The organism is Sphingomonas sp. AP28, assembly GCF_056680455.1.
This window is the reverse complement of sequence record NZ_CM155283.1, coordinates 3016340-3130208: the sequence shown is the minus strand read 5'-3', so window position 1 is coordinate 3130208 and position 113869 is coordinate 3016340. Positions and strand designations below refer to the sequence as shown.

The following is a 113869-nucleotide window of genomic DNA, read 5'->3' as shown; positions in this document are numbered from 1 at the left end:
TCCACGGTTGGGATGGCGCCAGCACCGCGAGGGTGAAGGGTAAGCAGACCGAGGTCGTTCAAGACAAGGCTGCCGGAACGTCGACCTTGGTCGTTCCAGCAACGAAAATTGCCGGCGCGCTACTGGTCGAAGGGCGGCAGGTGTCGATCGGACCCGTACCGAAAACCATTCCGCAGTGATTTGTACGTACGGAAGCTGAGGCAGGTGCGGTGGTGACGGTCAGGTATCGCCGGCACGTGATGCAATAGCGCCACCTATTACGCCTGGAAGGCCAAGTTTGGTGGGCTGCAGGTGTCTGATGCGAAGCGGCTGCGGGCGCCCGAGGAGAACCCCCGGCTCAAGCGGCTGCTGGCGGACACAATGCTGGACAATCCTGTCCTGAGCCTGTCGAAGGGGCAGGTCTGGTGGACCTGCTGTCAAAAATTGGTGACGCCCGCCGCGAAGCGGCAGGCGGTCGTGCACCTCCTGACGATGCTGGGGATGAGCAAGCGCCGGGCGTATATGGTCGTCGGAGCGGATCGCACGAGCATGCGGTATCGCTCGAGTCGGGCAGATGGTGGCGACCTTCCGTCGCGCCTATGCGAGCTGGCGGCAGCGCCGACGGTTCGGCTATCGGCGGTTACACATCCTGCTGCGGCGGGGCGGCATTACGATCAACCGCAATAAGACACAGCAGCTCTACCGCGAGGAAGGTCTGACAGTGCGTCGCCGGGAAGGGACGAAAGCGCGCCGTCGGCGTGCGGGCGCCGGCCCGGGTGTCGGCGCTACCCGACCAGCGCTGGAGCCTGGACCCTTCGACAAGCTCAGGAGAGCCTTCGTGCACGATCAGATGATTACGGGGCGGCGGTTCCGCATCCTCAACATCGTCGACGACGTGACGCCCGAATGCTTGCGGGCGGTGCTCGACACGTCGATCTCGGGCAAGCGGGTAGTGCGCGAGCCGGGCGATCTGGTCGCCGATCGCGGCGCGCCCAGGATGATACTGACTTCGAACGCAGTCCTCGCATAGTCGGGCGAGAGGCCCGTCGAATGGCATTATATCGCACCAGGCAAGCCGACGCAGAACGGGTTCGCCGAAAGCTTGTACGGTTATCTACGCGACGAACTGCTCAACGAGACGCTGTTCTTCACGGTCCGCCAGGCGTGTTCGATCCTCGCGCGCTGGGTCGATCATTACAACACCGAACGGCCACACTCCTCGCGCGGCTACGCCACACCAGCGGCGTTCGCCGCCGATCTTGAAAAGCAACGGGCAGGCTTAAACTCGGCCGTTGCTTCACTCTTGCTCCCACGCGACAACAACGGTCGATCTCTGGTTGCCGCTGAATGAAAGGCGGCGGCCACGTCAGTTTCCTCAAGCCTTATGGATGCCTTTGCTCGACCTGCGCGGGCCGCCCCATAACCATCAAGGTGAGCAAGGAGTCCAGATCTGATGCTCTATATCACTGAACCCATCTGCGGTGCCTGCCGCCTCAGGCGTCAGCCTGAAAGTCCGCTGGCAAACGTCAACGTCTGCCGAAAGCCAAACCGAAAGTCGGCAACGCGGTGGACAAGGTCCGATGTTCTCAGAATCATTCAATGAAGACAACGAAGGCTGGCGGAGACGGAGGGATTCGAACCCTCGGTACCAGTAAACCCGGTACGGCGGTTTAGCAAACCGCTGGTTTCAGCCACTCACCCACGTCTCCGGCTGCAGCAGATGCGGGGCTATAGCGAGGGTCGGTGCGGGGGGCAACGCCTGTAATGGGTCCGGCTCGCGAATTCCGGTATTCCCGTCCTGGCGGTCCGAGGTCGCTGCCTGCGCTTCGGTACGATAGCGGGCATTCCCGTCATTCACCCCGAATTCGCCCAAATTCGACACGCCCGCCCGCTTCGTTCATTGCGCGGCAAGGCCGACGTTGGTTAACCTAGGCTGCGACGGGCATTCGGATGGTCACTCTACCATGATGACGGCCCTGGTATTTTTGGGGATCGATCGACATGCGTAGCGTCTGGCTTGGCCTGGGTGCCCTTGCGGCAGCCGTTTGCGGCGGCACCGCGTCCGCGCAGGTCCGCACGATCGATCCCAACCAGGCAATCGACGGCGATCTCGCGCCGCGCGCCTATCAGGCCCCCTCGCGTCCGCAGGCCAGTACGCAGCCATCGCGTCCGGCCGCGGCGGACCCTGCCTATCCCGACCCCGCCTATCCGGAGACGCCGGCTCAGGATTCCACACCCGCGCCTCCCGTCACGACGACCACCACCCGCCCCCCGGAAACGCGTGCCGAGGCGACGATGCAGGCCGCCGATACCTATGAGCGCGACGACCTGCTCGCGGCCGGCGAGGGCGTCTTCGGCAAGGGCGCCGCCGGACTGGGCGGGCTGCTCGAGAAGATCCTCAAGGACCAGGGCCAACCCAATGCATACATCGCCGGGCGCGAGGCCTCGGGCGCGTTCATCCTCGGCGTCCGCTACGGCTCGGGGATCATGAGCCACAAGGTCGAGGGGCAGCAGCCGGTCTACTGGACCGGTCCTTCGGTCGGCTTCGACGTCGGCGGCGACGCGAACAAGGTCTTCGTGCTGGTCTACAACCTTTACGACACCGAAGAACTCTACAAGCGCTTCCCCGCGGTCGAGGGCCGTCTGTACCTGGTCGGCGGTTTCGCCGCGACCTATCTCCGCCGCGGCAACGTCGTCCTGATCCCGATCCGCCTCGGCGTCGGCTGGCGCGCGGGCGTGAACGTCGGATATATGAACATCACGCACAAAAGCAGATGGTTGCCGTTTTAGGCGCAGTCGGGCAGCCGGCCACGCCCGGCTGACTCCGACGAGCCCGGCCGGCGGGGCAAGGCCCCGTCCGACGACGTGGGCTTTGCCCACGGCGCGCGCGCCAGACACAAAGTCGCTCATGCCCCCGCGCTAAACCCAGCGCCCAAAAGTTGACGCCCCCACCAGGCACGCTACCCCCAACACATGGCAAAACCCGACCGCCTCACCCGTCTAGACGCCCAGCGCGAAGACCTCGAAACCGACTACCGCGAAACGCTCGTCGCCGCGCTCGAGAAGACCGCCGCCGGCTCGCTGGGACTGTTCGACCGCACCCCGGACCGCCGCGTCCGCGCCGCGATCGCGCCGACGATCGACGCGCTCACCGAGATGGGCGGCGACATCGATTCGATGCGCGACCGCCTGATGCTCGAACCCTTCGCCCTCCACCGCGACTTCTTCGCCGCCAGAGGCCCGGTCAGCGCCAGTGCGGTCGGCGAACAGAAGGAGGCGCGGCTTTGGCTAGAGCGGCTAAAGGCTTCTCCGTCCTAACGAAAGCCACGAGCACGGACGAAGCGCGCTACCCCTCGAACCGCCACCCGACGTCGGTCCCCGCGAGAAACGGCACCACCGCCGTCTCCCCCGCGCCAACCGAAGCCGGCACCTCGACGTCGCCGCGCACCAACGTCACCGTCCCCTCGTTCAATGGCAACCCATAGAACCGCGCGCCATGCTCGGAGGCAAACCCCTCGAACTTGTCGAGCGCGCCCTCCTCGTCGAACACGCGCAAATACGCCTCTAGCGCGAACGGCGCGTTGAAGATCCCGGCGCACCCACATCCGGACTCCTTCGCCCCGACGACATGCGGCGCGCTATCGGTGCCCAGGAAAAACCGCGGCGATCCCGACACCGCCGCTGCCCGCACTGCTAGCCGATGCGTTTCGCGCTTCAGTACCGGCAGGCAGTACGCATGCGGCCTCAGGCCCCCGTCGAACAGCGCGTTGCGGTTGATCAACAGGTGCTGTGGCGTGATCGTCGCGGCGATCGGATGATCCGCCTCCGCCACGAACGCCGCCGCCTCCGCGGTCGTGATATGCTCCAGCACGATCTTCAGTCCGGGATAATCGCGCGCCAACGGAGTCAGCACGCGCTCGACGAACACCGCCTCGCGGTCGAAGATGTCGATCGACTTGTCGGTCACCTCGCCGTGGATCAGGAGCGGCATGCCGATCCGCTGCAACGTCTCGAGCACCGCGGTCAGCGCGCGGATATCGGTGACGCCGTGCGCTGAATTGGTCGTCGCATGCGCGGGGTACAGCTTGCACGCGGCGAACACGCCCTCGGCGTAACCGCGCTCCAGTTCGGCCGGGTCCGTGCCGTCGGTGAGGTAGCACGTCATCAGCGGCGTGAAATCGACGCCCCTATCTTTACCGCCCGCGATCGCGGCCATGATCCGTCCCCGATATGCCTTGGCCGCGTCGATCGAGGTCACCGGCGGAGTCAGGTTCGGCATGATGATCGCGCGTGCGAACTGCCGCGCGGTATAGCCCGCGACCGCCTCCAGCATCGCGCTATCGCGCAGGTGGACGTGCCAGTCATCGGGGCGGCGGATCGTGAGGCGGTCGGTCATGCCGCCTTCCTATCGGCGTGCGTGCCTCGACGCCAGACGGACCACCCCGGGTTTTCATCGCATCGACCCACGCGCACTCCGGGTGAAACCATCGCTTGGTTGGAATCCTTCCCACGCGCACTAGGTGACAGTCATGGACAATGAACTTCCCGGAACGATGCTCGCCGACCGCAGCGTGATCCGCGTCACCGGCGATGACGTGCGCGGCTTCCTGCAGGGCCTCGTCACCGCCGACACCAGTTTGCTAACGCCCGACGCACCCGCCTGGGCCGCGCTACTCTCGCCGCAAGGCAAGGTGTTGTTCGACTTCATCCTGTGGGCCGACGGCACCGACGTGCTGATCGACGTCGAGGCCGCGCAAGCCGACGCGTTGACGAAGCGCCTCTCGATCTACCGCCTGCGCCGCGCGATCACGCTCGTCCTCGACGATCTCGCCGTCCATTGGGCCCCCGAAGGCGACCGCGGCGTCTCCGACCCTCGGCTCGTGGATCTGGGCCGTCGCTGGCTCGCACCGCCAGCCGAGCCGGCAACCGGCTGGCACGCGCACCGCCTGTCGCTCGGCGTGACCGAGGGCGTCGGCGAACTCGGCGCAGGCGAGACGTTATGGCTCGAATGCAACGCGCGTGAGTTAAACGGCGTCAGCTTCACCAAGGGATGTTACGTCGGCCAGGAAAACACCGCGCGGATGCACCACCGCTCGAAGGTCAACCGCCGCCTCGTCGTCGCGCCGTTCACCGAGCCCAGCACGCGAACCCGCGTCACCTATTCCGAACTCGGCCTGATGGTCGAACACCGCCGCATCGAGTCGCTGGGCGATGCGATAGTTCCGCCCTGGCTGGCGACGGCGCTCGCAGAGACGCCCACCGACTAACCCGGTCAGGGATGCGCACGCGCCCATTCGGCTGCGTCCGCGACCTGCTCGGATGATGGCGTCAGGCCCGTATACAGCACGAACTGCTGCAACGCCTGTAACGTGGCCACCTGCGCTCCGGTGATGCAGCGCTTACCCGCCCCGATTGCCGCGCGCAGAAACGGAGTCTCGACCGGATATTGCACCACGTCGAACGCGGTGGTGCAGGCCGCGATCATGTCCTGCGGAAAGGCCAACACATCGGCATCGTGCCCGGTCATCCCGCGCGGCGTGGCGTTGACGAGCAACGCCGCCTCGCCCATCGGTTCTGCCGCCCAGGCAAACCCATAGCGATCCGCGATCGCGTGTCCGGCCGCCTCGTTCCGGGCGACGACGATGCCTTCGCGAAAACCGCTGTCCGCTAGCGCCGCCACGACCGCCTTCGCCATGCCGCCGGATCCCTGCACGCAGAACGGCGTCGCTCGATCGAGGTCGTCGACCAGATCGACGACCGCACCGTAATCCGTGTTGTACCCGGTGAGCACGCCGTCGTCGTTGACGATCGTATTCACGCTGTCGATCGCGCTGGCCGACTGCGCCAACCCGTCGAGCAGCGGGATCACCGCTTCCTTGAACGGCATCGAAACCGCGCACCCGCGAATGCTGAGTGCCCTGATTCCGCTGATCGCCGCTTCCAGGTCGGTGGTCGAGAAAGACTTGTAGATGAAGTCGAGCCCGGTCAGCTCGTAGAGCCGGTTATGAAACCGCGACCCGAAATTCCCCGGTCGCGCCGACAACGACATGCAAAGCCGCGTGTCCCGTCCGATCAGCGGTTTCATCGACATCTCCTCGTTCACTCAGCCCCAGTATAGCGTCGATACGCCAGGGTGAAGGCGCGAGCGTCGCAACGACGCTCCCACACGGTATCCAGCCAGAAGATATGTTCACGCGAAGGCGCAAAGGCGCGAAGCTGTCGGACTCCGGGCGAGACACTACGTCCTGACGGCTCAGGCGCGAAAGCACTGAAAAGATTCAAGAAGCAGGGTAACCCCACCCCCCGCAAAACCCTCTTCGCGCCTTTGCGCCTTCGCGGGAACATATCGACGTTCCGCTCAGGCTTTGCCGTATCGAGCAGAAGGTTTGTTCGCGCGGAGGCGCGGAGATGAATCGCACCGGGAAAGCGCATCTGCGTGAGCGGCCTAGGATCATCGGCTTCGCCAAAAGCAGGATTGGCTGATAACACGACCGCCTGCTCCGGCACTTACTCTCCGCGCCTCCGCGCCTCCGCGCGAACAAAATCGACGCTCGCGCAATCCACGAACCCTCGCGACTGGCCGCTGCGCCGAATGCACAAAAGAAAAGGGAGGCCAGCTTGCGCCGACCTCCCCGATCTTCATTCCGTAACCGACTCGAAAGCCGGTTGGCGAAAGTCTTACTGGCCCGAACCCGGACCGTAGGTAACTTCCACGCGACGGTTCTGCACTTCGCGAACGCCATCGGCGGTCTCGACGCGCGGACGGCTCTCGCCGAATGCTTCCGTCGAAATGACGCTGTCCGGGATGGCATGCGAAGACAGGTATGCCTTCACGCCATCTGCGCGGCGCTGCGACAGACCGACGTTGTACGATGCCGAACCCGACTTATCGGCGTGACCTGCCAGCATGACCTGTGCGTTGCCGCACGACTGGTACTGCGTGACGGCGTTGTCGAGGATCGACGCTGCCTCAGGCGTGATGTCCGACTTGTCCCATTCGAAGAACACGATGAACGGACCAGGCGAGCAGACGACTTCGACCGGCGCGGGCGGCGGAGGAGGAGCGACTGGCTCAGGCGGCGGCGGCGGCGGCGGCGGCGGCGGAGCAGCAGGCTCGCCGAAGTTGTACGTCACACCACCAAGGATGCTGTGCGAACGATAGCGACCGTCGAACACGCGGTTCGAAACGTCGACCAGCTTGACGTTCTCGGCGTTGAAGAAACGATACTTCAGCGTCGCGTCGATGTGGTCGGTCAGCGGTGCGCGGATACCGGCCAGGCCCTGATACGCGAACACGGTGTCCGAGTCGTTCAGGAAGTCGCCGTTGTTGTTGAGAGCGTACTGCGCCTTGACGCGAGCAACACCAACACCACCGCCGACGAAGCCCTGGATGCCATCGTCCGGACCGAAGTCCAGAAGGCCGTTCAGCATGAAGCTGAGGGCCGACGAGGAACCACCAGCATAGTCAACGTTGCCAGGTGCTGCATTCGCACGAGTGCCCGCACGGGTGAAGAAAGGCGTGGTCGTCGACGACGAGTAGCCGTCCACGGTTGCCTTACGATAGCCGACTTCGGTTTCGAGGCGGAAACCGCCAAAGTCGTAGCCCATCACGGCATCGACATCGTAACCATAGTCATGATCGACAGAACCGGCCCTGTTCAACGAGCCGATATCATAGTCGATGTCTTCAACGATCATCGCACCGCCTTCGACGCCAACGTACCACGACTTGTCGCGGGCGAGGGCGGGAGTGGCAAGTGCGGTGGAGGCGAGTGCCAGAACGACGGCAAGCTTCCGCATATAAATCCCCTTTCATGAGTGTCACACGGACATCGCAAACTCCCTATCCTCGGGCTTGTTTCCACGCAAGCTGACAAAAGTTAGAAGTGTTGCTGGAACGACACAGTTTTTGCGGTGCCTTAGACCGAAATCAGTTCGTGACCCCGTAATGCGGCCAATATGGCACCAATCGCCGTTCTCGACTGAACATCGATCAAGCTTCCGCCGGCCGGATCCGGAACCGCGCCGCGCCGTGCGCCGACCACGTCGACCCTGCCGATTAAGACTCGGCTCCCGGCCAGTACCCCCAGCGCCCATGTCCCCGCGCCGAACCGCGCGGGCTGTCCATCGGCGATGCTCCACACCGCCATCCCCTCGCGCGGCGCCAGGAACCGCCACCCGCTCGCCGTCCACCCGGCGACAGACCGCGCCTGCCCGGCCCAGCCGCCGGTCGGTGCGGTCCCGACGATCCACGCGCTGCCCGCAGTCGGCGCGACCGGCGGCACGTTGGTTCCAATCGCCGTCACGCTCGCCTGCACCGCGAGATCCAGCAACGTCAGCGCCTCGTTATGCGTCGTTTCCTTCTGCGCCTGGCCAGGCTGCAGCAACGGCAATGCCAGACGCGCGGTGCGGTCGTCGCTCATAATTCGTTCCTCCGTTGGTGAATCACGCCGATACGATCAGGGGCGATACGATCAGGGGCGGTACGATCAGGGTCGGTACGATCAGGTTAGCGGCCAGCGACTCGCCGAACACGCCGCGCTGCCGGACCGAGACGCTCACAGCCCCGACGCGATCCGCCGCCGTCACCGACACGAGAGGGTCCGCCACATCGACATCGCGCGAGGTTGCGTCGGCGGTGACCGTCACGCGGTACGCCTCGACTTCCTCGGCCAGCGGCGCATCGACCCCGTCGGTCCAGCGCCACCCCGCCCGGCTCCGCCGCGTCCAGCGCACCGTCGCGCTGCCATCGACCTCACTCGCAAACCACAGATGCACAGGCGATGGCGGCACCACCGAAGCCCCGCGCATCACGCACCGCGTCTCGACCGGCATATCGTCGCCGATCCCGGACGCGATCACCCGAACCTCGCGCCCAAGCACCGTCACCGGCAAGTCGAACGCGCGCGCCGCCTCCGCCTCCAGCACCACGAACCGATCCCCGACCACCTGCGCACCCGTCGAAGCCTCGGTCCCCCGCCGTCCACGCAACAACCGGCTCAGCCGCCACCGCGCCCCACCCATCGGTTCCGCCCGTCCGAACTGCACCAGTTCGTCGCCCAGCAACGCAAGGTTCACCCCGCGATCGAGCGCCGCTGCATCCGCATCCCCCAATTCCATGTCCGCATGCGCGAGGACCACCTCGAACACCCCCCTCTGGTCGATCAACGTCGCGGGCGCTCCCGGCGCCACCACCGCGATCGTCCCGAGCACCCCGGGCGCGGCGGTCGCGCCAGCCGCCACCCAGCTTACCCCGTCATCGAGACTGTGGAGAAGAGCCGCCTGCCGCCACGCCGCCCCCGTACCCGCCGCGACCACCGTCATCCGCGGCGCGGTCAACGGCGTATCGTCCAGCCCCGGAACCTCGAACGCGTGCACGATCGTCCCGCCGATCATCGCATCCACCGCCGCCGACACCCGGCCACTCGTCGCAGTGGCCGGCAGCGACGGCGTCACCAGAGGCACCAGCCCCAGCGTCGTCACCATCCCCTCGATACTCACGTCGGCCACCCGCCAGACGCCGCCCTCCCCCGAAACCGTCACGCAAGCCCCCGGCGCAATCGCCATCGCCCCGAACCCGGCCGCGATCGTCCGCCGCACCCGTCCAGCCTCCGCCCGCGCAAGAATAGCCTCCGCGATAGTCTTCGCCGCCCCCGCCTCCAGCACCGCCGGCACCTCGACCGATACGTCACGCATACCAGCCCCAGGCCGCCGCGCCCGCTGCACGCCCGCCTGGTAATCCCGCGCCGCGTCGTAATAGCCGACCGTCACCGTCCGCGGCACGGTCTCGATCGCCGCGACGGCCCGAGCCCGCCGCACGCCCTTCCCCTCGTCCGCAAACCCCTCGTCCGCCACGACAACGGTCGCCCCCGCGACATCGCGCATCACCAGCGCAGCCCCCGAAGGCGCAAACCAGGCCCCGCCAGCCTGCCCCAGCATCTCCAGCACCGCCCGAACGCTACCGCCCGACGCCGCAAACCCACCCACCGCCAGCGCCGCCGTCCCCGAAACCTCCCCCGCCAACGCCTTCGCGATCGCCGACACCCGCACGACGCCTTCGTCGGCAATCACCTCGAACGTCAGCGAAGGAATCCGATTGCCGAAGTCCGCCAGCTGCAACATCTCGAACACCGCATAGGCCGCGCCCCGATACGCCGGTGTCGCCGCCCCCTCGGCCGACGCGATCAACGGATCGACCGCCTGGTCCTCCCCCCCAAGGTGCAGCCGGAACCCGGTCGCCGTCTTGAAGTCCCCAGCCGCGCCCCGCAGCAATTTCCCCTCGGCCCAGATCCGCCCGACGCCAAAGATAGCGCGAGCCGACAACAGCACCGCAAACGACGCCGCATAGGAATAGGTCGAGACGCCAGGCTGCCCCTTCCCCGCCCGAGACGAAGCCCGGCTCTCGATCAGATCGGTCGCCCAGATCACCGTCCCCGCCACGCGCATCGTCCCGAACAGCTTCGGAATCTGCGCCTCATAAGACGACGTCTGCACCGCCAGCTCGACCAGCCGCGGCCCCTCCCGCCGCTTCGGCCCGAACAGTGCATGATCCACCGACTGCCCGATCAACGCACCGATCGCGCCCCCGATCGGCCCGCCCACCGCGCTCCCCACGGCCGTCAATACCAAGGTCGCCATGTCACACCCCCATCCGCCACACACCGATCAAGGGCCAAGGCGGCATCCCCGGCCGCTCCACCACGCGCCGCAAGCTCGCATCCGCATGCACGAACCCGCCTGCCGTCCTGATCCCCAGATGAATCTGCCCCGGCCCCGCCACCATCAGCAGCACGTCGCCCGCATCGGCGTCGACGACCCGCACCAGCACCTGATCGAGCAAACCCCAATCGCCACCGCGCAGCGCGTACCCGCTCGGAACCGCGCCGGAATATCCGCCAGCCCGCAAAGCCAGCGCGACCAGCCCGACACAATCGAGCCCATCCGCCCCCCGCCCATGCAACCGGAACCGCGTCCCCACCGCGGCAACCGCAGCCGCCGCAACCGCGCTCAAGCCCCCGGATATCGCGTCAGCAGGTCGATCCCCGGCAGATACGGCTCCGCGCGAAAGTTCACCGCATTCCCGAACCGCCCCGCGCAGGTGGCCAAGCTCTTGTCACACCCCTCGACGACCTCGACCAGAACCCCCGCCTCGACCACGAACGTCGGCACCGCCCGCAACGTCACCGCCACCCCGGCCCCACGAGCGATCGCGTTCTCCAACCCGCAATTCGCCCCCCCGAACCATCGCAACAGCCCACCCCCAAGCCCTTCCGCGCCGGAGTCCAACGTAACCACCGCCTCCTCGCAAGCGACAACCCGAGCAAACCGCCGCCGCCCCGCCATCGCCACCCGGCACCGCCGATCCCCCAGCTCCGCCCGACACTCCGGCGACGTCTCCTCCACCACCGGCCGATCCAGCGCCGCACTCGCCCCCCGCAGCTCGGCCGTGAACCCGGCGTCCCCCAGCTCGACCGCCCCGATGATCCCCTCCCCCAACTCGACCCGCGAAACCGGATCGGTCCAGTCCACCGCAAACAGCACCACCCGAGCCCCATCCCAGCGCCCGCTCAACAGATCCCGCTCCCCGATCGCGGCAGACGTCAAAGCCCCCGCGACATCCATAGTATCCGCCTCAAGCCCCTCACTCTTTTGGATAGCCGAAGGCGTCATCCCCGGCGCAGCCCGGTGCACCAGCCCGTCCACCACCAGGTCCCGGTCATGCGCGGTCAACCCCACCGCCACCCCATCCCGCCGCTCGATCCGCCAGCACAAGGCGATCGTCGCCAACTCAGCATCCAGAAACATGAGCGTCTCCTCCGAAAGCATACCCTCGCCCCTCCGGGGAGAGGGAGGGGCCCGCGCGCCCTTGCGCGTGGGAGGGAGAGGGGAGTGAGGCTAGGAGCACAAGTCCCAACCACCCCTCACCCTCCCGTCGCAAGCGCTCTTCCTTCCCTCTCCCCATCGGGGAGAAGGCCTAAGCCTCCCGAACCTCGACCAACGGCACACTCGCCGCCACCCCAGCCAGGAACGTAGCCCGAGCCACACTCAACCGATCCTCCGAAAACCGAACCGGCACGTCGAACGCAAACCCCGCCGTCACCACCGCCCCGAGAGCAGGCGCCACGTCCAGCGCCACCCACCCCCCGGCCTCCACCAGAAACGCCGAAGTCCCAACACCCCCCACAGCCACCGAAACACTCCCCGCAACCGGCCGCGTAATCCGCCGCTCGGCAGCACCGTACGACTTCACCAAGGCAAACCGCCGCGTGAGATCGTCCCCAACCCCAACGACCTCCCCGACAGCATCGAAATCGAAAGGATCTCGCAACCTAAACCCCCGCGCCGCGCCCATTCGCGCCCGAAAGAACGCGAGCAGCACGCCGATATCCGCCTCGCTCCGCAACCCCGGCCCCACGTCATACGACGTCCGAGCCTCCGCCCAGGCCGCATTCCGGGCCTCCCGCCCCCCCGAACTCGTCAGGATGGCAGTAGAAAACCCTGGCGCCACCTCGGCCTCGCGCCCCAGCTCCAATGGAAACAGCACGTCATCAAACGCGTCCACGGCCTCGTCTCCCCCGTCAGTATCAAAATGCACGAACCCATCCCGCATCACCTGCGGCAGCGCCCACAGGAACGTCTCCGCCGCCCCCCGCGCCCGAGCCACCTCGGCGGCGGCCTCGATCAGCCCCCACTCCGCCGCCTGTTCAGGCCGCAGCACGAACCCGGATAAATAGTGCTGCCTCTCGACCGGATACCCCAGCCGCGCGAACGCCACCGCCACACCCTCGGCCGACGACGCAGAATCGCCCGCCGTTACCCAGTCGTAATCCTCCAGCTGCAGCACATCGAAGGCGGGACTAGCCCACCCCACCGGCATGTTCGCCCGCTTCGCCTCCGGCGCCTTCGCATCGAGCACGGTCGGCAGGTACGTCAGCAGATGCGAGACACAGCCCGGCGCTTCGGCCTTAGCAGCCGCCACCAGCGCCGCAGTGGACGCCGCCAGGCAAAACCCCGCCGCATCCAGCGTAACGATCTGCGCAGGCGTCTTCGACCGCCGGATGTTCGCCATCGCCACCGGCGCAAATGCCGCAACCGCGCTCGCATCATAGAAGCACGGCCGTCCATCCGGCATCACCCACCACCACGGTTCGCCCACCTGGAACTTCGCCGCCAACCCCGCCACGACCGCAATCCCGACAAAAGCCCGAGCGACCGCCTGGAGATACCCCATAGCCCCGCCATGCGCCGGCGACAGTAACGTCGAAGGCGGCTCCCACCCCGTCAGCGCCGGCGCCCCATCGGCAGCCCGCTGCTTCCAGTCGTTCCAGCAATGCGCATCGAACAGCTCGTAGCTCAGCGACCAGATCACGTCATAGCCAAGCGCCTTCGCGCGTGCGGCGAAGTCCCGATGCCAAGCCGCACAGGCAACGTTCAAGACGCCCCCCGCCGCGGAAACGTAAAGCCCACCCCCAACCCCCTCGAGCCGGAAATAATGGCTCATGCCCACATAGTGGACGATGCTCTCCCGATACCCGAGATGCAGCGCATTCCGCAGCAACCGCGCCGGCGTCAGATTATAGCTGTCGTCATACCCACCAGCGATCCGAACCCCGTGCTCCGGCACCACCGCATCGCCGATCGCCAACACCGACCCCGGCCCCTCGCAGACGAGATCGGTCCACTCGACCCACCCCTCGCGCGGTGCGGCCAGCGGCGCATCGACCTCGGTATAGTCCGGCGGCACAACCGACACGAACATCCGGTCGATATCCCCCGCCCACACCGGATCGCTATCCTCGGGCAGCTCATACCCGCCCACGATCGCGCCAAAATCGAGCGAAACGACCGCATCCCCCGGCGTCCCCACCGCATAATTCCACAACCGTACATACCACGCACGCGCCACGCCCGCCGCATCGCGTCCCTCGATCGTCAGGGTCGGGCCGTTAATGGCATCCAACGCCATCACCCCCGAAGACCGCCACCGAAACCGCAGCCGACAGTCCCGAAAATCCCGCGACGTCTCATACTTCAGCAGCGGATGATCGAACCGATCCACCGCCTCCCAGATCACCCCGGCGAGGTCATCAGCCCTATAAAAAACCGCATCCACCCGCAGGGACGCAGGGCCGGTAGTCACAACCGAAGCCATCATCGGCCGCGGAAAATCCACCGTCCAGAACCGAGCATCGAACCGAGAAACAAGCCCCTCGACCTGCACAGTCCGCCCCGAGCAAAGCCAATGCGCCATAACATCCTCCTCTTTCCCTCGCCCCTCCGGGGAGAGGGAGGGGCCCGCGTGCCCTTGCGGGTGGGAGGGAGAGGGGCGTGAGGCTAGGAACCCAAATCCCAACCACCCCTCACCCTCCCGTCGCAAGAGCTCCTCCTTCCCTCTCCCCGACGGGGAGAGGGACAAGGTCACTCCACCGCCAAAGCGGCCTTCACAGCCCGAGCTACCTGCCGTCCCGACTGCGCCAACACCCCCGGCGCACTCCCCCCGGCAGCATTCACCGTAATAACCACCCGCACCTCCCGAACCCCGCCCCCACCAGAACCGGTCTCAACCCGCCCGCTGGAGGTAGGCACGAAAACCTCCGCCCCCCGCTCCCCCACGACATAAGCCCGCCCCGGCGACACCGGCCCACCAGTCGCCCGCCCCGGCAACCCACCGACCAGCCCAGCAAGCGCCCCACTCAAACCCCCACCACTCAACACCGACTGCACCCCAGCCTTCAGCGCCGCCGAAGCAATCGCATCCAGCGCCGACAGAGCCACCCCCTTCAGTTCCTCGAACCCCAATTTCCCCGACCGCACCGCGCGCAACAGCCCCGCCTCCAACCGAAGCGCAGCCCGCTCCGCCCCAGCGCCGAGCACACCCTCCAACTCCCCCCGCATCGCCTCCACATCACGCGAAAACCCGGTCGTATCCGCCCGCACGCTCACCAGCGCCGCATCAAGATCATCCATCAGGAAAAGCCCCCCTCAACCGCGCGATCGTCGAAGCATCCGGCGGCGCGGTAACGTCCCCCACCAAAGCCCCTACAACCCCCGCCAACTCCGCCGGCGTAGCGCGCCAGAACACCTCCGGCGCCCACCCCAGCACCGCGCCAGCAAAGCCAGCCAACCGCGCCGCAGTGTCGGAAAACGTCACTTCCCCGCCAGGATCTGCCGCAACAGCCCCCGCAACACCGGCGTCACCGCCGCCAGCCCCGCCTCAACGACCGCCTCCCCCAACCGCTCCCGAGTAACCCCCTCGGGACACTCGCGCAGGCAATGCCAGAACAGCCCCACCATCTCCCCGATCCCAAGCTTCCCCTCCGCCGCGCGCTCGACGAGCGCAAACAAAGGCCCCAACTCCCCCTCGGCCGCAACCAAAGCCGCAAAGCTAGGCCGCAGCACAAGCACCTCTCCCCCAACTCGAAGAGATCCTTCCCCCCGAACCGAATTCGCCAAATCACCCATCAGAAGTCTCCGAAAAGAGAACCCTCGCCCCTCCGGGGAGAGGGAGGGGCCCGCGTGCCCTTGCGCGTGGGAGGGAGAGGGGAGTGAGGCACGGAACCCCCGCCCCAAGACCCCTCACCCTCCCGTCGCCAAGCAGCTCCTCCTTCCCTCTCCCCGCAGGGGAGAGGGAAAGCCGCTAACCCACAACAACAGCCCCGGAACTCTCCAGGCTAAGCGTATAAGACCGCTCCCCATTGAAATCCCCGGCATAGTCCAGCCGAGACACCAGGAACTTCCCCGTCATCGTATCCCCGCCTTCGAACGCCAGCCGATAATCATCGCGCACGCCGGTCAGCGCGCTAGCTTTCACCCGCAACTCCGCCACCGACCCGGTAAAGACCCCAGCCCCCGACACCGAAACACTCCGAACCCCAGCCCCAGACAGCAACTGCCGCCACCCCCCGGAATCCTTCGTGGTGACAACGATAGCCTCCCCATTCACCGACATCTGCGTCGTCCGCAGCCCGGCCACCGTCGCATAGACCACCGGCACCGCCCCGTTCCCCACCTTCAGCAGGAACGCACTCCCCTTCTCCACCGCCATGTCCGTCTCCCCCAAAACCGTGCCACTCAGCTCTCGCGGTACATCCGCACCAGAAACTCCGACGTCCCCCGCCACCGATCCCCGACCCGCAGCACCCGAGACCGCACCAGCGCCAGCCGAACCACCCGCCACCCCTCACCCAGATCGGGCGGCAGCGCCTCCAACCCCTCCTCCGCCACCGCCAACAGAGCGCGCGCCCGAACCGGCCGCTCCCCCCCATCGAACAGCGTCAAGAGAACGCGCCCCTCCCGCCCGACCCAGGTCTTCGTGCTCCAGTCCGACAGCACCGGCTCGTCAACCACCGCATAAGGCAGCCCACCCCGAACCGGCGGCGCATCGAACACGCTCACGTCCAGCACCGCATTCAGCCGAGCCACGATCGCCGCCTGCAAGACCACCCGCCCACTCACGAATGCACCTCAAGACCCAACCGCATCCGCCGATAAGGCCGCCACAAAGCCGCCACCGCCGCCGGCGGCGCCACATCGCTCTCCCGGTGATCAAAGAGGTGCGCGACCAGCATCGCCACCCCCTGCGCGATCGGCGCCGGCACCGCCTCGAAGCTCAAGGCCAGCCCAGCCGAATACGCCACAGCCACCCGCCCCGCAGACCCGGCGGCAAGAACCCGAACCCACCCGACCCCATCCGCATCGATATCGACCGCATACGCCCCGACCGCCAACACGAACGGCGCCCCCTCGCCAGGCAACCCGGTCAGCCCGGAAATCACGGTGACGGGCGCGACCAACAACCGCCGCCACCCCGCCGCACTGGTCACCACATCCTCGAACGGCCGAACGATCACCGCCGCCCCCAGAAAAGCCTCCCCCAACAGCAACGCCGTCGACGCCAACCGCGCCAGCACGACATCCTCCCCCGTCTCCACCCGCAACAAAGCCCTAGCCGCGACGACCACCTCAGCGATCACCCCGGCAGAAATCGCCGACCCCGTCATAACGATGTCTCCAAAACTTCCCTCGCCCCTCCGGGGAGAGGGAGGGGCCCGCGCGCCCTTGCGCGTGGGAGGGAGAGGGGAGTGAGGCTAGGAACCCCCGCCCCAACTCCCCCTCACCCTCCCGTCGCAAGCGCTCCTCCTTCCCTCTCCCCAACGGGGAGAGGGAACAGCTCAAGCCACCGAGAACTTCATCAGCTTGATCGCCTCGGAGTTCGTCACGCACCCACCGACCCGCTTGGTCGCGTAGAAGTTCACGAACGGCTTGTTCGAATATGGATCACGCAGGATCCCCGTCTCCGTCCGCTCAGCAATGATGTACCCCGCGCGGAAATTCCCGAACGCGATCGCCAGAGCATTCGCCGCGATGTCCGGCATGTCTTCGGCCTCCACCACCGGATACCCGAGCAGCGTAGCCGGCACCCCCGCCGCCAGCGAAGGCGCCCAGACGAACGCCCCATCCGTCGTCTTGAACTTCCGGATCCGCGCCAGCGTCGCCGCATTCATCACGAAGCTGGCCCCCTGCCGATAAGGCCCGCGCAAGGACTGAACCAGATCGATCAACCGCTCCTGCGGATTCGCCGAAAAGTCCCCAGCCGTACCTGATGCGAGATACTGCAAAGTTCCAAAAGCCCGCACGCCGTCGGCGGTCGCCGCGGTAGCCGACGTCAGAAACCCCTTCGGCCGCGACACACCGGAACCCGACACGAAAGCCGCCCCCTCGGCCTTAGCAAACTCCATCGCGATCTCGCCCGCCAGCCATTCCTCGACATCGAAAGCAGCATCATCGAGCATCGCCTGGCTAGCCGAAGGATTGGCATACAGCTCCCCCGTAGGCGGCGCGATCTCGACGAACACCGGCGAAGCCGTCTCCGGCCGAGCCGCATTCTCCGCCGCCCAACCGGACGGCGTACCGCCCGTCGTCACCAGCTTCCGATACCCAGCCGAGCCAACCTTCACCACGTTCGCAATCGCCCTGATCGGCGAAATCCCCTTCAGCAAAGTATCGATCTGAGCAATCGATCTCCCGCGGCACCGCAAACCCGCCGGCGTCCCCCGTGACCCCGGTAAAAGCCTTCATCTCCAACGTAGCGCCAGTCCGAACGAACCCCGCAAACGCCGCATTCTGCGCCAAGGGGGAAGCCCCCGCCAAAACCGGCCGGTCAACAACACTCATGTCCATCTCCTCGCATGAAACGAAAAAAGGCGCCCCGCAGGACGCCTCATGAAACTCTCTGAAAACCCTCGCCCCTCCGGGGAGAGGGAGGGGCCCGCGCGCTCTTGCGCGTGGGAGGGTGAGGGGAGTGAGGCTAGGAACGCCTGCGCCAAAGCCCCTCACCCTTCCGTCGCCAAGCGGCTCCTCCCTCCCTCTCCCCGACAGGGAGAGGGAAACCGCTAAGGCACCACCTCAACCCGAGCCAAAGCCTGCATAGGCACAGCCACCAGACTAACCTCGACCAGCTCCACCCGAAACAACTCCCGCCGAACCCCCTGCCGCACGGACGTCGCCCGATACCCAACCGACAACCCAGCCACCGCCCCTGCCCGCACCAGCCGAGCCAGCTCCAGATCCACAACCACCCCCTCGACCCGCAACCCCCGCGCGTCCTCCGCCACGACGGACAAAGACCCAACCGCCTCCCCACGATGCTGCCACAACAAAGGCACCACCCCGGCCCTAGCAAAAGCCCCCCGCCGCACCACATCCCCCGCCCGATCGACAACATCGAACACCGCCGCATACCCGGCAAACGCCACACTCACTTCAACCACGCAGCAAACCCCAGTTTCACCGCCAGCCCCGCCAGCATCAGCGCCATCGCCAGCCGAGCGATCCACCCGACAACCGCCTTCCAAACCGACCGCTTCGCATCCCGCCAAGCCGCCAGCAGCTCGCGCAACTCCGCCACATCCTCCCGAGCCCGCTCGTCACTCAAAGCCACCCGCGCCAAAGCCCGAGCTGCCCCCAACTCCCCCGCCTCCTCCACTATCGCCCGCAGCGTCACCAGGTCGACACCGCGTTCAGCCCCCTGCCGCATCAACTGCGCCAAAACCGCCCCATCCATCACGCCACCTCCGCTATGTCCAAGAGAGCCCGCTTCTCGCCATCGCTAAGAAAGCCAGCCCCGCTCACCATCCCCCAAAGCCGCTCGCGATCCTCCGCCAGCGCCGGCACCCGGTCGAGATCGACCGAGAGCGTCGCCCCCTCGAACCATCCGGCCAACCCCTGCGCGATCCCCGTCAGCACCGAGCACGCCAACGGCAGCACCCCCAGCCGCCACAAAGCCCGGTTAGCCTCGCGGTAATTCGCATAGGAATTATCCCCCGGCAGCCCGAGCAGCATCGGCGGCACCCCGAACGCCAGCGCGATCTCCCGCGCCGCCGCCGCCTTGGTGCCCACGAAATCCATATCCGCCGGCGACAAGCTCAACGCCTGCCACCTGAGGCCCCCCTCCAGCAGCATTGGCCGCCCCGCATTCCCCGACCCCGAGAACGAAGCCTCCAGCTCCTTCCGCAACCGCTCGAACTGCTCGGTCGACAGCACCGCGCCATCCTTCGGATCGTACATCAGCGCCCCCGAAGGCCGTGCCGCGTTGTCCAGCAGCGCCTTGTTCCACCGCGCCGCCGCATTGTGGATCGCCACCGCACTCGACGCGGCGCCCAGGCACCCCAACCCATAATGGTCGTCGACCGGATTGAAGCTCTTCAGGTGGATCACCTCCGGCCGCACCGGATCCGCGTGCAGCCGCGTAACCCGCTCCCCCACCCGATACCGATAGGCGGCCGGCCACCCGCCGGCATCCGCCTCCACCGTCACCCGCTCGGGCCGAAGCGCAAACAGCTCGGCCGCACCCCCGTCGACGTCGCGCAAGACCTGCACATACGCATTCCCATGCAACAGCAACTGCGCCGCCACCGTCTCGACCAGCGGTTGCCCCCCCGACCGCGCCGTCACCAGCGCCACCAGTGCCGGATCCGACGCCAGCAAAGGCGCGCTCCCCACGGACTCCACCACCAGCTTCACCGCCCGCTGGACGATCGCATTCCCCAGATACCCCGCCCGCACCTGCGCCTCATAGGAGTGCGGCACATCCTCGAACGCCCCCTGAAACCCCGGCGCGCTGAGCGCCCGCGACAACACCGGCCGCGACTCATCGCGCCCGGATTTCCACCCGAACAATTTCATGATGTTCTCCTGAATTTCCCTCGCCCCTACGGGGAGAGGGAGGGGCCCGCGCGCCCTTGCGCGTGGGAGGGAGAGGGGCGTGAGGCTAAGGACGCCAATCCCAACCACCACGCCTCACCTTCCCGTCGCAAGCGCTCTTCCTTCCCTCTCCCCGCCGGGAGAGGGCCAAACGCCTAAAGCACCCGCACAGAAACCCGCGCCCGAGGCCCCAGCATCACCTCCGTCATCGCCCAAACAAGAGCATCAGCCCGATCCGGCGACCGCCCCGGCCCCTCATACCCCCCGCCCGCGATCAGCCCGCAAAGCTCGTCCTCCAACCCCGGAAAAGCCCCCACATGCCAAGCCCGCCCACACTCATATAAAGCCGCCACAGGCTCGGCCCGCGCCACCTTCCCCAGCGACGCATGCACCAGCTTCACCGGCATCGCGCGGTCGGCGCCAGAGAGAACACTCCCCACCATCTTCCCCCCCTGGTTCGCCTCCGCAATCACCCGGTCCGCGCCATGCCGCGCCGCGCACTCGGCCACCGCCCGAGCCCACCCCTCGGGAGAAGCACCAGAAACACTGGCGTCCTCCAAGACATACCCGAACCCATCGACCCCAAGCGCAACCACCACGATCCCGCAGGCATCCCCCGGCCCGCCGGAAACACTTCCCGCCGGAGGATCCACGCCCACCACGACGCGCGTCAGCTCCGGCGCAAAAGCCACCCGCCGGGACTCCACCAGCGCCCGCGTCCACAAGGCACCAGCAACATCCTCGATCAGCTCGCCATCCAGCTCCTGCCGCCCCATCCGCGTCCCCGCATACGTGGCGGTCATCGCCTCCACGAAACTCACCGGCAGATGCGGATTGTCGCGCGTCCGCCCGCGCGTTTCGACCAGTCCCGGCAACGCCATCACCCGCCGCATCAACGCGACCGGCCGCGGCGTCGTCGTCACCAGCACGCGCGGCACCGTACCCAACCGCAAGCCCATCATCAGATTGTCCCAGGTCGGATCGCCGTAGCGCCACTTCGCCAGTTCGTCGCACCACGCCCAGCCATGCTCGGGCCCACGCAACGCTTCCGGCGCCTCCGCCGAATACGCATAGGCCTTCGCGCCATTGCCGAAATGCACTTCGCCGACCGCACTGCGCCACGTCAGCGCCTCGTTGTCGTGCGCCACCGCGATCAGTCCGCTCTCGCCCTGCACCATCACGCGCCGCACATCGTCGATCGTCGCGCCAACCAGCGCGATCCGCGCGGTCGGATCGTCGCGCGCGATCTGGCTCACCCACTCCGCGCCCGCCCGCGTCTTGCCAAACCCGCGTCCCGCCCGGATCAGCCAGATCCGCCAGTCACCCTCGGGCGGATATTGCCCGTCATGCGCCCAATGCCGCCACCGATCGCGCAGCTCCTTGCGTTGACCGACCGACAGCTTCCGCATGATCCCGGCACGGTGCACCACCGGCAGGTCGGCCAGCTCCGCCACCAGGTCGCGTTCGACCGTAGCGACCGGCGACGGGTCGACCGCTTCCGGATCGCCTTCGCCGCTTCCCGAGCGCGTCAAGAGGCGAGCGCCTGGCGCCGCGCCAGCGAATCCAGCAGCTTCAGCAATGCGGCATCGGTCTCCACCGACGTCGCCCGACAGGTCTGGCTGGATTGGCGGCCCCGCGCCTCGCGCGCGCGATGCTGGTTCAGCATAGCCAGCGCGAACTGGATCGCCGTCACGCTCGACAGCTTGATCAGCCCCGCACCGGGCACCGCAGCCCCGCCCCAGGTGTTTTCATCGCCCACGTCTTCGACGGCACCAGCGTCGCCGACCGCCGCCGTCTCGTTGCCGGGCGCATCCAGACCCCCATCGCTCGCGTCGCCGTCGTCGTCACCCTGCCCGCCAAGACGCTCATCATCATCGCGATCCAGAGAGGCGAGCGACGTCGCCAACAGCAGTTCCTCCAACCGGTCATACCCGCGCGACAACGCCGCCTGCCATGCTGCGGCAAACGCAGGATCGTGCGAGCGGCGGTGATAGGCTCCGCCGAGCGACATCCCCACCACGACGACAGACGTGGTCACGTTGCCAGTCATCGCCAATTCCTCGAGAAACGTGGCTTGCCGCTCGAGTGTCCATTCCTTCGCCCGGGGTTTCCGGGCCACAAGAACCCGGTTTTTCCCACCCGTGATGACCATCCTGCCGACCTTCGCGTTCCCGGCTGCCTTGCTCTTGATCCCCATGCCGCGCCCCCGCTTGCCTGCACCCCACCGCCAAACGCAGAAAGCCGGCGACGACAAAGGCTCCTGCCCCGATCGTCCCGGCTTCCCGAGAGCCAGACCGTCCGGCCCGACTCGCTAGTTTTCGATGTTCCCGTTATGTGCCAGATGAGCGTGACGATGTCAAGATAATTAACCCGTTTGGTTATCTGCCAGCGAGTGGATCGACCATAGGCACGACACGATCGACCGCGGCCGCCCCCCATTCACCCAACACGCTCTGATCGCCTTCGTCCGCCAACCGACGTCCGCGCTCGCTGCCCCAGCGCGCGCTATCCAGTCGCCGCAATGCCCATATCGCCGCGCCCCGGACGACCGGCGAGTCGTCGCCCAACAGTCCGACGACGGCTTCGACGAGGCCAGGATCGCTACTGTTCCCCGCCGCCATCAAGGCATTGCGGATCATCTTGGCACGACCGATGCGCTTGATCGGCGAGCCCGCGAACACCGTGCGGAAGCTAGCATCGTCCAGTGCCAGAATGTCGACGAGTTCCGGCGCGACCAACTCCGCGCGAGGATGAAACGCCAGGTTCGCGTTGGCCGCGGCGGCGAACTTGTTCCAGGGGCACACCGCCAGGCAGTCGTCGCAGCCGTAGATGCGGTTGCCGATCGCGGCACGGAACTCGTGCGGGATCGGCCCGGCATGCTCGATCGTGAGGTACGAGATGCAGCGACGGGCATCGAGTTGGTAAGGCCGCGGGAACGCCGCGGTCGGGCATGCGGTCTGGCACGCGTCGCAACTGCCGCAGGTGTCGACGCCGCCGCGGTCCGGTTCCAGATCGAGCGTCGTGTAGATCGCGCCGAGGAACAGCCAGCTGCCATGCTCGCGGCTGACGAGATTGGTGTGCTTGCCCTGCCAGCCGAGCCCCGCGGCTTCGGCGAGCGGCTTTTCCATCACCGGCGCGGTGTCGACGAACACCTTCAGGTCGAACGGCGGCAGATCGCGCCCCGCTTCCGCCGCCAGCCACCGCCCAAGCGCCTTCAACTGCCGCTTCACGACATCGTGATAGTCCGGCCCCTGCGCATAGACCGAGATCCGCCCCACCCCGCCCTCGTCCGCGAGCCGGAGCGGATCGTCCTTCGGAGCATAACTCATGCCGAGCGCGATGACGCTGCGAACCTCGGGCCACAGGCCGGCGGGACTCTCGCGGTGGTGCTTGCGCTCCTCCATCCAGATCATGTCGCCGTGGCGCCCATCCGCCAGCCATTGGTGGAGCCGTTCGCCCGCGCGCGGCGCCGCCCCCGCATGCGCGATCCCGCATGCGACGAAGCCCAGTTCCACCGCTTTGGCCTTCAGCCTGTGTTCCAGCTTGTCTTGCGCCACGTCCGCCCGCTACCACGACGCCACCCTCGGGAGGAAGATTGCGCGTGAACGATGAATGGGCGGTCACCGCGAACGGGATCGTGAAGCGGTTCGGCGAACGGCGCGTGGTCGACGGGGTGGACATGATGGTGCCGCGCGGCTCGGTGTACGGCGTGCTCGGGCCCAACGGTGCGGGCAAGACGACGACGCTGCGCATGCTGCTCGGGATCATCGAACCCGACGAGGGCTCGCGCACGCTGCTCGGCTACGACAATCCGCGCGATGCAAGCGACCGGGTCGGCTATCTGCCCGAGGAGCGCGGACTGTATCCGGCGATGAAGGCGCGCGAAGCGATCGCGTTCCTGGGCGCCCTGCGTGGGCTCGACTGGAAGACCGGGCGCGAGCGTGCCGTGGTGCTGATGGAAGCCGCGGGGCTCGGTCATGCGGTCGACGAGAAGATCCGGAAGCTGTCGAAGGGCATGGCGCAATTGGTGCAATTGCTCGGCTCGGTGGTGCACCAGCCCGATTTGCTGGTGCTCGACGAGCCTTTCTCGGGGCTCGATCCGGTCAACCAGGAGCGGCTCGAGAAGCTGATCCTCAACGAGCGCGACCGCGGCGCGACGATCCTGTTCTCGACCCATATCATGAGCCACGCCGAACGGCTGTGCGACCGGCTGGCGATCATCGCGGGGGGGAAGCGGCGCTTCGAGGGCACCGTGGCGGACGCTCGGGGTATATTGCCGCAGCGTGTCCACTACACGCCGCATCGCCCCGATCCTGCGATCCGCGGCGTGCTGCCGGTGGATGCGGTAGCGGACGGGGACAGCTGGCGGTTCGAGCTTCCGAACGAAGGAATCGAGAGCTTGCTCGTGAGACTGATCGACGCGGGATACGGGATTTCGGGGCTGTCGATCGAGCGGCCCGGCTTGCACGAGGCGTTCGTGAGGATCGTTGGGCAGCATGCCGACGTCGCGAAGGAGGACGCGGCATGAGCCGTTTCCGTCGCACCCTCCGCCAGACCTTCACGATCGCGCGACGCGACTTCATCGCCACGGTGTTCACGCCGATCTTCCTGCTGTTCCTGTTCGCGCCCCTGATCATGGGATCGTTCGGCGCGATCGGCGGACTGGGCGCGGCGAGCGTCACTGATGGTGCCCAGGACAAGACGCGGATCGTCGCGATCGTCCCCGCCACCACTGCGCGGCCGATCGACGAGTCCGACGAGCGCCTGCGCGGCATGTTCCGCAGCGACGAAGCGCCCCCCGAACTGTCGATCGTTGCGCCGACCGCCGATCCAGCCGCCCAGGCGCGCGCGGCGTTCGAGACCAAGGACGTCGACGCCTCCGCAGTGCTGTACGGCCCGCTCGACGCGCCGCAGATCCTTTACGGACCGCGCGGCAAACGCTCGGCCGATTACCTCGGGCTGCTCGCACAGACGACGCTCGCCGCGCAGCAGCTCGGCGGCACGCTGCCGACGATCGCCGCGACCAAGACGCAGATCACGCGCTCGACCACCTCGGTCAGTGGGCAGCACCAATCCGCCTTCTTCGCGGTGTTCGGGATCTTCTTCCTGACGCTGTTCCTGTCGGGCCAGGTCGTCGGCACGATGGCCGAGGAGCGCAACAACAAGGTGATCGAGGTGCTCGCCGCCGCGGTGCCCTTGGAGTCCGTGTTCTTCGGCAAGCTGATCGGGATGTTCGGCGTCGCGGTGCTGTTCGTCGCGTTCTGGGGCACCGTCGTCACGCAGATCACGTCGCTGATGCCCGCCGCCGCCGCGGTGGCGCTGGGCGACCTGACGCCCGCGGTCGGCGCACCGATGTTCGCACTGCTGTTCGCCGCATATTTCAGCATGGCGTACCTCCTGCTCGGCTCGGTATTCCTCGGGGTCGGGGCGCAGGCGACGACGATGCGCGAGATCCAGATGCTGTCGCTGCCGATCACGATCCTGCAGGTAGCGATGTTCGGGCTGTCCTCCGCGGCGGTCTCCCACCCCGGCAGCTGGCTCGCCACCGCCGCCGAACTGTTCCCGCTGTCGTCGCCATTCGCAATGGCCGGCCGCGCGGCGAATTCACCGGAGCTGTGGCCGCACGTCGCGGCGCTGGCGTGGCAGGCTTTGTGGGTAACGATCTTCATCACCGTTGGCGCCCGTCTTTTCCGCCGCGGCGTCCTACAATCGGGCAGCGCCCGGCCGTTCTGGCGGCGCAAGGCTAAGGCAGTCGCTTAACTGTTCTCCTGCGAACGCAGGAGCCCAGGGTAACGAACGCCATCCCTCGCGATCCTGGACTCCTGCGTTCGCAGGAGAACGGAGCCTATTGACATAAGTGTCAGCAAAGCCTCTCCTGCGGCAAAATACGGGAGAGAAACGATGGCGACTCTGGTAAGAGACGTGGCGCAACAGACGGTCGATCCACTCGACGTGAGCCGCTCCGAACTCTACCGCGACGACCTCTGGCAGGCGCCATTCGCGCAACTCCGCGCCGAGGCCCCCGTCCACTATGTCGAGCAGTCCGACTACGGCCCCTATTGGTCGGTCTCCTCCTACAAGGGCATCGTCGAGGTCGAATCCCTCCCCGACCTCTACTCCTCCGAGGCCGGCGGGATCACGATTGCCGATTTCGTCGCAGAGCGCGACGTCCGCATGCCGATGTTCATCGCGCGCGATCGCCCGGTACATACCGGGCAGCGCCGCACGGTCGCGCCCGCCTTCACGCCGAGCGAGATGACCCGGATGTCGGGCGATATCCGGCGGCGGACCGCCGACATGCTCGACAGCCTGCCATGGAACACGCCGTTCGACTGGGTCGATACCGTCGCGATCGAACTCACCACGCAGATGCTCGCGATCCTGTTCGACTTTCCCTGGGCGGACCGGCGGAAACTGACGCTGTGGTCGGACTGGGCGGGCGATATCGAGATCGTCAAGAACGAGGAACTCCGCGGCCAGCGGCTCGCGCACATGTTCGAATGCGGGTCGTATTTCAAAGGCTTGTGGGACGCGAAGATCGATAAGGATCCGACGCCCGACCTGATCTCGATGATGATCCACTCGGATGCGATGAGCCACATGGATCACAACGAGTTCATCGGGAACCTCATCCTGCTGATCGTCGGCGGCAACGACACGACGCGCAATTCGATGTCGGCGCTCGCCTATGGCCTCGACAAGTTTCCGGAGTCGCGCGCGAAGCTGGAGGCGGACCCGACGCTGATCCCCAATGCGGTGAGCGAGATCCTGCGCTGGCAGACCCCGCTCGCGCACATGCGCCGCACCGCGACGGCGGACGCGGAGTTGATGGGGCAGCAGATCAAGGCCGGCGACAAGCTCGCCCTCTGGTACATCTCGGCGAACCGCGACGAGAGCGTGTTCGGCGACGATGCGGACGCCATCGTGGTGGATCGCCCGAACGCGCGGCGGCATCTGGCATTCGGCCACGGCATTCACCGCTGCGTCGGCGCACGGCTGGCCGAAATGCAGATCGCGATCCTGCTAGAGGAGATGGCCGCGCGACGGATGCGGATCAACGTGCTCGCCGAACCGACGCGCGTCGCTGCGTGCTTCGTCCACGGCTATCGCACGCTACCGGTGGAAATCAGTAAATACTGAGGCTTGGCGTAACCTTATCGGGTGGTTCGGCCGTACCTATATCCGAACCATGGAGACGAACATGACCCAGGACCGCCGCGCTTTCCTTACGCTAGCCGGAGCAGGCGTCGCCGGCTTCGCGCTCTGGGGCTGCACGTCGCAACCCGCGCAGGCCGCCGAGCGGTTCGAGGTGACGCTGACCGACGCGCAGTGGCGCAAAAAACTGTCCCCCGACGCGTACAACACGCTGCGCAAGGAAGCGACGGAAGTGCCCTATTCCAGTCCGCTCAACGGCGAGCATCGCGCGGGGATCTTTTCCTGCGCCGGGTGTGCGTTGCCGAACTTCTCGTCGAAGACCAAGTTCGAAAGCGGCACCGGCTGGCCGAGCTTCTGGCAGCCCTTGCCGAATGCGGTGCGGACCCGGGTGGATTCGACGATGGGGATGGCGCGGACGGAAGTGCATTGTCGCCGCTGCGGCGGGCATCTCGGCCACGTGTTCGACGACGGCCCGAAGCCGACGGGCAAGCGCTATTGCATGAATGGCGACGCGCTGACGTTCAAGCCGGCGTAACCGGCGGCGCGGCGTTCGTACCGCGCAATGACGAAGACAAGATACGGTCAGTCGCTGATGGTCCAACCCAGCTTCGGCTGGTTTCCGCGGATCGGTTGTGCGGCCTTGAGCGTCGTCTGGAAATCCGTCGCCGGTCGTGCGGGAGCGCTTGCTCGCATCGGCATCGTCATGCGCGTCGGCATCATGCTCCTAGATGGCATCATGCTCCTCGGTGGCATGGTGCTGCGCGGTGGCAGGGGCACCAGCGCAAACGTCGGCGCGGCCGGTGTCGATCGCGATGGCGTGGCCGATGCGGCACCGATACCGAAACCCGAAACGAAGACGGACCGCCCGTACTCGTCGACGTGATCGGCGATCGGTACGCCGGGTTGCGTACCGTCAGGACCGCCGAGGATCCGGAGTAGTTCGCCCACATCGGCGGTGTAGCAACTCCGGCGGCGCTTCGATCGGCACGTGGCAGGGTCTGCGGGGCTGCGGCTGGGTCGTGCATAGAGGTCCGCCGTGCCTAGGCCGGGCGTTCTGCGCTCCCACCCGCCGAGCAACTCGACGTAGGGATACCCCAGGTCACGCGCCATTTCGGCGGCGCGGTACATTGCGAGGTCGATCGCTTCGCCGCGATGCGTCGTGACCGACACGCGCCAGGAGCCGTCCTTCTCGACGCTGTCCTTGTAACCGAATTTGTAGCCGATCGGGCCCCAGCGCTTCATCGGACCATAATAGGGGGCGTCCGCGGCATGGGCTGCGATCGGTGTCGCTGCGGAGAACAGCGCCGCAGGTAGGAGCAAGCAAAACCAGTATCGCATCGTCGTTCCCCTCGGGATGCGACGGACGTAGCGCGATCGGGTTAACGTTGCGTAGCCTCGGGGCTAGAGCATCGGCGTAGCGCCGAAAGGATTACTGCGCCTCGTTCACCAGCGTGAAGATGCCGCGGGGGTCGGTCGGACCATGCTGGATCGTCGCAAGCTGCGCAGCATTGGCGCGCTGCGTAGCGGAGACGGTGTGGGTCGCACTGGCCATCTGGAACGAAGGCTGCGTAGGCGCATCAAGCATGTCGCCAGCAGGCGCGTGGCCCGAATAGATGAAACCCTTTGTCGGATAGGCCGAGGTGCCAAGGTCGCCCTGCGGGCCGTACCAGACCTTGACCATGCTCCAGTCACCGGCGGGCGAGACGTCAACCGCGCGAACGTTGGTCTCGATCGCGCCGGGGCGCGACCAGTTGGCGTGGGTAAGGAGGACTTCACGGTCGCTGACCACCTTCGAGACCATTGCGACATGGCCGACGCGCATCCGCGAGGTCGGCGAGAAGGCGAGGACCGAGCCGGCCTTCGGGGTGTGGCCGCGCTCGTAGCGACCCTCGGCCTGGCTCCACCAGGTGTTGGCGTTGCCGCGGATTTCGATCCCCGAAACCGAGCGGGCGAACGTCACGCACTGCCAGAACTGAGCCGCAGCAGGGGTGGCCGTCATCAGGCCGCACGATACCACCAGCGCAAAACGCGCTGCTAACGCCTTGAAATTCATCGAGACCCCCCGGCCAAAACCCGTTTGTCGCATTCTGGCTACGGGAGGTTCGATTTAATTGGAACCCGTGCGGGAACCATATCCGACGAAACGTGTTACCGCGCCGACCAACGCCCCGGATGGGCGCTCAAGGCGGCTCAGTTCATGAGTTTCCAACCGGTTATGCGGTCCACCGTGACCTGCGTGACCGCATGATAGCCCGGCCGCGCCTTGCCGTAGATCTCCATCGCCAGCTTGTGGCCCCAGTCGCCCGAGTCCATCATCTGCTGGAACAGCGGCGCGACGAATTTACGCCGACCCTGCGAGGTCAGGAACTGCTCGGCCGACGCATCGGCAGGCGCATAGTGATTGGCGAGCGCGAGTTGCAGCCAGGCGAAGCGGATCTCGGCATTGCCGGTGGTGTTCCAACCGAACGCGGTATCGAGCGTCTTCAACCGCTCGGCCGGGAGTTTGCGCGGCAATTGCGTGATGAACCGCGTGATCTCCTGCGTTGTAGCCTTGCCGGGCACGCCCGAGACGGGACCGCCGGCCGCATACGCCTTGGCCGCCGCATCGACCGCGGGGAACGCGGCGGACGTCACGTGCACCGCGTTCCCCGGGATGCCGGGGCTGTAGACCCACGCGTCGACGCCGATCGTCTTGGCTTCGGCGGGAGTCAGCAGCTTCGATTTGAGGTCGGCGAGAAAGCCGGCGCTGGTCTGCGGCTGGAAGGCGTGGCGGTCGAAATAGCTGCGGAGATACGCGTCCCACCGGGCACGGCCGACCTGTTTCTCGATCGTGCGGAGGAAGGCGGCGCCCTTGTCGTAGGCGATCTGCGTCATGCCGTCGTCGGGATCGCGCGATGCGTCGAGATCGAGGTGGAGTTGCGTGTCCTTCGCGGCGGGGCCACCGGCCTCCTTCACCGCGGCGAGCATGTCGGTCCAGGCGAGGTCGGCCTCCATGTCCGCGCGGCGCTTGCCGTAGAGCGCTTCCATGATCCGGTTCTCGAAATAGCTGGTGAAGCCTTCGTTGAGCCAGAAATCGTCCCATGTCGCGTTCGTCACGAGATTGCCCGACCAGCTGTGCGCGAGTTCGTGCGCGATCAGCGAGACGAGGCTGCGGTCGCCGGCGATCGCGGTCGGCGTGGCGAAGGTGAGCGTCGGGTTCTCCATGCCGCCGAACGGGAACGACGGCGGCAGGACCAGCACGTCGTAGCGGCCCCAGCGATACGGGCCGTACAGCCCTTCGGCGGCGGCGACGAACTTCTCGAGCTCGCCGAACTCGTACGCGGCCTTGGGGAGCGTCGCGGGTTCGGCCCAGATGCCGGTGCGGGGGCCGGTCGACTTGAACGCGATGTCGCCGACCGCGAGCGCGATGAGGTAGGGCGCGACGGGCTTGTCCATCTTGTACTGGAACGTGCAACGATCCGCGACACAGGTCTTGCCGGCAGCGTCCGCGACGCGGTCGCCGCTCATCACTGCGGTCAGCTGCTTGGGAGCGGCAATCTTCGCTTCCCAGGTCTGGCGGATGCCCGGCGAATCCTGCGTCGGGATCCAGCTGCGGTTGAGGATCGCCTCACCCTGGCTGAACAGGAACGGCTGCGTCTTGCCCGCGGTCTGCGCAGGGGTCAGCCATTGCAGCGCCTTCGCGTCGGGCGACGAGGCATAGGCGATGCGGATCTTCTTCGCGCCGTTGAGCGTGACGGTCAGTGGCGCGCCGTGGACCTTGTCGACCGCGCCTACCGAGTAGGGGAGCGGCTTGCCGTTCGCGTCAGTGATGTTGACGATCTTCAGGCCGTTGTCGTCGAGCACGACCTGTTTCGCGCCCGGTTTCGCCAGGATGTCGAGCGTCGCGATGCCGCGCATGACGTGGGTGTCGAAGTCGGCGGCGAGATCGAGCGCGACATGCGTGACGCGCGCCTCGGCGGGGCGGGCATAGCTGTGCGGGTCGTGCGCGTCGGGGGTGGTGAGGATTGGTGCGATCGTCTGCGCGACGGCGGGGGATGCTAGGACGAGACCAAGGGCGGTGGCTAGAGCGGGGATGCGCATGGGAACTCCGATGTCGCCGTTCCAAGGGGAAGGCCAAGCATCGGTCCTACCGCCTTGCCACCCTCGCTGGAAGAGCAGCGGTCACCGTCCTGCTCCCCCCCCTGGAAGGGAGGGGTTGGGGGTGGGTCGGTCTGTTAGCTGACGGAACGCTGCCCAAGCGGCCGACCCACCCCCGGCCCCTCCCTTCCAGGGAGGGGAGAAGTATCAGCGGTCGGCAGCCGGTGTGGCCAGCCGCGCCAGCCTTGCCTCATGCTCCACCCGCCCGAAGGGAAACCGCGAGAAGAAGTACGCCGAGACGCACGCCAGCACGATGTAGAGGCCGGCGTAGATCAGCGTCAGCCGGTCGATCGTGGCGACCGGTACCGTCCCCGGCATGGCCTTGGCCGGGAACCCCGCCACCGCGAGGATCATACCGGCGAAGAAAATCCCGATCCCGCTCGTGCATTTCTGGACGAAGAACGAGCCCGCGAAGAACACGCCTTCGGATCGCCTGCCGGTCTTCGCCTCAGAATCCTCGACAACGTCGGCCATCATCGACGCGCCGAGGATGAACCCGGTGACGTTCGACGCGGTGCCCAGGATGAAGAACCCGAACAGCATCGGCAGCAGCGTGGGCTCGCCGACGTCGGGAAACACGCCGAGCATCCGCAGCCAATAGGGCGACGTGTTGAGCGCCGCGCCGAGCAGCACCGCGCCCATCGCTGCCTTGGGCTTGCTCCCCGTCCTGCCGAGCCGGGGCGCGGCGAGGAACGCGAGGAACACGCCCGAGAACAACGCGATCGTCAAATAGACGAACACCGGCCCCTTGAAGCCCCACACATAGGTGTAGAGGTAGTTCGACATCGCGTAACTGATGCCCTGGATCGTGTACGCGCAGACGCCGGCCGCCATCAGGATCGCGAACGCGCGGTTCTTCACGGTCTGGCGGAGTTCGGCGAAGGACTCGCGCAGGGTCTGCTTGGCGATCGGCGGGTTCGGCAGATGCCTGATCTCGTGATGCGTGCCGAGCGCGGAGACGAGGATCGCAACGCCGATGAAGATCGCCCCCGCCAACGCGAAGCCGCCGTATCCGGCGCGATTGAGCAGCCCGTTCGGGAACGCCGCGGTAGGCGCGAGGAAATACTGGTACGCCGACAACAGCATCAGCAATCCGCCGACCCAGCCGAACAGGTACCGATACGCCATGATCCGCGTCCGCTCGTCATACCCCGAGGTGAGTTCGGGCGTCAGCGCGACCGAGGGGACCTCATAGCAACTCACTGCACTGCGCACGATCACCGCCATCGCGAACAGCCAGACCAGCGTCTGCGGCTCGGACATCACCGAAGGCGGGTTCCACAGCAGCAGCCAGCCGACCATGATCGGCAGCGCAGACGCGTACATCCACGGATGCCGCCGCCCCCAACGCGTCCGCGTGCGATCGGAGAAAAAGCCCACCGCCGGATCGACGAACGCATCGATCAGCAACGCCATCATGATGACGAGGCCGACGGTCGCGGACGGCAGCCCGACGACCTGGTTGTAGAACAACAGCAGGAACGTGCCGAACCCGGCATCCTTCACTCCGTACGCGACCGCGCCGAAGCCGTAGCTTGCCATCGTGCCGTTGGAGAGGCGGCGGGCGGGTGCGCTCATGACGCGGCGGTCATTTCAGCTTGTCGAGCATGGCGAACAGCGAGGGTTGCGCGGGGTCCCAGCTCGGGCGCGTGCCGATCGTCATGCCGCCGTCGACGAGGATGTGCGTGCCGGTGATGAAGCTCGCGTCGTCGCTGGCGAGGAACGCGACCGCGGCAGCGATGTCCTCGCCGGTGCCGGGGCGGCGGATCGGCTGTGCGTCGGCGGCAATATGCGCGATCATCGCGTCCGCCTGCGTCGTCTTGGCGGCGTCGAGTTCGAGCGTGCGCGTGAAGATGTTGGTGACGATGAAGCCGGGCACGACGGCGTTCACGCGGATCTTGTGCTGCGCGAGATCCGCGGCGGCCTGCTTGGTGAGGTGGAGTACGCCGGCCTTGGCGGTGGAATAGGCGGTCGGCGCATAGCCAGTGCCAAGCGCGGATACCGACGAGGTGTTGACGATCGCGCCGCCGCCGCGCTTGGCCATCAGCGGTGCTGCGTAGCGGATGCCGAGCGCGACCGAGCGGAGGAGGAGTGCCTGGGTTCGGTCCCAATCCTCCGGACTGATCTCGCCGATCGGGTCGCGCGAGCCGCCTGCGCCGGCGTTGTTGAACAAGATGTCGAGCCCGCCCGCATCGTCGGCGGTCTGCATCAGCGCTTCGATACCGCCCGCTTGGAGCACGTCGGTACGCTGGAACATTATGCGGCCGCCGGATGCGTCGGCGATCGCGTGGCCGCCGGCTTCGTCGATGTCGCCGATCAGCACGGTGGCGCCTTCGTCGGCGAGTCGGAGTGCGGTCGCTCGGCCGATGCCGGACGCGCCGCCGGTCACGACGGCACGCTTGCCTGAAAACCTCACACGCTCTCTCCTAGCTTTTGGCGAGCATAGTACGGGCTTTGCACTCGTCAATGACGGCTGGTTCGAAAAACGGGTTTGCGGCGGGCGGCGCTCGGCGATACCAAGCGGGCAAACATTCGGAGGACGCGTGATGGATACGACCAACCTGTTCCGGCTCGACGGCCGCATCGCGCTGATCACCGGCGGCAGCCGCGGGATCGGCAAGATGATCGCCGTCGGCTTCATCGCGCAGGGGGCCAAGGTGTATATCTCGTCGCGGAAAGCCGATGTGTGCGAGGCGGCGGCCGCGGAACTCGGGCCGAACTGCATCGCGTTGCCGCAGGACGTCTCGACCGTGGCGGGGTGCAAGGCGCTCGCCGCGCAGTTCGCCGAGCATGAGTCGCAGCTCGATATCCTCGTGAACAACGCGGGCGCGGCATGGGGCGTGCCGTTCGAGGAGTTTTCCGAGGTCGGCTGGGACAAGGTCATGGACCTGAACGTCAAATCGCCGTTCTTCCTCACCCAGGCGCTGCATGCGGCGTTGAAGGCCTCGGGCTCGCGCGCGAAGCCGGCGAAGGTGATCAACATCACGTCGATCGACGGCCAGCGGCTGAACCCGTGGGAGACGTACAGCTATCACGCGTCGAAGTCGGCGCTGATCTACCTGACGAAGCGGATGGCGGCGCGGCTGGTGACGGACTCGATCAACGTCACCTCGATCGCACCGGGGGCGTTCGCGAGCGACATGAACAAGGCGGCGCGGGATCATGGCGATGCGGTGGCGCAGGGGATTCCGGCGAAGCGCGTCGGGGTGGACGAGGATATGGCGGGCGCGGCGATCTACCTTGCGAGCCGCGCGGGGGATTATGTGATCGGGGAGACGATCACGGTGGACGGCGGGCTGGTGCACGCTTCGCTGGGCACAAGCATCGACGCCTGACTTCTGATTCCCTCGCCCCTCCGGGGAGAGGGAGGGAGGAGCACTTGCGACGGAAGGGAGAGGGGCGTTGGGATCAGCCGTCCCGAGCCCCACTCCCCTCTCCCTTCCCACGGCAAGTGCCGCGGGCCCCTTCCCTCTCCCCGTAGGGGCGAGGGAGTTTGGCTACTGGGCGACTGCGGGCGGTCGCGATCCGACGCCGGGCAGGTCCCAGCGGTCCATCGTGATCGCCGAACAGGCATACGTTGCGCGGTTCATGATGCTGGCGGGGCGCAATGCTGCACCGAGCGCAGGCTGCGACGCCGTCAGCGTCCGGCGCGCATCCTCGATATGCGAGGCGTAGGCGAGCGTGCTCACGGTATCGCCGGTCTTCAGCTTTGCATCCACGACGGGAACGAAATCGCCGAGATACACGACCGCACCGGGATCGACGTGAAAGGTCGGCGCGCCGAAGCAGTAGCTGGTCGTCGCAACCTTGGCGACGACCGCGGTCGAGGCAATCACGTAATCGCCCGGCGTGACCTTGAGGACCTGCACCTCGTACGGCGCCTTGCGATCGGCACTTCCCGCAGCGACCTCATAGATGGTCTTGTCGCCGGTCTTCTTCCAGTCCTTGCGGCGGTACAGCAGGTCGCGGCCGGCGACGTCGTACCGCGCCAACTGGACGAGCGCGGAGCGACCGGCGCTGACTGCGTCGGGTCGGCGAAACGCCAGGACGACCGCCGCCTCTCCGGGGCCGAGCACGAACGGTGCCTTCGGATCGACCTTCTTGCCGAGGAACACCGAGCCGGGGCCAAAGACCGGTGCATCGAGATTGAAGACGGGATCGACCGGCTGGGTGAAGCTGGCGCGCTCGGTGACTTTGCCGTCGACCTGCGCGGCGCCGACGATCCCGTTGAAATAGCTCGAGCGCTGATCGTCGGTCATCGTCTTCAGCCGTGTCGCGGTGGCCGCCGGCACCTCGACCATCCGCCAGCCGTCGATCAGCAGGCAGTTGCGCCGGTTCGCGCGCCGCTGCTGCCCCTCCGCGATCGCACCCGCCAGCAGACCGCCCAAGCCCCCGCCGATCCCTGCCGCAACCGGCGAGACGAGCGCCGGGTTGTACGAATAGGGGATCGATCCCGATGGCGTCCGCGATCCGCGCGCGATCAGGCGGCAGCGTTGCCAGGCGGCGTCATAGTCCGCGCGCGTGGCGCCGGGGCGGTTGTAGAAATGATCGTCGCTGAGGTCGCGCGCCGAATCCTTGGCGATCTCCTCGGGCGTGTCCCGCGGATCGACGGCGGGCGATTGCGGGACGGGCGCTGGCTTTGTGCCGCCATAGGGCACCGGCATCATCGCCTGCGCCTGAACCACATTTGCCGCCAGACACGTCGCCAGCGCGCACGCGACCACCCGTTTCCCCGTCATCCTGCCCCCCCGTTTCTATCGGTTCGACGGATCATAATAACGGATGGTCCGGCCGCAAGACGGAAATTGCGGTCCGAGGGGGCGCCGGTTTCTACCGGGCGATACCCCCCGCCGCCAGCACGGCCAGCGTCACGAGTTCGCTCGCCGTCGACGTCATCGGCGCGACCTGGACCGGCTTTTCCATGCCGATCAGCATCGGGCCGATCACCGAATCCCCGCCCAGTTCGCGCAACAGCTTCGCCGAGATATGCGCGGACTGGAGCCCCGGCATGATCAGCACGTTCGCCGGGCCTGAGAGGCGCGCGAAGGGGTAGTTCGCCAGCTGCTTCGGGTTCAGCGCGACATCCGGCGCCATCTCGCCTTCATACTCGAAGCCCACCTTCCGGCCGTCGAGCACCGTCACCGCATCGCGGATATTGTCGAGCCATTCGCCCTTCGGATTGCCGAAGTTCGAGTAGCTGAGGAATGCGACGCGGGGTTCGTGGCCCATCCGCCGCGCGACTGCCGCGGTCTGTTCGGCGAAGTCTGCCAGTTGCTGCGCGGTCGGGCGTTCGTTGACGGTGGTGTCGGCGATGAACACGGTGTGGCTCTTGCCGATGAGCAGGTGGATGCCGAACGGCGTCTTCCCCGCCGCCGGGTCGATCACGCGATAAATCTGGCGCATCGTCTCGCCATAGGTGCGCGTGATGCCGGTGATCATCGCGTCGCCTTCGCCGAGCTGGAGCAGCAGCGCGCCGAAGATGTTGCGGTCCTGATTGACCATGCGCTCGCAATCGCGGCGCAGGTATCCGCGACGCTGGAGCCGCGAATACAGGAAGTCGACCATCCGCGGGACGAGCGGCGAGACGCGGCTGTTATGGAGTTCGAAGCTCTCGGGATCGGTGACGCCCAGCGCGCGCAACCGGTCGGGCACGTCGTCGCGACCGACGAGGACAGGCGTACCATAGCCGCCTTCCTTGAACGCGATAGCAGCGCGGAGGACGACCTCTTCCTCGCCCTCCGCGAAGATCACGCGCTTGGGATGCGCGCGGGCGCCCTCGTACGCCATCGAAAGGACCGAGGTGGTCGGGTTGAGGCGTGCGCGGAGAGAATGACGATACGCTTCGATATCGAGGATCGGCTTGGTCGCGACGCCCGAGGCCATCGCCGCCTTGGCGACCGCGACAGGGACGACTTCCATCAGCCGCGGATCGAACGGCGCGGGGATGATGTACGCCGGGCCGAAGCTGTGGCTTACACCGTATGCCGCGGCAACCTCCTCGGGCACGCGTTCGCGCGCGAGTTCGGCGATCGCGTTGGCGGCGGCGATCTTCATCGCGTCGTTGATACCAGTCGCGCGGACGTCCAGCGCACCGCGGAAGATGAACGGGAAACCGAGTACGTTGTTGACCTGGTTTGGATAATCCGAGCGCCCGGTCGCGACGATCGCATCGGGACGCGCGGCCATCGCCAGTTCGGGGCGGATCTCCGGCTCGGGATTGGCCATCGCGAAGATGATCGGCGCGGGGGCCATGTCCTTGACCATCTCCGGCGTCAGCGAGCCCGCCGCCGAGAGCCCCAGGAACACGTCGGCCCCGACCAGCGCCTCGGTCAGCGTGCGCGTTTCGGTGATCGCGGCGTGGGCGGACTTCCACTGGTCGACGCCCTCGCGCCCCTGGTAGATCACGCCTTTGCGATCGCAGAGGATGACGTTGTCGCCGCGCACACCCATCGCTTTCACGAGTTCGGTGCAGGCGATCGCCGCGGCGCCGGCGCCGTTGACGACGATCTTGACCTCGGACAGCTTGCGCCCGGTGAGCAGGCACGCGTTGATCAGCCCGGCGGCGGTGATGATCGCGGTGCCGTGCTGGTCGTCATGGAAGACCGGAATGTTCATCCGCTCGCGCAGGGCCTGCTCGATGATGAAGCATTCGGGCGCCTTGATGTCCTCGAGGTTGATCCCGCCGAACGTCGGCTCCATCAGCTCGACCGCGTCGATGAAGCGGTTCACGTCCTCGGTCTTCAGCTCGATATCGATCGCGTCGACGTCGGCGAAGCGCTTGAAGAGGACCGCCTTGCCTTCCATCACCGGCTTGCTAGCGAGCGGCCCGAGATTGCCCATGCCGAGGATCGCGGTGCCGTTCGAGATCACCGCGACGAGGTTCCCCTTCGCGGTATAATCGTAGACGGTCGCGGGATCGTCATAGATCGCCTGCACCGGCACCGCGACGCCAGGCGAATAGGCAAGCGCGAGATCGCGCTGCGTCGCCATCGGCTTCGACGCGATGATCTCGATCTTCCCCGGACGGCCTTCCGAGTGGAAGAGCAAGGCTTCGCGTTCGGAGAATTGCAGCGTTTCGTCGGACATGGGCGGGGCCTCTCTCTGTGGCCTGTGTCTTTACGCAGACGATGCCGCTTCGTCACCCCGGACACTTCGCCCATGTTCTCCAGCGAACGCAGGAGCCCAGGATCAAGCAGCACTGTCCCCTCGAACCCTGGCCTCCTGCGTGCGCAGGAGAACGGCAGCGGATGACGAACCCACAAACTCCCGCTAGATCGACGCCGATGTCGCACCCCGCCCCTACCCCCATGATGACGCAGTATCTCGGCCTGAAGGCGGAGGCGCAGGATTGCTTGCTGTTCTACCGGATGGGCGATTTCTTCGAATTGTTCATGGACGACGCGCGGATCGCGGCGGGGGTGCTCGACATCGCGCTGACTGCGCGCGGCGAGCATGAGGGCAAGCCGATCCCGATGTGCGGCGTACCGGTGCACGCCGCGACGGTGTACCTGCAACGGCTGATCAAGGCCGGCCACCGCGTGGCGATCGCCGAGCAGGTCGAGAGCCCGGCGGAGGCGAAGGCGCGCGGTGGATCGAAGGCGCTCGTCGCCCGCGCGATCGTCCGGGTCGTGACCGCGGGCACGCTGACCGAGGAGGCGCTGCTCGACGCGCGGAGCGACAATTGGTGCGTGGCGATCGGCGAGGCGGGCGGATCGGTGGCGATCGCCGCGGCGGACGTGTCGACCGGGCGGTTCGAGATCGTCGAGGTTGCGGGCGACGCGGTCGAGGCGGAACTCGCGCGGCTTGGCGCGGCCGAGGTTGTCGCGTCAGAGGCGAGCCAGTTCGAGGAAGCCGCGACCACGCTGCGGCCGAAAATCGATTTCGACAGCGGCGCGGGCGAGGCTCGGCTGAAGCGACTGTACGGCGTGGCGACGCTCGACGGATTCGGACAGTTCGGCCGTGCGGGGCTCGCCGCAGCCGGAGGCCTTGTCGCGTATCTGGAGCATAATGCGAAGGGCACGATGCCCTTCCTGCGCCCCCCGCGGATCGGCCGAGCGACGGAGACGATGGCGATCGACGCGGCTACCCGCGAAAGCCTCGAACTCACCTGCACCACCGGCGGCGTGCGCAAAGGCAGCCTTCTCGACGCGGTCGACCGGACCGTGACGGGAGCCGGCGCGCGGTTGCTCGGCGCGGATCTCGGCGCACCATTGATGGACAAGGCGGCGATCGATGCGCGGCTCGATCTGGTGCGGCTGTTCCAAGACGACCAGGCAGCGCGCGAGCGGTTGCGGTCGACCTTGCGCGCGCTGCCTGACATCGGCCGCGCGCTCGGGAGGCTGGCGGCAGGGCGTGGCGGCCCGCGCGATCTCGGGCAGTTGCGCGATGGGCTCGACGGCGCATGGAGCCTCGGCGAGCGGATGGATGCGATCGTCGATCCGCCGGTGCTCCTCCGGGACATCGCGCCGCGGTTGCGCGGGCACGGCGCGCTGATCGACCTGCTCAAGCGTGCGCTGGTGCCGTCGCCACCGATCGAGGCATCGGACGGCGGCTATATCGCGGCGGGCTACGACGCCGCGCTCGACGACCTGCGCGATGCAGGCGCGGGCGGGCGGCGGGCGATTGCAGCGCTGGAAGCAGAGTTCCGCACCGCGACCGGCGTCACCGCGCTGAAGATCCGGCATAACGGCGTGCTCGGCTATCATGTCGAGGTGCCGGCGCGGGCGGCGGACCCGTTGATGAAGCCCGAGAGCGGCTTCACGCATCGCCAGACGCTCGCGGGCGTCGTCCGGTTCAATACCCCTGCCCTGCACGACGTCGCGGCGAAGGTGTCGCAGGCCGGCGCGCATGCGCTGGCGGCGGAGGCGGCGCATCTCGAGGAACTCACCGCACAAGCCCTCGCCGGTCGCGAGGCGATTGCGGCAACCGCCGATGCGCTCGCGCGGCTCGACGTCGCGGCGGGACTGGCGGAGCGCGCCGCGGAAGGCGCTTGGGCGCGGCCTTCGCTGGTCGATCACGCATGCTTCGAGATCGAGGGCGGACGGCATCCGGTGGTCGAGGCGGCGGTGGCGAAGTCGGGCGATCGGTTCGTCGCCAACGACTGCAATCTGTCGGAAAGCTCGCGACTGTGGCTCGTCACCGGCCCGAACATGGGCGGTAAGTCGACCTTCCTCCGCCAGAACGCATTGATCGCGGTCCTCGCGCAGGCCGGATCGTACGTCCCCGCAACCAAGGCCACCTTGGGCCTAGTCGACCGGCTATTCAGCCGCGTCGGTGCGTCGGACAACCTCGCCCGCGGCCGCTCCACCTTCATGGTCGAGATGGTCGAGACCGCGGCGATTCTTGCGCAGGCGACGCCGCGGTCGTTCGTGATCCTCGACGAGGTCGGCCGCGGCACCTCGACCTATGACGGCCTCGCGATCGCCTGGGCGGTGGTCGAGGCGATCCACGAGGACAATCGCTGCCGCTGCCTGTTCGCGACACATTATCATGAGCTGACGCGGCTGGCGGAGCGGTGCGAGGCGCTGTCGCTGCACCACGTCCGTGCGCGTGAGTGGAAGGGGGAGCTGGTGCTGCTCCACGAGCTTGCCGACGGGCCGGCGGATCGGAGTTACGGGCTGGCGGTCGCGCGACTGGCGGGGATGTCGCCGGTGACGGTGGCGCGCGCGAAGGCGGTGCTGGCGAAGCTCGAGGCCGGACGCGCGAAGACGGGTGGGCTAGCGGCCGGGCTCGACGACCTGCCGCTGTTCGCCGCCGCCGCGCAGATCGAGGAGGCAGCGTGCGACGTGCTGCGCGACGATCTGGCGAAACTCGACATCGACGCGATGAGCCCTCGCGATGCGCTGGACGCGCTGTACCGGTTGAAGGCGCTCGCGAACGAGGGCTGAGCGCTTCCCCCGTCATGCCGGGCCCTTCCGCCTCGCTCAGGAGAACCTCGTTCTGGCATCCACCGTTCCGCACATTCGAGGGAATTGCGTGCGCGGGACGGTGGCCCCCGGCCTCCACCGGGTGACGGAGCGGTTTGGTGGCAGGGAAGCTGCTCCCCTCCCTGGAAGGGAGGGGTTGGGGGTGGGTCGGGTTCCGCATGTTCTAGCGGTTGCGACATAAACCGGCCGACCCACCCCCTGCCCCTCCCTTTCAGGGAGGGGAGACCGTTGCGTGATTGGCGACCTGTGAGAATGTCTCTCACGTCCTAGTATCTCACGATACGGCAATGCTAGGCGGCGGCCGGATTTAGCGGAGTGCTGAGCGTTGGGCGGACATCATCACGGACATGACCATGAGCATGGTCACTCACACGGCGGCGGCCACGGCCACTCGCACGGCGGCCATAGCCACGCCCCGGCCTCGTTCGACCGCGCGTTCGCGATCGGCATCGGCCTCAACATCGTCTTCGTCGTCGTCGAGGCGATCGTCGGCCTGCGTATCGACTCGGTCGCGCTGCTCGCCGACGCCGGTCACAATCTGTGCGACGTGCTTGGTCTCGTCGTCGCGTGGGGCGGCACGATGCTCGCGCGCACCGCACCGACCAAGCGCTACACCTACGGGCTGAAGGGCTCGACGATCCTCGCCGCGCTGGCCAACGCGCTGCTGCTGCTGGTCGCACTCGGCGCGATCGTGCTGGAGGCGTCGCAGCGCTTCTCCGACCCCGCCCCGACCGCCGGCCTCACCGTGTCGATGGTCGCGGGCATAGGCATCGCCGTCAACGCGTTCACCGCGTGGATGTTCGCGCGCGGTCGCAAGGGCGACGTCAATATCCGCGGTGCCTACCTCCACATGGCCGCCGACGCGCTGGTGTCCGCGGGCGTGGTGATCGCGGGAATCGTGATCTGGCGCACCGGCCTCACCTGGATCGATCCCGCGGTGAGCATCGTCATCGCGATCCTCATTTTCTGGCAGACCTGGGGCCTGCTCCGCGAGACCGTCGAGATGTCGCTGTCCGCCGTCCCCCGCGGCATCGAGTTCGACCATGTCGACGAGGCGCTGTGCGGCCTGCCCGGCGTCACCGGGATCCACGATCTCCACATCTGGCCGATGAGCACCACCGAACCCGTGCTGACCGCACACCTGGTAATGCCCGCCGGCCACCCCGGCGACCGGTTCCTGAGCGACGCCAGGGCGATGCTGCACGACGAATTCGGCATCGGCCACGCGACGTTGCAGGTCGAGACCGGCAACGGCCACGACTGCTCGATGGCCAGCCCCGATAAGGTCTGACGCGCGTCAGATGAAGTGGAAGTCGGCCTTCGCGCGGCTGGTTTCGCCTTCCAACGCCTGGTCGCGGTAGGGCCCATCGCGGTCCACCCAGTGCAGGAAGAGATGCGCCGACCAGCCGTTCGGGTTGGGCGTCATCCGGCCGTGGCGGTGGTGTACGCCCTGGTACAGGACCGCATCGCCGACCTCCATCGCGATCGCCGCATATGGCTCCGCGCCGAAGTCGTCGGTAACGCGTGCGCTCGGCTCGGTCCGCACCTTGCCGACCTCCAGATCCCAGGGCGCACCGTCGCTGTAATCGAGCGTCAGCGACAGGCTGTGCTCGCACGCCTGGCGGTCCGAATGCACCATGCAGACGTCGCCCTCGCGGTAGATCCGGAAATAATCATAGGTCGGCAACAGGTCGCGCCCGACGAGCTGGCTGACGATCGGCGTCAGGCCCCACAGGAACTGCAGCATCGGCGGATATTGCCGGCCATAAACCTCGAACGCAGCACGTTTCAGCAGATTGGGATGCTGCGTGACCTTGCTCAGATCGACCCGGTCCAGCGCCAGATCCTGCTTCAGCCGGCGCAGGAAGGCGTCGGTCACCTCGACCGGTATCAGTCCGCGAAGATGTGCGAACCCGTTGTCACGATAGTTGCCGTCGACCTTCATGGCTCGATTGCTATCGGCCGGTGCAAACCGGTGCAAGCCCTCGGCCAGCCGCACGAGAGTCGAAGAATGAACTTTTACGGAGTGGCGCAAGTTACACCGGCATAGATCAGGAGACTATCCCATGAAGAAGCATCTTATCGCAGCGTTGATGTCGGTCGCCGTCGCAGCGCCGGCCATGCTGCCGACCGCCGCGACCGCGCAGCGTTACGACGATCGCCGCGACAACAACGACCGTCGCGATCGTGACGATCGCCGGTACGACAACGACCGCCGTGGCAACGATCGCAACTGGCGTGGCGACGACCGCAACTGGGATCCGTCGAACAGCTATCGTGACGGCAAGTATCGCGAGCGCCGCCTTAGCCGCAACGACCGCATCTATCGTGGTCGCGACGGCCGCGCCTATTGCAAGCGCAACGATGGCACGACCGGTCTCGTGATCGGCGCGCTCGGTGGCGGCGCGCTGGCGAACCTGATCGGTGGCGGCACGCTCGGTACGCTGGCGGGTGCCGGTGGCGGCGCCTTGCTCGGCCGCTCGGTCGACCGCGGCAACGTGAAGTGCCGCTGAGCTTCAGCCGAAGCTAGCCAATGACGAAGCGGCGGCCGAGCGATCGGCCGCCGTTTTCGTATCTACAGCATGCCGTAGAGCAAAGTGCCGTTCAGCCCGATGATCACCGCGGCGATCACCCAGGCGAGGATCTTGAGCCACGCCGAGCTCACGAGGTCGCCCATGATCGTGCGGTCGCCGGTGAACTTGACGAGCGGCACGACCGCGAACGGAAGTTGCAAGCTGAGCACGACCTGACTCAATACCAGCAGCTTCGTCGCCCCCGCATCGCCCGACGCGCCGACCACGAACACCGCCGGCACGATCGCCAGCAGCCGCGTCACCAGCCGCCGCGCCCAGACCGGCATACGCAGGTTGAGGAACCCTTCCATCACGATCTGGCCGGCAAGCGTTCCCGTCACCGTCGAGTTCTGACCCGACGCGAGTAGCGCGACCGCGAACAGCACGCTGGCCGCGCCCATGCCGAGCATCGGAGCGAGCAGCTGGTACGCCTGGTCGATCTCCGCGACATCGGTCCGGCCAGCAACGTGGAAGGTCGCCGCCGCGAGGATCAGGATCGCCGCGTTGATGAAGAAGGCGAGCCCCAGCGCGACGGTGCCGTCGATCGTCGCCATCGTGATCGCGTCGCGCTTGCCCGCGGTGTCTTTAGCGAAGGCACGGGTCTGGACGATCGACGAATGGAGGTACAGGTTATGCGGCATCACGGTCGCGCCGAGGATGCCGATCGCGATGTAGAGCATCGCCGGGTTGGTGACGATCTGCGTCGTCGGGACGAGCCCGCCGAGCACGCCCGCCCATTCGGGCCGCGCGAGGAACAGCTCGAAGACGAAGCACCCCGCGATGATCACCAGCAACGCGACGACGAACGCCTCCAGCTTGCGGAACCCGAAGCGTTGCAGCGCGAGGATCAGGAACACGTCGAGCGCGGTGAGGACGACGCCGTAGACCAGCGGCAGCCCGAACAGCAGCTTCAGCGCGATCGCGGTGCCGAGCACTTCGGCAAGGTCGCAGGCGATGATCGCGATCTCGCACAGGAACCACAGCGCGACCGAGACCGGCTTCGAATAATGCGCGCGACAGGCTTGCGCGAGGTCTAGCCCGGCGACGATGCCGAGGCGCGCGGAGAGCGCCTGGAGGACCATCGCCATGAGGTTCGACAGCAGCACGACCGACAGCAACGTGTAGCCGAACGCAGAGCCGCCGGCGATGTCGGTCGCCCAGTTGCCGGGGTCCATATAACCGACCGCGACGAGATAGCCTGGGCCGACGAACGCGAACAGGCGGCGCCAGAAGGACGCGCCTTCGGGGACGACGACGGTGCGGTGGCTCTCGGCGAGCGAGTTGGCGAAGCCGGACGCGGGGAGATTGGGGGCTGACATCGGGGGGTGCTTTGCCGGAACGAGGGAGAGGGGACAAGGCGTGGCTGGCAAGTCGGGTGACAATGCGTTCACCTCCGGCCCGTCACTCCAGTGATAACTGGGGTGTTCCGGTTGGCGGGTGTAGCCATTCGAATGGAGAGATGCCGGCTTTCGCTGAGCCGACGTGTGCGCGGGTACGTAACGAGTATATGGGAACGTTCTCCCCTCCCTGGAAGGGAGGGGCTGGGAGTGGGGCGGCCCGCTTGAGCCACCAATGTCCGAACATGTGGAAACCGACCCACCCCCGCCCCCTCCCTTCCAGGGAGGGGAGCAAGGAGGTCAGATCACCTTCATGTCCGCCTGATAATGATGCCAAGCGAAGATCGCCGCAGCACCGCGGTGCGGGCGCCAAGCGTCTGCCACCTCGCGCGTCAGTTTCTCGCTCGGCCGGGTCTCGTGGCCCAGTATCCGCCCAACCTCGATCTGGATCGCTAGGTCGCCCGCCGGCCAGATGTCCGTCCGCCCTTCCGCGAACAGCAGGTAGATCTCCGCCGACCAGCGACCGATCCCCTTCACGCGGACCAAAGCGGCGATCGCCTCCTCGTCGTCCTCGGGCAGGTTGGTCAGGTCGAGCCGGCCGCTCGTCACCTCGTCGGCGAGGCTGCGGGCATAGCCGAGCTTCTGGCGGGAGAGGCCGGCGCTCTTCAGCAACTCATCGCTGGCGGCGGCGATTTTCGCCGGGTCGCCTGCGCCACCGACTACCGCGTCGAGCTTGTTCCAGACCGCCGCGGCCGAGGCGACGCTCACCTGCTGACCGACGATCGTCCGCAGCAACGTCGCGAAGCCGCGCTCGCTGATCCGCGGCGCAGGGTGGCCCGCATTGCCGACCGCGACCGCGAACGCTGGCTCGATTTCGCACAACGCCGCCATCGCGGTTTCGAGTTGCTCTGCGCTCAGGCCCATGATGCTTGATCCCTGGCTCGCGCAACGGCATGAACGCACGAAGATTTTTCGGAGAATGACATGCCCAAGCTTATCGTCGTGACGCGCGAAGGGGAAGAACGCGAGATCATCGGCGAGGCGGGCCTATCGGTGATGGAAGTCATCCGCGACGCCGGGATCGACGAGATCCTGGCGCTGTGCGGCGGCTGCTGCTCGTGCGCCACCTGCCACGTCCATGTCGACCCGGACTTTGCGGCCAAACTGAAGCCGATGGGGCCGGACGAGGATGACCTGCTCGATTCGACGAGTGATCGGGATGAGTTTTCACGTCTGTCGTGCCAGATCGAACTGACTGAAGGACTCGATGGCCTGAAGGTCCGGATCGCCGAAGAGGACTAACTGTCCCTGCCCCTCGCCCCTCCGGGGAGAGGGAGGGAGGCGCGCTTGCGCCGGAAGGGAGAGGGGTGTTGGGATGAACCGTCCCGAGCCTCACTCCCCTCTCCCTTCCCACCGCAAGGGCGGCGGGCCCCTTCCCTCTCCCCGTAGGGGCGAGGGAGTTCAGGTTACCGCGTGGTGATGGCGTAGAGCGCGATCGCCGCAGCGTTCGACACGTTGAGGCTTTCCACCTTCTCCGAGATCGGCAGTTTCGCCAGCTCGTCGCAATGCTGCTCGGTATTCTGGCGCATGCCCTCGCCTTCCGCGCCGAGCACGATCGCGATCCGCTGCGTGCCCATCGCTTCCGACAGCGTCTGCGTCGCGTGACCCGTCAGCCCGATCCGCCAGAATCCCGCCGCCGCAATCTCCTCCAGAGCGCGCGCGAGGTTCACCACACGAATCCAGGGCACGCTCTCGAGCGCACCCGAAGCTGCCCGAGCGATCGTCCCCGATTCCGGCGGCGCATTGCGATCCGGCGTGATGATCCCCAGCGCATCGAACGCCGCCGCCGAGCGCAGGATCGCGCCGACGTTATGCGGATCGGTCACGCCGTCGAGGATCACCAGCGGGCGGTTGTCGTCCTTGCCGTGCTCGAGCAGGTCGGCGAGCCACATGTCCTCGAGCGGCTCGACCTCGATCACCACGCCCTGGTGCGGCGCATCGCCCGGCACCAGCCGCGCCAAGTCCATCGCCTCGGCATAGGTCACCGGCACGTCGGCGGGCAGGTCGAACCCGGCCAGCGCCTCGCGCGTGCCGAGGATTTTGCGCACCGTGCGCTCCGGATTGGCAAGCGCAGCGCCCACCGCATGCTTGCCCCAGAAGCGGGGGCGGCCTGCCGGTGCCTTGCTCGGCCTGTGTCCCTTGCGTGCCATATTCGCTCTCTATCGTGTCTGTGTATGCCGCGTCCTTGTCGGCATTCCGCTCCCGCGGCAACTATGAACCACGAAACTTCGCAAAACCCGCGTTGACAGGCGGGGCGCGCTTCGCCATTGAGCCGCCTCGCTTGAAAGAGCGGCGCTTGCAAAAGCGGCCTGGACAGGTGGCCGAGTGGTTAAAGGCAGCAGACTGTAAATCTGCCGGAGTTTCTCCTACGTAGGTTCGAACCCTACCCTGTCCACCACCGCCCCAGCGCGGTGATGGATCATCCCAAATTTAAAGCACTGATCGGCAAGCTTCTTTTCCGTAACGGGAAGGAAGTCCGCGTGACATCGGCTCGCGGGAGGCTAGGATCGCCGCGACCGTAACGATTTCGGAAACCGCGTGACCTCAGATCCTGCCGTACAGCCGCCCGTTCAAGCACCCGTCATCCAGGATCTGGCCGACTCGATCCTAGACACGCTGGTCCACCGCATCGGCAAGGATGCGCAGGCCGCTCGCCCCCACGACTGGCTCGCCGCGACGATCCTGACGGTCCGCAACGACATCGTCGAACGCTGGATGGCGTCGACCAAGGCGGCGCACGCGGCCGGCGCCAAGCGCGTCTATTATCTTAGCCTCGAATTCCTGATCGGCCGGCTGCTGCGCGACGCGGTGACCAATTTGCAGCGCAACGACGAGGTCACGCAGGCGCTGAAGCTCCACGGCGTCGACCTCGCCGAACTGGAAGAGATCGAGCCCGACGCGGCGCTCGGCAATGGCGGCCTCGGCCGCCTCGCCGCGTGCTTCATGGAGAGCATGGCGAGCCTCGCGCTGCCCGCCTATGGCTACGGCATCCGCTATGTGAACGGCATGTTCCGCCAGCGGATTGACGATGGCTGGCAGGTCGAGATGCCCGAGAACTGGCTCGCGCACGGCAACCCCTGGGAATTTGAACGCCGCGAGAGCGCCTATTTCGTCGGCTTCGGCGGCGAAGTGACGGTCGCAGATAACGGTCAGGTCCATTGGAGTCCGTCCGAGGCGGTCGAGGCCACTGCCGTCGATACCCCCGTGGTCGGCTGGCGCGGCAAGCACGTCAACACGCTCCGCCTGTGGACCGCCCGCGCGTTCGATCCGATCAAGCTCGACCGCTTCAACGCCGGCGACTTCACCGGCGCGCTCGCCGACCAGTTGCGCGCAGAAACGCTGACACGCGTCCTCTACCCCAACGACTCCACCGCCGCAGGCCAGGAACTCCGCCTTCGACAGGAGTATTTCTTCTCGTCCGCGTCGATCCAGGACATCGTCCGCCGCCACATCCAGTATTTCGGCGACATCCGCACGCTGCCCGACAAGGCCGCGATCCAGCTCAACGACACGCACCCCGCGGTGTCGATCGCCGAACTCATGCGGCTGCTGATCGACCATCACGAATTCGCGTTCGACGAAGCGTGGAAGATCACGCGCGCCACCTTCGGCTACACCAACCACACGCTGCTCCCCGAGGCGCTGGAGAGCTGGCCGCTGCCGCTGTTTGAGCGCCTGCTCCCCCGCCACATGCAGATCGTCTACGCGATCAACGCCAAGCTGCTGCGGGAAGCGCGCGGTACGGAAGGTATAGACGACCGCGCGATCGCCGCGATCAGCCTGATCGACGAGGGCGGAGAGCGGCGCGTGCGGATGGCGAACCTCGCCTTTGCCGGCTCGCACAGCGTCAACGGCGTCGCCGCGCTGCATACGCAGCTGATGAAGAAGACGGTCTTCGCCGATCTTCACAAACTCTACCCGACGCGGATCAACAACAAGACCAACGGCATCACGCCGCGTCGCTGGCTCCAGCAATGCAACCCCGGCCTGACCGCGCTGATCCGCGATGCGATCGGCGACGGCTTCCTCGACGATGCCGAAAAGCTCGTCGATCTGGATGTTTTCGCGGACGATTCCGGTTTCAGGGAGCGCTTTGCGAGCGTGAAGCGTTCGAACAAGGTGGCACTGGCTAATCATATCAAGGAGACGATGGGGCTCCGCATCGACCCCGACGCGATGTTCGACGTCCAGATCAAGCGCATCCACGAGTATAAGCGCCAGCTGCTCAACATCATCGAGACGGTCGCGCTCTACGACCAGATCCGCAGCCATCCCGAGCGGGACTGGACGCCCCGCGTGAAGCTGTTCGCGGGCAAGGCGGCGTCGAGCTATCACAACGCGAAGCTCGTCATCAAACTGGCGAACGACGTCGCGCGCCGGATCAACGCAGACCCTTCCGTCGGTGGCCTGCTCAAGGTCGCGTTCCTGCCCAATTACAACGTGTCGCTGGCGGAGAAGATCATCCCCGCCGCCGATCTCAGCGAACAGATCTCGACCGCCGGACTCGAGGCGTCGGGCACCGGCAACATGAAGTTCGCGATGAACGGCGCGCTGACGATCGGCACGCTCGACGGCGCGAATATCGAGATCAAGGACCGCGTCGGCGACGACAACATCTTCATCTTCGGCATGACCGCGGACGAGGTCGAGGCGAAGCGCGCCAACGGCTATGATCCGCGCAGTGTCATCGATGGTTCGAACGAACTCCGCCAGGCGGTGTCGGCGATCGCGTCCGGCGTGTTCTCCCCCGACGACAAGACGCGTTACGCCGGGCTGATGGGCGGGCTGTACGATGGCGACTGGTTCATGCTTGCCGCCGATTTCGACAGTTACGCCGCTGCGCAGCGCGCCGTCGACACGCGCTGGAACGACCGCGACGCCTGGGTCGCCTCGACCGTCCGCAACGTCGCCCGCGTCGGCTGGTTCTCGTCCGATCGCACGATCCGCGAATATGCGCGGGAAATCTGGACGGTGATGTGAAGCCACCCGAAGGTGCCATCGTTGCCCTCCTCGAAGGGCGTCACGACGATCCGTTCTCGCTGCTCGGCGTCCACAGCGGCCCGACCGGCGTGTTCGCACGCGTCTGGCTGCCCGGCGCGGACACGGCGGAGGCGCACGCACTCGACGGCACCGCGCTCGGCACCCTCCCCCGCATCGACGATCGCGGCCTGTTCGAAGGCCCGATCGACGGCACGCAACAGCCGGTGAAATACCATGCGGAGGCGGGCGACACGTCGTGGTGGGTCACCGACCCCTACAGCTTCGGCCCCGTACTCGGCCCGATCGACGATCTGCTGATGGCGGAGGGCACGCACCGTCGTCTCCACGACAAGATGGGCGCGCACCTGATCGAGCATGAGGGCGCACACGGCGTCCACTTCGCGCTCTGGGCTCCCAATGCGCAGCGTGTGTCGGTGGTCGGCGACTTCAACGACTGGGACGGCCGCCGCCACGCGATGCGCAAGCGCGGCGACGTCGGCGTGTGGGAGATCTTCATCCCCGACATCGCCGAATACCGCGCCTACAAGTTCGAGATCGTAGGCCCCGACGGCCACCTACAACCGCTCAAGGCCGACCCGTTCGCGTTCGCGTCCGAACTCCGCCCCGCCAACGCCTCGATCACGCGAAAACTCGCGCACGATTGGGCCGACACCGATCACCGCAAGCATTGGGCATCGGTCGATCCGCATCGGGTGCCGATCAGCATATATGAGGTCCACGCCGGATCATGGGACCGCGACGCCGACGGCTGGTTCCTGACTTGGGACGCACTCGCCGATCGCCTGATCCCGTACGTGGTCGAGATGGGCTTCACGCACATCGAATTCCTGCCGATCAGCGAACACCCGTACGACCCGAGCTGGGGCTACCAGACCACCGGCCTCTACGCGCCCTCCGCGCGCTTCGGCGACGTCGAAGGGTTCGCGCGGTTCGTCGATGGCGCGCATCTCGCCGGGATCGGCGTGCTGCTCGACTGGGTACCCGCGCATTTCCCGACCGACGCGTTCGGCCTCGCCAAGTTCGACGGCACCGCGCTCTACGAACACGAGGATCCGCGGCTTGGCTTCCACCCCGATTGGAACACCGCGATCTACAATTTCGGGCGGCGCGAAGTCGCGTCCTTCCTCGTCAACAACGCGCTGTTCTGGGCCGAGCGCTATCATATCGACGGGCTGCGCGTGGATGCCGTCGCGTCGATGCTGTACCGCGATTATTCGCGCAAGGCCGGCGAATGGATCCCCAACGAAGACGGTGGCCGCGAGAATTGGGAGGCCGTCGCGTTCCTCCGCGACATGAACCGCGAGATCTACGGCCAGCATCCCGGCGTCTTCACGATCGCCGAGGAATCGACCTCGTGGCCGGGCGTCTCCGCGCCGGTGAGCGACGACGGCAAGAGCGGTGGACTCGGCTTCGGGTTCAAGTGGAACATGGGCTTCATGCACGACACGCTCCAGTACATGGCGCGCGATCCGCTGCACCGGAAGCATCATCACGGCGAGATCAATTTCGGGCTGGTGTACGCGTTCAGCGAGAATTTCGTCCTGCCCTTGAGCCATGACGAAGTGGTCCACGGCAAGGGCTCGCTGCTCACCAAGATGCCCGGCGACGACTGGCAGCAATTTGCCAACCTGCGTGCCTATTACGCGTTCATGTGGGGCTATCCGGGCAAAAAGCTGCTCTTCATGGGACAGGAATTCGCGCAGCGTCGCGAATGGTCGGAGGCGCGCGCGCTCGACTGGGACCTGCGCAACGCGCGCAGTCATGAGGGCATCCGCAACCTCGTCCGCGACCTCAACACCGTCTACCGCGAGAAGCCTGCGTTGCACGCGCGCGACTGCGAGGCGGAGGGCTTCGAGTGGCTGGTCGCCGATGATGCCGCCAATTCGGTGTTCGCGTGGTTGCGCAAGGCCCCCGGCGCGAAGCCGATCGCGATCGTCGCGAACATGACGCCGATCGCCCGCGCACCCTACCGCGTGCCGCTACCGCTCGATGGTCGCTGGTGCGAGATCATCAACAGCGACGCGCACGACTATTGGGGCAGCGGGCTCGGCAATCTCGGCGGCGTCGTCGCGAAGGACGGCGCGGCCTGGGTCACGCTGCCGCCGCTGGCGACGATCATGCTCGAATATGAAGGATAGTCCGTCATGCCGGGCTCGTTCCGGCATCCACCGTTCCGCGACCTCAACGGCTCGAGAGCATGCGGAACGGTGGCCCCGGAACAAGTCCGGGGTGACGGGGAGTTATAACGACGAACACGACGGATAACGGGAGAGACTGACATGGTGGAACGGCGGGGACAGCCATTGGCGCGCGACGCGATGGCGTATGTGCTGGCCGGCGGCCGCGGCAGTCGCCTGATGGAGCTGACCGATACGCGCGCGAAACCCGCGGTGTATTTCGGCGGCAAGGCGCGGATCATCGATTTCGCGCTGTCCAACGCGATCAACTCGGGCATCCGCCGGATCGGCGTCGCGACGCAGTACAAGGCGCATTCGCTGATCCGCCATCTGCAGAGCGGCTGGAACTTCCTGCGTTCGGAACGCAACGAGAGCTTCGACATCCTGCCCGCCTCGCAGCGCATCAGCGAGTTCCAATGGTACGAGGGCACCGCCGACGCGGTCTACCAGAACATCGACATCATCGAGAGCCACGCGCCCGAATACATGGTCATCCTGGCGGGCGACCACATCTACAAGATGGATTACGAGCTGATCCTGCAACAGCATTGCGAGACCGGCGCGGACGTCACGATCGCCTGCCTCGAAGTGCCGCGGATGGAAGCGGTCGGCTTCGGCGTGATGGCCGTGGATGAGCACGACAACGTGACCGCGTTCGTCGAGAAACCCGCCGATCCGCCCGCGATCCCCAGCAACCCGGACATCGCGCTGGCATCGATGGGGATCTACGTCTTCACGACCAAGCTGCTGTTCGAGGAGCTTCGTCGCGACGCCGCAACCCCCGGATCGTCGCGCGATTTCGGCAAGGACATCATCCCGTACCTCGTGAAAAACGGCAAGGCGGTCGCGCATCGCTTCTCAGACAGCTGCGTCCGCTCGGGGCTCGAGGTCGAGGCCTATTGGCGCGATGTCGGCACGGTCGACGCCTATTGGGAGGCGAACATTGACCTCACCGATGTCGTGCCCAAGCTCGACCTCTACGACCGCAGCTGGCCGCTCTGGACCTATTCCGAGGTCACGCCACCCGCGAAGTTCGTCCACGCCGACGACGGCCGCCGCGGCGAGGCGGTGTCGAGCCTCGTGTCGGGCGACTGTATCATCTCCGGCTCCTCGATCCACCGTAGCCTGATCTTCACCGGCACCCGCGCGCACAGCTACTCGATGCTCGATCAAGCGGTGATCCTCCCGCACTGCGTGATCGGCCGCGGCGCGCGCCTGTCGAAGGTGGTCGTCGATCGCGGCGTAGAAATCCCCGACGGCTTGGTCGTTGGCGAAGACGCAGAATCCGACGCCCAACGCTTCCGCCGCACCGACAACGGCGTGGTGCTCGTAACCAAATCCATGATCGACCGGCTGACCGCGTGATGCGCTTGGCGATACCTGCCCCCCTCCCTGAAAGGGAGGGGTTGGGGGTGGGTCGGCCCGTTGCCAGTCGGCTCGCACGCCCCACACCGACCCACCCCCGGCCCCTCCCTTCCAGGGAGGGGAGCAGCTACCCCATACCAGCCGGAGCGCCCCGATGATGCGCGTCCTCTCCGTCGCCTCCGAAGCCTACCCCCTCATAAAAACCGGCGGTCTTGCGGACGTCGTCGGCGCGCTCCCGGCCGCGCTCGCGCCGCATAACGTCGCGCTGAGCACGTTCCTCCCCGGCTACCCCGCGCTCGCCGCCGTCACCAAGCGCGCGAAGGTCGTCCACCGCTACACCGACCTACTCGGCACCGAAGCCCGTATCCTGAAGACGAAGATCGGCGAGCACGCACTGCTGGTCCTCGACGCCCCCGCATTGTTCGCCCGAGGCGGCGGCCCGTACGGCGACGCGACCAGCGCGGACTGGTCCGACAACTGGCGCCGCTTCGCCGCGTTCAGCCGCGCCGCCGCCGATCTCGCTTCGGGCACGGTCCCCGGCTACGACTTCGACATCCTCCACGCACACGACTGGCAGGCGGCAATGGCCCCCGCCTATCTGCGCTACGCGCCTGGCCCCGGCGCGCCCGCCAAGACGGTCGTCACGATCCACAACATCGCGTTCCAGGGACGCTACGGCCACGACATCTTCGCCGACCTCGCGCTCCCCGACGAAGCCTTCGCGCTCGACGGCGTCGAATATTACGGCGGCGTCGGTTTCCTGAAAGCCGGTCTCGAAGCCGCCGACGCAATCACCACCGTCAGCCCGACCTACGCCGCCGAAATCCGCCGCGGCGAATTCGGCATGGGCCTCGAAGGCCTCATCAACGACCGCGCCGGCCGCGTTACCGGGATCGTCAACGGCATCGACCCCGCCGTCTGGAACCCGGAGACCGATGCGTCCCTCCCCGCCCGCTACACCGCGCGAACGCTAGCCCGCCGCCGGACCAACAAACGCGCGATCGAAACCCTGTTCGGCCTCGACGCCGGCGAAGGCCCGATCTTCACCGTCATCAGCCGCCTCACCTGGCAAAAGGGCATGGACGTCCTCGCCGGCGTTCTCGACGAACTCGTCGCGCTCGGCGGTCGTCTTGCGCTGCTCGGCTCGGGCGACACCGCCCTGGAACTCGCCTTCCTCGCCGCTGCCGAACGCCACCCCGGCCGGATCGGCGTCCGCATCGGCTATGACGAGCCCGCCTCGCACCTGCTCCAAGGCGGCGCCGACGCGATCCTGATCCCGTCGCGGTTCGAACCCTGCGGCCTGACGCAACTCTACGGCCTCGCCTACGGCTGCATCCCGGTTGTCGCGCGGACCGGCGGCCTCGCCGACACCGTGATCGACGCCAACGAAGCCGCGATCGCCGCTGGCGTCGCCACCGGCGTCCAGCACGACGGCGTCACGCCCGAAGCGCTCAGCCACGCGCTGCGCCGAACGATAGCCCTCTATGCACGCCCCGATCGCTGGTCCATGTTGCAGCGCAACGCGATGCGCGCGGACTTCTCGTGGGACGAGAGCGGCCGCCGCTACGCAGACCTTTACGCCAAGCTCCTGGAGCCCGCATGATCCGCACCGTTTCGACCACGCCGTACACCGACCAGAAGCCCGGCACGTCGGGCCTGCGCAAGAAGGTGAAGGTCTTCCAGCAGCCGAACTATGCCGAGAACTTCGTCCAGAGCGTGTTCGACGTGGTGGCGGACAAGGCCGGCGCGACGCTGGTGATCGGTGGCGACGGCCGCTTCCTCAACCGCGAGGTCATCCAGGTCGCAATCCGCATGGCGACGGCCAACGGCTTTGGTCGCGTGATCGTCGGCCGCGGCGGCATCCTCTCGACCCCGGCGGCCAGCCACATGATCCGCAAGCGTGGCGCGATCGGCGGCCTCGTCCTCTCTGCCAGCCACAACCCCGGCGGTCCCGACGAGGATTTCGGGATCAAGTACAACATCGCCAACGGCGGTCCCGCCACTGAGTCCGTGACCGACGCGATCAACGCACGCACGCTCGAGATCGACCGCTGGCTGACCGTCGATGCCGACGATATCGACCTCGACACCGGCGGCGAGATCATGGTCGGCGATATGCCGGTCGAGATCGTAGACCCGGTCGAGGACTACGCCGCGCTCGTGGAAACACTGTTCGACTTCGACGCCATCCGCGCGGCGAAACTAACGATGGCGTTCGACGCGATGAGCGCCGTCACCGGGCCCTACGCCACCGAGATCCTCGAACGGCGCCTTGGCTTCGCGCCCGGCACCGTCCGCAATGGCGAGCCCCTGCCCGATTTCGGCGGCCACCACCCCGATCCCAACCTCGTCCACGCGCACGAATTGTACGAGACGATGATGGCCCCCGACGCGCCCGATTTCGGCGCAGCGTCGGACGGCGACGGTGACCGCAACCTCATCATCGGCAAGCACCGCTTCGTCACCCCCTCGGACAGCCTCGCGATGCTGGCCGCCAACGCACACCTCGCACCCGGTTACGCAGCCGGCCTCAAGGGCATCGCCCGGTCGATGCCGACCAGCGCCGCCGCCGATCGCGTGGCCGAAGAGCTCGGCATCCCCGCCTACGAGACCCCGACCGGCTGGAAGTTCTTCGGCAATCTGCTCGACGCCGGCATGGCGACGATCTGCGGCGAGGAAAGCGCGGGCACCGGCTCCGACCATGTCCGCGAGAAGGACGGCCTGTGGGCAGTCCTCCTGTGGCTCAACATCCTCGCCGTCCGCGGCGACAGCGTCGACACGATCGCCCGCGATCACTGGGCGAAGTTCGGCCGCAACTATTACGCCCGCCACGATTACGAAGGCGTCGAGACCCCACGCGCCGACGCCCTGATGGCCGCCCTGCGCGCCAGCCTCGCCACCCTCCCCGGCCAGCAGTTCGGCGACCTCACCGTCGAGACCGCGGACGAGTTCGCCTATACCGACCCGACCGACGGCTCGATCAGCCGCAACCAGGGCGTCCGCATCCTGTTCGAAGGCGGCAGCCGCGTGGTGTTCCGCCTCTCGGGCACCGGCACCACCGGCGCGACGCTCCGCGTATACCTCGAACGCTACGAACCCGTCGGCGGCGACCTCGACCGCGATACCGGCGAGATGCTCGCCAGCATCGTCGCTGCCGCGGAGTCGATAGCCGGCATCGCGCAGCACACCGGCCGCACCGCTCCCGACGTCGTCACCTGATCCGCAACGGCCGATAGCATGACGACCAGACGCCGCCGCAGCGCGCTCTACATGCCCGCCTCGAACGCCCGCGCCATCGCCAAGGCGCGGGCACTCGATTGCGACGTCGTCATCCTCGACCTGGAAGACGCCGTCGCCCCCGACGAAAAGGCCGCAGCACGGGATCGCGTCATCGAGGCGGTCCGCGAAGGCGGCTTCGGCGAGCGCGAACTGGTCGTACGGGTCAACGGCCTCGACACCCCCTGGTATGCCGACGACATCGCCGCGATCCGCGCAACCGGCGTCGCCGCGGTGCTTGTCCCCAAGGTCTCGTCGGTCGCCGACCTGCTCACGGCCCGCGCATCGCTCGGCGAAAACGGCCCCCCGATCTGGGCAATGATCGAGACCTGCGCCGCCATCCTAGCCCTCCCCGCCCTATCCGCAGCAGCAGCCGAAACGCGCCTCACCGCACTGGTCGCCGGCACCAACGATCTCGCCAAGGAGATGCGCTGCCGGCTCGGCGCCGATCGCATGCCGCTGATCCCTGCTCTCACCGCAACGATCATGGCCGCCCGTGCTGCGGGAATCGTCGCACTCGACGGCGTCTGCAACGCCCTCGACGACCCGCCCCGCTTCGCCGCGGAGTGCGCGCAAGGTGCAACGCTCGGGTTCGACGGCAAGACGCTGATCCACCCCTCCCAGATCGACGCCGCCAACGCCGGTTTTGGCCCGACCGAAGAGGAATTGGCATGGGCCCGCAAGGTCGTGGCGGCGTTCGCGCAACCGGAGAATGCCGACAAGGGCGCCATCCGGTTCGACGGCCAGATGGTGGAACGTTTGCACCTTGCCGAGGCGGAAGCCACGCTCGCACGCTGAGGCGCTAACAACACGTACCCAAACACCGTCCGTCATCCTGACGAAAGTCAGGATCCAGAGCCATGAAGCGCACCACAAGTAACCCTGCATCCTGACTTTCGTCAGGATGACAGATGCGTCGATGACGAACTCCGGCTTTACCCAGCCTTCTTCCGCCGGGTCTCCCAACCCTTCTTCGCAGCCGCAGACTTCGCCGCCGCGCTACGCCCAGCCGCCTGCTTCCCGCCCTCATGCGAAGACGCATGCGTATCGGGCTTGCCACGACCCGAGCCGGACAGATTACCCCCGCCCGAATCCTTGTTCACCGCAGCCCAAGCCCGTGCCTCGGCTTCCTTTTCGGGAACGCCGCGCTCTTCATAGCCGTCCGCGATATGCGCGGCCTTGCGCTTCTGCTTGTCGGTGTACGCGCTCTTGTCGCCCTGTGGCATCGTCGCTCTCCTCGTCAGAGAGCGTCAACGCTCAGGCCGACACCGCGTTCAGAACGAAGGGGCGTTCAGAACGAAGGGGCGTTCACCGACCGATCCAGTCCGCCACCTGCGTCGCGACCTGGTTCGCCGCCTGGTTGATCCCGGCGGCAGCCGAGGGCGCGTCGATCGCCGAGACCGGCACGCGCGCCTCGAAGCGATGCTTCTCGACCGTCGTCTTGCCGACGCGGGTGAGCGACGCATCGAACGTCACGACCGCCTCGCGCGTCGTCGCATCGAGCCCGAACGACCGCAGTTCGCCACCGAGCAACCCGCCGGGATCGCCGATCGACTGCGCCGTCGACAGCACCACCAGCCCGGTACGCGCTGCAACCGTGTCCGATACCAGCCGCGAGAACAGCCGCGCCGGGGGCTCGGCCCACTGCGCGTCGGTCACGTACGCGATCGAGGTCGGCGTTGCCTGCACCGGCACGCGCGCCGTCGCCAGCGACTGCGGCACGACCGGGACCTGGATCGTAATCGACTTCGCGGTCGCCGAATCCTGGTTCTGGCCGACCGGCACCGACGATGCACTCGTCAGCGTCAGCAATGTGGGGGGCGGTTTCGCGCCGAAGCTGATGCACCCGGCAAGTGGCAGCATCGCGATCAGGATGAGCGGTGTCTTCATGGCGTGCCTCACTTACCCTTGTAATCCGGGAGCTTCTGCTGCCCGATCAGCGAACTCGCACCCTGCTGGTCGACCTTCTCGGCGACCGACGACAGCGCCGCGGCGGTCGTGCGGAGGTCGCGGACCAGACGGTTGGCCTCGGGGATCGTCGTCTTGGAGAAGGCCTGCAAGCCTGGCCGTGCATCGCCGATCGCGGCGTTCAACGTCTCCGCGCTCTGCTGTGCAGACGTAATCGCCTTGTTCAGGTTCGCCATCGCCGGCTTCACGTCCTCGGACAGCACGCCGTTGGTGGTCTTGGCGAGCACGCCGAACTGCTGCGCGGCATCGCCCGCCTGCTGGATCGCAACCCGGGTCTGCGCGAGCGTCGCGGCAATCTCGGGCCCGCGATCGGCGAGTGCATCCGTCAGGCGATTGGTGTTCTCGAGGATACCCGCGATCGATGCCTGGTTACGGTCGGTCAGCAAGCCCGTAAGGCGCTCGGTCAGCGTCGACAGGCGCTCGAGCAACTGCGGTGCCGAGTTCAGGATCGCGCCGAGGCCGCCCTGCTTAGTCGGGATGACCGGGACGCCATACGGGCAAGGCTGCCCGTTGACGTCGGGGCAAGCGACCGCCGGTGCACCTTTGCGCGCACCGTCGAGCGAGACCTGGCTCACGCCCGTGAAGCCGACGCCAGAGATCGACGCGGTCGTACCCTGCAGCACCGGCGTCTCGTCGTTGACGCTGATCCGGACGCGGACGAACTGCGGATCATTCTTCCACAGCGAAATCGTCTTCACCTGCCCCGACGGCACGCCGGAGAACACGACGGCGGAGCCGCGCGCGAGCCCGTCGACCGACTGGCGGAAGAAGATGTCGTATTCCTTCTCTTCCTTGCCGCCGATCCGCGCGATCCACACGGTGAACAGCGCCAGCAGGGCCAGCAGGATCAGCACGACGGCGCCGACTAGGACGTGGTTCGAACGGGTTTCCATCAGCGCGTCCTTGCTTCTTTCTCGGCGTATGTCGCGTCGGCGTCGTCCGGCGCGGACTGCTTGGACTGGACTTCGGTCGGATGTTGGGCCGCTTGCTCGTCGGCGCGCTCGTGCGCCTCCTGAGTCGCGACCGCGGCACGGCCGCGTGGCCCCTTGAAATACTCTTCGATCCACGGGTGATCGAGCGCGATCAGTTCGTCGATCGTGCCGACCGCGATGACCTTCTTGTCGGCCAGCACCGCGACCCGGTCGCAGATCGCATACAGCGTATCGAGATCGTGCGTAATCAAGAACACCGTCAGCCCCAGCGTCTTCTGCAACGACTGCGTCAGCCCGTCGAACGCCGCCGCACCGATCGGATCGAGCCCCGCGGTCGGCTCGTCGAGGAACAGCAGTTCGGGATCGAGCGCCAGCGCGCGAGCAAGACCGGCACGCTTCTTCATGCCGCCCGACAGCTCGGCGGGAAACTTGTTCGCGGCATCGGCGGGCAGGCCCGTCATCACCACCTTGTACGACGCGATCTCCGCGAGCAGCGCGGGCGACAGGTCCGGATAGAATTCGCGCAACGGCACTTCGACGTTCTCGGCCACGGTCAGCGTCGAGAACAGCGCACCACCCTGGAACAGCACGCCCCAGCGCTTGCGGATCTCGGTCGCCTCGGTTTCCTCGCGGCCGATATTGGGCTCGCCGAACACCGTGATCTCACCCGCGACCGGCGTCTGCAGCCCGATGATCGAGCGCATCAGCACCGACTTGCCGGTACCCGACCCGCCGACCACGCCGAGGATCTCGCCGCGCCGCACGTCGAGGTCTAGCCCCTCGTGCACCACCGAATCGCCGAACGCGTTCTTCAGCCCCTTCACGGAGATGATGAAATCGTCTGTCGTGTTATCCGTCTTGCGGGGCATCAGTCCCAACCCAACCAGGTGAAGAACACCGCGAAGAACGCGTCGAGCACGATCACCAGGAAGATCCCCTGGACCACCGCCGAGGTAGTGCGCAGCCCGACCTGCTCGGCGTCCGATTCGACCTGCATCCCCTGGAAACAGCCCGCGATCGCAATGATCGCGCCGAACACCGGTGCCTTGATCAGCGAGATATAGAGATCGGTGATCGGCACGACTTCGCGGATTCGCGCGATGAACGTCACCGGCGGAATGCCGAGCTGGACCCAGCACAGCAGCCCGCCGCCGATGATCGCGATCACCGACGCATAGAAACCGAGCAGCGGCATCATGACGATCGCAGCCAGCACGCGGGGCAGCACCAGCGCCTCCATCGGCGACACGCCGATCGTCCGCATCGCGTCGATCTCTTCGGTGAGCTTCATCGTGCCCAGCTGCGCCGCGAACGCCGAGCCCGAGCGCCCCGCGACCATGATCGCGGTCATCAGCAGGCCGAGTTCGCGGATCGTCAGGCGACCGACGAGGTTGATCGTGAACACTTCCGCACCGAACTGTCGCAGCTGGACCGCGCCCTGTTGCGCGATGACCATGCCGATCAGGAAGCTCATCAGCCCGACGATGCCGAGCGCGGCGACGCCGACGACCTCGAACCGCTGGACCACGGCGTTGAACCGGAACCGCTGCGGGTGGCGGATGACGCTGCCGAACGCGATCGTCGTCGCGCCGAGAAACCCGAGCAGGCCGAGCATCGTCTTGCCCGACAGCACGACCGCGTCGCCGATCTCGCCGACCACGCGGGAGACCGCGCCGACCTTCACGGGCCTCGCGGCGACCGGCTGGTCGGAGGCGACGACCTGGTCGAACAGCGCCTGGTCGTTCTCGTCGAGCCCATCGATCGTCGCATCGTTGCGCGCCGCGAACCGGTGGACGACCCAAGCGCCGATCGTGTCGATCCGGTCGACGCCACTGAGGTCGACATGCTTCACCGACGCCGCGTCGATCGCCTCGAGCCGATCGGGCAGATTACCGATCTTCGCGAGCGACAGATCGCCGGTAAAGCGAAGCGTGCCGGTATCGGCACCGTCCTGCTGGAAATCGGCCATCGCGCTCATCGGGCGCACCTTTGCGGCAAAGTGACTGGATCGGCAAGATGAATGCGGCGTAAGCGACGACGATGATCGAAATGCCTTCCGCCCCCCCCACCGTCCGTATCGCGATCTACGACATGGACAAGACGATCACGCATGCGCCGACCTGGACGCCGTTCCTGCTCCACACCGCGATGAAAGGCGGCGCACCGTGGCGGCTGGCGCTCGTCCCGTTCGCCGGAGTCGCAGCACTCGGCTATGTCGGCAAGCTGATCAGCCGCGGCCGGCTCAAATACCTGATGCAGCGAATGATGCTCGGCAAGCGCATGACGCCCGCCGAAGAACGCCGCGCGGCCGAAGCCTTCGCCGACCGCGTCATGCGCGACGGCGTCTTCGCCAGCGCCCGCGCGCAGATCGAGGCCGACCGCGCCGCCGGCTACCGGCTGGTCATGGCGACCGCATCGTACCGATTCTACGTCGAGGCGATCGCCCGGCGACTGGGCTTCGACGCGGTGATCGGCACCGAGAGCGTGCGCGACCGCGACGGCGTACTGCTCGCCGGCATCGAAGGCGAGAATTGCTACGGCCCGGCCAAACTGCGGATGATCCAGGCCTGGATGGACCGCGAAGGCATCCCCCGAGACCACGCCCACATCCGCTTCTATTCCGACCACGTCTCGGACGCCCCGACCTTCGAATGGGCCGACGAACCCTTCGCGGTGAACGCGCATGGGCCTTTGCGGCTGCTGGCGAAGGCCAAGGGTTGGGCAATGCCGGATTGGGAGCGGTAGCCTTCGCGCGGCCACTGCCCAGTGAACGAACCCTGCGGTTACCGTTGCGCGATTGCGCACCTTCACTGGGTGTGTGCACCATGCATGATGGCACGTCTCTTATTCGCGGTACTGTTACTCTGTGTTGGCGGTTGCTCGCCGCATGTCCGCTCGGAGCAAACCGTGATCATGGACATGATAGAGCCACAAATTAGCCTTCCGAAAGGGGCAAGGCCGCTGAAAACATATGCGCGCGCCTATGCACCTTCGTCGAACGAGCGCGTGAGTGCGCTGTATTTTCGCCCCGACGCATCATTGTCCTCATGCGCTGGAGCCAAAGCCGGCGGACCGACAAACGGCCAGATCGCCCTACTTTGCCCCCCGCCCGACGGGTTCAAAGCCGGTGAACGGCGCTGGTTGACCAACTCTCGATTGTTGCCGAGCGTTTCGGACGGCGGCTGCGCATTCATAGACGTTGAGTTCGACATCCCTTCAACGAAAATAATCTCTGCGCAATGTCACGGGTCTGGTTGAACGCCAGCGTTCCTCTCCATCTCGGCCATTCAGATGTCACCCGGAACCGGACATTCTCGTTTGTGGCCACGTGGAGGAAACCGACCTACGGGCGAGGCGTACCCCGTTCTACCCACCAAGCGTAAAATAGAATTCCTCCACCGACGACGACACTAATGGCTGCCAATTGAAGCGCCTCGATGCGTTCGGTCGCTGTAGCAAAAATGGATGCGGCGCCGAGCGCCAGTCCCGCGACAACCATAATCCAACCTGCCAATGCGTCGGGCCAACGTGGGCGAGGATCGATCTTCTCTATCAGCAGATGCGCACTGGGAAGGTCAACCTCTAGTGCCTTTCGAATAGTCCGGTTCAGAATTGCGTGCGATAGCAAGCGGCGGACCTGTGCCACGAACATGAGCATGAGCGCCAAGACGCCGAGCGGTATGACTGCATCCAACATTCCCTCTGAATAGGGGCAGCGCCGTCCACTCCGCAACCTGCGTATGCCAGGCGCTAGACGTCCGCTTTCTTCTCCAGAGCGGCCATTCCGCTATCGCCCACTTGCGGACACCGCTGCTCCTCGATCATTGCCTCAAAGCTGCCGCTCGTTCAGTACTATTCTGTACTGTGCAACATGCTGCCTGGGGGACGAATGAGGAAGATCAGACGCATATGCGCCCTCGCATTATCGATAGCTGGGAACGTAGCAGTCGGAAGCGCGGCAGCCTCGCGTGATGGTGAAGCCCTACATGTGTTTTCTGGGGTGAAAGGCGCGATGGCCTACACGGTCGACAGAACGGGGGCGAACCTGCCGCAGACCTATTCGCCTTGGGAATTCTTAAAAACCATCTCGACTAGTGGTCCGACGTTCAAAGCTGGAGCAGATAAAGCCGCGCTCAAGGAAGTGCGGGCAAACGGCTTTGCAGTCCGCATCTTCTCAATAACATTCGAGTGACGCGCGCTCTTCGCGCTCGATCAAGTGGGCGGTCCGTAGTCGCCCACTTGCGGACATTCCTTAATTCCCGGAGGATGCCGGATGAACAGCAGCGATAAGGTAAACGTAGGGACGGTCGAGCGCTTGGCGCGATGGGCACTGTGGCCCGCATTATTCCTAACCGTGGTGTGTATTGCGATGCTCTATGCGGGAATACCAGACAAGACATGGCAATGGTTTTTGCCTGTGTACCTGCTTGTGGGGACGCCAATCGTAGTGGGGTCGTTCGTAAGCGACTTCGAGGGTTTGCGAAGTATTTTGCGTTCTCGGAAGGGCAATGGCGACGACCGTTGGTAATGTCCGCGATCCTTCCCATTTCGGCCATTCCGCTTCCGCCCAAACTACGACATTCAAGCACATCGGGATAATTTCAAAAGCGGTCGGTAATTCAGCTAGCCGCTTATTGCCTATGGAGTGGTCCGGCGCAGGTCGGGAACGAACACAACCGGCCGGGTATGGATACTGTATATCGCGTTACCGTTTGAATCGATCGAGAACGGGTCTGCCCGGCGAAGCATCTCTGCATAACGAAGCTGAATTCGATCGAGTTTGACCTGTAACTGAGCGCGATGTTCGGGGGTTAGGGTTCCTCCGTCAATAGCCTGCATCTCGAGCGCTTCGGTACGAAGTGCCGCCAGGCGGGTACTGTGCGTCGTGTCCGCTGAAACAGTGAGCGGCGTTGGCATGTAGAGAATGCCAATCGCTGGATTGGGAGGACGTGCATCCACATCCCGATTCGGTAAGACGGTGAGGGCGTTTGACGCTACAGCAGCGGCGAGCAGAATGGGAAGCATCGGGTCCTCCGGTTATCGTCAATCGTTGAACATCAGCGACATCATTCGTACACAACGCGCCGAAGTGTCAAATTGCTGCCAGCGCCGGCGTTTGTCGGGCAATTTTGTTAACTGGCCCTCTACTCTCTGCACTGGGATCGGAGCGGCCACCCCCCGGACGCTCTGTATAGTACGCGGTTGCTCACAAATCGGTGATCCACAACGTCCGCTTTACAGTATATCGGCCCGAAAGCCGCCCGTCCGCTATCCTGCCCATGCCGGCCATTCCGCTTACGCCCAATAGCGGACATTCAGGGATGCAGGCTTACCCCGTCGTCCGGGAACCGGTTAGCGACTTCGTTAAAGTGCTCGCTGTCCGCGAAGCCACCGTCCAAATCGTATAGATACAGCGTAACGGGGCATCGCTGCTGGTTGGCCCAAGCTACTGCATCCCGCACGGAAACAGCTTCCAGCGCATCATAGTCTACGGTCAACGACGGATCGCTTTCCGGGGCTTGGTCAGCGTCGTCACAACTGTTGTCGTGCTCTACAGCTTCAACAATCGCATTCACTTCGCGCCAGCGGTAAGGACGGGTGCGCCTGTCTATGACGTTCCACAGCATGGCTGGTTTGTAGCGCTTTACCGCTGGGACGCAACGTACGCTTTCCTTCCCGACCCGGACATTGCCGAAATTCGATCCCAACGCGAACGCCGCTGCCGCCTTGATCGCCGTTCCCTTTTAGGAAGCGCGGGATCGACAGATGCCCGATCGCGGACACTGCCCGAAGCAAGCATCCCGATTGCGGACATTCGCTTTAGAAGATAGCCTCGATCAGTGCTCACCTTAATCGCCTTCATCGCTCAGGACTACGTCCTTCGGGATCTGCAAAAGTCGCCCGTTGCTGCGCACGGTCCCTTCAAATTAGAACGCGAAGACTGTATCGCGCGTGATCCCCCCGTGGCAGTATTGCACTACGCGCCCTGTAGGCCGATGGCTCGATTACTTTGGTCATCTGCCGATGGTCAAATACTGGTCAAGTATGAGGATGATGGCGGATGGTTGGGCAGGTATCTTTTATTTCCAACTGCGCCGGATAGGCCAAATTCATGCGGGCTTGCAGGCTTTACCGCTTACCAAACTAAACCCGGTTCAAACGGGGACTGGCAGAATAGTGGTAAAGCATTTGTCTCGACACTTGAGAAGTGCAGTCGGTTGACCTCCTTGCAGATCGCCTCCTACAAAAACGAGTTTTTGGAAGCGGCACCTTATTACGGCGAAGCCGCCATGAGCCTGCGTTCCTTGGCGGTATCTATGTTCGGAAATCTGCGAAGATGCACCGCGCAGAAAGAAGTAACAAAAAACAATCCGATGAATGGCTTCACTTGCGTTCGCCAGGAAGGGCCGTCGAGCTAACACAGTGTCCCAGGCATTCGAACGCCGCTAAGCCCGCTAGCCTCTCCGACCAGCACATTCTCGTTAAACCATCATTTTCGGGAAAGGCCGCAGCGCTAAGCGACGTTCGCTAACGCTATCTGCCTTCCCAATAGCGGACAGTCCGCTTTCCTTCCCATTCGGGCCATTCCGCTTACACCCATACCTTGCCGATCGCGGACATTCTCGCGCTTCCCGATTGCGGACGATCGTTCAGCAAGGCAGCATGTCTCAATGACCAACCGTACGATCCGAATGGCTTCCATAGTCCTTTCAGCGGCCGTGTTGACGACTGGGGGTATGCTCCACGCGAACAGGCCGGTGCCCGAGTGGCAGGGGTTTTCGAAACGCTCGCTGGATGCCACCGCAAGGTGCGCCATGCGCGTGCTTAGCCGATATGGTCGCGTCGTCAGCGATAGGGGCGCAAAACCGGAAGCCGGTTCAATCCGTCTTATGCTCCACTCCCTGAAACACTCAGGTCGTTCCGCTCCGCTTCTCACTGCCTATTTTGACGGGGACGCCACATTCAGTTCGGCATTCATGGACGCAGTAGATCGGCGTACAGCCAGTAAGGTATGGCAGGGGTTCCAGCAGCAGTGCGGATTATCGGGGGTACGATAATCGTCGATTCAGTCTAAAAGCAGCCAGTCCGCTGTCCTTCCCAATCCGGACGTCAAGTCGTTCGGTTGTGTGCGGTTGCCGCGATCGCGCTTATGGCATTGCGGTAGTGGACGATCGCCCGGTCGATCAACTCCGCCGAGAGTAGCGGCGAGGTAACGCACGCCAACAGAACGCAATCGCGGGCTGACCGTTTCGCCGAGGTGGCTCGCTCGCGATAGGCGTCGGATACGGACAGCGCGGGACTATCAAGGGCGGTCGTTCCGGCTGACGGGGCGGTTGTATCAATGAGCATCGCACCGGTGTCGGCGTTTACGCTTAACAAAGCACTGATACCCGAGCCAAATCGCTACGAATGCGTGATAATTAACGGCGATCAGCATGATTTACGCCCGAAAGCGGCCCTCCCGCTTTCCCTTCCCCTCTCGCCATTCGAAGTCGACAATCGACGTCCGACCGTCACGTTCTTCGGTAGCTAAGCCTACCAAGTTTCGCACTAAGATGGCCGCCACCTGTCGGTATTCGAACGGACCTGCCGATCCGCGTGGGATCGAAACGGTCGTACGCCGTCCCCATCACAACAGCACATCGACGCTGTGGATCACCAGCCCGACCAGCCCGCCGACGATCGTGCCGTTCACGCGGATATATTGCAAGTCGCGGCCGACGGCGTTTTCCAGGCGGCGGGTGATCGTGTCGGCGTCCCAGCTGCGGACCGTTTCCGAGACCAGCTTGACGATGCCGTCGCCGTAGTCCGCCGCCGCGCCGACCGCCGCACGCCGCACGAACCGGTTGATCGTCCGCGACATGCGCGGATCATGCTGCAACGTCTCGCCGAGCTGGCGCAGGATGTCGCCGAGCTTGCCGGCCATCGCCCGCTCGGGATCGCGCGCGATCGCCAGAAGCGCGCCGCGCGCCTGCTCCCACAGCCCGTCGAGCCAGCGCTGCATCGCCGGATTGTCGAGCAGGTCGTTCTTCATCGTCTCGACGCGCTCGCGCATCCGGCGGTCATATTGCAGGTCCCAGGCGAGCCGATCGAGCCCCTCCTCCGCCTTCAGGCGCAGCGGATGCTCGGGGTCCTCCGCCATCTCCGCGAGCAGCCTGTCGAAGCCGCTGATGAGCTTGTCCGCGACGGTCGTGTCGAGCCCGGTCCAGCGCAGGATCGAGCCGGCCTTGTCGTGGACCATCGCGCGGACGAGGTGGTCGTTCGCGGCCAGCGTCTTCGCCGCCCAGCGGATCGCGCTTTCGAGCAGCGGCGCGTGGCGGCGCTCGGCGATCGCGGCCTTGAGCAACTGGCCGAGGATCGGCGACACCTCCGTCGCGCGCAGGCGGGCGCCGATCCCGGCCTTGACCATCCCGCCGAGCCGCGCCGGATCGAGACCTTCCAGCACTTGCGCGACCAGCTTCGATGCGCCCTGGCGAAAGCGCCCCCCTGCCCCCTCGGGCGGATCGGTCAGCCAGCGGGCAATCGCGCCCGCCACGTCGAGGCGGCGAGTACGCCTTGCGATGACGACGGGGATCAGGAAATTCGCGCGGAGGAACTGCGCGAGCGTGTCGCCGATACGATCCTTGTTGCGCGGCACGATGGCGGTGTGCGGGATCGGCAGGCCGAGCGGATGGCGGAACAGCGCGGTCACCGCGAACCAGTCCGCGAGGCCGCCGACCATCGCCGCCTCGGCGAACGCGCGGACGAACGCGAAGGCGGGGTGGACGGGGACAAGCGCGCGGCTGACGAAGAACGTCGCGGCCATGAACACGAGCAGCCCGGTCGCGACGATCCGCATGCGGACGAGAGCGGGCGGCGTTGCTTCGCTCGCCGGGCGCGTGCGGATTGAAACTGTCATGCCCGAAACAATCCCCCAGCGCGGGGATAGTTCACGACCGGGGCGGACGATCCGGCTTTCGCCCGACCTGCGCTCGATTCAGGTGCGCTCGACTGGTGAAATTTGGCCACCCCCGCGCGTGATTGGCTGGGTTCCGAGCGGTCCGCGCTAGACTGCCACCCGGCTTGCGACCGATGCCGGCATGACCGGCCCACGCTCAACCGCCGCGTGATGGACTTGCCCGCGCTCGGCCAGACGGCTCGCGCTGGTAACGTTCGTGCCGTATTCCTTGACGCCAGGCCGACGCGCAATGCTTTTGACCCGCCCGCGCTCGACTGGCCCATGCTCGACCGGGCCGCACTCAACCGACCCATGCTCGACCGCCCGGCTTTCGATTGGCTCCAGCATGACCGGCCCACGCTCAACCGGCACACGCTCGACCTACCCATGCTCAACCAGACGGCCCGTGCAGGCGCCGTTCGTGCCGTATTCCGCGACGCCCCGCCATCGCGCGGAACTCCGGCGTCGCTCAACACGAGGGGTGCGATGGCGTCACTCGGCTGGCTGTGTGCCATCGCCGAGCTTGGGGGTTGCCGGTCCGAGCCGTGGCCCCGACGGTCCGGCGAGCCCGATCACTTCGCTGCCGTCGTCGCCGGGGCGATAGGTGAGCAGGCTGCGGCCGAGGCGTGGGCCGATATACCGCTCGATCCCGACTGCGAGGCTGAACGCCGCGGGGACGATCAACAGCGTCAGGATGGTCGACAGGACGAGCCCGCCGATCACGACGATGCCCATCGGCGCACGCCACGATCCGTCGCCGCCGAGCGACAGCGCGGTCGGGATCATGCCCGCGACCATCGCGACCGTGGTCATCACGATCGGCTGCGCGCGCTTGTGGCCGGCATCGACCACCGCGGTCCACACGTCGACGCCCTTGCCCATCTCCTCCAGCGCGAAGTCGATCAGCAGGATCGAGTTCTTCGCAACGATCCCCAGCAACATGAGAATGCCGATAAACACCGGCATCGACACCGGATTGCCCGTCGCCCACAACGCGAGCAGTCCGCCCAGCGGCGCCAGCAACAGCGACCCCATGTTGACGAACGGCGGCAGCGCACGGCGATACAGCAGCACCAGCACCGCGAACACCAGGAACGTCCCCGCGATCACCGCCAGGATGAAGTTGTTGATCATCTCCGCCTGGAACTTCGACTGCCCCAGCACGAGTTTGTTCACGCCGGTCGGCAGGTTCGCCATAGTCGGCAACGCATCGATCTGCTTCTGCGCGACGCCTGACACGATACCCGGAGCGAGATCCGCGCCGATCGTCAGCTGACGCTGTTGATTGACGCGGTCGATCTTGGTCGGGCCCGAGCCGAGCGTGATCTCCGCCACTAGGTTGAGCGGCACCGAACCACCCGACGCTGTCGCCACCGGCAGGTTCTGGATCGTCGAGAGCTCGCTACGCGCGCCCTGATCGAGTGCCACGCGGATCGGGATCTGGCGATCGGACAGCGAGAAGCGCGCCGAGTTCTGGTCGATGTCGCCGAGCGTTGCGATCCGGATCGCCGACGACAGTGCCTGCGTCGTCACGCCGAGATTGGCGGCAAGATCGAAGCGAGGCTTGATGACGATTTCGGGGCGCTGCATGTTGCCCGCGACACGCGGCGCGACCAGCGTCGGCAGGCGCGACATCTCGGTCACGATCTTCTGCGCGGTCGCATCGAGCAGCTTGGGATCGTCGCCACCCAGCGTCACGCTCATGTCGCGCGTGCTGCCGCCCCAGCCATTCTGCGACCGGAACGAGACGCGCGCATCAGGGATCGCCGCGAGCTGGGGTGCGAGGCTGCGCTCGAACTCCGTGCTCTTCATTTTCCGATCGTCCTTGAGCGTCGCGGTGACGCGGCCGGCATTGACCGAACCGTTGGCACCGCTGCGCGCGTAGACGGACTGGACGTCGGGCTGCGATCCGATCAGCGCCGCGACCTTGGTCACCACGGCTTCGGTCTGCGCCAGCGTCGTGCCCGGCACCATGTCGATGACCGCCATCGAGGTATCGTTGTCCTGCGCGGGCTGGAACGTCATCGGCAGGACCGCGAACATCACGATCGTCATCAGGAACGCGAACAGGCCAAGCCCGAGCACCCAGAAGCGGTGATCGCGGAAACGGCTGGTCAGGCGGTGGAAGCCGCCGCGTGCCGCCGAGGCCTTCGCCTTGCCGGTCTCCAGCGTCCATTTCAGCGTCGCCATATAACCGTCCATCAGGACGCCCTCGCCGTGGACGGCGGGGCCGGCGGACTTGAGGAAATACGCCGCGAGCATCGGCGTGACGAGGCGCGCGACCGCAAGGCTCATCAGCACCGAGGCAACCACCGTCAGGCCGAAATTTTTGAAGAACTGCCCCGAGATACCCGGCATCAGGCCGACCGGGAGGAACACCGCGACGATCGCCATCGTCGTCGCCAGCACGGCGAGACCGATCTCGTCGGCGGCGTCGATCGAGGCCTGATAGGCGGACTTGCCCATGCGCATGTGCCGGACGATGTTCTCGATCTCGACGATCGCGTCGTCGACCAGCACGCCCGCGACCAGGCTGAGCGCGAGCAACGTCATCTGGTTCAGGTTGAAGCCGAGCAGATCCATGAACCAGAAGGCCGGGATCGCCGACAGCGGGATCGCCAGCGACGAGATCACCGTGGCGCGCCAGTCGCGCAGGAACAGGAACACCACGATCACCGCGAGCACCGCGCCCTCAATCATCGCGTGGATCGCGCTCTCATACTGCATCTCGGTGTATTTTACGCTGTTCGAGCGCAGCACGAAATGCACGTTCGGGTTGCGCTTCTCCATCGCCGCGAGCTTCTTCACCGCCTCGTTGAAGACGGTGACGTCGGACGAACCCTTGGAACGCTGGAAGTCGAAGCTGATCGTCTGACGGCCGTCGATCGCGGCACGGCTGCGCTGTTCGGCGTAGAGATCGCGGACCTGCGCGATGTCGGCCAACCGGACCGTGCGGCCGTTGCCGACGCTGATCTGGGTCTGCGCGAGGGCGACCGCGTCCTTCGCGTTGCCGAGCACGCGAACCGACTGCTCGGACCCGGCGATCTCGGCGCGGCCACCCGCCGCGTTCAGATTGACCTGGCGGAGCTGCGCGTTGACCTGGCTCGCGGTCAGCCCCTGGCTTTGCAGCTTAAGCGGGTCGAGGATGATACGGATCTCGCGACTGACGCCGCCGTTGCGGTTGACCGCGGCCATGCCCGGGACCGACAGCAACTCCTTCGCGACGTTGTTGTCGATGTACCAGCTCAGCTGTTCGACCGTCATGTCCTTGGCGATCACGGAATAGCTGGCGAGATCGTTGTCGGTGGTGTTCGCACGGAACACCTGCGGCTCGAGGATACCCTCGGGCAGATCGCTGCGGATCTGCGCGATCGCGTCGCGGACGTCGGTGACGGCGCGGTCGATCGGCGTGCCGATGCTGAGCTGGACGACGGTCTGCGACTGGCCCTCGGTCACGGTCGAGGTGATCTCATCGATGCCCTGGAGCGAACGCACCGCGGCCTCGACCCGCTGCGTGACCTGCGTCTCGAGTTCGGTCGGCGCGGCGCCCGGCTGGTTGATGACGACGATCGCGATCGGGAAGTCGATGTCCGGATCGTTGTTCACGTCCATCCGCATGAAGCTGACGATGCCCGCCAGCGTCAGCGCGATGAACAGCACGATCGGCGGCACCGGGTTGCGGATCGCCCAGGCCGAGATGTTGCGAAAGTTCATGAGCTCAGCTCGCTTTCTTCGTGACCGGCTTCACCTTTTGCCCCGGCGCCAGGAACCCGCCTGCAGACAACACTACGCGTTCGGTTCCGTCGAGTCCGCTGAGAATCGTCACGCCCGCATCGGAGACCTGGCCGATCTTGATATCGCGGCGCACGGCCTTGTCGTCGGCGCCGATGATATAGACGAAGCTGCCCTTCTCGTCGCTCTGCAGCGCCGAGTCGGGGAGCAGCGGTGCCTGGGTCGCGCCACCGACGATCGTCGCCGCGGCGAAACCGCCCGGCCGCAGCGCGGGGTCATAGGCGACCGCGATCCGCGCAATGCCCTGCCGGCTCTGCGGGTCGATGACCGGCGAGACCTGCCACACCTGGCCCGGGAAGCCCTGAGTCGTGCCGACCGGAACGACGGTCGCGCGGGCGCCCGCATGGAGCCCGGCGAGATCCGCTTCGCTCAACTGCGCACGCATTTCCATCTGGCCGTCCGCGGCCATGCGGAACAGCACGCCGGTACTCGCGCCCACGACCTGACCCGATTCGACGCCGCGCGTCAGCACAAGGCCAGCGGCGGGCGCACGGATATCGAGCCGGCCGTTGCGGGCACGCGCCTCACCCAGAGTCGCCTGCGCTACCTTCACGCGTGCGGCTGCGGCGTCGCGCGTCGCGGCCTTGCGCTGGAGATCGGCCTTGGAAATGAAGCCGCGATCGACAAGCTGCTTGGCGCGATCGAGTTCGGCCTGCGCGATCGTTTCGTCGGAGCGCGCGACGCTGACAGAGGCGGCGAGCGAGGCGGCGGTCTCGGTCTGGACCGAGCGATCGACCGTCGCGAGCACCTGACCTGCGGCGACCCACTGGCCCGGCTCGACCAGCACGCGCGTGATCATCCCGCCCTCGCCTGCGACGCCGACCGGCATTTCGCGACGCGCGGCGATCGTGCCGGTCGCGGAAATCGTGCGGTCGACGGTCTTGCGCCCCGGCACCACGACCGAGACGGTCGGCACCTGCTCGACGACCGGACCGGCAGCGGCCTCCTTCTTGCCGCCCTTGAACGCGAAGACGGCGCCGATGATCGCCAGCACGACGACGACCGCGATGATGATGTTGCGGCGGCGGTGCGACGGTGCGGTGTAATCGGGGAGCACGAGCTGGTCTTCGGTCTCGCCACCGTCAATCTGGCCGACGGTCTTCGTCTCGTAGTTCATGCGCGTCACAATCCCAATTTCGACCGGTCTTGTCTCGACCCGCTTCGCCATTCACCGGCTGTGTTATATGAATAAGTCACCGTGCTCAAGCCCCTCGACGAGCGCAGGATGCAGACATGCTTCGATTTCGATCTATTCGCAATGCGGTTCGCAGAGTTTGAAAGACGTTCAGCTTGTGTTGAGCCGATCCGGGCGACACGCACGGACAGTTCAACGGGAGACACCATCATGAAGACCGCATCGTTCCTGACCATCCTGGCGAGCGCCACCGCGATTCTTCCCGCCGCCGCCAATGCCCAGGCCGCCCCGACCACGGTCGAGCCGATGGTACCCGCCGCCGGGACCGTGCTGGACGTGACCGCCGAGGGTCGCACGACGCGCGTACCCGATCTCGCGACGATTCGCGCCGGTGTAGTGGCGCAGTCCCCGACCGCCGCCGCGGCGCTCACCGACAATGCGCAACGGATGGCAAAGGTGCTGGACGCGCTCAAGCGGGCGGGCGTCGCACCGCGTGACGTCGCCACTTCGAACGTCCAACTGTCGCCACAATATCGCTACGCAGACAACCAGCCGCCGGTTATCACCGGGTATCAGGCGACCAACACCGTCTCGATCCGCTTCCGCGACGTCGCCAAGTCTGGGTCGATCCTCGACGCGCTGGTGGCGCAGGGTGCGAACCAGATCGACGGGCCGAACTTGACGATCGACAAGCCCGACGCGGCGCTCGACGAGGCACGGACCGACGCGATCGCGCAGGCAAAGCGTCGCGCGGATCTGTATGCCAAGGCGGCGGGGCTGCGCGTGTCGCGGATCGTCTCGATCGCGGAATCGGGCCAGGATACGGGGGGGGCGCCGCAGCCTATGTTCATGGCGCGTGCGGCGATGGCCAAGGACAGCACGCAGATCGCACCCGGCGAGAAGGACGTAACTGTCACGCTGTCAGTACGCTTCCTGCTGAACTGACGCTCTCTACGATCCTCCCCCGCCAGGGGGAGGTGGCTGGCACTTGCCAGACGGAGGGGGAGGTCAGCGATAACGACGGTTGCGCGCTCCTCCCCCTCCGTCACCTTCGGCGACACCTCCCCCTGGCGGGGGAGGATTACAGCGCCGCTTGATCTCCACACACGGAAAAGGGCCGCCCGGTTGCCCGGACGGCCCTTTACCTTCGCGTGACGAGGCGAAGCTTAGCGGACGCTACCGCGACGCACGAGGTTCACGATCGCGAGCAGGATAATCGCACCCAGCAGCGACACGATGAACGAGGTCAGCGTCAGCGGCTGATTGTTGATCGAACCACCCGACAGGATCAGGCCACCGATAAACGCGCCGACGATGCCGACGATGATGTTCAGGAAGATGCCCTGCTGCGCGTCAGTGCGCATGATCATGCTAGCGATCCAGCCGATGACGCCGCCGATGATCAGCCAAAGAATGAGACCCATGATATTTTCCCTCCGTTGAACCCGTATCCGGGCGATGGCGGAAAGACGAGCGAACGGCGTTTTTTGTTCCGCTCGCGTTTTGAGTTTTGCCCCTCAATACTTTTGTTGGCGCTCGTACAATGACTTATAGTGCTGAATTCGTGTCACGCGCAGGCCGGGCATACCCGACCGATCGATCGCACGCTGCCAACCGGCGAACTCCTCGACCGTCAGGCCGTAGCGTGCACAGACATCGTCGACGCTCAGCAGTCCGCCATTCACCGCGGCGACGACCTCGGCCTTGCGCCGCACGACCCAGCGCGTGGTGCTGGGCGGTGGCAGGCTGTCCAGCGTCAGCTGCTCGCCCAATGGCCCGATGACCTTGCCGGGACGAATTTTCTGGTTCTCGATCATTTGAAACCTCTGATCGGGGCGGGGGGCCCCCTCTCGATATGCTCGTTCGACCTGTAATCGCAGGTCTTGAAGATCGGCTGAAACGCCGCGGTAAACAGCATCTTCATTCCTCCTTCCAACGGGTCAACGCCGCGGCCATCGGCCCGTTGAATGCACCGTGGAGCGGCGCAAACAACTTCGGATCGATCGTGGCGCGAGCAAATCCCGCCTGCACCGCCGCTGTCGGGCTCGCTGCCTGTCGGGCGGCGATACCGACGATCAGGACGGCCAGGTCACCCGGAAGAACGGTGACCTCTGCGTCGCGATCGAAACGGGGAAAACTCAGGTCCAACGGGTCACTCGCTTCATTCTCGGAAGCCCCTGTCTAGGGCAAGGGGATGAAGACTGCGTAAAACACCCGCCACGCAGTGGCCGATTTGTTGCATTGCGACGTTCGCCGGTCGCATTTTTCCCTCGCTTCGGCCTGATCGAGGTTAATCGACGCATCTTTTTGCAACGCGGCACCTCCGCGCTTATGTAGCGCCGCATGGATCAGACCGATTTTCAGCTCGGGGCCAGTGCCGGTGCGGGCATGGCCGGAAAGCGCATCGTCGTGGCAATGTCGGGCGGCGTCGACAGTTCGGTCGTCGCCGCGCTCGCGCATGCCACCGGCGCCGAGACCATCGGCGTGACGCTCCAGCTCTACGATCACGGCGAGGCGGTCGGCCGCGCAGGCTCGTGCTGCGCGGGTCGCGATATCCGCGATGCGCGCGCGGTCTGCGACCGGCTGGGGATCGCGCATTACGTGTTCGATCACGAAACCAGCTTCCGTGAGCAGGTCGTCGACAAGTTCGCCGACGAGTATCTGGCCGGTCGCACGCCGATCCCGTGTGTCCAGTGCAACATGGGGCCGAAATTCACCGACCTGCTGAAGCTCGCGCGCGATCTCGGCGCAGACTGCTTGGCGACCGGGCATTATGTCCGACGAGTCGAGGGCGCGGATGGGGCTGAACTGCACCGTGGCGCCGATCCGGCACGCGACCAAAGCTACTTCCTTTTCGCGACCACGCAAGCGCAGCTCGACTATCTGCGCTTTCCGCTGGGTGGCCTACCCAAGGCGCGAGTCCGCGAGATCGCCGCCGAACTCGGCCTCGGCGTCGCGGCCAAGCCTGACAGCCAGGACATCTGCTTCGTTCCCGACGGCGACTACGCCGGTCTCGTCAAAAAACTGCGCCCAGAAGCGGCGGAGACGGCAGGCGACATAGTCGATCTCGGCGGCGCGAAACTCGGCGAACATCGCGGGCTGATCCACTTCACCGTCGGCCAGCGCCGCGGGCTGGAGATCGGCGGCAGTCCCGAGCCGCTCTATGTCATACGAGTCGAGCCTGCCACGAAGCGAGTCGTCGTCGGGCCCCGCCGCGCACTCGCCGTCGAGGCGGCGCGGATGACCGACATCAACTGGCTTGGCGGCGATTTCACCGGGCCCGTGACGGCCAAGGTACGCTCAATGGCAAAGCCCGTCCCTGCCCGTCTAGTCGGCGACCGAATCGTGTTCGATGCGCCCGAATACGGCGTCGCGCCCGGCCAGGCGGCGGTGCTGTATGCGGGCGAGCGCGTGCTCGGCGGCGGCTGGATCGCGGAGACCGAGGCGGCACTCGTCGCCGCCTGACGCGTTCAGGGCGAATGGATATCGAAGATCTACGCCGCCAGATGGAAGCCGCCGCCGCGGCGATGGATTTCGAGACTGCGGGCAAGTTGCGCGATCAGATCAGCGTGCTGCGCGGCGGCGGCGAGGTGGCAGACACCGCGGGACTGACTCGCCAGCAGCCCGGCGCGATGGGTCTCGGCACCAGCCAACAACGCATGACCCCGCCGCCGGGTTGGGTAAAACCGAAGAAGCCCGATCCGATGACCAAGGGGCGGAAGCGGTAGCCGTGCTGATCGCCCTTCAGGACGACCTCTGGAGAAGAGCGCCACCCCGGCGGAGGCCGGGGCCCAGTTGGGAAACCAGAGTTGGCGGAAGCTGCGCGTTGTTACTGCGACTTTGCCAACTGGACCCCGGCCTTCGCCGGGCGGTAGCTACTAAAGCGGGCCAAGACATCAAGGCAGCAGAAACGTGCCTTCGATCGTCGTCACGCACGATCCACCCAGCACCACGCGGTCGCCATCAAGACGGCACGTCAGCTTCCCGCCGCGCGAACTCGCCTGAAAGGCCGTAAAGCTGTTCCCCAAGGTCGGTGCCCAATACGGCACCATCACCGCATGCGCCGAGCCCGTCACCGGATCCTCATTGATCGCGTAATACGGCGTGAACACGCGGCTGACGATGTCGGTCGCCTCCCCCCGCGCCGCGACGATCGCGACGATCGGGAACTTCGCCAGCGCCGCGAAGTCGGGCTTGAGGTCACGCACGATGGCCTCGTCCTCGACGATCACTAGCGCATAGCCCTTCTCGTGCCACAGGGTCTCGACAGGCCCGGCGATGTTGAGTGCCGCTACGATCTCCGGGATCGCCTTCGGGCTCGGCCCCCACGCAGGCAACTCCAGCGTATAGCCGCCATCCGCCCGCGCGACCTCGAGCATCCCCGCCTGCCGCGTGCGGAACCGCACCCGGTCGAGCGCGGTGTCCGACGACAGCACGAAGTGCCCGCTCGCCAGCGTCGCATGACCGCACAGCGCGACCTCCGCGCCCGGCGTAAACCAGCGCAGGTCGAAATCCACGCCCTCGTCATCCGATGCGACGATGAACGCAGTCTCGCTCAGGTTGTTCTCCTGCGCGATGTTCAGCAGCACGGCGTCGTCGAGCCACGCCGACAGCGGCATCACCGCAGCCTGGTTGCCGCCGAAGGGCGTGTCGGAAAACGCATCGATCTGCGCGAACGGTATTCTCATGCCTAAATCCTCAAACCCGCTTGCCGAACCAATGCGGCGTCACGTCCGCCTCGACCAGCGGATTGTCGGTGTCGACATGCCCCTCGGGATCGAGATGGATCAGCACCTCGACCTTGGGGAACGCGGTGCGCAGATTGCGCTCGACCGCCTCGACGATGTCGTGCGCATGTTCCACGGTCAGGTCACGTGCCACCTCCATGTGGAACTGCGCGAAATCGTGGCTGCCAGAGCGGCGCGTGCGGAAATCATGGATTCCCCGAATGCCAGGCTGGCGCGCGGCAACATCGAGGAATTGCGCGCGGAAATCCTCAGGCCATTCCTTGTCCATCAGCTGGTCGATCGCGTTCGACGACGCCTGGAACGCGCCCCAGGCGAGCCAAAGCGCGATGACGATGCCGAAGATCGGATCCGCGCCGCTCCACCCGACATATTGATCGAGCACCAGCGCGACGATCACCGAGCCGTTGAGCAGCACGTCCGACTGGTAATGGACGTTGTCCGCCAGGATCGCGACCGAGCCGGTCTGGCGGATGATCTTGCGCTGATAGGCGAGCAGGAACACCGTCGCCGCGATCGCGATCACCGACACGCCGATGCCGAACTCAGCGCCCGTGGTCGGCTGCGGATCGCCGAACGCGAGGATCGCGCGCCAGGCGATGCCGACCGCCGACGCGGTGATCAGCATGACCTGGAACAGCGCCGCGAGCGCCTCCGCCTTGCCGTGGCCGAAGCGGTGGTCGTGATCCGCCGGCGTCGCCGCCAGCCGCACGCCGTACAGCGTGACCAGCGACGCGAGCAGGTCGAGCGCGGTATCGGCGAGCGAACCGAGCATCGCCACCGAGCCCGTCGACCACGCCGCGAAGCCCTTCAGCAGCAGCAGGAAACACGCCATCGCGACGCTGGCGAGCGCCGCGCGGGTTGCGAGGGGTATGACCCTGCGACGTTCGTCCTGAGTCATGGGAACAACAGCCCTTCGTTCCAGTTGCCGTCTTCGCGAACGAACAACCGGCGTTCGTGGAGACGATGCGCGCGATCCTGCCAGAACTCGATCCGCGTCGGCGTGACACGGTAGCCGCCCCAATGCGGCGGCCTTGGCACGTCCTGGCCTTCGAACTTCGCGGTCATTTCCGCAAAGCGCTGCTCGAACGTCTCGCGGCTATCGAGCGGTCGCGACTGCTCCGACGCACAGGCCCCTAGCCGCGAATCACGACCACGCGAGGCGAAATAGGCGTCCGACTCTTCGTCCGTCGCCCATGACACCGGCCCCTCGATGCGGATCTGCCGGCGCAGCGACTTCCAGTGGAACAGCAGCGCACCCTGCGGATTGGCCGCCAGTTCGCTCGCCTTGCGGCTTTCGCGGTTGGTGTAGATCACGAAGCCATCGGGGCCGTGCCCCTTCAACAGCACCATGCGCACCGATGGCCGCCCCTCGGCATCGGCCGTCGCGAGCGCGACCGCGTTCGGGTCGTTCGGCTCGGACTGCTTGGCTTCGGCGTACCAGCTGTCGAACAGCGTGAAGGGATCGTCTGACATGCCGCGCGCCATAGCGGGATTTGGCGCGGAACGAAACTTTGGAACGACTCTACCGTGCCGATGATTGACCCAGGTAATCGAATCGTTTCCGCAACGAAGGAACATCCAGGGTGGCAGCGCGCGCGTATTGGCAGGGGCAGATCCGTCTCGCCCTCGTCTCGATCCCGGTCGAGATCTATTCCGCGACCAAGTCCGGCGCGGCGGTGTCGTTCAAGCAGATCCACGAGCCGTCGGGCCAGCCGATCCATTACGACAAGGTCGTCACCGGCGTCGGCCCGGTCGATGCCGACGAGATCATGAAGGGCTACGAGGTCTCGAAGGGCGAATACGTCCTGCTCGAACAGGACGAGATCGATGCGGTGAAGCTCGAATCGAAGAAGACGCTGGAGCTGACGCAGTTCGTCGATGCAAGCGAGATCGACGTGCTCTATTACGAGAAGCCGTATTTCGTCGTGCCGGCGGATGACCTCGCGGAGGAGGCGTTCATCGTGCTGCGTGAGGCATTGAAGCGGACGAAGAAGGTCGGGCTCGGGCAGCTCGCGATGCGCGGGCGCGAATATGTCGTGAGCCTGAAGCCGTGCGGGCGCGGGATGGTGCTAGAGACGCTGCGCTATGCCGATGAGGTGCACAAAGCGCAGGGCTATTTCCGCGAGATCCCGGACGACAAGCCGTCCGAGGAATTGCTCGAACTCGCCGAAGCGCTGATCGAGAAGCGTAGCGCGGACTTCCATCCGCAGGAGTTCCACGATCGGTATGTCGACGCGCTGAAGGATTTGATCGAACGCAAGCGCAAGTCGAACGGGAAGAAGATCATCGAGGACAAGGACACCGGCGGAAAGACCGGCTCGAACGTGGTCGATCTGATGGCGGCGTTGAAGAAGTCGATGGCAGCGAAGGAGCCGGCCAAGGCTGCGGAGAAGAAGACGCCAGCCAAGAAGGCGCCTGCGAAGGCCGCTGCAACCAAGCCCGCCGCGGCAAAGAAACGTGCATAACCCTATTCTCCTCCCCTCCCGCGAGCGGGAGGGGTCGGGGGTGGGCTCGCGCTCTCCTCGAACGGAGCGGTTGGCGATGGCGCGAGCCCACCCCCAGCCCCTCCCGCCTGCGGGAGGTGAGTAGATGGTCGACGATCCCCTCGCCCTCTACAATGCCAAGCGGAACTTCACCAAAACCGCCGAACCCGCGGGCACGCTGGACCCCGGCAACGGCAATTCGTTCATGGTCCAGAAGCACGACGCGACCCGCCTCCACTGGGACTTCCGCCTCGAAATTGACGGCGTCCTCAAAAGCTGGGCAGTCACCCGCGGCCCCAGTCTCGACCCCAACGAGAAGCGCCTCGCCGTCCGCACCGAGGACCACCCGCTCAGCTACGCCACCTTCGAAGGTACCATTCCCGCGGGCGAGTATGGCGGCGGTACGGTGATGCTGTGGGACCGTGGCACCTGGTCGCCGATCAAGGGCAAGTCGGCCAAGGATCTCGACAAGGGCCACCTCCACTTCGTCCTCGATGGCGAACGGATGAAGGGCGAATGGCTGCTCATCCGCCTGAAGCCCCGCGCGAAAGAGAAGCGCGAGAACTGGCTGCTGCGGAAGATCGACGATGCGGCAGCGGGCGGCACCGACACGCTCGTCGAAGAAGCGCTGACGAGCGTCTCGACCGGCCGCACGATGATCGAGATCGAAGAGGGCAAATCCTCCCCGGTACGGGGAGGGGGACCAGCGAAGCTGGTGGAGGGGGCGGGCCGCAAGAGCACCGCCAGCCGCAAAACTAACGCCAGCGACAAGCCCTCCTCCACCACCGCGAAAGGTCGCGGCGGTCCCCCTCCCCGTGCCGGGGAGGAATTTCGGGACCTCCAACTCTGCACCCTCGTCGACGCCGTCCCCACCGGCTCCGCCTGGCTCCACGAGGTAAAATACGACGGCTACCGCGCGCTGATCTCCGTCACCGACGGCAATGCGAAAGTCTTCACCCGCACCGGCCTCGACTGGACCGACAAGTTCGCCGCGATCGCCGACGCCGCCGCCAACCTCCCCGTAAAATCCGCCCTGATCGACGGCGAGATCGTCGCGTTCAAGAACGGCCACCCCGACTTCTCGACCTTAAAGGACGCCATCTCCACCGGCGGCGACATGACGCTGTTCGCGTTCGACCTGCTCGCGCTCGACGGCGAAGACCTGACCGGTCTCTCCAACCTCGACCGCAAGGCGAGGCTGCAACCGCTGATCCCCGAGGACGAGGACCGTCTCCGCTATTCCGACCACGTCATCGGCGCGGGCGAGCAACTGTTCGAGACGATGTGCCGCGAGGGCCTCGAAGGCATCGTCTCGAAACGCGCCGACGCGCCCTATGCCGGCAAGCGGACCAAGGCGTGGCTCAAGGTCAAATGCACGCACCGCCAGGAGTTCGTGATCGTCGGCTGGCTGCCGTCGGACAAGAAACGCGGGTTCAAGTCGCTGCTGCTCGGCGTGCGCGAGGGCAAGGGCTATCGGTATGCGGGTAAGGTCGGCACCGGGTTCGACCAGGCGTTGATGGACGAAATTCGCGACAAGCTCGACGCACTTGATCGCAAGACCCCGACGGTCGAGGCCCCCAAGGCGGCGGTCCGCGGCGCGAAATGGGTGACGCCGAAACTGGTCGCGGAGGTCGCCTTTGCCGAAGTCACCCCCGACGGCGTGCTCCGCCATTCGAGCTTCATCGGCCTGCGCGAGGACAAGGCGGCGAAGGACGTCGTTGCCGAGACGCCCGCGCCGCTGCCGGATGTGGAGGAAGCCGCGGCTCCCGCGACCAGCATCAAGGTCAGCAGCCGGGACCGCGTGATCTTCGACCAGTCGGACGTCACCAAGGGCGATCTCGCGGACTATTACGTCGCGGTCTCGGGGATCATGCTGCCGGTCGCGGGAAACCGCCCGATCAGCCTCGTCCGCTGCCCGCAAGGTCGATCACGTGCGTGCTTCTTCCAGAAACACGATGCCGGAAGCTTCGGCGACGCTGTCCACAAGGTACCTATCCGCGAGAAGGACGGCTCGACCGAAGACTATCTGTACGTCGACGACGCCGACGGGCTGGTCGCCTGCGTGCAGATGGGCACGATCGAGTTCCACGGCTGGGGATCGTCGAATGCGTCCTTGAAGAAGCCGGACCGCCTCGTGTTCGATCTTGATCCCGACGAGGGGCTCGATTTCGGCGACACGAAGAAGGCTGCCGAGCATCTGAAGAACCAGTTGGCCGAGCTGGGCCTCGTCAGCTTCCCGATGCTGTCCGGTGGCAAGGGCGTCCACGTGGTCGTGCCGCTAACCCCGGAGGCGGAATGGCCGGCGGTGAAGGACTTCGCCGATCGCTTCGCGCGGGCGATGGCGGGGGCGGATCCCGAGCGATTCGTTGCGACGATGGCGAAGGCCAAGCGCAAGGGGCGGATCTTCATCGACTGGCTGCGGAACCAGCGCGGGGCAACCGCGGTGATGCCGTATTCTGCGCGAGCTCGCGCTGGGGCGCCGGTGGCGGCACCGGTGTCTTGGACCGAGTTGCGCGATATCGACACGGCCGCGCGCTGGGGTGTGCGGGATGGCGCGGAGTTGATCGAGCGGGCCGGGTCGCGGGCGCTGGCGGGTTGGGGTGTAGCGGATCAGGTTTTGCCAGATTTGTGAGCGGCCCCCTTCACTAGCACCACCCCGGCGAAGGCCGGGGCCCAGTTGAGGAACGCTGCCTTCGGAGGGCAGCGCTCCGTTACGACCACCTTTCCAACTGGGCCCCGGCCTTCGCCGGGGGGGCGACTTAGCGGGCGATCAACGTTATTTCTTACTGCTCCCCCGCGAACGCGGGGGTCCAGGGTAACTGCACGCAGCGCTTGGGATTCCTGGACCCCCGCGTTCGCGAGGGAACGGAAGTTAAGACGCCCCCTTACCGACAATTTATGTTGCACCGCCGCGTCGAAAGGTGAAAAACCGCCGCCTGTATTCGGGGGCTTGAGGCATTGAACACGGCGGACACGGCGACGCACACCGCGCCCCTTTTCGACGCGATGATCCATGCCGAGCGCTGGATCGCCGACTATTGCGCGCGCACCCCCGGCGCCGACGTGCTCTGCGAAGATGCAGACCCCGCCTGGGCGGCGATGTTCGCCGAACTCGCGATGGTCGCCTCGGACGACCTCGGCCACATCCGTGAACGCGTCCAGCGGCATGCGGTCGACATTGGCACCGGCTTCCGCATCGCCGACGAACCCGACGAGCGCCCCTGGCCCGTCTCGCCCGTCCCTCTCTTGATCGAGGCCGGCGAATGGGCCGGGATCGAGCGCGGCGTGATCCAGCGCGCGACGCTGATGGAGACGGTGATCGCCGACCTCTACGGCGAGGGCAGACTGGTCGCCGACGGCCATATCCCCGCCGCGCTCGTCACCGGCAGCCCGTTCTTCCTGCGGCCGATGGTCGGGCTCGACCCGCCCGGCGGACGCCATCTCGATTTCATCGCGATCGATCTCGGTCGCGGGCCGGCCGGTGAGTGGCGCGTCCTCGCCGATCACCTCCGCGCACCCGCCGGCGCCGGCTACGCGCTGGAGAACCGGATCGCGGTCAGCCGTACGCTCGGCGGGTTGCAGGACCGGCTCAACGTCCAGCGTCACGCGCCGTTCTTCGCAGCCTTCCGCGCCGGAATCGCGGCGATGTGCAAGCGGACCGACCCGCGGATCGGGCTGCTCACGCCTGGCCGGTTCAACCCGAGCTATCCCGAGCAGGCGCATCTCGCGCGGTATCTGGGGCTGTTGCTGGTCGAGGGTGCCGATCTCGCCGCGCTCGAGGACAAGGTGTATGTCCGCACGATTGGCGGGCTCAAGCGGATCGATGCGCTATGGCGGCGGCTCGACCCACGGCTGCTCGATCCACTGGCGTTCGACACGCATTCGCAGATCGGGGTGCCGGGGCTTATCGACGCCTACGCGGCCGGCAACGTCGTGCTGTCGAACGCGCCGGGCTCAGCGGTGCTGGAGGCGCCGGCGTTCTCGGCGTTCCTGCCGCAGCTAGCGAAGTCGCTGCTCGGGGAAGACCTGCTACTCCCCAATATCGCGACGTGGTGGTGCGGGCAGGACGGCGCGCGGGCGCAGGTCGAGGCGAATTTCGATCGCCTGCTGATCGGTCCGGCGTTCCACTCGCGTCCGCTCGGCATGACCGGTGCACCGACCGCAGGCGCCGATATCACTGGCGAGGAGCGGGCGCGTCTGCTCGCCGACATGGCGAACAGGCCGCAGGATTATGTCGGGCAGGAACTGGTCCAGCTCTCGACCATGCCGGTCGTGGTCGGCGATGCACTCGTCCCCCGCCCCTTCACCCTGCGCGTTTTCGCGGCGCGCGGTGGCGACGGCGAATGGACCGTCCTCCCCGGTGGGTTCGCGCGGATCGGCGAGCATCCCGATGCGCGGGCGGCGGTGATGGGCGAAGGCATCTGGTCCGCTGATGTGTGCATCTATGGTGCCGAACCGGTCGCGCCCGTGTCGCTGCTGACCGCCGCGGACTCGCTCCAGGTGCGACGCAATCCGGGGACGTTGCCGAGCCGGGTGGCGGACAATTTCTACTGGCTGGGGCGCTATCTGGAGCGCGGCGAAGCGCTGCTCGGCGCGATCCGGGTAATGCTCGGCAATTCGATCGACGTGGACGGCGGCGCTGTGCTGTCGCCCACCACGGTCGGCAAGCTGGTCGGGCTGATCGTAGGGGCGGGCAGCGCGCCGCACCCGCCGTCGCTGCGCCGCGCCGACCTGACCGCGCTCGCCCGCACCGCGATGGAAGACGAACGCTGGCAGTCGATCCTGACGCTCAACCGCCACGCGCGCGAGATCGGCGAAGGCTCGCGCGATCGGTTGTCGGCGGACATGGTGCGGCTGCTCGAGGCGCCCTTCCCGACGCATCGCGGGATGCTGGAGCGGGCCGGCTCGCTGCAACGGCGCTATGCGGCGATCGCGGGGCTATCGGCCGAGCATATGGGGCGGACCGCGGCGTGGCGCTTTCACGATCTTGGGCGGCGGATCGAGCGGGCGATGGCGATGGCGCGTGCGATCCGGTTGTTCGGGATGCCGGGCGCGTCGCCGGACGATCTGTCGGTGCTGCTCGACCTTGCCGACAGCCAGATCAGTTATCGGCAGCGCTATCCGACCGGGATCGCGCGCGTGCCGGTGATGGATCTGGTGGCGCTCGATCCGGGCAATCCTCGGTCGTTGGCGTTTTCGGCGGAGCGGATCGCGGCACGGTTGGCGGAGCTGCCGGTGCTGAGCGACGACGAGATGGCGGAGCCGCAACAGGCTCAAGCGACCGGGCTGCAGGCGATAGTGATGACCGCGACCGCGGCGGAGCTCGATGCGGAGACGCTGGGGGATATCGAGCGGCGTCTCGGCGCGGTGTCGGATGCGCTGGCGCGGCGGTATTTCCTGCAGGGTGCGGAGCCGTTGCGGACTAGCGGGCTGACGTTGGCGTGAGGGACGTGACGCTGCAAATCCTCCCCGGTACGGGGAGGGGGACCATGCAGCGCATGGTGGAGGGGGCTCTCCACCAGCGCACCGTTCGTGGCGCCCCCCCTCCACCACGAGCAAGCTGGCGGTCCCCCTCCCCGTGCCGGGGAGGATTTTGATGATCTACGATATCCGCCACGTTACGACGTTCGATTACGGCGCGAGCGTGAAGTTTGCGCGGTGCAATCTGCGGTTGAAGCCGATCGACTGGCCAGGGCAGCATCTGGATAGCTATGCGCTGTCAGTGCATCCGGCCGGGCGTACCAGCGCGGCGCGGGCGGAGGCGGGGCTGGCCAACGTGACGCGGCTAGTGGTCGACAGCCCGGTTCGCCACCTGACGATCGAGAGCCGGTCGCGGATGACGGTGGACCGCCTCGTGCCCGTGCCCGACGCCAGCGATCCGACGCTGGGCGAGATCGCGGCGATGGCGCGGGCGAGCACCGATCTGTCCGCGGCTAGCCCTGCGAACTACATCTATCCCTCACCACTGATCCCGCTCGATCAGGCAATCGCCGACTATTGCGCGGTCGATCTCGACCCTTCGCGGGGAGCGCTGGAGGCCGGGATCGCGCTCGCGCGGCGGATCCAAGTGGAGTTCGAATTCGATGCCGACGCGACGCTCGTCGATACGCCGCCGCACGAGGCGTTCCTCCAGCGCAAGGGCGTGTGCCAGGATTTCGCGCAGATCATGATCACCGGCTTGCGCGCGGCTGGCCTGCCCGCCGCGTATGCGTCGGGGTATATCCGGACGATCCCACCCGAGGGTCAGCCACGGCTGGTCGGGGCGGATGCGACGCATGCCTGGGTGTTGCTGTGGTGCGGGCCGGTGCGCGGCTGGGTTGGCGTCGATCCGACCAACGGGATCTGGATGGCGAGCGATCACATCGTGATGGCGGTCGGGCGGGACTATGCCGAGATCGCGCCGGTGGATGGGGTGGTGCTCGGGTCGGGGGCGCAGAACATGGATGTTAGTGTCGATGTCGCGCCGTTGGATGAGACAGTTCAGGCGTAAAATTCCGGAATCTGCTCTCCCGCGAAGGCGGGAGTCCAGGGCCACGAACGTGATCCATTGTTACCCTGGGCTCCCGCTTTCGCGGGAGAACACGGTGGGTCTGGAGTGTAGCGGTCTTACTTCTCGTCGTGCGGGTTCGGATACGAACCGCCGCCACTCTCGCCGCTCTTGTCCTTGGCCGGCGCGTTGTTGACGCCGTCCTTTTCCTTCGCGCCGTCGTCGTTCTTCGGCACGCCCTGCATCGGTTGTTTGTCGGTCATGATCGTTCCTCTCGTGCAACCAAACACCCCGCGCGCAATTGCGTTGCGCTGCGCACCGCCCCACATAGACGCGCAAGGTATAATGGGGACGTAAGTGGCCGATCCGTACAAGACTCTGGGTGTAGCGCGCGACGCGACCGAAGCCGACATCAAGAAGGCGTACCGCAAGCTCGCAAAGGAGCTTCATCCCGATCGCAACAAAGACAATCCGAAGGCATCGGAGCGGTTCAGCACGGTCACCAACGCGTATGACCTGCTGAACGACAAGGACAAGCGTGCGCGGTTCGATCGCGGCGAGATCGACGGCGACGGCAACCCCGCGTCGCCATTCGGCTTTGGCGGCGGCGGCGGGCGGCCGCAGCCCGGCGGCGGCTTCCGCAGCGAAGGCTATGAAAGCGGCGCCGGTGGGGCCGATATGAGCGACATCTTCGAAGGGCTGTTCGGCGGCGCGCAGCGTGGCGGCGGCGGCGGATTCTCCGGCGGCTTCAGTCGGCGCCCGCAGCCCAAGGGCGAGAATGCCGCGTATCGCCTGCAAGTCCCGTTTGTCGAGGCGGCGACTCTGGAGCCGCAGCGCGTGACGCTCGCAGACGGCAAGACGCTCGACCTCAAGCTCCCCGCCGGAGTCGAGACTGGCACGCAGATGAAGCTGGCGGGCAAGGGCGAGCAGGGTCCGGGCGGCGCTGGCGATGCGATCCTGACGATCGAGGTCCAGCCTCACAAGTTCTTCACGCGCGACGGCGACGACGTCCGCCTCGACCTGCCGATCACGCTCGCCGAGGCCGTTCTGGGCGGCTCGATCAAGGCACCGACGGTCGACAAGCCGGTGATGCTGACCATCCCCAAGGGCACGACCTCGGGCAAGACGCTGCGCCTCAAAGGCAAGGGTTTTCACAAGAAGGGCGGCACGCGGGGCGACCAGTTGGTCACTCTCATGATCGACATTCCCGCCAGCGATGCGGCGCTAACCGCGTTCGTCGAAAGCTGGGACGGTCGTGAGGCGGGGAACCCGCGGGGGGCCATGGGCGTCTGAACCCGTTGTGAATGACAATACTCTGACGCCCGAAGCGCGCGCGCACGATCATGGTGCGACGCGCACCCGTATCAATCGTGGCATGGCGAAGGTCAGGCCAGGCAGTTACGCGTTCGAAATCGTCAAGCGGGCAGCCGTCGGCGTGTTCAACGACGGCTTCATCCACGCGGGGAACCTCGCCTACCTCGCGTTGATGACAGTGTTCCCGTTCTTCATCGTCGCGGCCGCGATCCTGTCGATCTTCGGCCAGAGCGTCGAGACGGTGCGCGCGGTCGAGTCTTTCCTGAACGTCCTGCCGCCCAACGTCGGCGATCTGTTGCGCAAGCCGATCGCCGACGTGCTCGCCGCACGGACCGGGTCGCTGCTATGGCTAGGCGCGCTGGTCGGACTGTGGACGGTTGGCAGCTTCGTCGAGACGATCCGCGACATCTTCCACCGCGCCTACGGGATCAAGGCAACCGCGCCGTTCTGGAAATCGCGGCTGGGATCGTCCGCGGTGATCATCCTGTCGGTGGTGATCGCGCTGCTGTCGTTCCTGGTGCAGGGCATCCTGACCGCCGCCGAGCAGTTCATCTATCGCCTGCTGCCCTTCGCACAGGACGCAGCCGGCTGGGTCGGTCTCTCGCGACTGATCCCCGGCCTGCTCATGTTCGGCGCGCTGTACCTGCTGTTCTATTCGGTGACGCCGTCGCGCTATCGCTATTCGAAGTGCCGCAAATGGCCGGGGGCGCTGTTCACCACCGCCTGGTGGGTCAGCGCAACCGCGTTGCTGCCGGTGATCCTGTCGCGTCTCGGTGGTTACGACCTCACCTATGGCAGCCTGGCGGGCGTCGTCATCATGCTGTTATTTTTCTATGTCATCGGGCTCGGTCTCGTATTCGGCGCGCATCTCAACGCAGCACTGGCGGAACCACCCGAAACAACGCTAGAGCAGCCTGCTACGGATATGCAGGTATAGGCGGGGACGGCGTGAACGGTTTGATGGCGGGCAAGCGTGGGCTGATCATGGGCTTGGCGAACGACAAGTCGCTGGCCTGGGGGATCGCCAAGAAGCTGTCCGAGGCGGGCGCCGAGCTCGCGTTCAGCTACCAGGGCGAGACGATGGAGAAGCGCGTCCGCCCGCTCGCCGAGCAATTGGGCGTGGCGCGGCTGTTCGATTGCGACGTGTCGGACATGGGTGCGCTCGATGCGACCTTCGACAAGCTCGCCGAGGAATGGCCGACGATCGACTTCGTCGTCCACGCGATCGGCTTTTCGGACAAGAACGAGCTGCGCGGGCGGTTCGTTGATACCAGCCTCGACAATTTCCTGATGACGATGAACATCTCGGTGTATTCGTTCGTCGCGGTGGCGCAGCGTGCGGCCAAGATGATGACCGAGGGCGGTTCGATGCTGACGCTCAGCTATTACGGCGCGGAGAAGGTCATTCCGCATTACAATGTGATGGGCGTCGCGAAGGCGGCGCTGGAGACGAGCGTGCAGTATCTCGCGGTGGATCTCGGCCGCGACAACATCCGCGTTAACGCGATCTCGGCGGGTCCGATCAAGACATTGGCCGCTAGTGGGATCGGCGATTTCCGCCTGATCCTGAAGTGGAACGAGCTGAACTCGCCGCTGAAGCGCAACGTAACGATCGACGATGTCGGCGGCGCTGGGCTGTACCTGCTGAGCGACCTTGCCTCGGGCGTGACCGGCGAGACTCACCACGTAGACGCCGGTTACAACGTGATCGGCATGAAGGCCGAAGACGCCCCCGATATCGCGCTAGTCTAAGCCCCTCTCCCCCTCCGGGGAGAGGGAGGGGCCCATGCAAAGCATGGGAGGGTGAGGGCAAGGTGAGACAACACGACGGCACCGAGGCACTGGACCGAGCCCGAGGTTTGCGTCGGAACGCGACCGAAGCGGAGGACCGGCTATGGTACCGTCTCCGCAGCCGCCGCCTCGGCAACTTCAAGTTCCGCCGTCAAGTCTGGACCGGGCCCTTCATCGCCGACTTCCTCTGCATGGACGCCATGCTGGTCGTCGAGGTAGACGGCAGCCAACATATCGGGGACGTCACTTATGACGACGACCGAACCGCCTTCCTCGCGACCAAGGGATATCGTGTGATCCGTGTCTGGAACAACGACGTGATGCAGCGGATGGATGGCGTGCTTGCCGCGATCCTTGATGGACTCACGCGCGTGCCCTCACCCTCCCATGCTTCGCACGGGCCCCTCCCTCTCCCCGTTGGGGAGAGGGGCAAGTGAGCTTCAATACGTTTGGACGGCTGTTCCGCTTCACTACCTGGGGCGAGTCGCATGGGCCTGCGCTGGGGGCGATCGTCGACGGGTGCCCTCCCGGCATTCCGCTGACCGAAGCTGACATCCAACCTTGGCTCGACAAGCGCCGCCCCGGCACCTCGCGCTTCACGACGCAGCGGCGCGAGCCCGACACCGTCCGCATCCTCTCGGGCGTGTTCGAGGGGCGGACGACGGGGACGCCGATCAGCCTGATGATCGAGAATGTCGACCAGCGTTCGAAGGACTATTCGGACGTCGCTAAGGCGTATCGTCCCGGCCACGCCGACTATGCCTATGACGCGAAATACGGGTTCCGCGATTTTCGTGGTGGCGGGCGGTCGTCGGCGCGCGAGACCGCAGCGCGCGTTGCCGCCGGTGCGGTAGCGCGGCTCGTCGTCCCGCAGGTCCGCGTCCGCGCGTGGGTCGAGGCGATCGGTGGCGACGCGATCGATCCGGCCAACTTCGACGATGCGCAGATCGACCAGAACCCGTTCTTCTGCCCGGACGCCGAGGCAGCGCTCCGCTGGGAAGCGCTCGTCGACGCTGCTCGCAAATCAGGCTCGTCGCTCGGTGCGGTGATCGCATGCGAGGCGACCGGCGTGCCCGCAGGCTGGGGGGCGCCGCTCTATGCCAAGCTCGATTCCGAACTCGCCTCCGCCTGCATGAGCATCAACGCGGTCAAGGGCATCGAGATCGGCGACGGGTTCGCTGCCGCCGCACTGTCGGGCGAAGCGAATGCCGACCCGATGCGCCCGGGCGTCGACGGTCCGGAGTTCCTTGCCAACCATGCGGGCGGGATCGCCGGCGGGATCGCGACAGGCCAGCCCATCACCTTGCGCGTCGCGTTCAAGCCGACCAGCTCGATCCTCACCCCGGTCGAGACGATCAGCCCGACCGGCGAGGCCGCGACGATCGCCACCAAGGGGCGTCACGACCCGTGCGTGGGCATACGCGGCGTGCCCGTGGTCGAGGCGATGGTCGCTCTCGTGCTGGCCGACCAAGCACTGCTGCATCGAGGCCAGTGCGGCTGACGTCGGAACATAAGCAGGACTGAAGCGCTTGCTCTTCAATAACATAGGAGAGCAAAATGCGTATTCTGACTTCGATCGCAGCGGCAGCGTTGATCATCCCGGGCGTGGCACTGGCGCAGACGAGCACCGGCGGCTCGATGGGCGGAACCACGGGTGGCACGATGAGCGGCGGCACCATGGGCGGTTCGGCCGCAGGCAGCACGACCGGCGGCATGTCGACCGGCACGATGAACCAGGCCAACCCCTCGACCAGCACCCGTTCGACGACGACGACCCGCACGCAGCGTGGCACCAAAGCTCGCAGCCGTACGCGCGGCACGACGTCGGGCACCATGAGCGGCACCGGCACGACGGGCAGCACGATGTCGGGCACGACCGGTAGCACGATGGGCGCCGACACGATGGGCGGCACGACTGGTACCATGGGCACCACCGGCACGATGGGCGGCTCGACCGGAACCATGGGCACCACGGGCACGATGGGTGGCACGACCACCGGCACGATGGGTTCGACCACGGGCGGGACGACCGGCACGACGACGCCGCGCTGATCCGTCACCACCACGGTAAATGAAAAGCCGGGCGAGCGATCGCCCGGCTTTTTTTTCGCTCGGCTCAGTCCGAGAACGGATCGCGGACGAGGATCGTGTCGGCACGCTGCGGACTGGTCGACACCAACGTCACGGGGCAGCGGATCAGCTCCTCGATCCGGCGGATATACTTGATCGCCTGTGCCGGCAGGTCGGCCCAGCTCCGCGCACCGGCAGTCGTCTCCTGCCAGCCTTCCATCGTCTCATAGATCGGCTCGACCAGCGCCTGGTCCGCCGCATGCGCCGGGAAATAATCAAGCGTCTCGCCGCGCAACTTGTAGCCGGTGCAAATCGAGACGGTGTCGAACCCGTCGAGCACGTCGATCTTGGTCAGCGCGATCCCGGTGATCCCACCGACCGCTGCCGCCTGCCGCACCAGCACCGCGTCGAACCAGCCGCAGCGACGTTTCCGCCCGGTGACGGTGCCGAACTCATGACCACGGACGCCCAAGCGCTCGCCCGTCTCGTTCTCGAGCTCGGTCGGGAAAGGCCCCGAACCAACGCGTGTCGTGTAAGCCTTGGCAATCCCGAGCACGAAGCCGACCGCCGATGGCCCGAGGCCGGAACCGCCGGCCGCTGCGCCCGCTATGGTGTTCGACGAGGTGACGAACGGATAGGTGCCGTGATCGACGTCGAGCAGCACGCCCTGCGCGCCCTCGAACAGGATCCGCTTGCCGGCCGAACGCGCAGCGTTGAGATCGCGCCACACGGGCTTAGCGAACGGCAGCACGAAGCCGGCGATCTCGCGCAGTTCCGCGATCAGGCGCGCGCGGTCGATCGGCGGCTCGCCGAAGCCGGCGCGCAGCGCGTCGTGATGCGCGGTGAGGCGGTCGAGCTGCGGGCCGAGATCGTCGAGATGCGCGAGATCGCAAACCCGGATCGCGCGGCGACCGACCTTGTCCTCATACGCCGGCCCGATGCCGCGGCGGGTCGTGCCGATCTTGCCAGCGCCGCTCGCGTCCTCGCGCAGACCATCGAGGTCGCGGTGGAACGGCAGGATCAGCGCGCAGGTATCGGCGATCCGCAGAGTCTCCGGCGTCGCGACGACGCCCTGAGCGCCCAACCGCGCGATCTCGTCCTTCAACGCCCAGGGATCGAGCACCACGCCGTTGCCGATGAACGACGGCGTACCGCGGACGATGCCCGACGGGAGCAGCGACAATTTGTACACGTTGTCGCCGACGACCAGCGTGTGGCCGGCATTGTGGCCGCCCTGAAACCGCACGACCATGTCGGCGCGCTCGGCGAGCCAGTCGACGATCTTGCCCTTGCCTTCGTCGCCCCATTGCGCGCCGATGACTGCTACGTTGGCCAAACTCTATCTCCTGAGGATTACGCGAAGCGCCTACAGCGCGCGGGGCTCGCCTGCTACCCATAGATGCGTGCAGACTTGTGCTTCGGGGGTGTCGCCGGCGTCCAATGCGGCGACGGCGACCCAGCCTTGTGCGCGCATCGCTGCGCCTTCGCCGGCGGGGGTACCGAACGGGAGGAAGAGACGGCGGCGGTCGACGGTGGCGACGCGCTCGACGAGCGCATCGGCGAACAGCGAGAAGCCCGTCGCAGCTTCCTCGGCGCCGTTCTCGTGGACGATGGTGTAAGTGCCACCGCGACCGACTTCGCGTGCGCTGCCGTCGGCGAAGAGCGAGAAGCCGAGCCACGTCTGGTATTCGAAGCCATGCCGCTCGGTCGGGTCGAGCGTCAGCGCGACGCGGCCGTCGAGTGCTTCGGCGATGCGCGCGAGACCGTCGAGGCGCGAAGCCAGCGCACCGGTCGTGTCGAAGGTGCGGAGGCGCTCCATCGCCTGGTCGAACGGCCCAGCGGCTTCGATCAGCGGCAGATAAGCGGGCGCGAGTGCGGCGACGGCGCCGGCGTCCTTCGCGTCAAGGCGATCGCGCAAGGTGGCGATCTGCTCGGCGGCGACGGGGAGCGGGCCGGCGGCCAGCGTCGGCACGAGGTCAGGCAGCGTGAAGTCGATCGACGCGCCGGTGACATCGGCGGCGGCGATCATGTCGACCGCGACCGCGACCAGTTCTTGCGCGGCGGCAACCGAGTCGAGCCCGATGAGTTCGCAGCCGATCTGCCGAGTCTCACGCGCGGGCGCGAGCTGCGACGCGCGCAGTTTAAGCACGGAGCCAGCATAGCTCAGCCGAACCGGCCGAGGGTGATGCGCCATCCGAGTGGCAGCGATCCGCGCGACCTGTGCGGTGATGTCCGGCCGGATCGCGAGCGTGCGCTGCGACACCGGATCGACGAAGCGCACTGCGTCGTGCAGCCCACCAGCCTTCAGCCGCATCTCGAGCCCGTCGGCGAATTCGGCGAGCGGTGGATCGACGCGCTCGTAGCCGTGGAGGCGCGCGGCTTCGAGCACGCGCGCTTCCAGCGCCGCTGCCGAATCGGCGAACGGCGGGAGGCGATCTCGGAAACCTTCGGGGAGGAGTGCGGTCATCGTGTCAGGTCCACGCGTGTGACAAGTGCATCGCCCAACACCTGCAAAACGCCTTCGAGATTGGTCATCACATCGGTATTGGCGAAACGGATCACCCGATATCCCTGCTCTTCCAGCCACGCCGTCCTGCGGGCGTCGCGTGCTTGGTCGGTGTGCGTATCGCCGTCAAGCTCGACGACCAGCATGTGCGAACGCGCGACGAGATCGGCGATGAATGGGCCGATCACGACCTGGCGGGTGAACTTCACCCCTTGGAAGCGCTTGGCGCGAACTTCGTACCAGAACCGCATTTCCGGCGCGGTCTGCTCGGACCGCATGACCTTCGCGCGGCCTAGCATCATGTCGTCTGTCTTGGTCACTGCTCCCTCTCCCCTTTGGGGAGAGGGCCGGGGAGAGGGGCACCCCAAACGCCATCTCTTGGTATTGCCCCTCTCCCCTACCCTCTCCCCAAGGGGAGAGGGAGTCTTGTTAGAAGTTGAGGCCCATTGCGGTCTTCACGCCTGGCAGCGCGCGGACCTTGGTCAGCAGGTCGGGCGTCACGGCTTCGTCGACCGACAGGAGCAACACCGCCTCGCCGCCCGCCGAACGACGCCCGAGATGGAACGTCCCGATGTTCACCCCAGCCTCGCCAAGCGCAGTCCCAAGACGACCGATGAACCCAGGCGCATCCTCGTTGACGACGTAGAGCATCGGTCCCGCCAGATCGGCCTCGATCTTAATCCCCAGCAGCTCGACCAACCGCGGCGCCGAATCGCCGAACAGCGTACCCGCCACCGACCGCTCGCCATCCTCGGTCTTCACCGCGACGCGCAGCAGGGTGTGGTAATCCGCCTCACGCTCGGTGCGAACCTCACGCACCTCAAGACCACGCTCACGCGCCAGTACCGGTGCGTTGACCATGTTGACGGTCGCGGTCTGCGTCTGGAGATAGCCCGCCAGCACCGCACTCACGATCGGCTTGGCGTTCAGATCCGCCGCCGCGCCCTCGGTATGCACCGAAATCCGCGACACCGCGCCCGTCGTCAGCTGCCCGACCAGCGACCCGAGCTTCTCCGCCAGCGCCATGTACGGCTTCAGCTTCGGGGCTTCCTCGGCCGACAGCGACGGCATGTTGAGCGCATTCGTAACGCCGCCCGACATCAGGAAATCGGCCATCTGCTCGGCGACCTGGATCGCGACGTTGACCTGCGCCTCGGTGGTCGACGCGCCGAGATGCGGCGTGCTGACGAAGTTCGGCGTGTTGAACAAAGGCGACGCCTTGGCGGGCTCCTCGACGAACACGTCGAGCGCGGCGCCGCCGACCTGCCCCGAATCAAGCGCCGCCTTCAGCGCGACCTCGTCGATCAGGCCACCGCGCGCGCAGTTGATGATGCGCACGCCCTTCTTGGTCTTGGCGAGCGCCTCGGCCGAGAGGATGTTGCGCGTCTGGTCGGTCAGCGGCGTGTGCAGCGTGATGAAGTCGGCGCGCGCGAGCAGTTCGTCGAGCGTAACCTTCTCGACGCCGATCTCGATCGCGCGCTCGGGCGTCAGGAATGGATCGAACGCGACGACCTTCATCTTGAGGCCACGCGCACGGTCCGCGACGATCGAGCCGATATTGCCCGCACCGATCAGGCCGAGCGTCTTCGACGTCAGCTCGACGCCCATGAAGCGGTTCTTCTCCCACTTGCCGGCCTGCGTGGAAGCGTCCGCTTCCGGGAGTTGCCGGGCGAGTGCGAACATCAGTGCGATCGCGTGCTCGGCGGTGGTGATCGAGTTGCCGAACGGGGTGTTCATCACGACGACGCCCTTGGCCGACGCGGCGGGGATGTCGACGTTATCGACACCGATCCCGGCGCGGCCGACGACCTTCAGGTTGGTCGCGTGCTCGAGGATTTCCTTGGTCACCTTGGTCGAGCTGCGGATCGCGAGGCCGTCATACTCGCCGATGATCGCGATCAGTTCAGCAGGCGTCTTGCCGGTGATCTCGTCGACCTCGACGCCGCGCTCGCGGAAAATCTGGGCCGCACGGGGATCCATTTTGTCGGAGATAAGGACTTTTGGCATGGGATTGCTCCTGGGAATTCGGGGAATTGGGGTGCGTCCCTATTCCAACTCCCCCGTCATCCCGGCGGAAGCCGGGACCCACGGTTGCGGTCCGCTTCATGAGCGGATGCTCCGTGTCCATGGGTCCCGGCGTGCGCCGGGATGACGGAATGGGGGTGGTTGTTGGAAGGAGGGCGTAAAAGACGCGGTAGCTAGTTAGGCCGCCTTGGCGGTCGCGTAGGCCCAGTCGAGCCAGGGGCCGAGTGCCTCAATATCGGCGGTGTCGACGGTCGCGCCGCACCAGATCCGCAAGCCCGGAGGCGCGTCGCGGTAGCCCGCCACGTCATACGCAGCCCCCGCCTTCTCCAGCGCCGAGGCCATCGCCTTGATCAACGCCTCGTCCGCACCCTCGACCGTGAGGCACACGCTGGTCTTCGACCGCGTCGCGGGATCGACCGCCAGATGCCCGAGCCAATCGCGCTCAGCGACGATCTTGTCCAAGGCCGCCGCATTCGCATCCGACCGCTTGATCAAGCCGTCCTCACCAAGCGACTTAGCCCATTCGAGACTGAAGATCGCATCTTCGACGGCCAGCATCGACGGCGTGTTGATCGTCTCGCCCTTGAACACACCCTCGGTCAGCTTGCCCTTAGAGACGAGACGAAACACCTTCGGCAACGGCCATGCCGGCGTGTAGCTCTCAAGCCGCTCGACCGCGCGAGGCCCGAGGATCAGCACGCCGTGCGCGCCCTCGCCGCCGAGCACCTTCTGCCACGAGAAGGTGGCCACATCGATCTTCGTCCAGTCGATATCGTACGCGAACACGCCGCTGGTCGCATCGGCGAACGAGAGCCCCTCGCGGTCGTCCGGGATCCAGTCCGCGTTCGGCACGCGCACACCGCTGGTGGTGCCGTTCCAGGTGAACAGCACGTCGTTCGACCAGTCGATCGCGTCGAGGTCGGGCAGCTGGCCGTAATCGGCGCGCACCACCGTGGGGTCGATCTTCAGCTGCTTGACCGCATCCGTGACCCAGCCCTCCCCGAAACTTTCCCACGCCAGCGCGGTGACCGGCTTGGCGCCGAGCATCGTCCACATCGCCATCTCGTACGCGCCGGTGTCGGAGCCGGGGACGATGCCGATGCGGTGCGTATCAGGGAGCTTGAGCAGTTCGCGCATCAGGTCGATGCTGTACTGGAGGCGGGTCTTGCCGATCTTTGAGCGATGCGAGCGACCGAGCGAATCGGTGGCGAGCTTGTCCGCGGACCAACCCGGAGGTTTCGCGCAGGGACCGGAGCTGAAAAATGGACGTGCCGGCTTCGTCGTCGGCTGGTCGAGCGCACCTGTAGCGGGTGCGTAGGTCGTATCAGTCATGTATCTCTCCTCACAGAGAGCACGCGCGGCGTTGGGACCGCGTGGCCCGACGCCGGCCCTAACGGCGTTCGCGGGGCTGTCAACAGCAACAAGAACAGTTGTTTCGTTTCGCTACCGTCACTAGTCTTGATATTTTCCGGGGGATGACATGCACGTGTCTACTAATGCTGCCAGCGCAGCACGCGCACGATTATTACCCCAGACACCCGTCAGGCGTTCGTGATCGGTCCAGCATATAGTCCGGTTACCGACGGTCGCGAGCCACTGGTCGACACCACACGCCTCGTGCGGATCGCAACGGCCCTGATCTGGACGTGGCTCGCGACCGACGTGGCGCTCGGCCTGTCCGCGCTCTACACGATCGACGTGCTGGGCGGCCTTGGCGACGCGATCGCGCCGGCCGGGTCGTCCGAAGGTCTGGAGCAGGTCCTCACTGCGACCGGCGTGCTCAATGTCCTGACGGTCGCCGCAGCCGGCATTGCGGTGCTGCGCTGGATCTATCTCACCAGCCGCAACGCGCACGCCCTCGGTGCAGCGATGGCAGTCACGCCGGGCTGGGCGGTCGGCTGGTTCTTCGTGCCCGTCGCCAATCTCTGGAAACCATTCCAGGCGGTCAGCGAGACATGGCAGGTCTCCGCCGATCCACACGCGCCCGAGGCCGTGCCCATTCCCCCTGTGCTGCGGATCTGGTGGGGCTGCTGGATCGCATCGTCGATCATCTCCAACATCGACTTTCGCCTGTCCATGCACGCCGAGACTGCCGAGCAGTTGATCACCGCCTCCTGGTTCACGGTCGCCGCGGTGCCGGTCGACATCGCGCTGACGATCGCCCTGACGACGATCATGCGCCGCCTGTCGCAGATGCAGCGCGATAGGGCTGGCGACATCCGGCAAGCTCAGCCACAGGTCGTCGAGGATGCGACGGTCGAATAATCTCTGGTGTCGCACTTTAGCGGCGATCGCCCTCGTCGCGCTCGCCGGTTGCGGACGTGCCGATCGTCCCAGCGCGCCGACGAAGACCCGCCCCAATCTCTCCGTCCCGAGCAACCGCGAGACCGCGCAGTGCCTCGCCGACCTGCGCGAACTCCACGTGTCGTTCCAGGTCCTGCCCGACCGGGAGACCGGCCCCGGTTGCGGCCTGAACGGCACGGTGAAGCTGGTCGATATCGGCGTGCCGGTCGCCAACCTCACTGCGGTCCGCTGCGGCGCGGCGCGCGCGTTCATCGGCTGGACGCGTAACGCGGTCGCGCCCGCCGCGTACCAGATGCTCGGCAGCGAACTCGCGCGGATCGACAGCATGGGGAGTTATGCGTGCCGCAACGTCGTCGGCTCCGCCCGCAACGCCAGCCGCCGCTCGGGCCACGCGATCGCCAACGCGATCGACGTCGGCGGCTTCGTGCTGAAGGACGGGCGGCGGATCACGGTACTCAACGACTGGAATTCGTCCAACCTGCAGGTCCGGCAATTCCTCCAGACGATCCGCGCATCGGCCTGCAAGCGGTTCGGCACGGTGCTCAGCCCCGACTACAACGCCGCGCACCGCAATCACCTCCACCTCGAAGACGACCGCGCGGGGTTTTGCCGCTGATGTTCTCCTGCGAACGCAGGAGTCCAGAGTTCCGAGCGCAGTCTTCCGTGACCCTGGATTCCTGCGTTCGCAGGAAAACCCTAGTCTAGCCCTGCGCTTACCTTTCCTCTAATCGCGCTTGAATGACCGATACACGAGTACCCACGCGCGTTTTCCCTAACGCCAGTCAGGATGCCGAGTCCGCCCGCGACTCCGTTTCCACCCCCCAGACGCAGCACCCGCATTACCGGCTCGCCTTCCAGGACATGGACTTCCTGTTGCGCGAAGACCTGCGGCCGGTGCGGTTCCAGCTCGAACTGCTGAAGACCGAACTCGTCCTCGACGAAGCCAAGATCGGCTCGACGTTCGTGTTCTACGGCTCCGCGCGCATTCCCGAGCCGTCCAAGGCGCAGGCTTTGCTGAAGCTTGCGACCGACGAGAAGTCCAAGAAGATCGCCGAGCGGCTGGTCGAGAAGTCGAAATATTACGACGTCGCACGTGAGCTGGCGGCCAAGGTCAGCGTGCTGCCGCGCGACGAGCGTGGCTGGCGGCAGTTCGTGGTGTGTTCGGGCGGCGGCCCGTCGATCATGGAAGCCGCCAACCGCGGCGCGGACGACGTCGGCGCCGAGTCGATCGGGCTGAATATCGTCCTGCCGCACGAGCAGGCGCCAAACCCGTACGTGACGCCGTCGCTGTCGGTGCAGTTCCACTATTTCGCGCTGCGGAAAATGCACTTCCTGCTGCATGCGCGGGCTCTGGCCGCGTTTCCGGGCGGGTTCGGGACGTTCGACGAACTGTTCGAGCTACTGACGCTGATCCAGACGGGCAAGATCCAGCCGATACCCGTTCTGCTATTCGGGCGCCAGTTCTGGGAGCGGGTCGTGAACTTCGACGCGCTGGTCGAGGAGGGCGTCGTCAGCGAGAAGGACCTGGGGATCTTCCGCTACGTCGAGACCGCGGACGAGGCCTGGGACGCGGTGCAGTCGTTCTATCGTGATCGGGCGGAGAAGGACGCTGCCGAGGGCTGAGCTTTCTCGCAGTTCCAACTACCACCCATTCCGTCATCCCGGCGCACGCCGGGACCCATGGACACGGAGCGTCCGTTTATGACGCTGACCGCAACCGTGGGTCCCGGCTTCCGCCGGGATGACGGAGTGGAGCGGGATCGGACCGTACACGGCGCCCCTAATCTTGGAACAACCCTCCCGCGCGATTGGCAGGGTGAATCCAGGCCGATCATCCCGGCCTGGAACCATTACTTCTCCGAGCGGGCGCCCTTGCGGGCTGCTTCCGGATCCACCGAAGGCGCACCCGAAGCGGGGGTTCCGGTGTTCGCGATATCCGCAGTCGGCGCGCCCTTCGTAGCCGCAGCCTCCGCCGCATTCGCCGTCGCAGGCTGATCCTTAGCCGCAGCATCCTTGCCAGCCGCCGGCGCAGCGCCAGCCGCAGGGGCCGCCGGCAGCGGCACGTTCGAGCCCTGCTGGTTGAGATACAGGATCACGTTCGCCCGGTCCTGCGCGTTGCCGAGGCCCGCAAACGTCATCTTCGTCCCCGGCGCGAACTTGCGCGGGCTGGTCAACCACGCGTTCATCTTGTCGAAGTCCCACTTGCCGCCGATACCGGCCAGCGCCGACGAGAAGGCGAAGCCGTTCTTGCCCTTGGCGATTTCCTCGCCGACGGTGCCGTACAGGTTCGGGCCGACGCCGTTCGCGCCGCCCTGGTTGATGGTGTGGCAGGCGGCGCACTTCTTGAACACTTCGGCGCCCTTGGCGGCGTCGGCGGTCGGCAGCAGCGAGGCGATCGGCACGTCGGCGGCGGCACCCTCGCCGCCCTCGGCGACCACGCCCTCAATCGCATAGCCCATCTTCTCGGGGCGCTCGCCGTGGAACATCATCCCGCCGACGATCGACAGCCCGAGCGCCGCACCACAGCCTGCGAGCACCCAGCCGGCGATCGTATTGGTCCGATTGTCCATCTTGTGCATCCGCCCTGTTCTGTTTGGGATAGCCATAGAAAACGCGGGCGCGCACCGCAAGCCGCGCTTGAAGGGCGAGTGTATGGCGGGCGGCGGCGCTTTACGCGGCTTGAACACGCAGGCAGCGCGCTTTAGGCGCTCGGCGCATGGAAAACTTCGCCGCACCCGCCCGCCCGATCGTCGCGCGGATGACCGACGCCGCCGCCGCCGAGCCCGCGCGCGCCGTCGCGTTCCAGGGCGCACCAGGCGCGAACAGCCACGTCGCCGCGGTCGAGGCGTTCCCCGACGGCCTGCCCCTGCCCTGTTTCGATTTCTCCGATGCAATCGACGCGGTGAAGGACGGCCGCGCCGATTGCGCGATCATCCCGATCGAGAATTCGCTGCATGGCCGCGTCGCCGACATCCACTTCCTGCTCCCCGAATCGGGGCTCGTCATCACCGGCGAGCATTTCCTGCCGATCCGCCATGCGCTGATGGCATGCGGCCCGCGCGACGGCATCCGCAAGGCGATGAGCCATCCGCAGGCGCTCGGCCAATGCCGCCATTGGCTGAAGGCGCACGGGATCGAGCCGGTGAGCTATCCCGATACCGCGGGCGCGGCGGCAGTGGTGGCTGAGTTGGGCGACCCCGAGATCGCCGCACTCGCACCGCCCGCTGCTGCGGCGCTGTATGGTCTCGAACTGCTCGCGACCGACATCGCCGATGCGGACCACAACACGACGCGGTTCGTTGTGCTGGCGCGCGGCGGCAAGCCTCCCGCGGCGCAGGAACCGATCGGTGGCGAATGGATGACGACGCTGATCTTCGAAGTGCGGAACGTCCCCGCCGCGTTGTACAAGGCGGTCGGCGGCTTCGCGACCAACGGCGTGAACATCACCAAGCTCGAAAGCTACCAGCGCAACGGCAGCTTCTCCGCGACGGAATTCTACGCGGACGTGGTCGGCAAGCCGGGCGACGCGAACCTCGACCATGCGCTGGAGGAACTCGGGTTCCATTCGAAATGGCTGCGCGTGCTGGGGACGTATCGGCAGGCACGCTCGCGGGGCTGACCTTACTTGCCCCCCTCCCTGGAAGGGAGGGGTTGGGGGTGGGTCGGGTTCCGCGCATCCGGACCGTTGGGGCTCGAGCCGGCCTACCCACCCCCGGCCCCTCCCTTCCAGGGAGGGGGGAAGCTCAGTTCGCCGCAGGCAACCTCAACCGCACCAGCAACCCACCAAGATCCTCGCTCTCCTCGAGAGCAACCGTCCCCTCGTAAATCTCCGCCACATCGCGCACGATCGCGAGCCCCAGCCCCGTCCCCGGCTTGCCCGTATCCAGCCGCACACCCCGATCGAAGATACGCACCCGCTCCTCTTCCGGAATACCGACGCCGTCGTCCTCCACCAGGAACTCGACGAAGCCCGACTGCGCGCCGACCGTCACGAACACGCTGCCGCCACCATATTTCGCAGCGTTCTCGATCAGGTTACCGAGCATCTCGTCGAGATCCTGCCGCTCGACATGCACCTGCAACCCGCGAGGCCCGGTCACGTCGATCCGAACATGCCGGTACAGCCGGCCGACTGCACGCTCCACCGACTCCAGGCTCGGCCACACATCCGCACGACTATGCGCGGATCCACGCCGCCCGACCGCCCGGGCGCGCGCGAGGTGGTGGTCGACCTGCCGCCGCATCGTCCGCGCCTCTCGGATGACCGTGTCGGCCAGATCGTCCGACTGCGCCGTCGCCGCGTTCATGATCACCGTCAGCGGCGTCTTCAACGCATGCGCAAGGTTGCCGGCATGCCGCCGAGCCTCCTCCGCCTGTCGCTCGTTATGCTCGATCAGCGCGTTGAGTTCTTCGACCATCGGCGCGACCTCGACCGGCATCGCGCTCGACACGCGGTTCGACTGGCCCGCCCGCATCCGCGCAATCTCCTCGCGCACCCGCCGCAGCGGCCACAGCCCGTAGAACGTCTGCAGCGCCGCCATCACGATCAGCCCGAGCGCGAGCAACGCAAAGCTGCGCACCAGCGTCCGCCGCAACGTCGTGATCTGCGCATCGAGCGCGTCGGTGCTCTGCGCGACCTGAAACCGCCAATGCACTTTTGAACCAGGGATGACGGCATCGCGTTCGACGATCTTCAGTTTCTCGTCCGGAAACTGGAGACTATCGTAGAAATGAGCACTGCGATCGTCGTGAATACCGCCGAACGCAAGCTTCCGGTCCCAAAGCGAACGCGACAGAAGATCGTCCTGGCCCTTGGCGGAAACTTGATAATACAGCCCGGAATACGGCTCCAAAAAACGCTGATCTGCCACGGCATCTCGCGTGAAGAGAACTTCGCCTTCGGGTCCAATCTCGGCTGAGTTCAACAGCGAGCGCAGGACATATTCGAGCTGGTCCTCAAAACTGCGCGTCACCGCCTGCGACAGCACGCGGTCCAACGCAAACCCGCCGCCGCTGAGCAAGACGAGGATCCAAATCGTCGCGATCAGGATCATGCGTCGCGACAGTGAACCCTTGACTGCGGCGGGCACGCGAAGCGGCGCCTCAGCGTTGAGGGAAGCGGGGGTCGGCGCGCTGTCCATCGTCAGCCGATCAGGCGTCCGGATCTTCGAGGCTGTAGCCGAGGCCGCGAATCGTCGTGATCACGTCCTGGCCGAGCTTCTTGCGAATGCGCGTCACGAACACTTCGATCGTGTTCGAATCGCGATCGAAATCCTGGTCGTAGATATGCTCGATCAGCTCGGTCCGGCTGACGACCTTGCCCTTGTGATGGAGCAGATAGCTCAGCAGCTTGTATTCCTGCGCGGTAAGCTTCACCGGCTCGCCGGCGCGCGTCACCTTGCCGCTGCGCGTGTCGAGGCGGATGTCGCCCGCAGTCAGCTCGGACGAGGCATTGCCACTCGCGCGACGGATCAGCGCACGCAACCGAGCGATCAGCTCCTCGCTCTGGAACGGCTTAGCGACGTAATCGTCCGCCCCTGCATCGAGCCCTGCAACCTTGTCCGACCAGCTGTCGCGCGCGGTGAGCACCAGCACGGGCATCGTCTTGCCCTCCTTGCGCCAGCGGTCGAGTACCGTCAGCCCGTCGATTTCCGGCAGGCCGAGATCGAGCACGACCGCGTCGTAATTCTCGGTCGAACCAAGGAAATGCCCTTCCTCGCCATCGACCGCGAGATCGATCGCATAGCCCGCCCCCTCAAGGGTGTTCTTCAGTTGCTGGCCGAGATTCGGCTCGTCCTCGACGATCAGAACGCGCATGATTATCCTCTCGATTGGGGTTTTCAGCGACCCGTGCGGCCGACGATCTGGCCGTTACGGCCATCGACGTCGACCCAGATGACGGTTCCATCGCGCAGGAATTTCAGCGTGTAAATGGCGCTGCCCGAATCATAGTCGGAGCCGAGATACTGCGCGCCCCGCATCGTCGGGATCACACGCGACTCGATCTCGCGCAAAGACGGCGCTCCGGTCTTGCGCGCCTGCAACGCCGACATCTGGTCGCTGCGGCGCTGCGGGGGTTCGCCCGCCAGCATGGGTGCGGCACCCATCAGGAACGGCGCAGCGGCCAGGGTTGCCAGCAAGGTTGCAGGGAAAAGCAGCATCTTCATGGCGGTGGCATAGGCCTCCCGCATTGAACAGCCTGTGAATGATCGCGACAGGCCGCCGACAGCACGAAGCCCGCGCGGTGTAACTTGCCTGCATCACTTCGCGCCCCTACGTGGCGCGAACATGGCAGCACCAATCTTAGCATACGAAGGCCTCGGACTCGTCCAGGGCTCGGGATGGCTCTTTCGCAATCTCGACATCCATATCGGACCGCGCGACCGGCTCGCGCTGATCGGCCGTAACGGCGCCGGCAAGACGACCTTGCTGAAGTTGCTCGGCGGCAGCGTCCAGGCGGACGAGGGACGCCGGACGATCGTCCCCGGCACCCGCGTCGTCATCCTGGAGCAGGAGCCCGACCTGCGCGGCTTCGCCACGCTGCGCGATTACGTGATGGCGGGCGACGATGCGCCGGTGAACTACGAGGCGGATTCGATCGCCGACCAGCTCGGCATCGACCTGTCGCGCGAAGCGGCTTCCGCATCCGGCGGCGAGCGGCGCCGCGCGGCAATCGTCCGCGCGCTGTCGCAGGACCCCGACGTGCTGCTGCTCGACGAGCCGACCAACCATCTCGACATCGGCGCGATCGAATGGATCGAGGACTGGCTCAAGCGCTTCCGCGGCGCGTTCGTCGTGATCAGCCATGACCGGACCTTCCTGACGCGGCTCACCAAGCAGACGCTGTGGCTCGATCGCGGCGCAATCCGGCGTGCGGAGATCGGCTTCGGCGGGTTCGAGGCGTGGACCGAGCAGGTCTATGCCGAGGAACAGCGCCAGGCCGAGAAGCTCGATGCGCGGCTGAAGCTGGAGGAGCATTGGCTGCTTCGCGGCGTCACCGGGCGGCGCAAGCGCAACCAGGGGCGTCTCACCAAGCTGCACGAGATGCGCGCCGAACGCGCCTCGATGATCGGACCGCAGGGCTCGGCGAACCTCACTACCGCGAGCGACGACACCAAGTCGAAGGTCGTGATCGACGCGAAGAACGTCACCAAGGTCTACGGCGACCGTACGATCATCGGCGACCTGACGCTCCGTGTAACGCGGGGCGACCGCATCGGCATCGTAGGCCGTAACGGCGCAGGCAAGTCGACCTTGCTCAAGCTGCTGACCGGCGAGATCCAGCCCGACAGCGGCACGATCAAGCTCGCGCAGACCCTGGACGCGGTGGTGATCGACCAGCAGCGCAGCCTGATGGCACCCGAGAAGACGGTCCGCGAAGTCGTCGTCGATGGCGGCGAATGGATCGACGTGCTCGGCGTGCGCAAGCACATCCACGGGTATCTGAAGGACTTCCTGTTCGACCCCAACATGGTCGACGCGAAGATCGGCTCGCTGTCGGGTGGAGAACGCTCGCGACTCCTGTTGGCGCGCGAGTTCGCCAAGCCCTCCAACCTGCTGGTGCTCGACGAGCCGACCAACGATCTCGATCTCGAGACGCTGGACCTGTTGCAGGAGGTGATTGGCGATTACGACGGCACCGTACTGATCGTCAGCCATGATCGCGACTTCCTCGACCGGACCGTGACGATCACGCTTGGGCTCGACGGCTCGGGCACCGTGGATGTCGTCGCAGGCGGCTACGAGGACTGGGAAAAGCGTCGAGTCTCGACGACCACCGGCAAACGTGCGTCGAAGAAGGTCTCGGCGACTGCTCCCGCCGTCGCTGCCGCCCCCCGCGCGAAGCTGACTTACAAGGACCAGCGCGACTACGACATGCTGCCCAAGCGGATCGAGGAACTCGACGCGCAGATGGCGGCTGATGCGATCAAGCTTGCCAAGCCCGATCTCTACATGCGGGACAATGCCACGTTCGCGAAGCTGACCAAGGCCATGGACGCTGCACGCGCTGAAAAGGAAGCTGCAGAGCTACGCTGGCTCGAGCTTGCAGAAATGGTTGAGGGCACGTCTTGAACTCGATTTAGCTGGACCTTTTTATCTTTGAGCAATACGGGAACTACCGACTAATTGCTGCGTTGCGGCAGTTCTGTTTGTTTATTCCGGAGATGTATATGAAGCTCAAGGCCCTTACCGGCGGCGCACTTGCCGTTGCAATGATGACCACCTCGGTTGCAGCGTCGGCTGCTCCTGCCAGCCTGTCGGTTGCGAACGCACGCGTTGGCTCGGCAACGTCCGGCAAGAACGAGCTCGCAGGCGGCGGCGGCATCTTCGCCCTCCTGATCGCAGCTGGCGTTGTCGCGATCGGCGTTGTCGCGATCGTCAAGGACGACAATTCGGACAGCAACTGATGTTGCCGGGCCGGCGCTTCGGCGTCGGCCCACCGTTTTGAAGGTTACAACGCCTTGCCAGCGCGACCGGCTAGATCGACTATATATTGCCACGCGACGCGGCCCGAGCGGCTGCCCCGACGTGTAGCCCAACCGATGGCCTCGCCCGGTTCGAACTTCAGATCATGTGTCGCCGCATAGGCCGCAACGATCGCCAGATATCCTTCTTGATCAAGCGCATGAAAGCCTAGGTTCAGGCCGAAGCGGTCCGACAGCGCCAGATGATCGTCCGCCGAATCGCGCGGATTGATTGCACTTTCCTGTTCGGCGATGTCGCGCGGTGCCAGATGCCGTCGATTGGCGGTAACCAGCAGCCGCACATTGGCTGGCCGAGGTTCCGCCCCACCCTCCAGCATCGATCGAAGCGCACGCGCCTCTGCCGGGACGTCGAACCCGAGGTCGTCGACGAATACGACGAATGCGCGCCTCACCTGCGTTAACGCCGCGAACAGCGTCGGCAGTCCGGCAAGTTCGGTGACCTCGACCAACGCGATATCGCCGCCTGAATCCTGCACGTCCGCTACCGCACTTTTGACGAGTGCCGACTTGCCGGTTCCCCGCGCACCCCACAGCAGGACGTCCTGCGCGGCATGCCCCGCCGCGAGATGCCGCAGATTGGCCAGCAGCGATGCCTTCTGTCGATCGACACCGATCAGCATATCCAACGGCAACGGTGCAAAACCCCGGGCCGGCTGCAGCCCCCCACCACGCCACACATAGGCAGGGTGCGCGCGCGGATCGGCGGCCGGCGGCGGGGGTGGCGACAGGCGTTCAAGCGCGGCGGCGATGCGGTCCAGCGGATCGGTCATGCGCGGCTTCTGACGACCCGCTTCCGAGGAGGCAAGAGTTCTAGCGGCAGGGCAAGCGGCATTCAGCCAAGCTGGCGGCGATGGCTCGCGATCGCCGCATCGCCCGGGGCGAGCCGGACCGCCTTGTCGAGCAGTTGGCGTGCGCCTTCGCTGTTCCCGTCCGCCGCCAGCGCGACACCATAGGCATCCGCCGCTGCCGCATTCATCGGTGACAGCATATACGCGGCCTTGCCGTAGCGCACCGCGATGGCCCCGTCGTCGCTGCCGGCATAGGCGAGGGCGAGATCGATCAATATCCCGCCGTCGCGATTGCCAACCCGGCGCCGCACGCCTTCCAGCGTTTCGATCGCCTTGTCCCAGTCTCCCGACGCGACCTGCCAATGACCCAGCAGGCGCAATCCGGTGAGGCTTTGTGGGTTCTGCGACAGATACAGCGCCAGCGAGGCCGCAGCGTCCTGTGCGCGCCCGGCCCGCCCCAGCGCATCGACCAGCCGCAACATCGTCGGCTCGTCGAACGACAGATCCGCCGCCCGTGCATAGACCTGGGCAGCCTCGGCGTACCGTCCCGCCACGACGAGCGAATCACCGAGCGCCAGCTGCGCCGCCGGTGCGCCCGGCCCCGCCACGACAAGCGCACGCGCCCGAGCGATCGCACCGGCGGTATCCCCCCGCGCAACTTGGGCGCGGATCACACCCAACATATAAGTCGGGTCGCTCGACGCCGCATCGGCGTCGGCCAGCAGCGCACCGACCGAATCGTCGGTGGCGAAAATCGCAGCGGGCGCTGTCCGCCCCCCCGCCGCCCGATCGAGGAACTGCGCGGCGGTCTGTGGATCCTCGGTCGCCTCGAACGCCCGCGCGATCACCGACAGCGAATAGCGGTCGGCATCGCCACGCAGCGCGATTGGCCGGAGGACGTCAAGCGCCGCCTGCGCGTCCCCCGACCGGAGCAACGCCGCACCGAGCAATCGGCGCGCGGTCACATTGAGCGGCTGGATCGCGACCAACTGTCGCCACGTGACCGCCGCCTGTTCGAACTTGCCCTGCGCATAGTCGAGACTGCCCGACAGCAACATCGCACCCGCCAAACCGGCAACCGCGCCACCGGTTCGCTGCAGTAGCCCGCGCGCCAGGTCGATGCGTCCTGCGCGCGCGGCCAATACCGCCTGAAGGTACAACGCCTGCGGGCTGCCCGGCCGCGCCAACAGCGCGCGATGCGTCGCCGCCAGCATGTCGGCATTCCGCCCCGCCTCGCCCAGCGTCGCCGCATATTCGATCAGCGCGGGGTGATAATAGGCGTCGCGCTGCAACGCTGCCTCGAACCACGGTAGCGCGGCAACGAGCCCGTAGCGGCTGCGAATGACCTCCCCCTGCAACGTCAGCGCCGAAGGTTCGCCCCGCGCCAGCGTCACCGCGCGGGCAGCAGCGACCAATGCGCCGCCCACATCGCCCGTCGTCAATCGGATGCGGCCAAGATCCGTCCACGCCGCGCCATCGTTCGGCACCTGCTCCACCAGCGCCCGAAGCACCGCCTGCGCCTCCACCGGCTTGCCTTGCGACGCCAGCGCGCGCGCCTGGATTCGCGCGGCGTAACCGGCATACCGCGGTTGCGCCTGCGCCGCCTCGTCGATCGCGCCATCTGGGTCGCCCTGCAGCAATCGCGCATGTGCCTGAAGCTGATGCAGGCGATCCGCGGGCAACCCCGCGTCGGTCGCCCGCGCCAGTTCCGCCTCCGCCGCAAGTCCGTCGCCGAGTTCGAGATACGCGCGCGCCAGCACCGCATGCGCGATCCCCAGCGTCGGGGCAGCTTTGATCGCGGCCTGCGCGTTGGTCCGCGCGGCACTGTAGTTCCCCGCCGCCAGCGTCGTCAGGCTGTCGGCCAGCGACCGTCGCGCATCTGGTTTCGGCGGACGTGTCGCGAGCGCGATCGCGACTCCCACGATCAGCAGGCACAGGACGCCGATCGCGACCAGCCGCGTATAGCGGGCGGCGACGATTCTGCGCACGTCGAGGCGCCGACGCCTGCCCCGACGCAGCAACGGATACCGATGCGTGCGCGTCGCCGCGGATCCGGTCTCAAGCATGGAGATCATAGCTTTTCAGGAGGTCGTACAGGGTCGGACGGCTGATCCCGAGCAACCGTGATGCGCCCGAGATATTGCCGTCGGCGCGCGCCAGCGCCTGGCGGATCGCTTTCCGGTCGGCGAGTTCGCGGGCGGCACGCAGGTTGAGCGCGGCGGCCTCCTCGCCCTTGCCGTCGAGGTCGAGATCGGCCGCCGTGACGAGCTTGCCGTCGGCCATGATGACCGCGCGCTTGATCCGGTTCTCCAGCTCGCGGACGTTGCCAGGCCAGCCCCAGCCGTCGATCGCGGCACGCGCATCGGGGGCCAGGCCGGTGACGACGGGGTTCATCGTCCGAGCATAGCGCGTGACGAAGTGCCGCGCGAGCAGCACCGCGTCGCCGGTCCGCGCGGCCAATGCCGGTATCCGCACGACGATCTCCGCGAGCCGGTAATACAGGTCCTCGCGGAACCGCCCGTCCGCGACCATCGCGTCGACGTTCTGGTGAGTCGCGCAGACGATGCGCGTATCGACCGGGATCGCTTTCCGGCCGCCGACCCGCTCGATCACGCGCTCCTGAAGGAACCGCAACAGCTTTACCTGGAGCGTGAGCGGCACGTCGCCGATCTCGTCGAGGAACAGCGTCCCGCCCGCGGCCTGCTCGATCTTGCCCTCGGTGGTCTTCACCGCGCCGGTGAACGCACCCTTCTCATGACCGAACAGCTCGCTTTCCAGCAAAGTTTCCGGAATCGCCGCGCAGTTGATCGCGACAAAATTCCCCCGTGACCGCGGTGACGCATCGTGCAACCCGCGCGCCAGCAGTTCCTTGCCGGTGCCGCTCGCCCCGAGCAGCATCACCGAGACATTGGCGGGCGCGACCCGCTCCAGCATGCGGGTCACCACCGCCATCTCGGGCGAAGCGCTGATCAACCCGCCGAACCCGCCCGCGTCGATCCGCGCGGCAAGCCTGCGGTTTTCGGTCTCCAGCGCATGGACATGGAACGCGCGGCTGACGATCATACCAAGCGCGTCGATGTCGATCGGCTTGGCGTAGAAGTCCCAGGCACCGTCAGCGATGGCCTGCAACGCACTTTCGCGCGCGCCGTGCCCGGAGGCGACGATCACCTTGGTATCCGGCTTCATCGCGAGGATGTCGCGCAGCGTGGCAAACCCTTCGGTGACGCCGTCCGGATCGGGCGGCAGGCCGAGGTCCAGCGTGACGACCGCGGGCTCATGCGCGCGCACCGCATCTAGCGCCTGCGCACGGTCGCTCGCCACGACGATCTCATAGCCCTCATACGCCCAGCGCAATTGTCGCTGCAGACCGAGGTCGTCCTCGACGATCAGCAGGACGGGACGCTCGTTATCGCTCACGCCGCTACCTCCAACGCCGCGACCGCGGGCAGGAGAATGCGGAAGCGCGTGCCCTCTCCCTCCCGGCTGACGATGTCGAGCGATCCGCCCATCGCATGCACCAGTTGCCGCGCCTCGAACGCGCCGATCCCGAACCCCGCGGGCTTGGACGACACGAACGGCTTGAACAGCTGATCGCGCACGAAGCCCGGCGTCATACCGCAACCATGGTCGATCACGTCGATCGCCACCTGATCGCCGACGCTGTCGACCGCCAGCAGGACTGGCGCATCCGCACCACTAGCCTCGACCGCATTCTGGACCAGCTGCCCCAGCACCTGTTCGAGGCGCACCGCGTGCCCGAGCGCCCAAGCCGGACCGCCCTGCGCGACGATCGGGTGCTGCGCCTTGCGGCCGGTCGCGACTCGCTCGACGATCGCGGCGACGTCGAGCGGCTGCAACGGTTCGCCGCGGACCGGTCCGTGCTGCGAAAGGCGCGCGAGCAGTACGTTCATGCGATCGGACGAGTCCTTCAGGGTAGCGACCATGTCGACGCGGAAGTCGGGGTTGTCGGCATGCCGCTCGGCGTTGCGGGCGACCAGCGTCAACTGGCTGACGAGGTTCTTGATATCGTGCAGGATGAACGCGAACCGGCGGTTGAACTCGTCAAACCGCGCCGCATCCGCCAGCGCCGCATGCGCGCGATCCTCGGCAAGGTAACTCGCCGCCTGCCGACCCGCGACTCGGAGCAAGTCAAAATCCTCCCAGTCGAGCGCCCGGTCGACCGGCGGGCGCGCCAGCACGATCGCGCCAACCAGCGTCCCGCCGTGCACCAGAGGCACGATCGCCCACGCCTCGGGACAGTCGCGGAGCCAGTCCGGAACGCTCGCCACGTCGTCGCCAGGCGCAGTGCCTGCACGGACGCGGTCCAGTTCGACGATCCGCGCGTCTTGCGCGAGATACCGCGCCAATGTCTCGTCGCGCGGACCATCGGCGACTCCAACCCAGTTCCATGTCGCACCCGGACCCAGCGACGCCCCATCGGGCACCAGCAACAGCCCCCCAGGCGAGTCGGTCAGGTCCGCGATCGACTTCACCACGCGACAATCGAGCGACTCCGCGCCGGAATCGGGTCGACCTAGCGTATCGGTGAAGCGCTGCCACTCCGCACGATAGTCATAGCGGTGGCGAAACAAATGCTTGGCCACCTTCACCTTAGCCCATGCCCGCAACCAGGGCGTCGACAGCAGCGCCACCACCATCGCCGTCGCACCGAACACGATCGCCGTCTGCGCCACCCGCGCATAGGGACCGGCAAGGCTGGCGACGATGGCGGTCGCAAGCGCGGTGATGCCCGCGTAGAGGACCAGCGCGATCGCCGACAAGGCGCGCACCGCGATCGGTCGCGACAAGGCGAGCGTCCACTCGCCGCTGCGATGCACGCCGACGACGAGCAGAGCCGCGACACCGATCATCACGACGCCCCGCGCGACGAACGCGATCGGCGCTGCCACCGTC

The 113869-nt window shown here is 66.3% G+C and carries 104 protein-coding genes, 2 tRNA genes and 2 pseudogenes (2 of these 108 cut by a window edge); 43 read left to right on the top strand and 65 right to left on the bottom strand.

Features of this window, described 5'->3' with window-relative positions; genetic code table 11:
* Together AC1MH0_RS14430 and AC1MH0_RS14425 are read left to right on the top strand one after the other, a co-directional pair.
* Window positions 1–179 carry the final stretch of a glycoside hydrolase family 31 protein gene (locus AC1MH0_RS14430; RefSeq protein WP_480963345.1) on the top strand. It extends 2347 nt beyond the left edge of the window, so 179 of the gene's 2526 nt are visible here — the last part of the coding sequence; the start codon falls outside the window, past its left edge; it ends in the stop codon at window positions 177–179.
* A 3-nt stretch (window positions 180–182) separates the two neighbouring features.
* Window positions 183–1330, top strand: a pseudogene (locus tag AC1MH0_RS14425) (IS3 family transposase); the annotation flags it as partial.
* Between the two features lie 265 nt (window positions 1331–1595).
* On the opposite strand, the gene AC1MH0_RS14420 reads toward AC1MH0_RS14425, so the two are convergent.
* Window positions 1596–1688: transfer RNA gene (locus tag AC1MH0_RS14420), tRNA-Ser, on the bottom strand.
* Between the two features lie 292 nt (window positions 1689–1980).
* Here AC1MH0_RS14420 and AC1MH0_RS14415 point away from each other — a divergent pair.
* Together AC1MH0_RS14415 and AC1MH0_RS14410 are read left to right on the top strand one after the other, a co-directional pair.
* Complete coding sequence (locus AC1MH0_RS14415) at window positions 1981–2769, top strand: DUF1134 domain-containing protein (protein ID WP_480963344.1); 789 nt, start codon at window positions 1981–1983, stop codon at window positions 2767–2769.
* Window positions 2770–2952: 183 nt separating this feature from the next.
* A complete protein-coding gene (locus AC1MH0_RS14410; RefSeq protein WP_480963343.1) occupies window positions 2953–3297 on the top strand; it encodes a hypothetical protein in 345 nt (114 codons plus the stop codon).
* 28 nt (window positions 3298–3325) lie between these two features.
* Here AC1MH0_RS14410 and pyrC read toward each other — a convergent pair whose 3' ends face one another.
* Complete coding sequence (gene pyrC / locus AC1MH0_RS14405) at window positions 3326–4375, bottom strand: dihydroorotase (protein ID WP_480963342.1); 1050 nt, start codon at window positions 4373–4375, stop codon at window positions 3326–3328.
* A gap of 133 nt (window positions 4376–4508) precedes the next feature.
* Between pyrC and ygfZ the strand changes: the two genes are divergently transcribed.
* Complete coding sequence (ygfZ, locus tag AC1MH0_RS14400) at window positions 4509–5246, top strand: CAF17-like 4Fe-4S cluster assembly/insertion protein YgfZ (RefSeq protein ID WP_480963341.1); 738 nt, start codon at window positions 4509–4511, stop codon at window positions 5244–5246.
* A 5-nt stretch (window positions 5247–5251) separates the two neighbouring features.
* On the opposite strand, the gene AC1MH0_RS14395 is transcribed toward ygfZ, so the two are convergent.
* The 20 genes and pseudogenes from AC1MH0_RS14395 to queG all read right to left on the bottom strand — a co-directional run bounded on the left by AC1MH0_RS14395 (window position 5252) and on the right by queG (window position 23738).
* Window positions 5252–6070: a shikimate 5-dehydrogenase gene (locus AC1MH0_RS14395; protein WP_480963340.1), complete on the bottom strand. Its 819-nt coding sequence runs from the start codon at window positions 6068–6070 to the stop codon at window positions 5252–5254.
* A 587-nt stretch (window positions 6071–6657) separates the two neighbouring features.
* The gene (locus AC1MH0_RS14390) at window positions 6658–7779 is read right to left on the bottom strand and encodes an OmpA family protein (protein ID WP_480963339.1); all 1122 of its coding nucleotides are present in this window, start codon (window positions 7777–7779) and stop codon (window positions 6658–6660) included.
* 119 nt (window positions 7780–7898) lie between these two features.
* Window positions 7899–8402, bottom strand: a complete 504-nt coding sequence (locus AC1MH0_RS14385; protein ID WP_480963338.1) for a DUF2793 domain-containing protein — start codon at window positions 8400–8402, stop codon at window positions 7899–7901.
* 22 nt (window positions 8403–8424) lie between these two features.
* On the bottom strand, window positions 8425–10617 hold the full coding sequence (locus AC1MH0_RS14380) for a phage tail protein (protein ID WP_480963337.1): 2193 nt from the start codon (window positions 10615–10617) through the stop codon (window positions 8425–8427).
* A 1-nt stretch (window position 10618) separates the two neighbouring features.
* Complete coding sequence (locus tag AC1MH0_RS14375) at window positions 10619–10990, bottom strand: NlpC/P60 family protein (RefSeq protein ID WP_480963336.1); 372 nt, start codon at window positions 10988–10990, stop codon at window positions 10619–10621.
* Window positions 10987–11784 (bottom strand): DUF2163 domain-containing protein, encoded by a 798-nt coding sequence (locus AC1MH0_RS14370; protein WP_480963335.1) that lies wholly within the window; start codon window positions 11782–11784, stop codon window positions 10987–10989. The genes AC1MH0_RS14375 and AC1MH0_RS14370 overlap by 4 nt, the downstream gene beginning before the upstream one ends.
* A 169-nt stretch (window positions 11785–11953) precedes the next feature.
* Window positions 11954–14230 (bottom strand): DUF2460 domain-containing protein, encoded by a 2277-nt coding sequence (locus tag AC1MH0_RS14365; protein ID WP_480963334.1) that lies wholly within the window; start codon window positions 14228–14230, stop codon window positions 11954–11956.
* Between the two features lie 167 nt (window positions 14231–14397).
* A complete protein-coding gene (locus tag AC1MH0_RS14360) occupies window positions 14398–14949 on the bottom strand; it encodes a tail tape measure protein (protein ID WP_480965754.1) in 552 nt (183 codons plus the stop codon).
* Window positions 14939–15130: a phage tail assembly chaperone gene (locus AC1MH0_RS14355; protein WP_480963333.1), complete on the bottom strand. Its 192-nt coding sequence runs from the start codon at window positions 15128–15130 to the stop codon at window positions 14939–14941. Before AC1MH0_RS14355 ends, AC1MH0_RS14360 begins: the two co-directional genes overlap by 11 nt.
* Entirely contained in the window at window positions 15127–15441 is a 315-nt protein-coding gene (locus tag AC1MH0_RS14350) for a gene transfer agent family protein (RefSeq protein WP_480963332.1), read from the bottom strand. Before AC1MH0_RS14350 ends, AC1MH0_RS14355 begins: the two co-directional genes overlap by 4 nt.
* A gap of 175 nt (window positions 15442–15616) precedes the next feature.
* Window positions 15617–16024, bottom strand: a complete 408-nt coding sequence (locus tag AC1MH0_RS14345) for a phage major tail protein, TP901-1 family (protein WP_480963331.1) — start codon at window positions 16022–16024, stop codon at window positions 15617–15619.
* A gap of 26 nt (window positions 16025–16050) precedes the next feature.
* On the bottom strand, window positions 16051–16401 hold the full coding sequence (locus AC1MH0_RS14340; RefSeq protein ID WP_480963330.1) for a DUF3168 domain-containing protein: 351 nt from the start codon (window positions 16399–16401) through the stop codon (window positions 16051–16053).
* Window positions 16402–16430: 29 nt separating this feature from the next.
* Window positions 16431–16979 carry a head-tail connector protein gene (locus AC1MH0_RS14335; protein WP_480963329.1) on the bottom strand — a complete coding sequence of 183 codons (549 nt, stop codon included), beginning with the start codon at window positions 16977–16979 and terminating at the stop codon, window positions 16431–16433.
* Between the two features lie 171 nt (window positions 16980–17150).
* Window positions 17151–18153, bottom strand: a pseudogene (locus AC1MH0_RS14330) (phage major capsid protein).
* Window positions 18154–18371: 218 nt separating this feature from the next.
* Window positions 18372–18734: an HK97 family phage prohead protease gene (locus tag AC1MH0_RS14325; RefSeq protein ID WP_480965753.1), complete on the bottom strand. Its 363-nt coding sequence runs from the start codon at window positions 18732–18734 to the stop codon at window positions 18372–18374.
* A 2-nt stretch (window positions 18735–18736) separates the two neighbouring features.
* Entirely contained in the window at window positions 18737–19042 is a 306-nt protein-coding gene (locus AC1MH0_RS14320; protein WP_183129183.1) for a DUF6127 family protein, read from the bottom strand.
* Window positions 19042–20163: a phage portal protein gene (locus AC1MH0_RS14315; protein WP_480963328.1), complete on the bottom strand. Its 1122-nt coding sequence runs from the start codon at window positions 20161–20163 to the stop codon at window positions 19042–19044. The genes AC1MH0_RS14320 and AC1MH0_RS14315 overlap by 1 nt, the downstream gene beginning before the upstream one ends.
* 173 nt (window positions 20164–20336) lie before the next feature.
* Window positions 20337–21590 (bottom strand): DNA-packaging protein, encoded by a 1254-nt coding sequence (locus AC1MH0_RS14310; RefSeq protein ID WP_480965752.1) that lies wholly within the window; start codon window positions 21588–21590, stop codon window positions 20337–20339.
* Between the two features lie 119 nt (window positions 21591–21709).
* On the bottom strand, window positions 21710–22378 hold the full coding sequence (locus AC1MH0_RS14305) for a hypothetical protein (RefSeq protein ID WP_480963327.1): 669 nt from the start codon (window positions 22376–22378) through the stop codon (window positions 21710–21712).
* A gap of 181 nt (window positions 22379–22559) precedes the next feature.
* Window positions 22560–23738 carry a tRNA epoxyqueuosine(34) reductase QueG gene (queG, locus tag AC1MH0_RS14300; RefSeq protein ID WP_480963326.1) on the bottom strand — a complete coding sequence of 393 codons (1179 nt, stop codon included), beginning with the start codon at window positions 23736–23738 and terminating at the stop codon, window positions 22560–22562.
* 44 nt (window positions 23739–23782) lie between these two features.
* Here queG and AC1MH0_RS14295 point away from each other — a divergent pair, with 44 nt between their 5' ends.
* From AC1MH0_RS14295 to msrB, 4 genes are all read left to right on the top strand, one after another.
* Window positions 23783–24709: an ABC transporter ATP-binding protein gene (locus AC1MH0_RS14295; RefSeq protein ID WP_480963325.1), complete on the top strand. Its 927-nt coding sequence runs from the start codon at window positions 23783–23785 to the stop codon at window positions 24707–24709.
* Window positions 24706–25941 carry an ABC transporter permease gene (locus AC1MH0_RS14290; RefSeq protein ID WP_480963324.1) on the top strand — a complete coding sequence of 412 codons (1236 nt, stop codon included), beginning with the start codon at window positions 24706–24708 and terminating at the stop codon, window positions 25939–25941. The genes AC1MH0_RS14295 and AC1MH0_RS14290 overlap by 4 nt, the downstream gene beginning before the upstream one ends.
* A gap of 141 nt (window positions 25942–26082) precedes the next feature.
* Window positions 26083–27321: a cytochrome P450 gene (locus tag AC1MH0_RS14285; RefSeq protein ID WP_480963323.1), complete on the top strand. Its 1239-nt coding sequence runs from the start codon at window positions 26083–26085 to the stop codon at window positions 27319–27321.
* 61 nt (window positions 27322–27382) lie between these two features.
* Window positions 27383–27871 carry a peptide-methionine (R)-S-oxide reductase MsrB gene (gene msrB, locus AC1MH0_RS14280; RefSeq protein WP_480963322.1) on the top strand — a complete coding sequence of 163 codons (489 nt, stop codon included), beginning with the start codon at window positions 27383–27385 and terminating at the stop codon, window positions 27869–27871.
* A gap of 47 nt (window positions 27872–27918) precedes the next feature.
* On the opposite strand, the gene AC1MH0_RS14275 is transcribed toward msrB, so the two are convergent.
* From AC1MH0_RS14275 to AC1MH0_RS14255, 5 genes are all read right to left on the bottom strand, one after another.
* Complete coding sequence (locus AC1MH0_RS14275) at window positions 27919–28656, bottom strand: hypothetical protein (RefSeq protein ID WP_480963321.1); 738 nt, start codon at window positions 28654–28656, stop codon at window positions 27919–27921.
* A 109-nt stretch (window positions 28657–28765) separates the two neighbouring features.
* Window positions 28766–29389: a CHAP domain-containing protein gene (locus tag AC1MH0_RS14270; protein ID WP_480963320.1), complete on the bottom strand. Its 624-nt coding sequence runs from the start codon at window positions 29387–29389 to the stop codon at window positions 28766–28768.
* A gap of 137 nt (window positions 29390–29526) precedes the next feature.
* Window positions 29527–31416, bottom strand: a complete 1890-nt coding sequence (locus tag AC1MH0_RS14265; protein WP_480963319.1) for a M1 family metallopeptidase — start codon at window positions 31414–31416, stop codon at window positions 29527–29529.
* 204 nt (window positions 31417–31620) lie between these two features.
* Window positions 31621–33051: an MFS transporter gene (locus tag AC1MH0_RS14260; protein ID WP_480963318.1), complete on the bottom strand. Its 1431-nt coding sequence runs from the start codon at window positions 33049–33051 to the stop codon at window positions 31621–31623.
* Window positions 33052–33061: 10 nt separating this feature from the next.
* Window positions 33062–33889 (bottom strand): SDR family NAD(P)-dependent oxidoreductase, encoded by an 828-nt coding sequence (locus tag AC1MH0_RS14255; RefSeq protein WP_480963317.1) that lies wholly within the window; start codon window positions 33887–33889, stop codon window positions 33062–33064.
* Between the two features lie 130 nt (window positions 33890–34019).
* Here AC1MH0_RS14255 and AC1MH0_RS14250 point away from each other — a divergent pair, with 130 nt between their 5' ends.
* Window positions 34020–34808 (top strand): SDR family NAD(P)-dependent oxidoreductase, encoded by a 789-nt coding sequence (locus tag AC1MH0_RS14250; RefSeq protein ID WP_480963316.1) that lies wholly within the window; start codon window positions 34020–34022, stop codon window positions 34806–34808.
* A 162-nt stretch (window positions 34809–34970) separates the two neighbouring features.
* On the opposite strand, the gene AC1MH0_RS14245 is transcribed toward AC1MH0_RS14250, so the two are convergent.
* Window positions 34971–36212, bottom strand: a complete 1242-nt coding sequence (locus tag AC1MH0_RS14245; RefSeq protein ID WP_480963315.1) for a hypothetical protein — start codon at window positions 36210–36212, stop codon at window positions 34971–34973.
* 91 nt (window positions 36213–36303) lie between these two features.
* Entirely contained in the window at window positions 36304–38559 is a 2256-nt protein-coding gene (locus AC1MH0_RS14240; RefSeq protein WP_480963314.1) for an NADP-dependent malic enzyme, read from the bottom strand.
* Window positions 38560–38780: 221 nt separating this feature from the next.
* On the opposite strand from AC1MH0_RS14240, the gene mutS reads away from it, so the two are divergent.
* A complete protein-coding gene (gene mutS / locus AC1MH0_RS14235; RefSeq protein ID WP_480965751.1) occupies window positions 38781–41360 on the top strand; it encodes a DNA mismatch repair protein MutS in 2580 nt (859 codons plus the stop codon).
* Between the two features lie 364 nt (window positions 41361–41724).
* Window positions 41725–42690 (top strand): cation diffusion facilitator family transporter, encoded by a 966-nt coding sequence (locus AC1MH0_RS14230; RefSeq protein ID WP_480963313.1) that lies wholly within the window; start codon window positions 41725–41727, stop codon window positions 42688–42690.
* A 6-nt stretch (window positions 42691–42696) separates the two neighbouring features.
* On the opposite strand, the gene AC1MH0_RS14225 is transcribed toward AC1MH0_RS14230, so the two are convergent.
* The gene (locus AC1MH0_RS14225) at window positions 42697–43344 is read right to left on the bottom strand and encodes a hypothetical protein (RefSeq protein WP_480963312.1); all 648 of its coding nucleotides are present in this window, start codon (window positions 43342–43344) and stop codon (window positions 42697–42699) included.
* A gap of 121 nt (window positions 43345–43465) precedes the next feature.
* Between AC1MH0_RS14225 and AC1MH0_RS14220 the strand changes: the two genes are divergently transcribed.
* The gene (locus AC1MH0_RS14220; RefSeq protein WP_093398655.1) at window positions 43466–43912 is read left to right on the top strand and encodes a hypothetical protein; all 447 of its coding nucleotides are present in this window, start codon (window positions 43466–43468) and stop codon (window positions 43910–43912) included.
* A 62-nt stretch (window positions 43913–43974) separates the two neighbouring features.
* On the opposite strand, the gene AC1MH0_RS14215 is transcribed toward AC1MH0_RS14220, so the two are convergent.
* Together AC1MH0_RS14215 and AC1MH0_RS14210 are read right to left on the bottom strand one after the other, a co-directional pair.
* The gene (locus AC1MH0_RS14215) at window positions 43975–45291 is read right to left on the bottom strand and encodes an Nramp family divalent metal transporter (protein WP_480963311.1); all 1317 of its coding nucleotides are present in this window, start codon (window positions 45289–45291) and stop codon (window positions 43975–43977) included.
* Between the two features lie 318 nt (window positions 45292–45609).
* Complete coding sequence (locus AC1MH0_RS14210; protein WP_480963310.1) at window positions 45610–46233, bottom strand: DNA-3-methyladenine glycosylase family protein; 624 nt, start codon at window positions 46231–46233, stop codon at window positions 45610–45612.
* 60 nt (window positions 46234–46293) lie between these two features.
* Here AC1MH0_RS14210 and AC1MH0_RS14205 point away from each other — a divergent pair, with 60 nt between their 5' ends.
* The gene (locus AC1MH0_RS14205) at window positions 46294–46611 is read left to right on the top strand and encodes a 2Fe-2S iron-sulfur cluster-binding protein (protein WP_056055072.1); all 318 of its coding nucleotides are present in this window, start codon (window positions 46294–46296) and stop codon (window positions 46609–46611) included.
* Between the two features lie 164 nt (window positions 46612–46775).
* On the opposite strand, the gene rlmB is transcribed toward AC1MH0_RS14205, so the two are convergent.
* Window positions 46776–47519 carry a 23S rRNA (guanosine(2251)-2'-O)-methyltransferase RlmB gene (rlmB, locus tag AC1MH0_RS14200; protein ID WP_056055070.1) on the bottom strand — a complete coding sequence of 248 codons (744 nt, stop codon included), beginning with the start codon at window positions 47517–47519 and terminating at the stop codon, window positions 46776–46778.
* 161 nt (window positions 47520–47680) lie between these two features.
* Between rlmB and AC1MH0_RS14195 the strand changes: the two genes are divergently transcribed.
* The 7 genes from AC1MH0_RS14195 (at window position 47681) to AC1MH0_RS14165 (ending at window position 57986) form a co-directional block, all read left to right on the top strand.
* Window positions 47681–47767, top strand: a tRNA-Tyr gene (locus AC1MH0_RS14195).
* Between the two features lie 185 nt (window positions 47768–47952).
* Entirely contained in the window at window positions 47953–50349 is a 2397-nt protein-coding gene (locus AC1MH0_RS14190; RefSeq protein ID WP_480965750.1) for a glycogen/starch/alpha-glucan phosphorylase, read from the top strand.
* A complete protein-coding gene (glgB, locus tag AC1MH0_RS14185; RefSeq protein WP_480963309.1) occupies window positions 50346–52508 on the top strand; it encodes a 1,4-alpha-glucan branching protein GlgB in 2163 nt (720 codons plus the stop codon). Before AC1MH0_RS14190 ends, glgB begins: the two co-directional genes overlap by 4 nt.
* A 144-nt stretch (window positions 52509–52652) precedes the next feature.
* Window positions 52653–53912 carry a glucose-1-phosphate adenylyltransferase gene (gene glgC / locus AC1MH0_RS14180; RefSeq protein ID WP_480965749.1) on the top strand — a complete coding sequence of 420 codons (1260 nt, stop codon included), beginning with the start codon at window positions 52653–52655 and terminating at the stop codon, window positions 53910–53912.
* A gap of 154 nt (window positions 53913–54066) precedes the next feature.
* Window positions 54067–55515, top strand: coding sequence for a glycogen synthase GlgA (gene glgA, locus AC1MH0_RS14175; protein WP_480963308.1), 1449 nt, complete (start codon window positions 54067–54069; stop codon window positions 55513–55515).
* On the top strand, window positions 55512–57131 hold the full coding sequence (locus tag AC1MH0_RS14170; RefSeq protein WP_480963307.1) for an alpha-D-glucose phosphate-specific phosphoglucomutase: 1620 nt from the start codon (window positions 55512–55514) through the stop codon (window positions 57129–57131). The genes glgA and AC1MH0_RS14170 overlap by 4 nt, the downstream gene beginning before the upstream one ends.
* Window positions 57132–57149: 18 nt before the next feature.
* A complete protein-coding gene (locus AC1MH0_RS14165) occupies window positions 57150–57986 on the top strand; it encodes an HpcH/HpaI aldolase/citrate lyase family protein (protein ID WP_480963306.1) in 837 nt (278 codons plus the stop codon).
* Window positions 57987–58123: 137 nt separating this feature from the next.
* On the opposite strand, the gene AC1MH0_RS14160 is transcribed toward AC1MH0_RS14165, so the two are convergent.
* The 5 genes from AC1MH0_RS14160 to AC1MH0_RS14140 all read right to left on the bottom strand — a co-directional run bounded on the left by AC1MH0_RS14160 (window position 58124) and on the right by AC1MH0_RS14140 (window position 62066).
* Window positions 58124–58414 carry a hypothetical protein gene (locus tag AC1MH0_RS14160; RefSeq protein ID WP_056061052.1) on the bottom strand — a complete coding sequence of 97 codons (291 nt, stop codon included), beginning with the start codon at window positions 58412–58414 and terminating at the stop codon, window positions 58124–58126.
* Between the two features lie 82 nt (window positions 58415–58496).
* Window positions 58497–59078 carry an ABC-type transport auxiliary lipoprotein family protein gene (locus tag AC1MH0_RS14155; RefSeq protein ID WP_480963305.1) on the bottom strand — a complete coding sequence of 194 codons (582 nt, stop codon included), beginning with the start codon at window positions 59076–59078 and terminating at the stop codon, window positions 58497–58499.
* A gap of 8 nt (window positions 59079–59086) precedes the next feature.
* On the bottom strand, window positions 59087–60049 hold the full coding sequence (locus tag AC1MH0_RS14150; protein WP_480963304.1) for an MlaD family protein: 963 nt from the start codon (window positions 60047–60049) through the stop codon (window positions 59087–59089).
* A complete protein-coding gene (locus tag AC1MH0_RS14145; protein ID WP_480963303.1) occupies window positions 60049–60957 on the bottom strand; it encodes an ABC transporter ATP-binding protein in 909 nt (302 codons plus the stop codon). The genes AC1MH0_RS14150 and AC1MH0_RS14145 overlap by 1 nt, the downstream gene beginning before the upstream one ends.
* Window positions 60957–62066, bottom strand: a complete 1110-nt coding sequence (locus AC1MH0_RS14140) for an MlaE family lipid ABC transporter permease subunit (RefSeq protein ID WP_480963302.1) — start codon at window positions 62064–62066, stop codon at window positions 60957–60959. Before AC1MH0_RS14140 ends, AC1MH0_RS14145 begins: the two co-directional genes overlap by 1 nt.
* A gap of 62 nt (window positions 62067–62128) precedes the next feature.
* Between AC1MH0_RS14140 and AC1MH0_RS14135 the strand changes: the two genes are divergently transcribed.
* Window positions 62129–62833: an HAD family hydrolase gene (locus AC1MH0_RS14135; protein WP_480963301.1), complete on the top strand. Its 705-nt coding sequence runs from the start codon at window positions 62129–62131 to the stop codon at window positions 62831–62833.
* Window positions 62834–63431: 598 nt separating this feature from the next.
* Here the strand turns inward: AC1MH0_RS14135 and AC1MH0_RS14130 are convergent.
* Window positions 63432–63785, bottom strand: coding sequence for a hypothetical protein (locus tag AC1MH0_RS14130; RefSeq protein WP_480963300.1), 354 nt, complete (start codon window positions 63783–63785; stop codon window positions 63432–63434).
* A 315-nt stretch (window positions 63786–64100) separates the two neighbouring features.
* Here AC1MH0_RS14130 and AC1MH0_RS14125 point away from each other — a divergent pair, with 315 nt between their 5' ends.
* Entirely contained in the window at window positions 64101–64280 is a 180-nt protein-coding gene (locus AC1MH0_RS14125; RefSeq protein WP_480963299.1) for a hypothetical protein, read from the top strand.
* A 446-nt stretch (window positions 64281–64726) separates the two neighbouring features.
* Here the strand turns inward: AC1MH0_RS14125 and AC1MH0_RS14120 are convergent, their stop codons facing one another.
* Entirely contained in the window at window positions 64727–65113 is a 387-nt protein-coding gene (locus tag AC1MH0_RS14120) for a hypothetical protein (RefSeq protein WP_235524712.1), read from the bottom strand.
* A 290-nt stretch (window positions 65114–65403) separates the two neighbouring features.
* Entirely contained in the window at window positions 65404–65715 is a 312-nt protein-coding gene (locus AC1MH0_RS14115) for a hypothetical protein (RefSeq protein ID WP_480963298.1), read from the bottom strand.
* A 213-nt stretch (window positions 65716–65928) separates the two neighbouring features.
* Here AC1MH0_RS14115 and AC1MH0_RS14110 point away from each other — a divergent pair, with 213 nt between their 5' ends.
* Window positions 65929–66507: a hypothetical protein gene (locus AC1MH0_RS14110; RefSeq protein WP_480963297.1), complete on the top strand. Its 579-nt coding sequence runs from the start codon at window positions 65929–65931 to the stop codon at window positions 66505–66507.
* A 1211-nt stretch (window positions 66508–67718) separates the two neighbouring features.
* Here the strand turns inward: AC1MH0_RS14110 and AC1MH0_RS14105 are convergent.
* From AC1MH0_RS14105 to AC1MH0_RS14090, 4 genes are all read right to left on the bottom strand, one after another.
* Window positions 67719–68987, bottom strand: coding sequence for a DUF445 domain-containing protein (locus AC1MH0_RS14105; protein WP_480963296.1), 1269 nt, complete (start codon window positions 68985–68987; stop codon window positions 67719–67721).
* Between the two features lie 147 nt (window positions 68988–69134).
* The gene (locus AC1MH0_RS14100) at window positions 69135–69374 is read right to left on the bottom strand and encodes a hypothetical protein (protein ID WP_480963295.1); all 240 of its coding nucleotides are present in this window, start codon (window positions 69372–69374) and stop codon (window positions 69135–69137) included.
* Between the two features lie 144 nt (window positions 69375–69518).
* Window positions 69519–72740, bottom strand: coding sequence for an efflux RND transporter permease subunit (locus AC1MH0_RS14095; protein WP_480963294.1), 3222 nt, complete (start codon window positions 72738–72740; stop codon window positions 69519–69521).
* 4 nt (window positions 72741–72744) lie between these two features.
* Window positions 72745–73935: an efflux RND transporter periplasmic adaptor subunit gene (locus AC1MH0_RS14090; RefSeq protein ID WP_480963293.1), complete on the bottom strand. Its 1191-nt coding sequence runs from the start codon at window positions 73933–73935 to the stop codon at window positions 72745–72747.
* A 228-nt stretch (window positions 73936–74163) separates the two neighbouring features.
* On the opposite strand from AC1MH0_RS14090, the gene AC1MH0_RS14085 reads away from it, so the two are divergent.
* Entirely contained in the window at window positions 74164–74898 is a 735-nt protein-coding gene (locus AC1MH0_RS14085) for an SIMPL domain-containing protein (RefSeq protein WP_480963292.1), read from the top strand.
* A 221-nt stretch (window positions 74899–75119) separates the two neighbouring features.
* Here the strand turns inward: AC1MH0_RS14085 and AC1MH0_RS14080 are convergent, their stop codons facing one another.
* The 3 genes from AC1MH0_RS14080 to AC1MH0_RS14070 form a co-directional block, all read right to left on the bottom strand.
* Window positions 75120–75377 carry a GlsB/YeaQ/YmgE family stress response membrane protein gene (locus tag AC1MH0_RS14080; protein ID WP_056061084.1) on the bottom strand — a complete coding sequence of 86 codons (258 nt, stop codon included), beginning with the start codon at window positions 75375–75377 and terminating at the stop codon, window positions 75120–75122.
* Between the two features lie 93 nt (window positions 75378–75470).
* Entirely contained in the window at window positions 75471–75770 is a 300-nt protein-coding gene (gene sciP / locus AC1MH0_RS14075; RefSeq protein WP_056061087.1) for a CtrA inhibitor SciP, read from the bottom strand.
* 103 nt (window positions 75771–75873) lie between these two features.
* A complete protein-coding gene (locus tag AC1MH0_RS14070) occupies window positions 75874–76101 on the bottom strand; it encodes a hypothetical protein (protein ID WP_056061089.1) in 228 nt (75 codons plus the stop codon).
* Window positions 76102–76296: 195 nt separating this feature from the next.
* On the opposite strand from AC1MH0_RS14070, the gene mnmA reads away from it, so the two are divergent.
* Both mnmA and AC1MH0_RS14060 read left to right on the top strand, forming a co-directional pair.
* Window positions 76297–77418 carry a tRNA 2-thiouridine(34) synthase MnmA gene (gene mnmA, locus AC1MH0_RS14065; RefSeq protein WP_480963291.1) on the top strand — a complete coding sequence of 374 codons (1122 nt, stop codon included), beginning with the start codon at window positions 76297–76299 and terminating at the stop codon, window positions 77416–77418.
* A gap of 14 nt (window positions 77419–77432) precedes the next feature.
* Entirely contained in the window at window positions 77433–77681 is a 249-nt protein-coding gene (locus AC1MH0_RS14060; protein WP_056061094.1) for a UvrB/UvrC motif-containing protein, read from the top strand.
* Window positions 77682–77849: 168 nt separating this feature from the next.
* Here AC1MH0_RS14060 and AC1MH0_RS14055 read toward each other — a convergent pair whose 3' ends face one another.
* The 3 genes from AC1MH0_RS14055 to pdxH are packed head-to-tail and all read right to left on the bottom strand — an operon-like array spanning window position 77850 to window position 80174.
* Window positions 77850–78641 carry a PhzF family phenazine biosynthesis protein gene (locus tag AC1MH0_RS14055; protein WP_480963290.1) on the bottom strand — a complete coding sequence of 264 codons (792 nt, stop codon included), beginning with the start codon at window positions 78639–78641 and terminating at the stop codon, window positions 77850–77852.
* A 10-nt stretch (window positions 78642–78651) separates the two neighbouring features.
* Window positions 78652–79599, bottom strand: coding sequence for a cation diffusion facilitator family transporter (locus tag AC1MH0_RS14050; protein ID WP_480963289.1), 948 nt, complete (start codon window positions 79597–79599; stop codon window positions 78652–78654).
* Window positions 79596–80174 (bottom strand): pyridoxamine 5'-phosphate oxidase, encoded by a 579-nt coding sequence (pdxH, locus tag AC1MH0_RS14045; protein WP_480963288.1) that lies wholly within the window; start codon window positions 80172–80174, stop codon window positions 79596–79598. The genes AC1MH0_RS14050 and pdxH overlap by 4 nt, the downstream gene beginning before the upstream one ends.
* Before the next feature lie 110 nt (window positions 80175–80284).
* Between pdxH and ku the strand changes: the two genes are divergently transcribed.
* The 4 genes from ku (at window position 80285) to AC1MH0_RS14025 (ending at window position 87674) form a co-directional block, all read left to right on the top strand.
* Window positions 80285–81166: a non-homologous end joining protein Ku gene (ku, locus tag AC1MH0_RS14040; RefSeq protein ID WP_480963287.1), complete on the top strand. Its 882-nt coding sequence runs from the start codon at window positions 80285–80287 to the stop codon at window positions 81164–81166.
* A 124-nt stretch (window positions 81167–81290) separates the two neighbouring features.
* The gene (ligD, locus tag AC1MH0_RS14035; RefSeq protein ID WP_480963286.1) at window positions 81291–83816 is read left to right on the top strand and encodes a DNA ligase D; all 2526 of its coding nucleotides are present in this window, start codon (window positions 81291–81293) and stop codon (window positions 83814–83816) included.
* 374 nt (window positions 83817–84190) lie between these two features.
* On the top strand, window positions 84191–86629 hold the full coding sequence (locus AC1MH0_RS14030) for a circularly permuted type 2 ATP-grasp protein (RefSeq protein ID WP_480965748.1): 2439 nt from the start codon (window positions 84191–84193) through the stop codon (window positions 86627–86629).
* A 151-nt stretch (window positions 86630–86780) separates the two neighbouring features.
* Window positions 86781–87674: a transglutaminase family protein gene (locus AC1MH0_RS14025; RefSeq protein ID WP_480963285.1), complete on the top strand. Its 894-nt coding sequence runs from the start codon at window positions 86781–86783 to the stop codon at window positions 87672–87674.
* 116 nt (window positions 87675–87790) lie between these two features.
* On the opposite strand, the gene AC1MH0_RS14020 is transcribed toward AC1MH0_RS14025, so the two are convergent.
* Entirely contained in the window at window positions 87791–87934 is a 144-nt protein-coding gene (locus AC1MH0_RS14020; protein WP_165886470.1) for a hypothetical protein, read from the bottom strand.
* Between the two features lie 94 nt (window positions 87935–88028).
* Here AC1MH0_RS14020 and AC1MH0_RS14015 point away from each other — a divergent pair, with 94 nt between their 5' ends.
* The 6 genes from AC1MH0_RS14015 (at window position 88029) to AC1MH0_RS13990 (ending at window position 92828) form a co-directional block, all read left to right on the top strand.
* Window positions 88029–88964, top strand: a complete 936-nt coding sequence (locus AC1MH0_RS14015) for a DnaJ C-terminal domain-containing protein (RefSeq protein ID WP_480963284.1) — start codon at window positions 88029–88031, stop codon at window positions 88962–88964.
* Window positions 88965–89046: 82 nt separating this feature from the next.
* Window positions 89047–89922 (top strand): YihY/virulence factor BrkB family protein, encoded by an 876-nt coding sequence (locus tag AC1MH0_RS14010; RefSeq protein WP_247599659.1) that lies wholly within the window; start codon window positions 89047–89049, stop codon window positions 89920–89922.
* Window positions 89923–89945: 23 nt separating this feature from the next.
* Window positions 89946–90737: an enoyl-ACP reductase FabI gene (gene fabI / locus AC1MH0_RS14005; RefSeq protein WP_353469396.1), complete on the top strand. Its 792-nt coding sequence runs from the start codon at window positions 89946–89948 to the stop codon at window positions 90735–90737.
* A gap of 62 nt (window positions 90738–90799) precedes the next feature.
* On the top strand, window positions 90800–91213 hold the full coding sequence (locus AC1MH0_RS14000; RefSeq protein WP_480963283.1) for an endonuclease domain-containing protein: 414 nt from the start codon (window positions 90800–90802) through the stop codon (window positions 91211–91213).
* Window positions 91210–92277, top strand: coding sequence for a chorismate synthase (gene aroC / locus AC1MH0_RS13995; RefSeq protein WP_056061118.1), 1068 nt, complete (start codon window positions 91210–91212; stop codon window positions 92275–92277). The genes AC1MH0_RS14000 and aroC overlap by 4 nt, the downstream gene beginning before the upstream one ends.
* 56 nt (window positions 92278–92333) lie before the next feature.
* Window positions 92334–92828: a hypothetical protein gene (locus tag AC1MH0_RS13990; RefSeq protein ID WP_480963282.1), complete on the top strand. Its 495-nt coding sequence runs from the start codon at window positions 92334–92336 to the stop codon at window positions 92826–92828.
* A gap of 64 nt (window positions 92829–92892) precedes the next feature.
* Here the strand turns inward: AC1MH0_RS13990 and AC1MH0_RS13985 are convergent, their stop codons facing one another.
* From AC1MH0_RS13985 to AC1MH0_RS13965, 5 genes are all read right to left on the bottom strand, one after another.
* Window positions 92893–94182, bottom strand: a complete 1290-nt coding sequence (locus tag AC1MH0_RS13985; protein ID WP_480963281.1) for an adenylosuccinate synthase — start codon at window positions 94180–94182, stop codon at window positions 92893–92895.
* A gap of 30 nt (window positions 94183–94212) precedes the next feature.
* Window positions 94213–95313, bottom strand: coding sequence for an ATP phosphoribosyltransferase regulatory subunit (locus tag AC1MH0_RS13980; RefSeq protein ID WP_480963280.1), 1101 nt, complete (start codon window positions 95311–95313; stop codon window positions 94213–94215).
* Window positions 95310–95672 (bottom strand): endonuclease domain-containing protein, encoded by a 363-nt coding sequence (locus tag AC1MH0_RS13975; protein WP_480963279.1) that lies wholly within the window; start codon window positions 95670–95672, stop codon window positions 95310–95312. Before AC1MH0_RS13975 ends, AC1MH0_RS13980 begins: the two co-directional genes overlap by 4 nt.
* A gap of 109 nt (window positions 95673–95781) precedes the next feature.
* Window positions 95782–97359 (bottom strand): phosphoglycerate dehydrogenase, encoded by a 1578-nt coding sequence (serA, locus tag AC1MH0_RS13970; RefSeq protein ID WP_056061130.1) that lies wholly within the window; start codon window positions 97357–97359, stop codon window positions 95782–95784.
* 195 nt (window positions 97360–97554) lie between these two features.
* Window positions 97555–98709, bottom strand: a complete 1155-nt coding sequence (locus AC1MH0_RS13965) for a phosphoserine transaminase (RefSeq protein WP_480963278.1) — start codon at window positions 98707–98709, stop codon at window positions 97555–97557.
* 219 nt (window positions 98710–98928) lie between these two features.
* Here AC1MH0_RS13965 and AC1MH0_RS13960 point away from each other — a divergent pair, with 219 nt between their 5' ends.
* The 3 genes from AC1MH0_RS13960 to AC1MH0_RS13950 all read left to right on the top strand — a co-directional run bounded on the left by AC1MH0_RS13960 (window position 98929) and on the right by AC1MH0_RS13950 (window position 101304).
* A complete protein-coding gene (locus tag AC1MH0_RS13960) occupies window positions 98929–99642 on the top strand; it encodes a DUF4328 domain-containing protein (RefSeq protein ID WP_480963277.1) in 714 nt (237 codons plus the stop codon).
* Window positions 99626–100297, top strand: a complete 672-nt coding sequence (locus tag AC1MH0_RS13955) for an extensin family protein (RefSeq protein ID WP_480963276.1) — start codon at window positions 99626–99628, stop codon at window positions 100295–100297. Before AC1MH0_RS13960 ends, AC1MH0_RS13955 begins: the two co-directional genes overlap by 17 nt.
* A 122-nt stretch (window positions 100298–100419) precedes the next feature.
* Window positions 100420–101304, top strand: a complete 885-nt coding sequence (locus AC1MH0_RS13950) for an LOG family protein (protein WP_480963275.1) — start codon at window positions 100420–100422, stop codon at window positions 101302–101304.
* A gap of 227 nt (window positions 101305–101531) precedes the next feature.
* On the opposite strand, the gene AC1MH0_RS13945 is transcribed toward AC1MH0_RS13950, so the two are convergent.
* Complete coding sequence (locus AC1MH0_RS13945; RefSeq protein WP_480963274.1) at window positions 101532–102251, bottom strand: c-type cytochrome; 720 nt, start codon at window positions 102249–102251, stop codon at window positions 101532–101534.
* A 146-nt stretch (window positions 102252–102397) separates the two neighbouring features.
* Between AC1MH0_RS13945 and AC1MH0_RS13940 the strand changes: the two genes are divergently transcribed.
* On the top strand, window positions 102398–103300 hold the full coding sequence (locus AC1MH0_RS13940) for a prephenate dehydratase (protein ID WP_480963273.1): 903 nt from the start codon (window positions 102398–102400) through the stop codon (window positions 103298–103300).
* 124 nt (window positions 103301–103424) lie between these two features.
* On the opposite strand, the gene AC1MH0_RS13935 is transcribed toward AC1MH0_RS13940, so the two are convergent.
* The 3 genes from AC1MH0_RS13935 to AC1MH0_RS13925 form a co-directional block, all read right to left on the bottom strand.
* Entirely contained in the window at window positions 103425–104735 is a 1311-nt protein-coding gene (locus AC1MH0_RS13935) for a sensor histidine kinase (RefSeq protein ID WP_480963272.1), read from the bottom strand.
* Between the two features lie 97 nt (window positions 104736–104832).
* Window positions 104833–105498 carry a response regulator transcription factor gene (locus tag AC1MH0_RS13930; protein WP_056061146.1) on the bottom strand — a complete coding sequence of 222 codons (666 nt, stop codon included), beginning with the start codon at window positions 105496–105498 and terminating at the stop codon, window positions 104833–104835.
* A gap of 23 nt (window positions 105499–105521) precedes the next feature.
* A complete protein-coding gene (locus AC1MH0_RS13925; protein WP_480963271.1) occupies window positions 105522–105848 on the bottom strand; it encodes a PepSY domain-containing protein in 327 nt (108 codons plus the stop codon).
* A gap of 121 nt (window positions 105849–105969) precedes the next feature.
* On the opposite strand from AC1MH0_RS13925, the gene AC1MH0_RS13920 reads away from it, so the two are divergent.
* Both AC1MH0_RS13920 and AC1MH0_RS13915 read left to right on the top strand, forming a co-directional pair.
* On the top strand, window positions 105970–107754 hold the full coding sequence (locus AC1MH0_RS13920) for an ABC-F family ATP-binding cassette domain-containing protein (RefSeq protein WP_480963270.1): 1785 nt from the start codon (window positions 105970–105972) through the stop codon (window positions 107752–107754).
* 98 nt (window positions 107755–107852) lie between these two features.
* A complete protein-coding gene (locus AC1MH0_RS13915; protein ID WP_480963269.1) occupies window positions 107853–108089 on the top strand; it encodes a hypothetical protein in 237 nt (78 codons plus the stop codon).
* Between the two features lie 44 nt (window positions 108090–108133).
* Here the strand turns inward: AC1MH0_RS13915 and AC1MH0_RS13910 are convergent, their stop codons facing one another.
* The 4 genes from AC1MH0_RS13910 to prsK all read right to left on the bottom strand — a co-directional run.
* Entirely contained in the window at window positions 108134–108937 is an 804-nt protein-coding gene (locus AC1MH0_RS13910; protein WP_480963268.1) for a DUF815 domain-containing protein, read from the bottom strand.
* A gap of 62 nt (window positions 108938–108999) precedes the next feature.
* Window positions 109000–110943 (bottom strand): tetratricopeptide repeat protein, encoded by a 1944-nt coding sequence (locus tag AC1MH0_RS13905; protein ID WP_480963267.1) that lies wholly within the window; start codon window positions 110941–110943, stop codon window positions 109000–109002.
* Between the two features lie 70 nt (window positions 110944–111013).
* Window positions 111014–112372: a PEP-CTERM-box response regulator transcription factor gene (gene prsR, locus AC1MH0_RS13900; RefSeq protein WP_480963266.1), complete on the bottom strand. Its 1359-nt coding sequence runs from the start codon at window positions 112370–112372 to the stop codon at window positions 111014–111016.
* Window positions 112369–113869, bottom strand: the 3' portion of a protein-coding gene (prsK, locus tag AC1MH0_RS13895) for an XrtA/PEP-CTERM system histidine kinase PrsK (RefSeq protein WP_480963265.1). It continues 539 nt past the right edge of the window; 1501 of the gene's 2040 nt are visible here — the last part of the coding sequence; its start codon lies off the right edge, out of view; its stop codon occupies window positions 112369–112371. Before prsK ends, prsR begins: the two co-directional genes overlap by 4 nt.

Excerpts from the sequence above, each read along its gene's own strand:
- AC1MH0_RS14225 (WP_480963312.1), bottom strand. The coding sequence starts at position 43,344 with ATGAAGGTCGACGGCAACTATCGTGACAACGGGTTCGCACATCTTCGC.
- AC1MH0_RS14345 (WP_480963331.1), bottom strand. The coding sequence starts at position 16,024 with ATGGCGGTGGAGAAGGGGAGTGCGTTCCTGCTGAAGGTGGGGAACGGG.
- AC1MH0_RS14335 (WP_480963329.1), bottom strand. The coding sequence starts at position 16,979 with ATGACGGGGTCGGCGATTTCTGCCGGGGTGATCGCTGAGGTGGTCGTC.
- AC1MH0_RS14120 (WP_235524712.1), bottom strand. The coding sequence starts at position 65,113 with ATGCTTCCCATTCTGCTCGCCGCTGCTGTAGCGTCAAACGCCCTCACC.
- AC1MH0_RS14205 (WP_056055072.1), top strand. The coding sequence starts at position 46,294 with ATGCCCAAGCTTATCGTCGTGACGCGCGAAGGGGAAGAACGCGAGATC.
- AC1MH0_RS14095 (WP_480963294.1), bottom strand. The coding sequence starts at position 72,740 with ATGAACTTTCGCAACATCTCGGCCTGGGCGATCCGCAACCCGGTGCCG.
- AC1MH0_RS14415 (WP_480963344.1), top strand. The coding sequence starts at position 1,981 with ATGCGTAGCGTCTGGCTTGGCCTGGGTGCCCTTGCGGCAGCCGTTTGC.
- AC1MH0_RS14145 (WP_480963303.1), bottom strand. The coding sequence starts at position 60,957 with ATGCCCCGCAAGACGGATAACACGACAGACGATTTCATCATCTCCGTG.
- mutS (WP_480965751.1), top strand. The coding sequence starts at position 38,781 with ATGATGACGCAGTATCTCGGCCTGAAGGCGGAGGCGCAGGATTGCTTG.
- AC1MH0_RS14090 (WP_480963293.1), bottom strand. The coding sequence starts at position 73,935 with ATGAACTACGAGACGAAGACCGTCGGCCAGATTGACGGTGGCGAGACC.
- AC1MH0_RS14060 (WP_056061094.1), top strand. The coding sequence starts at position 77,433 with ATGGATATCGAAGATCTACGCCGCCAGATGGAAGCCGCCGCCGCGGCG.
- AC1MH0_RS14170 (WP_480963307.1), top strand. The coding sequence starts at position 55,512 with ATGATCCGCACCGTTTCGACCACGCCGTACACCGACCAGAAGCCCGGC.
- AC1MH0_RS14350 (WP_480963332.1), bottom strand. The coding sequence starts at position 15,441 with ATGGGTGATTTGGCGAATTCGGTTCGGGGGGAAGGATCTCTTCGAGTT.
- AC1MH0_RS14055 (WP_480963290.1), bottom strand. The coding sequence starts at position 78,641 with ATGAGAATACCGTTCGCGCAGATCGATGCGTTTTCCGACACGCCCTTC.
- AC1MH0_RS14410 (WP_480963343.1), top strand. The coding sequence starts at position 2,953 with ATGGCAAAACCCGACCGCCTCACCCGTCTAGACGCCCAGCGCGAAGAC.
- AC1MH0_RS14080 (WP_056061084.1), bottom strand. The coding sequence starts at position 75,377 with ATGGGTCTCATTCTTTGGCTGATCATCGGCGGCGTCATCGGCTGGATC.
- serA (WP_056061130.1), bottom strand. The coding sequence starts at position 97,359 with ATGCCAAAAGTCCTTATCTCCGACAAAATGGATCCCCGTGCGGCCCAG.
- AC1MH0_RS14370 (WP_480963335.1), bottom strand. The coding sequence starts at position 11,784 with ATGTTTCTGGATGCTGAGTTGGCGACGATCGCCTTGTGCTGGCGGATC.
- AC1MH0_RS13940 (WP_480963273.1), top strand. The coding sequence starts at position 102,398 with ATGGAAAACTTCGCCGCACCCGCCCGCCCGATCGTCGCGCGGATGACC.
- AC1MH0_RS14210 (WP_480963310.1), bottom strand. The coding sequence starts at position 46,233 with ATGGGCCTGAGCGCAGAGCAACTCGAAACCGCGATGGCGGCGTTGTGC.
- AC1MH0_RS13965 (WP_480963278.1), bottom strand. The coding sequence starts at position 98,709 with ATGACTGATACGACCTACGCACCCGCTACAGGTGCGCTCGACCAGCCG.
- AC1MH0_RS14240 (WP_480963314.1), bottom strand. The coding sequence starts at position 38,559 with ATGTCCGACGAAACGCTGCAATTCTCCGAACGCGAAGCCTTGCTCTTC.
- AC1MH0_RS14315 (WP_480963328.1), bottom strand. The coding sequence starts at position 20,163 with ATGAAATTGTTCGGGTGGAAATCCGGGCGCGATGAGTCGCGGCCGGTG.
- AC1MH0_RS14160 (WP_056061052.1), bottom strand. The coding sequence starts at position 58,414 with ATGCCACAGGGCGACAAGAGCGCGTACACCGACAAGCAGAAGCGCAAG.
- ligD (WP_480963286.1), top strand. The coding sequence starts at position 81,291 with ATGGTCGACGATCCCCTCGCCCTCTACAATGCCAAGCGGAACTTCACC.
- AC1MH0_RS14245 (WP_480963315.1), bottom strand. The coding sequence starts at position 36,212 with ATGACGGGGAAACGGGTGGTCGCGTGCGCGCTGGCGACGTGTCTGGCG.
- AC1MH0_RS13925 (WP_480963271.1), bottom strand. The coding sequence starts at position 105,848 with ATGAAGATGCTGCTTTTCCCTGCAACCTTGCTGGCAACCCTGGCCGCT.
- AC1MH0_RS14135 (WP_480963301.1), top strand. The coding sequence starts at position 62,129 with ATGATCGAAATGCCTTCCGCCCCCCCCACCGTCCGTATCGCGATCTAC.
- AC1MH0_RS14215 (WP_480963311.1), bottom strand. The coding sequence starts at position 45,291 with ATGTCAGCCCCCAATCTCCCCGCGTCCGGCTTCGCCAACTCGCTCGCC.
- msrB (WP_480963322.1), top strand. The coding sequence starts at position 27,383 with ATGACCCAGGACCGCCGCGCTTTCCTTACGCTAGCCGGAGCAGGCGTC.
- mnmA (WP_480963291.1), top strand. The coding sequence starts at position 76,297 with ATGGATCAGACCGATTTTCAGCTCGGGGCCAGTGCCGGTGCGGGCATG.
- AC1MH0_RS14380 (WP_480963337.1), bottom strand. The coding sequence starts at position 10,617 with ATGGCGACCTTGGTATTGACGGCCGTGGGGAGCGCGGTGGGCGGGCCG.
- AC1MH0_RS14050 (WP_480963289.1), bottom strand. The coding sequence starts at position 79,599 with ATGACTCAGGACGAACGTCGCAGGGTCATACCCCTCGCAACCCGCGCG.
- AC1MH0_RS14290 (WP_480963324.1), top strand. The coding sequence starts at position 24,706 with ATGAGCCGTTTCCGTCGCACCCTCCGCCAGACCTTCACGATCGCGCGA.
- AC1MH0_RS14310 (WP_480965752.1), bottom strand. The coding sequence starts at position 21,590 with ATGCGGAAGCTGTCGGTCGGTCAACGCAAGGAGCTGCGCGATCGGTGG.
- AC1MH0_RS14130 (WP_480963300.1), bottom strand. The coding sequence starts at position 63,785 with ATGTTGGATGCAGTCATACCGCTCGGCGTCTTGGCGCTCATGCTCATG.
- AC1MH0_RS14305 (WP_480963327.1), bottom strand. The coding sequence starts at position 22,378 with ATGGGGATCAAGAGCAAGGCAGCCGGGAACGCGAAGGTCGGCAGGATG.
- rlmB (WP_056055070.1), bottom strand. The coding sequence starts at position 47,519 with ATGGCACGCAAGGGACACAGGCCGAGCAAGGCACCGGCAGGCCGCCCC.
- AC1MH0_RS14100 (WP_480963295.1), bottom strand. The coding sequence starts at position 69,374 with ATGCTGGAGCCAATCGAAAGCCGGGCGGTCGAGCATGGGTCGGTTGAG.
- AC1MH0_RS13950 (WP_480963275.1), top strand. The coding sequence starts at position 100,420 with ATGACCGATACACGAGTACCCACGCGCGTTTTCCCTAACGCCAGTCAG.
- AC1MH0_RS14125 (WP_480963299.1), top strand. The coding sequence starts at position 64,101 with ATGGCCTACACGGTCGACAGAACGGGGGCGAACCTGCCGCAGACCTAT.
- AC1MH0_RS14270 (WP_480963320.1), bottom strand. The coding sequence starts at position 29,389 with ATGAATTTCAAGGCGTTAGCAGCGCGTTTTGCGCTGGTGGTATCGTGC.
- AC1MH0_RS14155 (WP_480963305.1), bottom strand. The coding sequence starts at position 59,078 with ATGAAGACACCGCTCATCCTGATCGCGATGCTGCCACTTGCCGGGTGC.
- AC1MH0_RS13920 (WP_480963270.1), top strand. The coding sequence starts at position 105,970 with ATGGCAGCACCAATCTTAGCATACGAAGGCCTCGGACTCGTCCAGGGC.
- AC1MH0_RS14085 (WP_480963292.1), top strand. The coding sequence starts at position 74,164 with ATGAAGACCGCATCGTTCCTGACCATCCTGGCGAGCGCCACCGCGATT.
- AC1MH0_RS14260 (WP_480963318.1), bottom strand. The coding sequence starts at position 33,051 with ATGAGCGCACCCGCCCGCCGCCTCTCCAACGGCACGATGGCAAGCTAC.
- AC1MH0_RS14115 (WP_480963298.1), bottom strand. The coding sequence starts at position 65,715 with ATGCTGTGGAACGTCATAGACAGGCGCACCCGTCCTTACCGCTGGCGC.
- pdxH (WP_480963288.1), bottom strand. The coding sequence starts at position 80,174 with ATGTCAGACGATCCCTTCACGCTGTTCGACAGCTGGTACGCCGAAGCC.
- AC1MH0_RS14250 (WP_480963316.1), top strand. The coding sequence starts at position 34,020 with ATGGATACGACCAACCTGTTCCGGCTCGACGGCCGCATCGCGCTGATC.
- AC1MH0_RS14220 (WP_093398655.1), top strand. The coding sequence starts at position 43,466 with ATGAAGAAGCATCTTATCGCAGCGTTGATGTCGGTCGCCGTCGCAGCG.
- glgA (WP_480963308.1), top strand. The coding sequence starts at position 54,067 with ATGATGCGCGTCCTCTCCGTCGCCTCCGAAGCCTACCCCCTCATAAAA.
- AC1MH0_RS14385 (WP_480963338.1), bottom strand. The coding sequence starts at position 8,402 with ATGAGCGACGACCGCACCGCGCGTCTGGCATTGCCGTTGCTGCAGCCT.
- sciP (WP_056061087.1), bottom strand. The coding sequence starts at position 75,770 with ATGATCGAGAACCAGAAAATTCGTCCCGGCAAGGTCATCGGGCCATTG.
- AC1MH0_RS14165 (WP_480963306.1), top strand. The coding sequence starts at position 57,150 with ATGACGACCAGACGCCGCCGCAGCGCGCTCTACATGCCCGCCTCGAAC.
- AC1MH0_RS14390 (WP_480963339.1), bottom strand. The coding sequence starts at position 7,779 with ATGCGGAAGCTTGCCGTCGTTCTGGCACTCGCCTCCACCGCACTTGCC.
- AC1MH0_RS14265 (WP_480963319.1), bottom strand. The coding sequence starts at position 31,416 with ATGCGCATCCCCGCTCTAGCCACCGCCCTTGGTCTCGTCCTAGCATCC.
- AC1MH0_RS14150 (WP_480963304.1), bottom strand. The coding sequence starts at position 60,049 with ATGGAAACCCGTTCGAACCACGTCCTAGTCGGCGCCGTCGTGCTGATC.
- fabI (WP_353469396.1), top strand. The coding sequence starts at position 89,946 with ATGGCGGGCAAGCGTGGGCTGATCATGGGCTTGGCGAACGACAAGTCG.
- AC1MH0_RS14320 (WP_183129183.1), bottom strand. The coding sequence starts at position 19,042 with ATGGATGGGGCGGTTTTGGCGCAGTTGATGCGGCAGGGGGCTGAACGC.
- AC1MH0_RS14140 (WP_480963302.1), bottom strand. The coding sequence starts at position 62,066 with ATGAGCGCGATGGCCGATTTCCAGCAGGACGGTGCCGATACCGGCACG.
- AC1MH0_RS14395 (WP_480963340.1), bottom strand. The coding sequence starts at position 6,070 with ATGTCGATGAAACCGCTGATCGGACGGGACACGCGGCTTTGCATGTCG.
- AC1MH0_RS13980 (WP_480963280.1), bottom strand. The coding sequence starts at position 95,313 with ATGACCGCACTCCTCCCCGAAGGTTTCCGAGATCGCCTCCCGCCGTTC.
- AC1MH0_RS14285 (WP_480963323.1), top strand. The coding sequence starts at position 26,083 with ATGGCGACTCTGGTAAGAGACGTGGCGCAACAGACGGTCGATCCACTC.
- AC1MH0_RS14030 (WP_480965748.1), top strand. The coding sequence starts at position 84,191 with ATGATCCATGCCGAGCGCTGGATCGCCGACTATTGCGCGCGCACCCCC.
- AC1MH0_RS13955 (WP_480963276.1), top strand. The coding sequence starts at position 99,626 with ATGCGACGGTCGAATAATCTCTGGTGTCGCACTTTAGCGGCGATCGCC.
- AC1MH0_RS13945 (WP_480963274.1), bottom strand. The coding sequence starts at position 102,251 with ATGGACAATCGGACCAATACGATCGCCGGCTGGGTGCTCGCAGGCTGT.
- AC1MH0_RS14010 (WP_247599659.1), top strand. The coding sequence starts at position 89,047 with ATGGCGAAGGTCAGGCCAGGCAGTTACGCGTTCGAAATCGTCAAGCGG.
- AC1MH0_RS14020 (WP_165886470.1), bottom strand. The coding sequence starts at position 87,934 with ATGACCGACAAACAACCGATGCAGGGCGTGCCGAAGAACGACGACGGC.
- AC1MH0_RS14105 (WP_480963296.1), bottom strand. The coding sequence starts at position 68,987 with ATGACAGTTTCAATCCGCACGCGCCCGGCGAGCGAAGCAACGCCGCCC.
- AC1MH0_RS14365 (WP_480963334.1), bottom strand. The coding sequence starts at position 14,230 with ATGGCGCATTGGCTTTGCTCGGGGCGGACTGTGCAGGTCGAGGGGCTT.
- AC1MH0_RS14025 (WP_480963285.1), top strand. The coding sequence starts at position 86,781 with ATGATCTACGATATCCGCCACGTTACGACGTTCGATTACGGCGCGAGC.
- pyrC (WP_480963342.1), bottom strand. The coding sequence starts at position 4,375 with ATGACCGACCGCCTCACGATCCGCCGCCCCGATGACTGGCACGTCCAC.
- AC1MH0_RS13990 (WP_480963282.1), top strand. The coding sequence starts at position 92,334 with ATGCGTATTCTGACTTCGATCGCAGCGGCAGCGTTGATCATCCCGGGC.
- AC1MH0_RS13935 (WP_480963272.1), bottom strand. The coding sequence starts at position 104,735 with ATGATCCTGATCGCGACGATTTGGATCCTCGTCTTGCTCAGCGGCGGC.
- ygfZ (WP_480963341.1), top strand. The coding sequence starts at position 4,509 with ATGGACAATGAACTTCCCGGAACGATGCTCGCCGACCGCAGCGTGATC.
- AC1MH0_RS13910 (WP_480963268.1), bottom strand. The coding sequence starts at position 108,937 with ATGACCGATCCGCTGGACCGCATCGCCGCCGCGCTTGAACGCCTGTCG.
- AC1MH0_RS13930 (WP_056061146.1), bottom strand. The coding sequence starts at position 105,498 with ATGCGCGTTCTGATCGTCGAGGACGAGCCGAATCTCGGCCAGCAACTG.
- AC1MH0_RS13915 (WP_480963269.1), top strand. The coding sequence starts at position 107,853 with ATGAAGCTCAAGGCCCTTACCGGCGGCGCACTTGCCGTTGCAATGATG.